The organism is Ruegeria jejuensis (genome assembly GCF_041537905.1).
Taxonomy (GTDB): Bacteria; Pseudomonadota; Alphaproteobacteria; order Rhodobacterales; family Rhodobacteraceae; genus Ruegeria_C.
Map to the genome: position 1 here is coordinate 1 of NZ_JBGRUO010000003.1, position 112,878 is coordinate 112,878.

General features: G+C 61.4%; 111 protein-coding genes, 1 tRNA gene, 1 pseudogene and 1 riboswitch (1 of these 114 only partly in view). Of the genes and pseudogenes, 57 read left to right on the forward strand and 56 right to left on the reverse strand.

What is annotated here, in order from left to right; translation table 11 throughout:
- Positions 1-106: 106 nt before the first annotated feature.
- Positions 107-526: pseudogene (locus tag AB1E34_RS04310) on the forward strand (recombinase zinc beta ribbon domain-containing protein); the annotation flags it as partial.
- A 24-nt stretch (positions 527-550) separates the two neighbouring features.
- On the opposite strand, the gene AB1E34_RS04315 reads toward AB1E34_RS04310, so the two are convergent.
- The 8 genes from AB1E34_RS04315 to AB1E34_RS04350 form a co-directional block, all read right to left on the reverse strand.
- The gene (locus AB1E34_RS04315) at positions 551-886 is read right to left on the reverse strand and encodes a hypothetical protein (RefSeq protein WP_372571107.1); all 336 of its coding nucleotides are present in this window, start codon (positions 884-886) and stop codon (positions 551-553) included.
- 151 nt (positions 887-1,037) lie between these two features.
- Positions 1,038-1,114, reverse strand: a tRNA-Met gene (locus tag AB1E34_RS04320).
- A gap of 90 nt (positions 1,115-1,204) precedes the next feature.
- Positions 1,205-2,176, reverse strand: coding sequence for an alpha/beta fold hydrolase (locus tag AB1E34_RS04325; protein WP_372571108.1), 972 nt, complete (start codon positions 2,174-2,176; stop codon positions 1,205-1,207).
- A gap of 81 nt (positions 2,177-2,257) precedes the next feature.
- Entirely contained in the window at positions 2,258-3,061 is an 804-nt protein-coding gene (locus tag AB1E34_RS04330) for a PaaX family transcriptional regulator C-terminal domain-containing protein (RefSeq protein ID WP_372571109.1), read from the reverse strand.
- An 862-nt stretch (positions 3,062-3,923) separates the two neighbouring features.
- Entirely contained in the window at positions 3,924-5,954 is a 2,031-nt protein-coding gene (gene paaZ, locus AB1E34_RS04335) for a phenylacetic acid degradation bifunctional protein PaaZ (protein WP_372571110.1), read from the reverse strand.
- Positions 5,955-6,001: 47 nt separating this feature from the next.
- Positions 6,002-7,354, reverse strand: coding sequence for a TRAP transporter large permease (locus tag AB1E34_RS04340; RefSeq protein ID WP_372571111.1), 1,353 nt, complete (start codon positions 7,352-7,354; stop codon positions 6,002-6,004).
- Positions 7,351-7,857, reverse strand: coding sequence for a TRAP transporter small permease (locus tag AB1E34_RS04345; RefSeq protein WP_372571112.1), 507 nt, complete (start codon positions 7,855-7,857; stop codon positions 7,351-7,353). The genes AB1E34_RS04340 and AB1E34_RS04345 overlap by 4 nt, the downstream gene beginning before the upstream one ends.
- Before the next feature lie 58 nt (positions 7,858-7,915).
- A complete protein-coding gene (locus AB1E34_RS04350; RefSeq protein ID WP_372571113.1) occupies positions 7,916-8,938 on the reverse strand; it encodes a TRAP transporter substrate-binding protein in 1,023 nt (340 codons plus the stop codon).
- Between the two features lie 182 nt (positions 8,939-9,120).
- On the opposite strand from AB1E34_RS04350, the gene paaG reads away from it, so the two are divergent.
- The 4 genes from paaG to AB1E34_RS04370 are packed head-to-tail and all read left to right on the forward strand — an operon-like array spanning position 9,121 to position 12,264.
- Positions 9,121-9,906 carry a 2-(1,2-epoxy-1,2-dihydrophenyl)acetyl-CoA isomerase PaaG gene (paaG, locus tag AB1E34_RS04355; RefSeq protein ID WP_372571114.1) on the forward strand — a complete coding sequence of 262 codons (786 nt, stop codon included), beginning with the start codon at positions 9,121-9,123 and terminating at the stop codon, positions 9,904-9,906.
- Between the two features lie 2 nt (positions 9,907-9,908).
- Positions 9,909-10,337, forward strand: a complete 429-nt coding sequence (gene paaI / locus AB1E34_RS04360) for a hydroxyphenylacetyl-CoA thioesterase PaaI (protein WP_372571115.1) — start codon at positions 9,909-9,911, stop codon at positions 10,335-10,337.
- Between the two features lie 15 nt (positions 10,338-10,352).
- Positions 10,353-11,663, forward strand: coding sequence for a phenylacetate--CoA ligase PaaK (paaK, locus tag AB1E34_RS04365; RefSeq protein ID WP_372571116.1), 1,311 nt, complete (start codon positions 10,353-10,355; stop codon positions 11,661-11,663).
- A 4-nt stretch (positions 11,664-11,667) separates the two neighbouring features.
- A complete protein-coding gene (locus AB1E34_RS04370; RefSeq protein WP_372571117.1) occupies positions 11,668-12,264 on the forward strand; it encodes a TetR/AcrR family transcriptional regulator in 597 nt (198 codons plus the stop codon).
- A gap of 50 nt (positions 12,265-12,314) precedes the next feature.
- On the opposite strand, the gene AB1E34_RS04375 is transcribed toward AB1E34_RS04370, so the two are convergent.
- The 12 genes from AB1E34_RS04375 to AB1E34_RS04430 all read right to left on the reverse strand — a co-directional run bounded on the left by AB1E34_RS04375 (position 12,315) and on the right by AB1E34_RS04430 (position 20,707).
- Positions 12,315-13,073 (reverse strand): Phenylacetic acid catabolic protein, encoded by a 759-nt coding sequence (locus tag AB1E34_RS04375; RefSeq protein ID WP_372571118.1) that lies wholly within the window; start codon positions 13,071-13,073, stop codon positions 12,315-12,317.
- 10 nt (positions 13,074-13,083) lie between these two features.
- Complete coding sequence (locus tag AB1E34_RS04380) at positions 13,084-14,157, reverse strand: 2Fe-2S iron-sulfur cluster-binding protein (protein ID WP_372571119.1); 1,074 nt, start codon at positions 14,155-14,157, stop codon at positions 13,084-13,086.
- 38 nt (positions 14,158-14,195) lie between these two features.
- Positions 14,196-14,657: a 1,2-phenylacetyl-CoA epoxidase subunit PaaD gene (paaD, locus tag AB1E34_RS04385; protein WP_372571120.1), complete on the reverse strand. Its 462-nt coding sequence runs from the start codon at positions 14,655-14,657 to the stop codon at positions 14,196-14,198.
- 5 nt (positions 14,658-14,662) lie between these two features.
- Positions 14,663-15,424, reverse strand: coding sequence for a 1,2-phenylacetyl-CoA epoxidase subunit PaaC (paaC, locus tag AB1E34_RS04390; protein ID WP_372571121.1), 762 nt, complete (start codon positions 15,422-15,424; stop codon positions 14,663-14,665).
- The gene (gene paaB / locus AB1E34_RS04395; RefSeq protein WP_372571122.1) at positions 15,424-15,708 is read right to left on the reverse strand and encodes a 1,2-phenylacetyl-CoA epoxidase subunit PaaB; all 285 of its coding nucleotides are present in this window, start codon (positions 15,706-15,708) and stop codon (positions 15,424-15,426) included. The genes paaC and paaB overlap by 1 nt, the downstream gene beginning before the upstream one ends.
- Positions 15,705-16,220, reverse strand: coding sequence for a DUF3291 domain-containing protein (locus AB1E34_RS04400; RefSeq protein WP_372571123.1), 516 nt, complete (start codon positions 16,218-16,220; stop codon positions 15,705-15,707). The genes paaB and AB1E34_RS04400 overlap by 4 nt, the downstream gene beginning before the upstream one ends.
- Positions 16,217-16,624: a glyoxalase superfamily protein gene (locus AB1E34_RS04405; RefSeq protein WP_372571124.1), complete on the reverse strand. Its 408-nt coding sequence runs from the start codon at positions 16,622-16,624 to the stop codon at positions 16,217-16,219. The genes AB1E34_RS04400 and AB1E34_RS04405 overlap by 4 nt, the downstream gene beginning before the upstream one ends.
- Positions 16,621-17,625 carry a 1,2-phenylacetyl-CoA epoxidase subunit PaaA gene (gene paaA, locus AB1E34_RS04410; RefSeq protein ID WP_372571125.1) on the reverse strand — a complete coding sequence of 335 codons (1,005 nt, stop codon included), beginning with the start codon at positions 17,623-17,625 and terminating at the stop codon, positions 16,621-16,623. Before paaA ends, AB1E34_RS04405 begins: the two co-directional genes overlap by 4 nt.
- A gap of 195 nt (positions 17,626-17,820) precedes the next feature.
- Positions 17,821-18,186, reverse strand: a complete 366-nt coding sequence (locus AB1E34_RS04415) for a cupin domain-containing protein (RefSeq protein WP_372571126.1) — start codon at positions 18,184-18,186, stop codon at positions 17,821-17,823.
- A 75-nt stretch (positions 18,187-18,261) separates the two neighbouring features.
- Entirely contained in the window at positions 18,262-18,654 is a 393-nt protein-coding gene (locus tag AB1E34_RS04420) for a carboxymuconolactone decarboxylase family protein (protein ID WP_306198965.1), read from the reverse strand.
- A 77-nt stretch (positions 18,655-18,731) separates the two neighbouring features.
- Positions 18,732-19,823 (reverse strand): aromatic ring-hydroxylating oxygenase subunit alpha, encoded by a 1,092-nt coding sequence (locus AB1E34_RS04425; protein ID WP_372571127.1) that lies wholly within the window; start codon positions 19,821-19,823, stop codon positions 18,732-18,734.
- Positions 19,820-20,707 (reverse strand): MurR/RpiR family transcriptional regulator, encoded by an 888-nt coding sequence (locus AB1E34_RS04430; RefSeq protein WP_372571128.1) that lies wholly within the window; start codon positions 20,705-20,707, stop codon positions 19,820-19,822. Before AB1E34_RS04430 ends, AB1E34_RS04425 begins: the two co-directional genes overlap by 4 nt.
- A gap of 68 nt (positions 20,708-20,775) precedes the next feature.
- On the opposite strand from AB1E34_RS04430, the gene AB1E34_RS04435 reads away from it, so the two are divergent.
- The 8 genes from AB1E34_RS04435 (at position 20,776) to AB1E34_RS04470 (ending at position 29,891) form a co-directional block, all read left to right on the forward strand.
- The gene (locus AB1E34_RS04435; RefSeq protein ID WP_372571129.1) at positions 20,776-23,229 is read left to right on the forward strand and encodes an FAD-dependent oxidoreductase; all 2,454 of its coding nucleotides are present in this window, start codon (positions 20,776-20,778) and stop codon (positions 23,227-23,229) included.
- Complete coding sequence (locus AB1E34_RS04440) at positions 23,226-24,308, forward strand: zinc-binding dehydrogenase (protein ID WP_372571130.1); 1,083 nt, start codon at positions 23,226-23,228, stop codon at positions 24,306-24,308. The genes AB1E34_RS04435 and AB1E34_RS04440 overlap by 4 nt, the downstream gene beginning before the upstream one ends.
- The gene (locus tag AB1E34_RS04445; RefSeq protein ID WP_372571131.1) at positions 24,305-24,886 is read left to right on the forward strand and encodes a dimethylsulfonioproprionate lyase family protein; all 582 of its coding nucleotides are present in this window, start codon (positions 24,305-24,307) and stop codon (positions 24,884-24,886) included. The genes AB1E34_RS04440 and AB1E34_RS04445 overlap by 4 nt, the downstream gene beginning before the upstream one ends.
- The gene (locus AB1E34_RS04450) at positions 24,883-25,989 is read left to right on the forward strand and encodes a mandelate racemase/muconate lactonizing enzyme family protein (RefSeq protein WP_372571132.1); all 1,107 of its coding nucleotides are present in this window, start codon (positions 24,883-24,885) and stop codon (positions 25,987-25,989) included. Before AB1E34_RS04445 ends, AB1E34_RS04450 begins: the two co-directional genes overlap by 4 nt.
- Entirely contained in the window at positions 25,986-26,270 is a 285-nt protein-coding gene (locus tag AB1E34_RS04455) for a cupin domain-containing protein (RefSeq protein ID WP_372571133.1), read from the forward strand. Before AB1E34_RS04450 ends, AB1E34_RS04455 begins: the two co-directional genes overlap by 4 nt.
- The gene (locus tag AB1E34_RS04460) at positions 26,267-27,382 is read left to right on the forward strand and encodes a mandelate racemase/muconate lactonizing enzyme family protein (protein WP_372571134.1); all 1,116 of its coding nucleotides are present in this window, start codon (positions 26,267-26,269) and stop codon (positions 27,380-27,382) included. The genes AB1E34_RS04455 and AB1E34_RS04460 overlap by 4 nt, the downstream gene beginning before the upstream one ends.
- A gap of 121 nt (positions 27,383-27,503) precedes the next feature.
- Positions 27,504-28,607: a mandelate racemase/muconate lactonizing enzyme family protein gene (locus AB1E34_RS04465; RefSeq protein ID WP_372571135.1), complete on the forward strand. Its 1,104-nt coding sequence runs from the start codon at positions 27,504-27,506 to the stop codon at positions 28,605-28,607.
- Between the two features lie 9 nt (positions 28,608-28,616).
- The gene (locus AB1E34_RS04470) at positions 28,617-29,891 is read left to right on the forward strand and encodes an aspartate aminotransferase family protein (protein ID WP_372571136.1); all 1,275 of its coding nucleotides are present in this window, start codon (positions 28,617-28,619) and stop codon (positions 29,889-29,891) included.
- A gap of 5 nt (positions 29,892-29,896) precedes the next feature.
- On the opposite strand, the gene AB1E34_RS04475 is transcribed toward AB1E34_RS04470, so the two are convergent.
- Positions 29,897-30,115: a DUF1127 domain-containing protein gene (locus AB1E34_RS04475; RefSeq protein WP_372571137.1), complete on the reverse strand. Its 219-nt coding sequence runs from the start codon at positions 30,113-30,115 to the stop codon at positions 29,897-29,899.
- Between the two features lie 156 nt (positions 30,116-30,271).
- Positions 30,272-31,090, reverse strand: coding sequence for a cyclase family protein (locus tag AB1E34_RS04480; protein ID WP_372571138.1), 819 nt, complete (start codon positions 31,088-31,090; stop codon positions 30,272-30,274).
- Between the two features lie 168 nt (positions 31,091-31,258).
- Here AB1E34_RS04480 and AB1E34_RS04485 point away from each other — a divergent pair, with 168 nt between their 5' ends.
- Positions 31,259-31,909 carry a GntR family transcriptional regulator gene (locus AB1E34_RS04485; RefSeq protein ID WP_372571139.1) on the forward strand — a complete coding sequence of 217 codons (651 nt, stop codon included), beginning with the start codon at positions 31,259-31,261 and terminating at the stop codon, positions 31,907-31,909.
- Between the two features lie 33 nt (positions 31,910-31,942).
- Here AB1E34_RS04485 and AB1E34_RS04490 read toward each other — a convergent pair whose 3' ends face one another.
- On the reverse strand, positions 31,943-32,656 hold the full coding sequence (locus tag AB1E34_RS04490) for a type 1 glutamine amidotransferase (RefSeq protein ID WP_372571140.1): 714 nt from the start codon (positions 32,654-32,656) through the stop codon (positions 31,943-31,945).
- A gap of 80 nt (positions 32,657-32,736) precedes the next feature.
- Between AB1E34_RS04490 and AB1E34_RS04495 the strand changes: the two genes are divergently transcribed.
- From AB1E34_RS04495 to AB1E34_RS04505, 3 genes are all read left to right on the forward strand, one after another.
- On the forward strand, positions 32,737-33,996 hold the full coding sequence (locus AB1E34_RS04495; protein WP_372571141.1) for a cytochrome P450: 1,260 nt from the start codon (positions 32,737-32,739) through the stop codon (positions 33,994-33,996).
- A 34-nt stretch (positions 33,997-34,030) separates the two neighbouring features.
- Complete coding sequence (locus AB1E34_RS04500) at positions 34,031-35,320, forward strand: type I glutamate--ammonia ligase (protein ID WP_372571142.1); 1,290 nt, start codon at positions 34,031-34,033, stop codon at positions 35,318-35,320.
- 109 nt (positions 35,321-35,429) lie between these two features.
- The gene (locus tag AB1E34_RS04505; protein WP_372571143.1) at positions 35,430-36,533 is read left to right on the forward strand and encodes a serine hydrolase domain-containing protein; all 1,104 of its coding nucleotides are present in this window, start codon (positions 35,430-35,432) and stop codon (positions 36,531-36,533) included.
- Positions 36,534-36,567: 34 nt separating this feature from the next.
- Here AB1E34_RS04505 and AB1E34_RS04510 read toward each other — a convergent pair whose 3' ends face one another.
- Positions 36,568-37,923, reverse strand: coding sequence for an aspartate aminotransferase family protein (locus AB1E34_RS04510; RefSeq protein ID WP_372571144.1), 1,356 nt, complete (start codon positions 37,921-37,923; stop codon positions 36,568-36,570).
- A gap of 18 nt (positions 37,924-37,941) precedes the next feature.
- A complete protein-coding gene (locus AB1E34_RS04515) occupies positions 37,942-38,721 on the reverse strand; it encodes an IclR family transcriptional regulator (RefSeq protein WP_372571145.1) in 780 nt (259 codons plus the stop codon).
- Positions 38,722-38,888: 167 nt separating this feature from the next.
- On the opposite strand from AB1E34_RS04515, the gene AB1E34_RS04520 reads away from it, so the two are divergent.
- Genes AB1E34_RS04520 through AB1E34_RS04540 form a run of 5 tightly spaced genes read left to right on the forward strand, consistent with a single transcriptional unit; the run spans position 38,889 to position 44,617 of the window.
- Positions 38,889-39,827 (forward strand): tripartite tricarboxylate transporter substrate binding protein, encoded by a 939-nt coding sequence (locus AB1E34_RS04520; protein ID WP_372571146.1) that lies wholly within the window; start codon positions 38,889-38,891, stop codon positions 39,825-39,827.
- 53 nt (positions 39,828-39,880) lie between these two features.
- Complete coding sequence (locus AB1E34_RS04525) at positions 39,881-40,411, forward strand: tripartite tricarboxylate transporter TctB family protein (protein ID WP_372571147.1); 531 nt, start codon at positions 39,881-39,883, stop codon at positions 40,409-40,411.
- Positions 40,411-42,030, forward strand: a complete 1,620-nt coding sequence (locus AB1E34_RS04530; RefSeq protein ID WP_372571148.1) for a tripartite tricarboxylate transporter permease — start codon at positions 40,411-40,413, stop codon at positions 42,028-42,030. Before AB1E34_RS04525 ends, AB1E34_RS04530 begins: the two co-directional genes overlap by 1 nt.
- Positions 41,937-43,379 (forward strand): aldehyde dehydrogenase, encoded by a 1,443-nt coding sequence (locus tag AB1E34_RS04535; protein ID WP_372571432.1) that lies wholly within the window; start codon positions 41,937-41,939, stop codon positions 43,377-43,379. The genes AB1E34_RS04530 and AB1E34_RS04535 overlap by 94 nt, the downstream gene beginning before the upstream one ends.
- Positions 43,380-43,387: 8 nt before the next feature.
- The gene (locus AB1E34_RS04540) at positions 43,388-44,617 is read left to right on the forward strand and encodes a Tm-1-like ATP-binding domain-containing protein (protein ID WP_372571149.1); all 1,230 of its coding nucleotides are present in this window, start codon (positions 43,388-43,390) and stop codon (positions 44,615-44,617) included.
- Here AB1E34_RS04540 and rpe read toward each other — a convergent pair.
- From rpe to AB1E34_RS04585, 9 genes are all read right to left on the reverse strand, one after another.
- Entirely contained in the window at positions 44,608-45,297 is a 690-nt protein-coding gene (rpe, locus tag AB1E34_RS04545; protein ID WP_372571150.1) for a ribulose-phosphate 3-epimerase, read from the reverse strand. The two genes, AB1E34_RS04540 and rpe, sit on opposite strands and share 10 nt — an antisense overlap.
- A gap of 85 nt (positions 45,298-45,382) precedes the next feature.
- Positions 45,383-45,859: a class I SAM-dependent methyltransferase gene (locus AB1E34_RS04550; protein ID WP_372571151.1), complete on the reverse strand. Its 477-nt coding sequence runs from the start codon at positions 45,857-45,859 to the stop codon at positions 45,383-45,385.
- A gap of 13 nt (positions 45,860-45,872) precedes the next feature.
- Entirely contained in the window at positions 45,873-46,625 is a 753-nt protein-coding gene (locus AB1E34_RS04555) for a polysaccharide deacetylase family protein (RefSeq protein ID WP_372571152.1), read from the reverse strand.
- Positions 46,622-47,764, reverse strand: a complete 1,143-nt coding sequence (locus AB1E34_RS04560) for a glycosyltransferase family protein (RefSeq protein WP_372571153.1) — start codon at positions 47,762-47,764, stop codon at positions 46,622-46,624. Before AB1E34_RS04560 ends, AB1E34_RS04555 begins: the two co-directional genes overlap by 4 nt.
- Positions 47,761-48,345 (reverse strand): histidine phosphatase family protein, encoded by a 585-nt coding sequence (locus AB1E34_RS04565; protein WP_372571154.1) that lies wholly within the window; start codon positions 48,343-48,345, stop codon positions 47,761-47,763. The genes AB1E34_RS04560 and AB1E34_RS04565 overlap by 4 nt, the downstream gene beginning before the upstream one ends.
- A gap of 3 nt (positions 48,346-48,348) precedes the next feature.
- A complete protein-coding gene (locus AB1E34_RS04570; protein WP_372571155.1) occupies positions 48,349-49,419 on the reverse strand; it encodes a glycosyltransferase family 4 protein in 1,071 nt (356 codons plus the stop codon).
- Positions 49,420-49,422: 3 nt separating this feature from the next.
- Entirely contained in the window at positions 49,423-50,667 is a 1,245-nt protein-coding gene (locus tag AB1E34_RS04575) for a glycosyltransferase family 4 protein (protein WP_372571156.1), read from the reverse strand.
- On the reverse strand, positions 50,664-51,878 hold the full coding sequence (locus tag AB1E34_RS04580) for a glycosyltransferase family protein (RefSeq protein ID WP_372571157.1): 1,215 nt from the start codon (positions 51,876-51,878) through the stop codon (positions 50,664-50,666). The genes AB1E34_RS04575 and AB1E34_RS04580 overlap by 4 nt, the downstream gene beginning before the upstream one ends.
- Positions 51,879-51,885: 7 nt before the next feature.
- A complete protein-coding gene (locus tag AB1E34_RS04585) occupies positions 51,886-53,166 on the reverse strand; it encodes a nucleotide sugar dehydrogenase (RefSeq protein ID WP_372571158.1) in 1,281 nt (426 codons plus the stop codon).
- Positions 53,167-53,387: 221 nt separating this feature from the next.
- Between AB1E34_RS04585 and AB1E34_RS04590 the strand changes: the two genes are divergently transcribed.
- Complete coding sequence (locus AB1E34_RS04590; protein ID WP_372571159.1) at positions 53,388-55,745, forward strand: mechanosensitive ion channel family protein; 2,358 nt, start codon at positions 53,388-53,390, stop codon at positions 55,743-55,745.
- Positions 55,746-55,855: 110 nt separating this feature from the next.
- On the opposite strand, the gene AB1E34_RS04595 is transcribed toward AB1E34_RS04590, so the two are convergent.
- Both AB1E34_RS04595 and AB1E34_RS04600 read right to left on the reverse strand, forming a co-directional pair.
- Entirely contained in the window at positions 55,856-57,082 is a 1,227-nt protein-coding gene (locus tag AB1E34_RS04595) for a calcium-binding protein (protein ID WP_372571160.1), read from the reverse strand.
- A gap of 193 nt (positions 57,083-57,275) precedes the next feature.
- Positions 57,276-58,142: a hypothetical protein gene (locus AB1E34_RS04600; protein ID WP_372571161.1), complete on the reverse strand. Its 867-nt coding sequence runs from the start codon at positions 58,140-58,142 to the stop codon at positions 57,276-57,278.
- 125 nt (positions 58,143-58,267) lie between these two features.
- Here AB1E34_RS04600 and miaB point away from each other — a divergent pair, with 125 nt between their 5' ends.
- The 8 genes from miaB (at position 58,268) to trmB (ending at position 66,708) form a co-directional block, all read left to right on the forward strand.
- A complete protein-coding gene (miaB, locus tag AB1E34_RS04605) occupies positions 58,268-59,587 on the forward strand; it encodes a tRNA (N6-isopentenyl adenosine(37)-C2)-methylthiotransferase MiaB (protein ID WP_372571162.1) in 1,320 nt (439 codons plus the stop codon).
- A 159-nt stretch (positions 59,588-59,746) separates the two neighbouring features.
- Complete coding sequence (locus tag AB1E34_RS04610; RefSeq protein ID WP_372571163.1) at positions 59,747-60,487, forward strand: outer membrane protein; 741 nt, start codon at positions 59,747-59,749, stop codon at positions 60,485-60,487.
- Positions 60,488-60,635: 148 nt separating this feature from the next.
- On the forward strand, positions 60,636-61,667 hold the full coding sequence (locus AB1E34_RS04615; RefSeq protein WP_372571164.1) for a PhoH family protein: 1,032 nt from the start codon (positions 60,636-60,638) through the stop codon (positions 61,665-61,667).
- Positions 61,668-61,714: 47 nt separating this feature from the next.
- Positions 61,715-62,248: an rRNA maturation RNase YbeY gene (gene ybeY / locus AB1E34_RS04620; protein ID WP_372571165.1), complete on the forward strand. Its 534-nt coding sequence runs from the start codon at positions 61,715-61,717 to the stop codon at positions 62,246-62,248.
- On the forward strand, positions 62,248-63,135 hold the full coding sequence (locus tag AB1E34_RS04625; protein WP_372571166.1) for a hemolysin family protein: 888 nt from the start codon (positions 62,248-62,250) through the stop codon (positions 63,133-63,135). Before ybeY ends, AB1E34_RS04625 begins: the two co-directional genes overlap by 1 nt.
- Complete coding sequence (lnt, locus tag AB1E34_RS04630) at positions 63,132-64,619, forward strand: apolipoprotein N-acyltransferase (RefSeq protein WP_372571167.1); 1,488 nt, start codon at positions 63,132-63,134, stop codon at positions 64,617-64,619. The genes AB1E34_RS04625 and lnt overlap by 4 nt, the downstream gene beginning before the upstream one ends.
- Positions 64,620-64,662: 43 nt before the next feature.
- Positions 64,663-64,712: riboswitch (SAM-SAH riboswitch) on the forward strand.
- 5 nt (positions 64,713-64,717) lie between these two features.
- The gene (gene metK, locus AB1E34_RS04635) at positions 64,718-65,899 is read left to right on the forward strand and encodes a methionine adenosyltransferase (RefSeq protein ID WP_372571168.1); all 1,182 of its coding nucleotides are present in this window, start codon (positions 64,718-64,720) and stop codon (positions 65,897-65,899) included.
- Between the two features lie 98 nt (positions 65,900-65,997).
- A complete protein-coding gene (trmB, locus tag AB1E34_RS04640; RefSeq protein ID WP_372571169.1) occupies positions 65,998-66,708 on the forward strand; it encodes a tRNA (guanine(46)-N(7))-methyltransferase TrmB in 711 nt (236 codons plus the stop codon).
- On the opposite strand, the gene AB1E34_RS04645 is transcribed toward trmB, so the two are convergent.
- Complete coding sequence (locus tag AB1E34_RS04645) at positions 66,705-67,511, reverse strand: hypothetical protein (protein WP_372571170.1); 807 nt, start codon at positions 67,509-67,511, stop codon at positions 66,705-66,707. The two genes, trmB and AB1E34_RS04645, sit on opposite strands and share 4 nt — an antisense overlap.
- 154 nt (positions 67,512-67,665) lie before the next feature.
- Here AB1E34_RS04645 and AB1E34_RS04650 point away from each other — a divergent pair, with 154 nt between their 5' ends.
- From AB1E34_RS04650 to AB1E34_RS04665, 4 genes are all read left to right on the forward strand, one after another.
- On the forward strand, positions 67,666-68,739 hold the full coding sequence (locus AB1E34_RS04650; protein ID WP_372571171.1) for an amidohydrolase family protein: 1,074 nt from the start codon (positions 67,666-67,668) through the stop codon (positions 68,737-68,739).
- A gap of 115 nt (positions 68,740-68,854) precedes the next feature.
- The gene (gene aroA, locus AB1E34_RS04655; protein ID WP_372571172.1) at positions 68,855-70,207 is read left to right on the forward strand and encodes a 3-phosphoshikimate 1-carboxyvinyltransferase; all 1,353 of its coding nucleotides are present in this window, start codon (positions 68,855-68,857) and stop codon (positions 70,205-70,207) included.
- Positions 70,208-70,215: 8 nt separating this feature from the next.
- Positions 70,216-70,833 (forward strand): (d)CMP kinase, encoded by a 618-nt coding sequence (locus AB1E34_RS04660; RefSeq protein WP_372571433.1) that lies wholly within the window; start codon positions 70,216-70,218, stop codon positions 70,831-70,833.
- Between the two features lie 89 nt (positions 70,834-70,922).
- Positions 70,923-71,447, forward strand: coding sequence for a hypothetical protein (locus tag AB1E34_RS04665; protein WP_372571173.1), 525 nt, complete (start codon positions 70,923-70,925; stop codon positions 71,445-71,447).
- Positions 71,448-71,475: 28 nt separating this feature from the next.
- On the opposite strand, the gene AB1E34_RS04670 is transcribed toward AB1E34_RS04665, so the two are convergent.
- The gene (locus tag AB1E34_RS04670) at positions 71,476-71,868 is read right to left on the reverse strand and encodes a hypothetical protein (protein WP_372571174.1); all 393 of its coding nucleotides are present in this window, start codon (positions 71,866-71,868) and stop codon (positions 71,476-71,478) included.
- Positions 71,869-72,171: 303 nt separating this feature from the next.
- On the opposite strand from AB1E34_RS04670, the gene rpsA reads away from it, so the two are divergent.
- The 7 genes from rpsA to trpB all read left to right on the forward strand — a co-directional run bounded on the left by rpsA (position 72,172) and on the right by trpB (position 77,819).
- Entirely contained in the window at positions 72,172-73,848 is a 1,677-nt protein-coding gene (gene rpsA, locus AB1E34_RS04675) for a 30S ribosomal protein S1 (protein ID WP_372571175.1), read from the forward strand.
- Between the two features lie 106 nt (positions 73,849-73,954).
- Entirely contained in the window at positions 73,955-74,569 is a 615-nt protein-coding gene (locus AB1E34_RS04680) for a LysE family translocator (protein WP_372571176.1), read from the forward strand.
- 248 nt (positions 74,570-74,817) lie between these two features.
- Positions 74,818-75,102 (forward strand): integration host factor subunit beta, encoded by a 285-nt coding sequence (gene ihfB / locus AB1E34_RS04685; RefSeq protein ID WP_249709668.1) that lies wholly within the window; start codon positions 74,818-74,820, stop codon positions 75,100-75,102.
- 4 nt (positions 75,103-75,106) lie between these two features.
- Positions 75,107-75,457, forward strand: a complete 351-nt coding sequence (locus AB1E34_RS04690) for a LapA family protein (protein ID WP_372571434.1) — start codon at positions 75,107-75,109, stop codon at positions 75,455-75,457.
- 6 nt (positions 75,458-75,463) lie between these two features.
- The gene (locus tag AB1E34_RS04695) at positions 75,464-76,111 is read left to right on the forward strand and encodes a phosphoribosylanthranilate isomerase (protein WP_372571177.1); all 648 of its coding nucleotides are present in this window, start codon (positions 75,464-75,466) and stop codon (positions 76,109-76,111) included.
- 47 nt (positions 76,112-76,158) lie between these two features.
- Entirely contained in the window at positions 76,159-76,500 is a 342-nt protein-coding gene (locus AB1E34_RS04700; protein ID WP_372571178.1) for an antibiotic biosynthesis monooxygenase, read from the forward strand.
- 71 nt (positions 76,501-76,571) lie between these two features.
- Complete coding sequence (gene trpB, locus AB1E34_RS04705; protein ID WP_372571179.1) at positions 76,572-77,819, forward strand: tryptophan synthase subunit beta; 1,248 nt, start codon at positions 76,572-76,574, stop codon at positions 77,817-77,819.
- A gap of 98 nt (positions 77,820-77,917) precedes the next feature.
- On the opposite strand, the gene AB1E34_RS04710 is transcribed toward trpB, so the two are convergent.
- The 6 genes from AB1E34_RS04710 to AB1E34_RS04735 all read right to left on the reverse strand — a co-directional run bounded on the left by AB1E34_RS04710 (position 77,918) and on the right by AB1E34_RS04735 (position 82,936).
- Complete coding sequence (locus tag AB1E34_RS04710) at positions 77,918-78,295, reverse strand: DUF2237 family protein (protein ID WP_372571180.1); 378 nt, start codon at positions 78,293-78,295, stop codon at positions 77,918-77,920.
- Between the two features lie 9 nt (positions 78,296-78,304).
- Positions 78,305-79,468, reverse strand: coding sequence for a serine hydrolase domain-containing protein (locus tag AB1E34_RS04715; RefSeq protein WP_372571181.1), 1,164 nt, complete (start codon positions 79,466-79,468; stop codon positions 78,305-78,307).
- A 72-nt stretch (positions 79,469-79,540) separates the two neighbouring features.
- Positions 79,541-80,227, reverse strand: coding sequence for an aminoacyl-tRNA hydrolase (gene pth, locus AB1E34_RS04720; protein ID WP_372571182.1), 687 nt, complete (start codon positions 80,225-80,227; stop codon positions 79,541-79,543).
- A gap of 139 nt (positions 80,228-80,366) precedes the next feature.
- Entirely contained in the window at positions 80,367-81,020 is a 654-nt protein-coding gene (locus AB1E34_RS04725; protein WP_372571183.1) for a 50S ribosomal protein L25/general stress protein Ctc, read from the reverse strand.
- Positions 81,021-81,134: 114 nt separating this feature from the next.
- Positions 81,135-81,746, reverse strand: coding sequence for a hypothetical protein (locus AB1E34_RS04730; RefSeq protein WP_372571184.1), 612 nt, complete (start codon positions 81,744-81,746; stop codon positions 81,135-81,137).
- A 20-nt stretch (positions 81,747-81,766) separates the two neighbouring features.
- Positions 81,767-82,936 carry an alpha-hydroxy acid oxidase gene (locus AB1E34_RS04735; protein ID WP_372571185.1) on the reverse strand — a complete coding sequence of 390 codons (1,170 nt, stop codon included), beginning with the start codon at positions 82,934-82,936 and terminating at the stop codon, positions 81,767-81,769.
- Between the two features lie 132 nt (positions 82,937-83,068).
- Between AB1E34_RS04735 and AB1E34_RS04740 the strand changes: the two genes are divergently transcribed.
- Together AB1E34_RS04740 and AB1E34_RS04745 are read left to right on the forward strand one after the other, a co-directional pair.
- Positions 83,069-84,220, forward strand: a complete 1,152-nt coding sequence (locus AB1E34_RS04740) for an Acg family FMN-binding oxidoreductase (protein WP_372571186.1) — start codon at positions 83,069-83,071, stop codon at positions 84,218-84,220.
- The gene (locus tag AB1E34_RS04745) at positions 84,217-84,672 is read left to right on the forward strand and encodes a MarR family winged helix-turn-helix transcriptional regulator (protein ID WP_372571187.1); all 456 of its coding nucleotides are present in this window, start codon (positions 84,217-84,219) and stop codon (positions 84,670-84,672) included. The genes AB1E34_RS04740 and AB1E34_RS04745 overlap by 4 nt, the downstream gene beginning before the upstream one ends.
- Before the next feature lie 78 nt (positions 84,673-84,750).
- Here AB1E34_RS04745 and AB1E34_RS04750 read toward each other — a convergent pair whose 3' ends face one another.
- The 3 genes from AB1E34_RS04750 to AB1E34_RS04760 form a co-directional block, all read right to left on the reverse strand.
- Positions 84,751-85,479 (reverse strand): hypothetical protein, encoded by a 729-nt coding sequence (locus tag AB1E34_RS04750; protein ID WP_372571188.1) that lies wholly within the window; start codon positions 85,477-85,479, stop codon positions 84,751-84,753.
- A gap of 17 nt (positions 85,480-85,496) precedes the next feature.
- The gene (trpA, locus tag AB1E34_RS04755; RefSeq protein WP_372571189.1) at positions 85,497-86,288 is read right to left on the reverse strand and encodes a tryptophan synthase subunit alpha; all 792 of its coding nucleotides are present in this window, start codon (positions 86,286-86,288) and stop codon (positions 85,497-85,499) included.
- Between the two features lie 79 nt (positions 86,289-86,367).
- On the reverse strand, positions 86,368-86,835 hold the full coding sequence (locus AB1E34_RS04760) for an acyloxyacyl hydrolase (protein ID WP_372571190.1): 468 nt from the start codon (positions 86,833-86,835) through the stop codon (positions 86,368-86,370).
- Between the two features lie 198 nt (positions 86,836-87,033).
- Between AB1E34_RS04760 and ychF the strand changes: the two genes are divergently transcribed.
- The 4 genes from ychF to fdhF all read left to right on the forward strand — a co-directional run bounded on the left by ychF (position 87,034) and on the right by fdhF (position 93,711).
- A complete protein-coding gene (gene ychF / locus AB1E34_RS04765) occupies positions 87,034-88,131 on the forward strand; it encodes a redox-regulated ATPase YchF (RefSeq protein ID WP_372571191.1) in 1,098 nt (365 codons plus the stop codon).
- Between the two features lie 114 nt (positions 88,132-88,245).
- Positions 88,246-89,127 carry a LysR family transcriptional regulator gene (locus tag AB1E34_RS04770; RefSeq protein WP_372571192.1) on the forward strand — a complete coding sequence of 294 codons (882 nt, stop codon included), beginning with the start codon at positions 88,246-88,248 and terminating at the stop codon, positions 89,125-89,127.
- An 85-nt stretch (positions 89,128-89,212) separates the two neighbouring features.
- Complete coding sequence (locus AB1E34_RS04775; RefSeq protein ID WP_372571193.1) at positions 89,213-90,916, forward strand: NAD(P)H-dependent oxidoreductase subunit E; 1,704 nt, start codon at positions 89,213-89,215, stop codon at positions 90,914-90,916.
- A 17-nt stretch (positions 90,917-90,933) separates the two neighbouring features.
- Entirely contained in the window at positions 90,934-93,711 is a 2,778-nt protein-coding gene (gene fdhF / locus AB1E34_RS04780) for a formate dehydrogenase subunit alpha (RefSeq protein WP_372571194.1), read from the forward strand.
- 51 nt (positions 93,712-93,762) lie between these two features.
- Here the strand turns inward: fdhF and AB1E34_RS04785 are convergent, their stop codons facing one another.
- Entirely contained in the window at positions 93,763-94,383 is a 621-nt protein-coding gene (locus AB1E34_RS04785) for a TetR/AcrR family transcriptional regulator (protein ID WP_372571195.1), read from the reverse strand.
- Between the two features lie 130 nt (positions 94,384-94,513).
- Here AB1E34_RS04785 and AB1E34_RS04790 point away from each other — a divergent pair, with 130 nt between their 5' ends.
- The 4 genes from AB1E34_RS04790 to AB1E34_RS04805 all read left to right on the forward strand — a co-directional run bounded on the left by AB1E34_RS04790 (position 94,514) and on the right by AB1E34_RS04805 (position 98,523).
- Positions 94,514-95,038 carry a thioesterase family protein gene (locus AB1E34_RS04790; protein ID WP_372571196.1) on the forward strand — a complete coding sequence of 175 codons (525 nt, stop codon included), beginning with the start codon at positions 94,514-94,516 and terminating at the stop codon, positions 95,036-95,038.
- A 397-nt stretch (positions 95,039-95,435) separates the two neighbouring features.
- Entirely contained in the window at positions 95,436-96,446 is a 1,011-nt protein-coding gene (locus tag AB1E34_RS04795; RefSeq protein WP_372571197.1) for an AraC family transcriptional regulator, read from the forward strand.
- Between the two features lie 166 nt (positions 96,447-96,612).
- Positions 96,613-97,539: a glucokinase gene (locus tag AB1E34_RS04800; RefSeq protein WP_372571198.1), complete on the forward strand. Its 927-nt coding sequence runs from the start codon at positions 96,613-96,615 to the stop codon at positions 97,537-97,539.
- A 3-nt stretch (positions 97,540-97,542) separates the two neighbouring features.
- A complete protein-coding gene (locus AB1E34_RS04805; protein ID WP_372571199.1) occupies positions 97,543-98,523 on the forward strand; it encodes a Gfo/Idh/MocA family protein in 981 nt (326 codons plus the stop codon).
- A 19-nt stretch (positions 98,524-98,542) separates the two neighbouring features.
- On the opposite strand, the gene AB1E34_RS04810 is transcribed toward AB1E34_RS04805, so the two are convergent.
- The 5 genes from AB1E34_RS04810 to AB1E34_RS04830 form a co-directional block, all read right to left on the reverse strand.
- Positions 98,543-98,881 carry a hypothetical protein gene (locus tag AB1E34_RS04810; protein WP_372571200.1) on the reverse strand — a complete coding sequence of 113 codons (339 nt, stop codon included), beginning with the start codon at positions 98,879-98,881 and terminating at the stop codon, positions 98,543-98,545.
- A gap of 66 nt (positions 98,882-98,947) precedes the next feature.
- Positions 98,948-103,375 carry a translocation/assembly module TamB domain-containing protein gene (locus AB1E34_RS04815; RefSeq protein ID WP_372571201.1) on the reverse strand — a complete coding sequence of 1,476 codons (4,428 nt, stop codon included), beginning with the start codon at positions 103,373-103,375 and terminating at the stop codon, positions 98,948-98,950.
- Entirely contained in the window at positions 103,372-105,177 is a 1,806-nt protein-coding gene (locus AB1E34_RS04820) for an autotransporter assembly complex protein TamA (RefSeq protein WP_372571202.1), read from the reverse strand. Before AB1E34_RS04820 ends, AB1E34_RS04815 begins: the two co-directional genes overlap by 4 nt.
- A gap of 183 nt (positions 105,178-105,360) precedes the next feature.
- The gene (locus AB1E34_RS04825; protein ID WP_372571203.1) at positions 105,361-105,756 is read right to left on the reverse strand and encodes a hypothetical protein; all 396 of its coding nucleotides are present in this window, start codon (positions 105,754-105,756) and stop codon (positions 105,361-105,363) included.
- On the reverse strand, positions 105,732-105,896 hold the full coding sequence (locus AB1E34_RS04830) for a hypothetical protein (RefSeq protein ID WP_372571435.1): 165 nt from the start codon (positions 105,894-105,896) through the stop codon (positions 105,732-105,734). Before AB1E34_RS04830 ends, AB1E34_RS04825 begins: the two co-directional genes overlap by 25 nt.
- On the opposite strand from AB1E34_RS04830, the gene AB1E34_RS04835 reads away from it, so the two are divergent.
- Together AB1E34_RS04835 and AB1E34_RS04840 are read left to right on the forward strand one after the other, a co-directional pair.
- Positions 105,846-105,986, forward strand: a complete 141-nt coding sequence (locus AB1E34_RS04835; protein ID WP_372571439.1) for a hypothetical protein — start codon at positions 105,846-105,848, stop codon at positions 105,984-105,986. The genes AB1E34_RS04830 and AB1E34_RS04835 overlap by 51 nt on opposite strands.
- A gap of 230 nt (positions 105,987-106,216) precedes the next feature.
- On the forward strand, positions 106,217-108,193 hold the full coding sequence (locus AB1E34_RS04840; RefSeq protein WP_372571204.1) for a DEAD/DEAH box helicase: 1,977 nt from the start codon (positions 106,217-106,219) through the stop codon (positions 108,191-108,193).
- A 17-nt stretch (positions 108,194-108,210) separates the two neighbouring features.
- Here the strand turns inward: AB1E34_RS04840 and AB1E34_RS04845 are convergent, their stop codons facing one another.
- Together AB1E34_RS04845 and AB1E34_RS04850 are read right to left on the reverse strand one after the other, a co-directional pair.
- Entirely contained in the window at positions 108,211-109,191 is a 981-nt protein-coding gene (locus tag AB1E34_RS04845) for a type I glyceraldehyde-3-phosphate dehydrogenase (protein WP_372571205.1), read from the reverse strand.
- 75 nt (positions 109,192-109,266) lie between these two features.
- Complete coding sequence (locus AB1E34_RS04850; protein WP_372571206.1) at positions 109,267-109,617, reverse strand: hypothetical protein; 351 nt, start codon at positions 109,615-109,617, stop codon at positions 109,267-109,269.
- A 199-nt stretch (positions 109,618-109,816) separates the two neighbouring features.
- Here AB1E34_RS04850 and AB1E34_RS04855 point away from each other — a divergent pair, with 199 nt between their 5' ends.
- Positions 109,817-110,173 (forward strand): hypothetical protein, encoded by a 357-nt coding sequence (locus AB1E34_RS04855; protein ID WP_372571207.1) that lies wholly within the window; start codon positions 109,817-109,819, stop codon positions 110,171-110,173.
- Between the two features lie 135 nt (positions 110,174-110,308).
- On the forward strand, positions 110,309-110,668 hold the full coding sequence (gene gcvH / locus AB1E34_RS04860) for a glycine cleavage system protein GcvH (protein WP_372571208.1): 360 nt from the start codon (positions 110,309-110,311) through the stop codon (positions 110,666-110,668).
- Positions 110,669-110,795: 127 nt separating this feature from the next.
- Here the strand turns inward: gcvH and AB1E34_RS04865 are convergent, their stop codons facing one another.
- Positions 110,796-111,731: an NAD(P)-dependent oxidoreductase gene (locus AB1E34_RS04865; RefSeq protein WP_372571209.1), complete on the reverse strand. Its 936-nt coding sequence runs from the start codon at positions 111,729-111,731 to the stop codon at positions 110,796-110,798.
- A gap of 119 nt (positions 111,732-111,850) precedes the next feature.
- Here AB1E34_RS04865 and AB1E34_RS04870 point away from each other — a divergent pair, with 119 nt between their 5' ends.
- Positions 111,851-112,878 carry the 5' portion of an acyl-CoA dehydrogenase family protein gene (locus tag AB1E34_RS04870; RefSeq protein ID WP_372571210.1) on the forward strand. 208 nt of this gene lie beyond the right edge of the window, so the window shows 1,028 of its 1,236 coding nt (coding positions 1-1,028); it begins with the start codon at positions 111,851-111,853; the stop codon falls past the right edge of the window.

Below are 112,878 nucleotides of genomic sequence, written 5' to 3' on the forward strand. Positions count from 1 at the left end.
TCTTTGGAAAGTAAGGCTGAAGCCGCGCCATCTGCTCATCGGTCAGCCAGAATAGATTGCTCATGTTATACCCCTGAAACTCACGGGCATGAATCACGCAGGCGGGATGACGGCAACAAAATTAATAGGTCCAGAACCTAGGAACTCAAAGTATGGCGGCGTTTCAATTTGGAACCGAACCGAGATGCTTCTCCATCCAGATACCGGAAAGCGAGTAAGCCGACCAAACGAAGAGAGCGCATGGTTGGTGAAGGAAGCAGAGAATCTTCGAATTGTCGATGCGGAAACTTTCAACGCTGTTCAAGAACGCCTTCAAGAGCGCTCAAGACTGCATGCTTCCGGGAAATCGACCAAGAAACCTACGCGGCCTTTTTCCGGCTTGCTTCGGTGCGGAGCTTGCGGTGGCGGTATGTCGATCCACGACCGCAATGGAAATGCCATCAGAATACGGTGCTCGACAGCGCGGGAAAGTGGATCGTGTGACAACACTCAAAAACCTCGCCTCGACCTTATTGAAAAGGCTGTTTTTGCGCAGATCGAAGAATATCTGCTAACTGCGAACCATGCACACGAATACCTTGCGGCTTATCAGGAGGAAATGAGCAGTTTCTCGAACTGCAAGGCAGATGAAATAGAGAGCCTGAAAAAATCGGTATCGAAAGCGAAGATGGCCAATGAAAGGGTAATGGACCTCTATGTGAATGGAGTAATTGACGGTCCGGATGCGATCACGCGAATCCAGGACACCAAGAGACGGCTGGAACAGCACGAAGCCGAGCTTGCGGTTGCTGCCGAAAGCGGGCAAGAACCTGAAATTATCCAAGATGCCGAGAAACTCTACCTCGCCGCCATCACTAAATTGACCGCGCGTCTCAATTCCGCCCACACAAAATTCCCAGGCGAAGCCCTTGAGGCTTTGCGAGTGTTGGTCTCACATATCATCGTTTTCCCCAAGGTGGATGATTGCATACCTGTCGAAATCGTTGGCGACATGGCCGCACTGATCTCAGGTCTTGATGAAAAGGTGGTGGGTGCGATGGTAGCGGAGGAGGGACTTGAACCCCCGACACGCGGATTATGATTCCGCTGCTCTAACCAACTGAGCTACTCCGCCACGGTGAGAGGCGATTTAAGCGAGGTGCCCGAGAGGGTCAAGAGAGAAGTGTGGCAAGGCGGCGTGTTTTTTGCGCTCTCTCGCGGCGGTCTATGTTCCGGTGCTTGTCGCGCCTTCGGCGTGGCATTTGGCGGCAATTCGGCGGACGAAGTCGGCGCATTCCGTGGGGGCGGTGATCGGGATCATGTGACCGCGATTATCCAACTCTTCATAGCCCAGTCCAAATTGGCGCATGGGGCGGCCCTGCGTGACGGGGTCGAGGATTTCGTCGCCTGCCGCATTAAGAACCGCACCTGGAACCGTTAGGGTGTCATACCGCCCGGCTTGTGCCTCGATGCTGCCCGCCGAGGCTTGCAGATCGGCGCAGGAACTCAAAAAGGCGCTGGGGCGCAGGGCCAGCAGGCCGCCGCCGCGGGTCATGAAATCATCCGGAGCGGGTTCGGGTGCGAAGACAAGGCGCAGGTTGCGGCCTCGGAGCAGCTTGCCAAACGGGCCGTAAAGCGTTTGCGCCACAAAATTGCGCAGGCGCGGGCCGCTGATTTCGAGCGGCTTGAACACCTCGGGTACTGCGTCGACCGGGTGGGTCAAGGGGCACAGCAGCGCCATGCCCGCCGTCTTGTCCGGTCGCTCCAGCGCCATCGCCAGGGCCAGCGCGCCGCCGAGGGAATGACCAACAAGAACCGGGTTCTGAACCTCAAGACGATCCAGGAACATTCCGATCACTTCGGCTTGCGCCGACAGCCCTTTGGCAGAGGCATCGAACGGGGAGGAATAGCCGCAGCCGGGCCGGTCCAGCGCGATCACGCGATGGTCGCGGGCCAGATCGTCCATCATGGCATAGGTGAAATGCTGCAGCTTGCCCGACAGGCCATGGATCAGCACCAGGCTCGGCGCGTCATGCGATCCGGCTTCGACATAGTGAATTGCGCCTCCGGGCAGGTCGAGCCGGGTTCCGGCCATCGGAATAAGGGTTTCGGCCTCGCGTGTGATGGCCCGGGTCCACAGATGTGCCGCGCCCAGCAGCGCCAGAATGACGAGAAGGGTCCAGAGCAAAGTCACCATGCGGCAGAAATCCTTCTGAAAAGCTCTGCGCTTAACTTATCGCCCTATGCGGTCTTGTCCACCTGCGGTTGGCTGCTGATCTCAGAGGCTGTCGTTGATCGCAGAAACTGATGGGCGGGGCAGAGCGGCGAGCAGGCGGAAAACACTGCGCCGGCATTCCGGTTCGGGCCAGTCGCTGGGGTGAAACACCGGCGGCAAGACCGGGTGGCGCAGGGCCACCCGGCGCCAGCGATGGATCACCAATGTGCGTAGCGTGGCGATCTGGACCGTGCTCAGAGCCTCGGTGTGCGGCTTGTCGGCGCTGATCGTGCGGGCGGCGTCGCGCAGCGTGGCGCTGGCCTGCGCAAGGTCGTCGGGAAAGAGCCGGATCTTGAGCCATTGGGGAATAGCGGGGGCGGTTGCGGTAAAGCCGATCAGGTCCTCGCACTCGGTGGGCAGCGGGCCGGAGCCAAGCGCGGCGTGGCGTCCCAGCGCGATATAGTCCTCGGTCAACAGCAGCGTGTTCAGCGTGTCTGCTGCGCGGCCATCCTCGGCGATCAGCACGTGCCAGTCCGATGCGGGGGTCGGGTGTTCATCATAGATGCGCGGGGTCACGGCGGCGGATTGGGCACGACCGTAATCGGTCAGGAAATGCACCGATCCACGCCCGATCCTGTTACTGTCGATCCAGCCATCCTTGCGCAGCCGGTGCAACGCGACGCGGATCGCCTCGGGCTTCAAACCCATCGGCTGCAGGATCGCCGTGAGCGCCGCCCCCGAGACACGATCGGCGGGTTGTTGCGCCAGATCGCCGAACAGGGACACGATCACAGACCACACCTTGAAGGCCTGCGGGTCGGCAAGCCGCGCAACGGCAGTGTCAAACCAGGGGTTGGGTTTTGTCATTCCGCAAGCTTAGAATCTGCTCCATCCAAGCGCCATTCCAATTTGGCCCTAAGGACAAGAGCACATGCAAGATAGACATCGTGGCGCAACGAAAGCCGTTTCTGCCCTTGGCGTGACGATGTCAGCGTCAAACAACGTACATCATGGGAAACCCAACAGTCGCTTGAAGCATCGCTCGCGGACGAAAGGTGCGGCGGGACCGGATGAGGGCGGGATTCACCCGCGCCGCGAAGGGAGATCGCGTCGCTTTTCGTCAAGCACAGCTTGGAACAGCGCCGTGAGTTCCGACCTCTCTAACAAAGGCACCTTGTTGCCGCTGTCCGAAGATGCCGCGTCTGCATCGGTTGAAACGGGAGTTCGAGCCGGGTCAGCCACCGTGAAGCGGTTGAGAATTGACTTGATTTGCATCTTCAGATTCCTTCAACACGATAGCTTTCAAAATCGTCGCTGTGGACCGTGTCCGAACTCCAAACGTGGGCTCAAGGACCTAAGTGCCGTGAGTGGTGGTCCACAGCGACACCCCGCATCTAGGAAAAGTCTGTGTTGTCGTAAGGGGGAAGAAACGGGCAGCTCGCATCACTTATTGACCGCCTGGTCAAAAAATTGATAGGTGGCTTACGTTTACGTCAATTTAGCAGGCAGGCAAAGCAATCAATGCGACGTAGCGTCAGAAATCATCGTGACCTACCAAAAGCCATTCGCAGCGAATCGCGACCCGAACCAACAACGCTGCAAGAGTCGCCGGGGGGGCTCATCACGAACGTGATCGCGTTTGTTCTCATAATAGCCCAGCAAGAATAGAGGAGCATTTCTCGGTCGCAACGCCCGGTGAGGAGTGAGTTCCAGAAAGAACGTTCCCCCTTCAAACGGGTTGTGCGGCAATGCTATTCATGGTCAGCAGCTCGTATTCGGCGACCTTTTCGTCATTTTGATTGGTGAGGGTGACGTGCCAACGCACCTCACCATATTCCGCATTTCGGCGGGTTTTCTGTTTCACGGTCAGGCGCACCTTGATGCTGTCCCCGGCGCTGACCGGCTGCATGAAGCGCAAAGCGTCAAGGCCGGTATTGGCCAGCACCGGGCCTTCGTCGGGTTGCACAAAAAGACCGGCGGCAAAGCTCAGAAGCAGGTAACCATGGGCGACGCGACCAGTGAAGAACGGGTTCCGCTTGGCGGCGGCGTCATCCATATGGGCATAGAACGTATCACCGGTGAACTGCGCAAAATGTTCGATATCGTCCAGCGTTACCGTGCGCGCCGGGGTATGCAGCGTTTCGCCGATCTCCAGTTCGTCAAAGCTGCGGGTGAAGGGGTGGGCCGGGGATTTGATTTCCGACGCGCCGGGGACCCAAATCTTGCCGATGGCGGAGAGGATTTCGGGCGAGGCCTGAACGGCAGTGCGCTGCATATAGTGTTTCACGCCACGTATGCCGCCCATCTCTTCGCCGCCGCCTGCGCGACCCGGCCCGCCATGCACCATATGCGGCAGGGGCGACCCATGGCCGGTGCTTTCCTGCATCGAGGTCCGGTTGTTGATGTAGAGACGCCCGTTCCAAGCGGCGACGCCGTGCACCAAACGGGCCGCGATTGCCGCTTCATTGGTGACAAGCGAGGTGACCAGCGAGCCGCCGCCGCGATTGGCCAGCGCCGCCGCGTGATCCAGATCGGAATAGCCCATGATCGTCGAAACGGGGCCAAAAGCCTCGGTATCGTGAACGCGCCGGGCGCGATCGGGGTCGGGGCAATGGAACAGGATCGGAGACAGGAAGGCGCCGGGATTGCCGTCAAAGGTATTAGGGTCGCCAAACACCCGCTCTGCCTCTTGACCGATGATATCAGCCTTTGCCAGAATATCCGCCTTTTGCGCGTTGGAAATCAGCGCGCCCATGTCTGTCGCCTCAAGCCGGGGGTCACCGATTGTGGTGTCCGCCAGACACGTGGACAGGGCTTCAATCACTGCCTCCACATGGGCGCTTGGGGTCAGGATGCGGCGGATGGCGGTGCATTTCTGACCGGCCTTGGTGGTCATCTCGCGATGCGCTTCTTTGATGAAGAGGTCGAATTCCGGGGTGCCGGGCGCGGCATCGGGGCCAAGGATCGAAGCGTTCAGGCTGTCCTGTTCGGCGACAAAGCGCACCGCATTCTGCACAATTGCCGGGGTCTGGCGCAGCTTTAGCGCGGTTGTCGCCGAGCCGGTGAAGCTGACCACATCCTGCGCGCCGAGATGGTCCAGCATGTCGCCCAGTCCCCCCGAGACAAGCTGTAGCGCGCCTTCGGGCAGGATGGCGCTGTCCAGCATGATCCGGACGGCCCGTTCGGTGACATAGCAGCTGGAGGTGGCGGGTTTGACGATGGCAGGCACACCCGCCAGCAAGGTTGGCGCAAGCTTTTCCAGCATGCCCCAGACCGGGAAATTATAAGCGTTTATATGGATGGCGACACCGTGCAGCGGGGTGCAGATATGCTGGCCCAGAAAACTGCCATTGCGGCTGAGCTGTTCGACGTCACCGTCAAGATAGACCTGCCCGTCCGGCATCTCGCGCCGACCCTTGGAGGCAAAGACGAACATGGTGCCAATGCCACCATCAATGTCGATCAGGTGATCCTTCTGGGTGGCCCCGGTGTCGAAGCTCAGATCATAAAGCGCCTGTTTGTGATCGCTCAGCGCTTGCGCCAGCGCTTTCAGCATCCGCGCGCGGTCATGGAAGGTCAGCGCCCGCAGAGCAGGTCCGCCGATGTCCCGCGCATAGGCCAGCATGGCCTGCACATCCAGCGCATCATTGCCAGCCTGGGCCAGGGGCTGCCCGGTGATTGCCGATGCGACGGCGCGTGCGCCGCCGCCCGGCGCGACCCAGGATCCGGCGGCGTAGCTGGAGATTTGCAAGACAGTCATGGCAACTCCTTTGCGTTTCGCAGGGGCGCTCAGGCCGCTTTTCCTGCCTAATGTCCCAACGCGCCCATCTGCTGCGGCAGGTAGAGGACAATCACCGGCACCAGCACGATCAGCGCCAGCCGGAAGATATCGGCGATCCAGAACGGGGTGACGCCACGAAAGATCGTGCCCGTCGACACATCGCCCACCACCCCTTTCAGGATGAACACGTTCAGGCCGACGGGCGGGGTGATCAGCGAGATTTCGGTGACCACAACCACCACGATCCCGAACCAGATCGGATCATATCCCAGCGAGGTGACCAGCGGGAAAAAGATCGGCACCGTCAGCAGCAGCATCGACAGCGATTCAAAGACGCAGCCCAGGATGATGTAGATGCCGAGGATCATCAGGATCACAACGAACGGCGCAACATCATAGGCAGTGACCATGGCGATCAGCGCTTCGGGCAGACCGGCAAGGTTGATGAAGTTCGAGAATATCTGCGCCCCGATCAGCACCGAGAACAGCGCGGCGGCGGTAAGGCAGGTCTCTTTCAGCACCTCGAAGGTGGAAGACGGCGTTAGCCCGCCTCGAAACAGCGCGATCAGGAAGGCCCCTGCCGCGCCCATGCCCGCCGCCTCGGTGGGAGAAAAGGTCAGGTTCAGCGGCTCGAAATCAAAGGCCCCGTACAACCCGCCGATCACCAAGAAGAACAGCAGCAGCACCGCCCAGACCGATCCAAGAGCCCGGAGGCGCTCTGACCAACCAGCATGTTCACCCGCAGGACCCGAGGCAGGATTGCGCCACACGGTCCAGCGCACCGCAAAGAGATAAAACAGGATGCCCAGCACGCCCGGGATGATTCCCGCCATGAACAGCTTGCCGATTGAGGTCTCGGTGAGCAGCCCGTAGATCACCAGAATGACCGAGGGCGGGATCAGGATGCCCAGGGTCCCACCGGCGGCAATGGACGCGGTGCTCAACTCGTCGGAATAGCCATAGCGGCGCATTTCCGGCATGGCGACCTTGGACATGGTGGCGGCCGTGGCCAGTGACGATCCGCAGATGGCCGAGAACCCGCCACAGGCGGCCACGGTCGCCATCGCGATACCGCCACGCATATGGCCCAGAAACGCGTTCGAGACCGCATAAAGCTCGCGCGCCATGCCGCCCTTGTTCACAAACAGTCCCATAAGGATGAAAAGCGGGACAACCGACAACCCGTAATCCTGCGCGGTATCGGTGATTTGCCGCCCGACCATGGACATGGCGGCCTTCAACCCGCGTTCCGAAAAGATCGAGCCACCGCGCTCATAGGCAAAGCCCAGCGTACCAACCAGACCCATCGCAAAAACGATGGGCAGGCGCACCAGCACCAGCATCAGCACCAGCGCAAATCCGATAAGGGCTGCGGTCATTGCGGGCTGTTCCTTAGTGCGGCGGGGGAGAAGATATGCATCAGGCCGACGATCACCATAGCAAAAGCGGTGATTGCGGTGGCCGCTGCAATGAACCACCCGATCAGGTAGACCGGGATCGATAGGTACTCGGTGACATCGCCATAGCCACGCGCACGCTCAGCCAGCACCCAGACCCGCTGCACCGGCCAGATCAGCATGATACCACTCGCCAGGTAAATCACCGCGTCCCGTGCCCGGCTCAGCCGGTAGCGGTGAAAGACACCATCAGTCAGATCAACCGCGATATGCCCGTTGGTGACCGAGACGATGGGCAGCACCGAAAAGACCATGATGGCCATCAGGATGCGCGTCAGCTCGGTCGCGGCCTCAATTGGTGCGTTGAAGGCCGAACGCAGGATCACGTCGCAGAAGGTCATCACCATCAGGATAAACAGCGCCGCACATGCGGTCGCAATCGGGACAACGCTTAGATTGCGCGCCAATCGGGTGAGGGATGTCATGAAAAAGCCTCGTCACAGGAGGCGATCCGGCGAGGGAACCCGCCGGATCGCAGATCGCTCAGCTACCGGACATGTCCGATTTGATCTGGTCATAGGCGGCCTTGGCGTCCACGCCCGCCTCGGAGATTTCGGCCATCACCTTTTCGCGGACCTCTTCGGCGATGGTTGCGAATTTGGACTGATCGTCGCTTGAGGCTTCGTTGATCGCATTGCCATCCGCTGTTTCTGTGGCAGCGCGGCCTTCGGCGTCGATCTCATCCCAGATCTTGCCGATCTCGCGGCTCAGCGGTTCGCCAAAGACCTGATCGTCCAGCTTTTTCTGCAGATCTGCGGGCAGATCGGCAAAGCTGTCCTCGTTCATGATGAAGGCAAACGAGCCGCGATAAAGACCCCCAGGCATTTCATAAACGTTCTGCGCCACTTCGGTCAGCTTGAAGCCCTTGCGGGATTCAAACGGCATCACAACACCATCTGCGGCCTTGGATGCCAGTGTTTCGTACACTTTCGGGGCAGGGACCTGAATACCGGTCGCGCCCAGTGCTGAGCCGACATCGCCACCCACGCCGCCGGGAATACGGACCTTGAGGCCGGAAATGTCATCTAGCGAGGTGACCGCCGCGTTGGAATGCAGCTGCGCCGGGCCATGGGTGTGCAGAGCGATGACCTTCACGCCGCGATGTTCGTCCGCGTCGCGCAGGTATTTATCATAGGCGCGCCAATACGCGACCGAGGCATCCTCGGCGGAGCCGTCATACCCCGGCAGTTCGATCAGCTTTGTGGTGACAAAACGACCCGGTTGATAGCCATGGAAGATGATCGAGGCATCCGCCGCACCGTCCATGATCAGGTCCATCTGCGCGGGCGGCGGGGCGATGCCCAGCTTCAGCTCTGCGGTGACCTGACCATCGGTGGCCTCTTCGACCATCTCGACGAACTTCGGCCACATCTTGGCGTTGATGCCGTGCGTGGGCGGTGCCCAGCTTGAGATTGTCAGCGTATAATCGGCGGCAAGCGCCACCGTGCCGGACAGGGCAAAGGCCGCCCCGGCAAGCAGCGTCGTCAGTTTGGTGAATTTGACCATTTCGTTTCCTCCCTCAGAAAATCGATCACCTGCATGTCGCGGTAATGGTTCATTTTGTAACCATCAATACAGGCCCGTTGCAGGCCCGGGCAAAAGGCGGGCTCGGCGTGTTGATGAATTTATTGACCAACCGTTCGGTTTATGCAAGAAGTTTGTTGAAATATTCGCAAAGCAGGCGGGACATGTCGGATACGATTCTTGCGCAAGATCATGGGGAATGGGTGGAAATCACCCTCAACCGCCCGGGCAGGTTGAACAGTTTCACCGAAGAGATGCACCATGCCCTGCGCGCCGCGCTGGAGCAGGCGCAGCAGAACGGCGCGCGCGCGATCCTACTGACCGGGGCAGGCCGCGGGTTTTGCGGGGGTCAGGACCTGGGCGATCGCGATCCGGCAAGAATGGATGGGCCACCTGATCTGGGCCACACGGTCCGGACGTATTATGCGCCGCTTGTGCGGTTGATTCGGTCGCTGGACTTTCCGGTCGTCTGCGCTGTCAACGGGGTTGCGGCGGGGGCCGGAGCCAATCTGGCGTTGGCTTGCGACATCGTTCTGGCGGGCGAAAGCGCGCGTTTCATCCAGTCCTTTGCCAAGGTCGGGCTGATCCCCGATACCGGGGGTAGCTGGCATCTGCCACGCCTGCTGGGCGAGGCGCGGGCCAAGGGACTGGCCCTGACGGCCGAACCTCTTAGCGCTGCGAAGGCGGAAGAATGGGGATTGATCTGGAAAGCGCTGCCTGACGTAGAGCTGATGACAGAGGCCCGCGCGCTGACGACACGTCTGGCACAGGGCCCTACACTGGGTCTGGGTCTGACGAAACAGTGCATCCAGGCGGCCGCGACCAACAGTCTGGCCGCTCAATTGGAGCTTGAGGCGGACGCAATGAAAACCTGCGGCGAGAGCGCGGATTATGCCGAGGGTGTCTCGGCCTTTCTGCAAAGGCGTGCGCCGGTTTTTCAGGGGCAATAACTATGACACCCACCGAACGCGCCGCCAAAGCTGCCGCTGCCATGTGGGCCGAGGATGCAGCCTCGAAATGGGCGGGGATGGAACTGGTCGAGGTCGACGAGGCCCGCGCGGTGCTGGAACTGACGGTAGCCGAGCATCATTGCAACGGGCATGGCATTTGCCATGGCGGCGTCACATTCATGCTCGCGGACAGCGCCTTCGCCTTTGCCTGCAACAGCCGCAACGTCTCGACCGTCGCCCAGATCAATACAATCAGCTATCTCGCGCCGGGGCGTTTGGGCGACCGGTTGCGGGCCGAGGCGCGCGAGGTCAGCCTGACCGGGCGCAGCGGCATCTACGACGTAAGTGTCACCAACCAGAGCGGCCAGAGGATCGCCGAGTTCCGCGGCGGCTCGCGGGCGATCGGCGGCACGCTTTTTGACGAAGACTGAGACGAGGAAGACGCCATGAAGGATCTGACCCCGGACCGGGGCACGCTCGACCCGATCGAGATCGCTTCGGTAGATGAAATTCGCGCGCAGCAGTTGGAGCGCCTGCAATGGTCGCTGCGCCACGCCTATGACAATGTGCCGATGTACCGGCAACGCTTTGACGACGCGGGGGTGCATCCGGATGACCTGCAATCGCTGAGCGATCTGGGGAAGTTCCCCTTCACCTACAAGTCCGACCTGCGCGACAATTACCCGTTTGGCCTGTTTGCCGTGCCGCGCGAACAGATCCTGCGCATTCATGCGTCTTCCGGCACCACCGGCAAGCCGACGGTCGTGGGCTATACCAAACGCGATATCGACATCTGGGCCGATCTGGTGGCGCGGTCGATGCGGGCCAGCGGCACACGGCCCGGCGATCTGGTGCATGTGGCCTATGGCTATGGCCTCTTTACCGGGGGCTTGGGCGCGCATTACGGCGCCGAGCGGTTGGGCTGCACCGTGATCCCGATCTCGGGTGGCATGACCGAACGGCAGGTCAATCTGATACAGGATTTCCGCCCCGACACGATCATGGTGACGCCGTCCTACATGCTCAACATTCTTGAGCAATTCCACAAGCAGGGTCTCGACCCCCGCGACTGTTCGCTTTCGGTTGGGATTTTCGGGGCCGAACCGTGGACCAACGCCATGCGCGCCGAGGTTGAGGCGGCCTTTGATATGCACGCGGTCGATATCTATGGGCTGAGCGAGGTCATGGGGCCGGGCGTGGCCAATGAATGCGTCGAAACCAAAGACGGGCTGCATATCTGGGAGGATCACTTCTATCCTGAGATCATCGACCCCGAAACAGGTGAGGTGTTGCCGGATGGCGAGATGGGCGAACTGGTCTTTACCACGCTCACCAAGGAGGGCCTACCGATGGTGCGCTATCGCACCCGCGATCTGACCCGGCTCTTGCCCGGCACGGCGCGGTCGATGCGGCGGATGGAAAAGATCACCGGGCGCAGTGACGACATGATCATCCTGCGTGGGGTGAACGTGTTTCCCAGCCAGATCGAGGAACAGGTGATGGCGACCGGCGGGCTTGCACCGCATTATCAGATCGAGCTGTTCACCGCGGGCCGCATGGATGCGATGCGGGTGCATGTCGAGGCAATGCCGGATGCCGCTGACGAGTTGAGCCGCACGGCATCGGCGCGGATGCTCAGTAAACGGATCAAGGATGTGGTTGGCATTTCGACCGAGATTATCGTAGGCGATCCCGGTGATGTGGAACGCTCGCAGGGCAAGGCGCGGCGCGTTGTCGACAACCGGAACAAGGAGTGACGGCTTGGCCCGGACAATTGCAAAAGACCACGACCAGAAACGCAACCAGATACTGAAATCGGCCGCGCGTGTCTTTGCGCGCGATGGGTATGACCGCGCCTCGATGTCGATTCTGGCACGGGAATGCGGGATATCGAAGGCCAATATCTACCACTATTATGACAGCAAGGATGCGATCCTGTTCGATATCCTCGATACCTATCTAAGTGCTCTGCGTGATCGGGTGACCGGTATCGACCTGACCGGGGTCGATCCCGAAACACGTCTGCGTCGGATCGTGGCCGAAATCTTGCTGGCCTATCAGGGGGCTGACGATGAGCATCAGGTGCAGATCGGCGCGATGTCATCGCTACCTGAGGATCAGCAACGCCAGATGCGCCTGTACCAGCGCGACATGGTGCGGTTCATGAGCGATGCGTTGCGGGCCGTGGCTCCGGGTGTTTTTGCCAAGGACGATGCGCGGCTGCGCGGGGCGACCATGTCGGTCTTTGGCATGCTTAACTGGTATTATATGTGGAACAGCGGCGCGGGGTCCGAGGCGCGCGAAGATTATGCCGCGCTGGTGGCCGACCTGACCTTGGGCGGCATCCGGGGCTTGTAGCGCGGACAAGCGAGTTCGAAGTCGCTCGCAAACGCCTTGTCGCGTTGTGCCTAGGGCGTCTGCAGACCCAGATCAGAGAGTTTGGCGCCGGTTTCCGCCACCCATCGCGCGCGCAGCTCTGTATTGGAGGTGCGGCGCAGGCCATAGGCGCGCAGCGTTTCGAAACGCTGCGATTGCCCCGCCCCAAAGCTTTGCCCGACGCGCGGCCACCAATAGTCGACCGAGCTTTGCAGCCCTGATTTGTCACTGGTTTCCAGCAGCTTGCGTAGCCCTTCTTCGGCCAGTTCCGCGTGATGCGCCTCGATCGGCGCGATGGCGCGGAACGCCTCGGCAAGCGGTTGATACGAGACCAGCGAAAACTCGGCGAGTTGCACCGCCACCGCCCGACCCATCAGCAGGTTCATCACCACCGCATCGTTCCAGCCCTGTAGCGGATAGTTGAAGACCGCAAGCCGCATGTCGTGATCTCCGCGCGTCGCGCCGATATCGGCATCGCGCGCCAGTCGCGCGGTCCAGGGGTGGTGAGTGGCGTAGCGATCGGCATCGACACCGAACGCGCTCATCACTGCAAGCACGCGATCGGCATTTGCGGCTTTCTCCAGCACGATCTTGGCGGCGGCAATGCGTTCCTTGATGCCCGGCGCCTCGTTGACGATATCGGCAAAGCCCGCCGATCCGGCCAACTCGCTGTCCACAAAGGTGGCCATCAGTTTCATCAACTCCGCCCGGTAGCGGGGCGGGACGTTGATGGGGTTGCTTAGGATGCCGCCCGCGGCCAGATAGGCGTCGAGTGTCATTTCCCCGGACATGCGCGTCTCCTCACTGGTCATAATCGACCGCGACGCGGTCGGTGAGCGGATAGGACTGGCAGGACAGGATATAGCCCTTTTCAACCTCATAATCCTCAAGCGCGTGATTGGCGATCATTTCGACCTCTCCTTCGGTGACCCGACAACGGCAGGTCGAACAGACACCGGCCTTGCAGGCAAAGGGCGCATCCACCGCGTTTTGCAGTGCCGCATCAAGGATCGAGATATCCTTGCCCATGGTAATCGTCTGCGTCGCGCCGTCCAGCGTGATTGCGGTGCTGGCCTGATTGGCGCCGCTGGAGGTATCGCCCGGTATTTCCTTGTGTTTCAGGCGGCCCGGCTGGGCGCTGGCAAACAGCTCGAACTTGATCTGCGCGTCTTCCATCCCATGTTCCCGCAGCGCCGCCGCGATGCCCAGCATCATCGGCTCGGGCCCGCAGATGAAGGCGGTGTCCACAGTCTCGATATCGATCCAGCTGCGGAACAGCTCGGCGCATTTCTCCTGCGTCACCAGCCCGGTGAAGAGGTCGATCTCCTGCGCGTCGCTTTCAAGGATGTGGATCACGTTCAGCCGGCCCATATGCAGGTTCTTGAGGTCTTCCAGCTCTTCGCGGAACATGATCGAGCTTACGCCCCGGTTCGCATAAACCAATGTGAAGCGCGATTGCGGCTCGCGTGCCAGCGTCGTCTTGAGGATCGACAGGACCGGCGTGATGCCGGAGCCGCCCGCAAATCCCAGATAGTGCCGTTGCAGATCTCGATTGAGAGGGGTGTGAAAGCTGCCCGTGGGCGACATCGCCTGAAGCGTATCGCCGACCTGCAAAGCCTCATTGGCGAAGCTGGAAAACGCGCCTCCTTCGACCCGCTTGATGCCCACTTGCAGCACGCCGTCATCCAGCCCCGAACAAATCGAATAGGACCGCCGCAACTCTTCCCCGTCGAACTCGCGGCGAAAGGTCAGGTACTGGCCTTGGGTGAAGGCAAAATCCTCTTCCGACCCGGCTGCGGGTTTCAGCGTGACAACAACCGCATCGCGGATGGTCTTGTGGATGTCGGTCACTTCGAGGTCGTGAAATCGTGCCATCCGCACGCTCCTTGTGCTTTGTGCGCCTGGCCTCTGGCTCAGATGCACTTGAAATAGTCGAAGGGTTCCAGGCAGTCGGTGCAGCGCCAATGTGCCTTGCAGGGGGTGGAGCCGAACTGGCTGACCTTTTCGAGTAATGCGCTGCCGCAGCGGGGGCAGTGTTTCGGGCCTCCCGCAGGGTTTGGCGGGGCGATACCGTATTCCTCCAGCTTCTCGCGGCCCTTCGCGCTGAGCCAGTCGGTGGTCCAGGCGGGTGAAATCTGCGTTTTCAACTCAAGCTGCCGCACGCCGTGATCGCGCAGGGCGGTCTCGATATCCATCGCGATCACCGAGGTTGCGGGGCAACCCGAATAGGTGGGCGTCACGGTCACCGTCAGCGTTTCACCCGCCCAGGCCACGTCACGCACGATGCCCAGATCCACCACCGAGATCACCGGAATCTCGGGATCGGGCACCGCATCCAGCCAGTCCCAGACCTGATCTGTCGAAGGCTGAGCCATGGCGGTTACCAGGTCGCATCGGGATAGGCGCGGGGCAGCCATTGCATCTGGGTCAGCAGGTGGCCCAGATGTTCCGTATGCATCCGCCCGTCCCGCCCGCCTTTATGGGCGAAACGCGCGTCCGGTATGGTCAATGTGGCGTCGCTCAGGATGCGTCCGATCAGGCCATCATACTCTGCGCGCAGGCTGGCCGGGTCGGGCGCGATGCCCTCGGCGCTCATGGTCGCGTCCACCGTATCGCTGGCAAACATCTCACCCACATAGGGCCAGAGGTAATCCAGCGCGGCCTGCATCCGCTGGTGGCTTTCCTCGGTCCCATCACCCAGCCCGACCACCGTGTCGCCAGAGCGTTCCAGGTGATAGGTCACTTCTTTGCTGGCCTTTTCGGCGATGGCCGCGACGCGTGCATCCGAAGAGGTGCGCAAACGCGTCAGCATGATCGAATGCCAGGCGTCGAACAGGAATTGGCGCATGATGGTCTGTCCGAAATCTCCATTGGGCATTTCGACCAGCAGCACATTGCGAAAGTCCCAGACGTCGCGCCGGAACGCCAGATCATCGGCGCTTTGGCCGTCGCCCTGCACCTCGGCGGCCAGCCCCAGCCACATCTGCGTCTGCCCGATCAGGTCCAGCGCGGTGTTGGCCAGAGCGATGTCTTCCTCAAGCACCGGCGCGTGGCCGCACCATTCGCTGACCCGGTGGCCGAGCACCAGAGTATTGTCCCCCATGCGCAGCATAAACTGCTGGAAGGCTTTACTATCCGCCATCACATCGCCCCCACATCATCGGGAATGTCGAAGAAGGTCGGGTGGCGATAGACCTTCGATTCTGACGGCTCATAGAGCGGTCCCTTGTCGCTGGGCGAGGAGGCGGCAATGTTATTCGCTTCGACCACCCAGATCGAAACACCCTCATTGCGGCGGGTATAGACGTCGCGGGCATTCTTGATTGCCATTTCAGCATCCGGGGCATGCAGGCTGCCCACGTGACGGTGGCTCAACCCGTGCTGACCACGGATGAACACTTCCCAAAGGGGCCATTCGGTTTTCATGTTGCTTCCTCCTTGGTCGCTGATGCGCCGCCTGTCCGAGCGGTTGCATCCGCGCCCCATGCTTGCCGCCAGCGGTTTGCCTGCGGCAGATATGTCCAGCCAAACGCGACATCGCTGTCACCGTGTTGAGTCAGGTGGTCGAGCCGGGCAAGCGCCTCTTCGAGGCCTGGCTCGGTGCCGGGATCGACCCACCACATGGCGAAATGCGCGCTGTCCAAGGGGCGAAACCACTCCGCCCGGCGATCAAAGAACGGGCGGTGCGCGGTGGCCCAGACAAAATGCTCCAGCGCTTCGATACTGTTCCAGACTGACAGGTTGGCGATCATGTCAGGCCGGTCGGGCAGGGTGGTCTGCATCGCCACGCCGCTGTCACCGACATAGCGCCATTGAAAACCGGGGCTGCGCTCGGCGAGGTTGTTCACACGGCGAAATCCATGCAGGAAATCCTGCAATCGTCGGTCATCCACATCATATCTCAGATGCGAGATGTTTATCTGGGCCAGATGCTTCATTCGCTTGGGGCCTCGGCGGGGTCCGCCAGACCGGCGCTTGCGCCAGGCTCCATATCCTGACCAAAGGCGATGCGGTGCCCGTCAGGGTCGATCACGTCAAAGTCGTCGCAGCCATAGGGGTTGCCACGCCGGATTTCGGTCAGATCTGTCAATTCAAGCGCGCTGAATTCCGCATGCAGGCGCGTGACATCCTCGACATAGACATAAGCCGCCCACCATTGGTTGGTCGGAGCTGGCGCGTCACCGCCATCCAGCGCGATGCTGATGCCATCGCGCTGCACGATGCAGAAGCCCGGCGGGTCGCCCCAGACGCCGTGATGGAAGAACCCGAGCCGTTCATAAAACGCAGCCGAGGCGACCACGTCTTGGACCTGCAGAACCGGCATGGCGCGCAGCATACTCATTCCGCGGCCACCTGCCGGGCTTTGTTGCGCGCACGTTTCTTTTCGCCATGGGCCAACAACCCGTCACGCACCCATTTGCCGTCATCCCAGGCCTTGTTGCGGGCGGCCATCCGGTCGGTGTTGCAGGGTCCGTTGCCCTTGATGACGTCGAAGAACTCGGGCCAGTCTGGTTCGCTGAAATCGTAATGCCCGCGATCCTCGTTCCATGTCAGATCGGGATCGGGGACGCTCAGGCCCAGATATTCGGCCTGCGGCACGGTCTGATCGACGAATTTCTGGCGCAGTTCGTCATTGGTATTGATCTTGATCTTCCACGCCATCGACTGAGCGGAGTGGATCGAATCCTTGTCCGAGGGCCCGAACATCATCAGCGACGGGTACCAGAACCGGTCCAGCGCATCCTGCGCCATCCGGCGTTGTTCCGGTGTGCCCTCAGCCATCTTGCGGATCGCGTCATAGCCCTGCCGTTGATGAAAGCTCTCTTCCTTGCAGATACGAACCATGGCGCGGGCATAGGGACCGTAAGAGGTACGCTGCAGCGGCACCTGATTCATGATCGCGGCCCCATCGACCAGCCAGCCCACCGCGCCGATATCGGCCCAGTTCAGCGTCGGGTAGTTGAAGATCGAGCTGTATTTCATGCGCCCGTCCAGCAGCATCTCGGTCAACTCGTCACGGCTGACCCCCAGCGTTTCGGCCGCACAATAGAGATAGAGCCCGTGTCCGGCCTCGTCCTGCACCTTGGCCAGCAGGATCGCCTTGCGTTCCAGGGTCGGCGCACGGGTGATCCAGTTGCCCTCGGGCAGTTGGCCGACAATCTCGGAATGGGCGTGCTGGCCGATCTGGCGGATCAGCGTCTGGCGATAGCCATCGGGCATCCAGTCTTTGGGCTCGATCTTGTCGCCCCGGTCGATGCGATCCTGAAAGGCGCGTTCTTCGGGGCTCATCTCGTCGCGCGTTTTCACGCCATGACCGGTGGATTTCACCATCTGTGCATACATTTTCGGCCTCCTCCCTCAGAAACACGCCCCGATCACCCGGACACGTCCCGAACCGACGCGGGTCATTAAGTGACCGCTTGGTCGGGAAATAGGGCGAAATGCGATTCGGAGCAAGAGAAATGTAACACAAATTTCAGCATTCGAAAAATTCTGTAACGTATCTGGGTGGGCCTGTACTTTGCGGCAGAGATCGCATCAGCCGAACTGCACGATCGCCGCTTCGAAATCTTCGCTGCTGACCACTTTTGTGTGATGCCCTTTGCCGGCCAGATCCTCCATACGCCAGACATCGCCCCTGGCGATCTCGCGCATGTCTCCGTCGCTGGCCGTGACTTGCACACGCCCCTGCAGGCAGATCAGCACCTGCGGGATAGGAGAGGGATGGGCGGGCTCGTCCCAGCCCGCCTGAAGCCTCAGAAACACAAAGTTGCGTGCCGCTTCCGGCTCCGAGACCAGAATATTCTGCGCGGGCGGCGCAAAGACCCGTTCCGCAAGCGCGACATCGACCTCCCGCCAATGGCTTTCGCCCTGCGCGTCGGAATAGAGGTGAAGGTATCGCATGTCATGCCGCCGGGATTGTTTGGATCACGGCCAGACTATCGCCGCCCGTCACGTTCACAAAGCCTCTCCGGCGTCTTAAAGCTGACCGGCCTCTTCCAGAACCTTGCGGGCCACGCGGAAACACTCCAGCGATTGCGGAACACCGCAATAGATGCCGACCACATGAATGATCGCGCGGATTTCTTCCTTGGTGACACCGTTGTTGAGCGCGCCACGGCAGTGGATTTCCCACTCGTGCATCTTGCCCAGCGCCCCGATCATGGCGAGGTTCATCATCGATCGCGTCTTGGGCTCGATCACGTCATCGCCCCAGCCAAAGCCCCAGCACCAGGCGGTCATCGCCTCCTGAAAGGGGCGGGTAAACTCATCCGCTTTTGCCAGATTGTTTTCCACATACTCGGCCCCGAGCGTTCCCTTGCGCTGTTCCAACCCTTTCAGGAAAAGGTCTTCGTCAAAGATTTCGGTCATTCTGGTCCTTTCCATTCATTTCAGGCCCAAGAAAATTCAAACTTTCTTGGCAAATTTCCTGCAAGAAATTTGTGCGCTCAGATGTCGACCGACTCGCGCATCCATCGCTGCAACGTAGCAATGGAATGCTCGGACATCACGCCGCAATCGGGATCGAGAACAAGTGGGCCCGGACGGTAGCCGCGCGATTTCAGCCCGCGATGGACCGACTCGACCAGCCTGATGTCCTCCTCCACCGTGGTTTCGCGGTCCTGAACGGCCAACTGCCGGATCACCGCGCTTTCCGAGCCGCCCTCGGTGAACCAGCCGCGCCAGACGGTGCAGTGATCTGCGTCCTGCGCGCGCCAGTGATAGGTGTTCAGCACATTCCCCGGATAGCACTGGAACGAAAACATGGGCCACAGGAACCACGACTGGTAGTCGCCCGCATGAGGAACCGACATGTCGACGGGATAGGTCATCTTGTCGAGGCTTTGACACTCGGTGGTGTGCCGCAGGACATAACCGCCACCCGCATCGGGCTGAATGTCATAGGTTTCCGGCTTGACCACACCTTCGGCAAAGGTCTGGTGATTGAGGGGGCAATGATAGCATTCCGAGTAATTCTCGATACTGACCTTCCAGTTGCAGTTTTCCGGAATCTCGACCCATTCCAGCGGTTCCAGATCATCGATATGCGGGACGAAGGCGCGGATTTCCTCGCGCACACCGGGGAACCACGTGTCCATCGGCGCGGCATCGTCGTCGAGATTGACGAAGATGAAGCCGTTGAAGACTTCGGTGCGCACCGAGGTCAGGCAGATGGCGCTGCGGTCAAAGCCGGGAACGGATTTGATGTTGGGGCCAGCACGCAACTGGCCCGACAACTCGTAGGTCCAGGCGTGGTAGGGACAGACGACAACGCGGGTATTGCCGGCGCCGCTTACCATCTCATGTGCGCGGTGCTGGCAGACATTGTAGAAGGTGCGGATTTCGCCGTCGCGGCCTCGGATGCAGAACAGGTTCTGGCCCGCGATCTCGAAGGCGAAATAGTCCCCGACCTCGCGCACCTGCGCCACATGCCCGGCGAATTGCCAGGTTCGCGCCAGAAGGCCCTGCATCTCCTGCGCAAAAATCGCTGGGTCGGTATAATACCGGGCCTCCAGAGAGTGCGTGAGGGGGGCGTTCATTCTGGCTGCTCCGCATAGAGGCCGAGCTGGTGACGGCGGTGATGAAAGCGTTCTACCCGCTCGACGATCTCATCACTGGAGACCGCGATCACAAAGGAAAGCAGCGTTTCCAGCAGCGCGATGGTCGAAACGGAGGACGGGAAGAATTGCGGCGTGTCGGCGGCGACAACAAAGCCATGATGGGCGTTCAGGATGACCGGGCTGGCGGGGCTGTCAGACAGGCCGATGACGGTCATACCTTGCTGGCGGGCCAGCTTGATCGCCTCGATCACTTCGGTCCGGTAGGGATGGCAGGTGATGGCGATCAGCACATCCTGTTCGTCGGCCCATGCCAGATCATCCACCGGGGTCGAGCCAGGGCGGGGGATGGCATGGAACTGTTTCATTCCGGTCGAGGCGAGGTAGGTAAAGTTGCGCGCGTTCGAATTGTTGACGCCCACGCCCAGCGTGAAGATCTGACGGCAGTTCCAGATATCCTCGGCGGCGGATTTCAGGCGTTCCGCGTCGATCCCGGCAAAGGTATCCTCGATGTTGCGGATCGCAGCGCCGATCATATCGGCATAGAGCCCGCCCAGCTCGCCCGACTTGCCGATGGTCTGCAACCACCGGGCGCGGTCGGGAAAGGACACGGTGCCCTGCCGAATCGCATCGCGGAAGGGCGCACGGAAGTCCTCGTAACCTTCGAACCCCACCTGACGGGCCATGCGCACGAATGTGTTGGGTTTGACATTGGCGGCCTCGGCGATCTCGCGCACCGTTGAAACCCCCACATCGGTCGGGTTTTCCAGCACATAGCGCGCGGCTTTCTGCGCCTCGGGCGTCAGAGCGTCCCACTCGTCGGTAAGGCGGTCGAGGACGATTGATGATACATTTGTGTCATTCATGATTGACGATGGTACAAATGTGGAATTAGCCTGTCGAGCAGAAAAGCGACTCGGGAAGAGGAAAAATCATGTCCGGGAAAGAACTGCCGTCGCAGGCTCGCGTGGTGATCGTGGGCGGAGGCGTCATGGGGGTCGGTCTGGCCTACCACCTGGCGCATGAGGGGTGGAGCGATGTGGTCCTGCTGGAAAAGGCGGAGCTGACCAGCGGCAGCACCTGGCACGCAGCGGGGCAGATCACCCACTCGACCAGCTCTTTCGGGCTGGGCAAATGTGTGGATTACAATATCGGGCTCTATTCCGGTGCGCTGCAAGCCGAGACCGGTCAGGCGGTGACCTGGCATGGCTGCGGCTCTTTCCGGCTGGCCTATACCGAGGATGAGATGGACTGGCTGCGTCACACGCTGTCGGTGGGCCGGTCGCTGGACTTCAATATCGAACTGGTCGGCCCCGAAAAGGTGGCCGAACTGCACCCGTTCTACAATCTCGAAGGTGTGTTGGGCGCGCTCCATACGCCGGATGACGGCCATGTGGACCCGTCCGGTGTGACCATGGCGATGGCCGCGGGGGCCCGTCAATTGGGTGCAAAGATCATCCGCCAGTGCCGGGCAACCAACATCACGCAGGCCGAGAATGGCGAATGGGTCGTTGAGACCGAAAAGGGCGCCATTTGCTGCGAGCATGTGGTGAATGCGGGCGGCACCTATGCGCGCCAGATGGGCGAATGGTCGGGGCTGCAACTGCCGATGACGTCGATGACCCACCATTACTTCGTGACGGAACCGGTGCCCGAGTTCCAGAATCTGGACGCCGAACTGCCGGTCATCCGCGATGACCGTAAGGTCTCGGGCTATATCCGGATGGAGCAGAAACGCGGGCTGATCGGAATCTATGAGAAGGAAAACCCGAACTCGGTCTGGCATGATCACTGCCCCTGGGACTACGAGAACTGGCTGTTTGATGCCGATTACGACCGGGTGATGCCATGGCTTGAGGAAAGCCTGAACCGGATGCCGATCTTTGCCGATCTGGGCATTCAGCGCGAGGTGCATGGGGCGATTTCGCACCCCCCGGATGGGAACCCGCTGATTGGCCCGGCGCCGGGGGTCAGAAACTACTGGTGCTGCTGCGGCACGCAGATCGGTATCGGCTGGGGGCCGGGTCTGACCCGTGAACTGGCACGATGGATGGTGCATGGCGCGGCCGATATCTCGATGCGCGATTATGATCCGCGCCGTTTTGGGTCCTATGCCACCAAGGATTGGCAGATCACCAAGGCTCATGAGGATTACACGCTGCGCCACGAAATCCCGTTTCCGCATTTCAACCGGCTGGCGGGACGTCCGGTCAAACCGTCCCCACTCTATGATCGATTGCAGCAGAAAGGCGCGGTCTATGAGGAGGCCTATGGCCACGAACGCCCGCGCTGGTTTGCCAGGAACGGCGTTGCGCAGTGCGACCATTACTCGTTCAGGCGCAACGTGGTCCATGACATCGTCGGGGCCGAATGCAAGGCAGTGCGCGAACGGGCGGGGATCATGGATATTTCAGCCTTCACCAAGGTTGAAGTGACCGGGCCGGGGGCTGAAAAGCTGTTGGACCGGTTGGTTGCAAACCGGGTGCCGCGAAAGGTGGGGGGCATTGCGCTGACCCATATGCTGAACCGCCGGGGCCGGATCGAGCTTGAAACCACAGTCGTGAAGCTGGACGAGGAGCGATTTTATCTGGTTTGCGCGGCCTTTTTCGAGCAGCGCCTGTTGGATCACCTGAACCAGCAGCGGGCGGGGGAAGATGTTGAAATCCTCCTGCGCTCGAACGATTGGGCGGCGCTGAGCCTGAATGGTCCAAAGGCCCGCGATGTGCTGTCTGCCTGCACCGATGCGGATCTGAGCAATGCCGGGTTCAAATGGCTCACAGCGCAGGAAATCGAGGTGGCAGGGCACAAACTCTGGGCCTTCCGCATGTCTTATGCGGGCGAGCTGGGCTGGGAGCTGCACATCCCGCGCGACCACGCCCTGGTGGTCTATGACGCGCTCTGGGCGGCGGGCGCGCCGCACGGGATTGCCGATTACGGCTCGTTTGCCATGAACGCGTTGCGGATGGAGAAAGGCTTCAAGGGGGCCGGGGAACTGACCAACGAGGTCACGCTGGCCGAGGCGGATGTGCTACGCTTTGCCCGCGCCGACAATGACTATCTGGGCAAGGACAAGACCCTGACCCCTGATCTGCGCTGGGTTTGCGCGTATCTGGAAATCGAACCGGACGGGATCGTGGATGGTCACGGCGGTGAAGCTGTGCTGCTGGATGGCGCGGTCGTCGGCTCCACCGCTTCGGTTGCTTACGGCCATACGGTGGGCAAGATCCTCGCCTTTGCCTACGTCAAACCGCATGTCAACGTGCCGGGTACGGAGGTTGAGGTCGTGATCGCCGGGACAGCGCGCAGGGGCCGCGTTCTGGGTGAGCCCGCCTATGACCCGCAAAGCCTGCTGCCTCGCACGGATGCCGCCATGGAGGCCGCAGAATGACTATTCCCGCAAGGATGAAGGCCATGGTGCTGACCGGGCATGGCAATCTGGACAAATACGAATGGCACGAGGATTGGCCGGTGCCGCAGCCCGGCCCGATGGAGGTTCTGATCAAGGTTGGGGCCTGCGGTCTGAACAACACCGATGTGAACACGCGCACGGGCTGGTATTCCAAGGCGGTGGATGAGGCCACCACCGGCGGCGCCTATTCCGAACTGGATGATGAGGACAGTACCTGGGGCGGTGCCCCGCTGACCTTCCCGCGCATTCAGGGCGCGGATGCGGTGGGCGTTGTTGTGGCTGTTGGCGACGGCGCGGATGAGGCCCTGATCGGTAAGCGGGTCATCGTTGCCGGTTGGCTGCGGGACTGGAACGATCCGATGAACCGCGACAAGGCGGGGTATTTCGGGTCTGAATGTGACGGAGGCTTTGCGGAATATACCAAGGCCGATGCACGGGGCATTGCGCCTGTTCAATCCGATCTGAGTGACGCGGAACTGGCCACATTCAGCTGCTCTTACGTGACCGCCGAAGGGATGCTGGATCGTGCGCAGGTTGGCAAGGGCGACACGGTGCTGATCCCCGGTGCCTCGGGGGGTGTTGGCGGTGCCTTGATCCAGCTCTCCAAGCTGCGCGGCGCACGGGTGATCGCCATGGCCTCAGAGGCCAAGCACCAAGACGTCGCGGAGCTTGGCCCCGACCGCATTTTGCCGCGCAGCCCCGAGAACCTCAGGGCGGCGCTGAGGGGCGAAAGGATCACGGTTGTTGCAGATGTCGTTGGCGGGGCGATGTGGCCCAGGCTGATCGATATGCTGGAACGTGGCGGGCGCTATACCTGCTCGGGCGCGATTGCCGGGCCGATAGTCGAGTTTGATCTGCGCACCTTCTATCTGCGCGACCTGACCTTCACCGGCTCCACCGTGAACACGCCTCAGAACTTCTTTGATGTGGTGAGATACATCGAAAACGGGCACATCAAACCAGCCTTGGCCGCCACTTATCCGCTAGCCCAATTGAAGGAGGCCCAGCAGGCCTTCATCGACAAGTCCCATACCGGCAACATCGTGGTGGTGCCATGACATGCCTTGATGATGTGCTCCAAGCGGTGCATGCGCTGCATCAGGGCCACCCCGACCTGACGGCCTATGCGCCCTGGCCAGACGATCTGTCCCCGACGGGCCTGCAACCATGCCCGATCCCGGCGACGGATCTGGTTGCGGGATTCGACTTGCCCGGCGTGGCCCAGACACATGCGTTGGTGAAGGCGGTTCGGGCAAGTGCGGATCAGGCCAACTGGCAACTGGCTTATTCCGAAGAAGAGGTCGGCGCCGATTTCCTCAAGCGCTACGGGTATTACGAATTGTTTGGCCCCTCGGGACATTACCACTCGACCCAATTGCGCGGCTATATCGCCTATTGGGGCGCGGGGTTGAGCTATGACTGGCACAGTCACGAGGCAGAAGAATTGTATGTGACGTTGGCAGGCAGCGCTTGTTTCAAAGTCGACGGCAGCGCGACCCATGTTGGCCCCGGACAGACCCGGTTCCATGGCAGTTGGCAAAGCCATGCGATGGACACCGCAGACCAGCCGATCCTGACCCTGATCCTGTGGCGCGGCGCGGGGCTGGCGGGCCTGCCAAGGATGGACGTTGCATGAAGATCACCCGCATCCGTCTGTACCAGACCGGCCTGCCTTATGTGGGCGGGGCCTATGCCTGGGGGGCAGGGAATGTGATCGAAACGGCCACGGCCTCGGTTGTTGTGATCGACACGGATGCGGGCCTGATGGGATGTGGCGAATTCACGCCCTGTGGCGAGAACTACATGGTGGCTCATTCCGCAGGCGTTCCCGCGCTGGCGCGGCTGGTGGCCCCGCATCTGCTGGGCGAAGACCCGCGCAACGTGGCCCGCATCGAGCAGATCATGGATCATCTGGTGCAGGGGCATGGCTATGCCAAATCGCCCTTCGATGCGGCGTGTTGGGATATTCTGGCGCAATCGCTGAACGCGCCGCTGCATGCGGTCTGGGGCGGCAAGCTGACCGACGGGGCGCCGATGTATCGCGTCGCGCCGCAAAAAGGAACCGAGGACACCATCGCCGAGATGGACCGCTATCGCGATCAGGGGTATCGCCAGTTTCAGATCAAGGTCGGCAGCGACTGGGCTTCGGATATCGACCGCATCCGCTCCACCGTTGCGCTGCTGAAACCTGGTGAGACAGCCATGGCCGATGCCAATCAGGGCTGGCGCGTGGATGATGCGCTGCGCGTGGCGCGGGCGACGCGTGATCTGGATTACATTTTCGAACAGCCTTGCCGCAGCTATGAGGAATGCCAGCAGGTGCGCGCCCGGATCGATCTGCCGATGAAGCTGGATGAATGCGTCACCGGCATGCATATGGCGCAGCGCATCGTGGCCGATCGCGGGGCGGAGCTGGTGTGCCTGAAAATCTCCAATCTCGGTGGGCTCAGCAAGGCGCGCCGGGTGCGGGATTTTCTGGTCGAAAACCGCATCCCCGTCGTGGCCGAGGATAGCTGGGGCGGCGAGATCGCGACCGCAGCCCTGTCCGATTTCGCAGCAACAACCCCGCCCGACTATCTGCACAACACCACCGACCTGATGAATTACAACACCCGCTCGACCGGCGTGGGCGGGGCTGTGGCGCGGCAGGGCAAGCTCTATGCGCCCGACATGCCGGGCCTTGGAGTGGAGCCGGATTTCGAAAGCCTTGGCGACCCGGTGGAGGACTTTACCCTATGACGGAACAGGCAAATGCGACCCTGATGATCGATGACGGACGCGTCCGGGTGACCCGGTTCGACTTTGCCCCCGGTGCCGAAACCGGCTGGCATCGCCACGCGATGGATTACGTTATCACCGCCATCACCGATTGCCACATGCGCCTCGACCTGCCCGACGGCAGCTCGACCGAAGTCACTGTTCCCGCGGGCACCGCCTATCGCCGCGATGCGGGCGTCGAGCACAATGTCATCAATGCAGGCGACACCCCAATGTTATTTGTCGAGGTGGAGTTGAAATGAAGATCACCCGGATTTCGGTTTATCAGGTCGATCTGCCGCTGGAACATCCTTATTGGCTGTCCGGCGGACGGCTGAAATTCGAATGCCTCGATGCCACTTTGGTCAAAGTTGAAACCGACACTGGGCTGATTGGCTGGGGAGAAGGCACGCCCTGGGGGCACACTTATGTGCCCGCCCATGGCCCGGGCATCCGTGCCGGGATCGAAACCATGGCGCGCTTTGTCCTTGGCCTTGACCCGCGCAAGCTGCTTGAGGTCGAGCGGGCGATGGATCTGGCGCTGCCGGGGCATCTCTATGCCAAATCGCCCATAGACATGGCCTGCTGGGACATCGCCGGACAGGCGGCGGGCCTGCCGATTGCCGATCTGATGGGCGGCGGCTCCCGCACCCCACGTCCCATCGCCTCCTCGGTCGGCGCAAAGACCATCGACGAAACCCGCGCCGTCATCGAGCGGTACCGCCAGCGCGGCTATATCGCTCATTCGGTGAAAATCGGCGGTGATGTGGAGCGTGACATTGCCCGCATCCGCGATGTCGAGGCGCAGCGCATGCCCGATGAAATCATCCTCTATGACGTCAATCGCGGCTGGACCCGGCAGCAAGCCTTGCGCGTCATGCAGGCAACGCAGGACCTGGGCGTGATGTTCGAACAGCCCTGCGAAACGCTGGACGATATCGCTGCGCTGCGCCCCCTGCACGCCGCGCCCGTCAGCGTCGATGAAAGCCTCGTCACGCTTCAGGATGCCACCCGCATCGCCCGCGACGGGCTGGCCGAGGTCTTTGGCATCAAGCTCAATCGGGTTGGCGGTCTGACCAAGGCCGCCCGCATACGCGATGTCGCGTTGGCTCACGGTATCGACATGTTTGTGATGGCCACCGGCGGCAGCGTTCTGGCCGATGCCGAGGCGCTGCATCTGGCGGCCACCATTCCCGACCATGCCTGTCACGCAGTCTGGGCCTGTCAGGACATGATCACCACCGACATCGCCGGTGGGCGCGGCCCGCGCAACGTCAACGGCCACCTGCACCTTCCCGAAACCCCCGGTCTAGGTGTTGCACCGGACGATGAGGCCATCGGCTCACCTGTCGCAATCTATGGGGTCCCGGTATGATCTGTCTCTTCATCTTGCCAGAAGTCTCCCGAGGGATGAATAGGCCGCTGGCCAAGAGGGGGGGTGGCACCCCTGACCGACCCGCGTGCGCAGCGCGGCGCAAAACACTCGGACAATCGCGGTGAAGATCACCCGTATATCGCTCTGGCATGTGCCGCTGACCGCGCATGTGACCTATGCCATGGCGGCAGGCAAGACCTGCGCAACCGTCGAAACCGTCCTGCTGGCCCTTGATACCGATGGGGATCGCACAGGCTGGGGCGAGGTCTGTCCGATCCCGCATTACCTGCCCGCCTACGCCCGGGGTGTCGCACCAGCGCTGCAAGAGATGGCGCCGATCCTGCTGGGCGCGCACCCGGTCGGCCCTGAGGCCGTCATGGCGCGGCTGGAGCGTCACTTGCAGGGCCATGTCTACGCCAAATCCGCTATCGATATCGCGCTCTGGGACCTGACGGGGCAGGCGGCGGGACTGCCGCTGCACGCACTGCTGGGCGGGCGGCAGGCCGGGACGATGCCGCTCTATCACTCGATCACCTGCATCGCCCCGGAGGAGATGGCCCGGATCGCGCTTGAGGCCCAGGATCAGGGGATCACCCAGTTTCAGGTCAAGTTGGGGGCCGATGCCGACTGGCAGGCCGATGTCGCAAGGCTGCGCATGGTGCGTGAGGCAGTGGGCCCGGGGCCGCTGGTCTATGGCGACTGGAATTGCGGCGCCACCTCGCTGGAGGCCACCCGCGTCGGGCGCGCCGTACGCGACCTCGACGTGATGCTGGAGCAGCCCTGCGCCACTATCGACGATTGCGCGCGGGTGCGTGCGGCGACGGGCCTGCCGATGAAACTGGACGAAAGCGCCCATGACACCGCCACTTTGTTGGAAGGTCATGCCAAGGGGTGCATGGATGTGGTCGCTATTAAACTTTCGAAATTCGGCGGGCTCTCACCTGCGCGGCGGGCGCGGGACCTGTGCTACCATCTGGGCGCGCGCATGTGCATCGAGGATACCTGGGGCTCGGACATCACCACTGCCGCGCTGCTGCATCTCGGGGCTGCGACCACGCCTGAGCGGGTCACAAATGTGTGTGACCTCTCGGGTTATGTCGCGCCAAGGCTGGCCCCCGACGCGCCAATCCGCGACAACGGACGGATCGCCCCGCCCGCGGGCGCGGGGCTGGGTGTGGCCCCGGATCGCGAAGCGCTGGGCCCGCCCGATATGATACTGGATTAGGAGGTCATCATGCTCAACATCCTCAGTCAGGCCGACTGGATCGACCGCGCAAATGCCGTGCTTCCCGGTGGCGGCCTTGGCAATTTCGATCCGTCGGTTTTCATCCGCGATGGCAAAGGCAGCCGGGTCTGGGACGAAGACGGGCGCGAATATGTCGACTATCTGATCGGCTCCGGCCCGATGCTGCTGGGCCATGGCCATCCCGAAGTGCTGGAGGCTGTGGCCGAGCAATTGCCCAGAGGCATGACCTTTTTCGCCAACAATGCCCGCGCCGTCGAACTGGCTGAAGAGATCTGCAACGCCGTGCCCTGCGCCGAGCAACTGCGTTACGTCTCGTCTGGGGGCGAGGCGGATATGTATGCGATCCGGCTGGCCCGCGCCTTCACCGGTCGCGACAAGATCGTCAAATTCGAAGGGGGGTATCACGGCATGAGCGCCGAGGCGCAGATGAGCCTCGCACCCTCAAAGATGGTGAATTTCCCGCAAGCGGTGCCCGACAGCGCAGGCATTCCAGAGAGTGTGCGGTCTGAGATGCTGATCGCGCCGTTCAACGATCCCGACTACATTCGCTCATTGCTGGCCGAACATGGCGATCAGGTGGCTGCGATCATTGTCGAGCCGCTGCAACGGATCATCCCGCCCGAACCCGGCTTCCTGCAACTGCTGCGGGATGAGGCCGATCGCTATGGCATCGTGCTGATCTATGATGAGGTGGTCACTGGCTTTCGCTTTTCATATGGCGGCGCGCAGGAGCTTTATGGTGTCACCCCCGACCTTGCCACGCTCGGCAAGGTCATCGGCGGGGGCTTTCCGCTGGCGGCGATCGCCGGGCGGGCTGACATCATGGCGCATTTCGATAAATCCGCCGTCGGAGAGGACAAATGGCTGATGCAGCTGGGAACGCTCTCGGGCAATCCGGTTGCGGCGGTTGCGGGCCTCAAGACGATGGAGATCCTGCGTCGTGACGGGCAATATGACCGCTTGCGCGCGAATGGTAAGCGGCTGATGCAGATGGCGTCCACCGCGCTAGACGCGCAGGGCGTCCCCTACAGGATCGTGGGTGACCCCACCCTGTTCGAGATCGTGTTCACCAGCGCGGAGGTGCGGGATTATCGCGATGTCTTCCGCTCAGACACGGCGATGGCGGCACGGTTCAACACAGTGCTGATGCAGAACGGCGTGTTCAAGTCGCCGGGCAAGACCTATCCGTCGCTCGCCCTGACCGAAGAGGATTTCACCCTGACCGAGGCAGCGTATCTGAAGGCCGCCGCCGCCATAGCCTGAAGCGTTCAGATGAAGTCGTGCATCACGACGCGGACGATGTCTTCGCGGCGCATACCGCGCGCTGCGAGTTCCTCGTCACTCAGCTTGCAGAGCGCCTCGATCCGGCGCACGCGTGAGTTCGCCTCGCCAACCCGGATCAGGGCTTCAAAGATGCCATTAAAAAAGCCGGCAACTGATTTGCCAACGTGAGCGAGTCCATTCGAATGTGCAATGGAGTGGGCCATGTCGATACGTGCTCCTTCTTCGCGGTTGCAGCAAATTTATGCTGCAACCGCGAAGGGGAAAAGGCCCGTTCCGGAATGCCCGCCTTGCAGCGGGCGCAAGCCTCGCGATCCACAAGGACTGTCGTTACCTTTATCTCCGGTTCGGTGAGGGCCCGATCAGACCAGCGCCAGAATCCGCGCAGGCCCGCCCGAGCCGCCGCGATGGGTCGGCGCGCCCACGATCAGCGTGGCACCGCTCGCGGGGACGTTTTCCAGCCCGGCAAGGTTCTCGATGCCATAACGATTGGTGGGAAGCCAGGCATAGTGCGTGGCAAAATCCGCCGATGGACCGTGGTCCAGCGACAGGGTGTCGACCGCCATCGCCCCGGCATTGCCATCCTCGATCAGCATCTGCGCCGCTTCCACATGGAAGCCGGGGAAATGCATCTTTTTCTCGTCATCCACATTGCGATAGCCCTCGCTACCGGTCTTTCCGGCCCAGCCCGAATGCATCGCGATGCAGGCCCCCGGCGGGATCGGGCCGTTGGCGTCGATCCAGGCCTTCAGGTCATCGGGTGTAACCTGCGCGTCGGCATCCTCGGCGGCCCGCGCGGCGATATCCACGACGCAGAGCGGGGCCACGAGGTTTTCGACCGGGATTTCGTGCACCGCATGTCCATCAGCCGAGAAGTGCAGCGGGGCGTCGATATGAGTGCCGGTATGTTCGTTGACGGTCAGGTTGAACAGGTTGAAGCCGTTATCGGCGAAATTGAACGGTTGCTCGGTCGAAATGCCCGGCGCGCCGAAATAGGTCGGGAAATCGGCGTCGTAGACATGGGTCATGTCGACGACGGATCCATGCCCCATGGCCAGCGCCGGCGTTGTTGCGCCTGTCGCCAGAGCCGCACCCGCCGCAGCCGCCGCGCCCCCCTTGAAGAAGGAACGGCGCGAGAGCATCCGGTCCTTTACCGTGTTCATCACGCATACGTCACACATAGCTGGTCTCCCTGAGTTCATTGGACTGAACCGCTGCGATGGGAGCCTGCGAAACTCTGCCTCGGGCCAACCTAATCAAGGACTTGGCTTGTGGTCCAGCCCCGAGTTGGCGGATTGCGGAAATCCTCTCAGCCGCCTAGGTTGGCGCGGCAGAGGACACGAGGACAAATGGCGGGCCAAACCGAACAGGTGCTGAACGCGGTGCTGGCGGATATCGATGCCGGGCGGCTCGACCCCGGTGATGTTCTGGAAGAGGCCGCGCTGATGGCGCGCCACAACGTGTCGCGTACGCCGGTGCGCGAGGCGTTCATCCAGTTGGAAACCGTGGGCCTGATCCGGCGTCTGCCGCGCAAGGGGGCGGTCCTGTTCAAGCCCACGCTGGAAGAGTTCCTCGCCATTCTCGAAGTGCATGCGCGGCTCGAAGGGCAGGCGGCAGGCCTAGCGGCGCGGCGCATGTCGGCGGCTCAGGCGGCGGAACTTGAGGCCGTGGTTGCGGCCTGCGAGGCCCATGCCCGCGACAAGGGTGATGACGACGCTTATGGCTATTACCGGCTGAACCTGCGCTTTCACGAATGCGTCGCACTGGGCGCGTGCAACCCCTATCTGGTCGAGATGATCAAAACCCATGCCCGCAAGCTGCTGGCCTATTACCGCGCGCGCTACCGTTATCCCGGCTCCATCGACACCTCGGCAAAGGAGCATCGCGAGATCGCGACGCTGATCCTGGACCACAAGCGCGACGAGGCCGAAGAGCGCATGGCGCGCCATGTGCAATTTGATCAGGTCACGGTGATGGACCTGCTGGCCGCTTTGGGGTGAGTGATCAAGGTGTACCGAGGCGCTTTGCCCGGTCTAACCCGTGCGGGCCTGTTCAAAAAACTGCGCCATGCTTTCCGCAAAGCCTCGCTGGTCCGCTTTCTGCGTCAGAGAGGATCGCGCGCGCTGGGTAAGCTCGGCGCCCAGCAGGGGCGCCATTTCCTCGGTCAATGCCGCGATGAAACCCGGGCTCATCTCGGGATGGTGCTGGGTGGTGTAGATATGGGTGCCGATTGCGAAACCTGATGTCATGCATTGCGCCGAGACCGTGAGATTGCGCGCGCCCTCGGGCAGCGCGCTCACCTGTTCCTTGTGGCTGGCATAAAGGTGAATGCGGTCGGGCAGGCAGCCCATCCAGCTTTCCCGCCCCACGATCTCGTTCGGCGTGAGCCCATGCACCCAACCTTCGGGATTGTCATCCAGCGCACCGCCAAGGGCCAGCGCGATGGCCTGATGGCCGAAACAGGCCCCAAAGATCGGCATCTCTTGCCCATGCAGGACACGGATCAAATCCAGAAGCTGTCGCGTCCACTCCGCATCGCTGCGAACTGAGGCCGGGCTGCCGGTGATCATCGCACCGTCAAACCGCGACAGATCATCGGGGAAAACGCCATCCTTCACCGGGAAAACCTCGGTGGTCCAATCCGGGCGGGCCAAGTGAACGAGGTCGGTGAACTTCTCGCCGTCCTTGGGATGCTGCTGCGCAAAGGCGCTTTCATCCGTGTTGGTCATCAGGATTGCCAAATGCATGATTTCGCGCCCAAGTTTTTCATTTACATATTTATAGCATCCAATAATATACACATGTTAATGGATTTTGGAAGACGTCAATGACAGTCTGGACGCCAAACGACGATGGCTATGCCGATCTGACCAGCCATGATGCTTTTGTGAACGGCCCTCCGCACATCACCTTTGCGCGGTTGCGGCGCGACGATCCCCTGCACTGGACCGAATATGCCGACGGGCAGGATTTCTGGTCGGTGACCCGGCATGCCGATATCTGCGAGATGAACAAGAACACAGCGGTGTTTTCCTCAGCGCGGGGCATCCGGATGGAGGACCAGAGTTACGAGGAATATCTGGCCCGCCGCACCTTTCAGGAAACCGACCCGCCGGAACACAGCCAGACCCGCATGAAGCTGTTCAAGGCGTTTTCGCGCACCACGATGGCGCAGTATGAGGAGGATATCCGCCAGATCTGTGTCGATATCCTCGATGAGGTGCTTGAGCAGGGGACCTTCGACGCCACCAAGGAAATCGCCCGCCAATTGCCGATGCGGATGCTGGGCCGTATCGTCGGCCTGCCGGACGACGACCTGCCCTGGCTGGTGGAAAAAGGCGATGCGCTGATCGCGAATACCGATCCCGATTTCACGACCCACGTGTTGGACAAGCTGGAAACGGATGAGTTCCGCATGATGCCCTTCAACTCGCCTGCGGGCGCCGAGCTTTATGCCTATGCCAAGGAGTTGATGGCGTCGAAAGAGAAATCCGGCGACACTTCGGGCGTGCTGCATATGATCCTGCAACCGGCCAAGGACGGCTCAGTGATCAGTGATACCGAGTTCCGCAACTTCTTTTGCCTCGTGGTGGCGGCGGGCAATGACACGACGCGCTATTCCATCGCGGGTGGCATTCAGGCCATGTGCCACCAGCCGGAACTGCTGGCCCAGATGCAGGTGGGGGGCGACATCTGGAACACCGCGCCGGATGAGATCGTCCGCTGGGCCACACCTGCGCTCTATTTCCGCCGCACCGCCACCCAGGATGTCGAGATGCATGGCAAGACGATCCGCGAGGGCGACAAGGTGCTGTACTGGTGGGCCTCAGCCAATCGCGATGAGGCGGTCTTCGATGATCCGTTCCGCGTTGATCTAACCCGCAACCCGAAAGGGCATCTGAGCTTTGGTCAGGGTGGCCCGCATGTCTGTCTTGGCATGTGGTTGGCCCGGCTGGAAGTGCGGGTGTTGTTTGAGGAACTGGCAAAGCGGATCAGCGCAATTGAACCCGCTGGTCCGCACAAGTTTCTGCGCTCGAATTTCGTGGGCGGCATAAAGGAACTGCCGGTGACGGTCACTCTGGCCTAAGCTGTGCAGGAACCCAGAGGGAGGACACCGGACCATGAAGACCCGATTGCGCGCGCTGTTCTGCGATCATCTGAGCATCATGCGGGGCAAATACCTGCCCAATTCCAAGATCGCCGATAGCAGCACACGTTTCTGTCTGTCGGTCTTTGGGACGCATTACGACAAGGACCTGCTGGATGCGCCCGGCTCCAAGGTCAAGGCGGGCTTGCCGGATATGGAGCTGAAATGGCTGCATGACGATATCCGCGACAGTTGGCACGCCGATACCAAGATCGTTCTGGGTGACCTTTATGATGACGAGGGCAATCTGTTGCCGCTCTGCCCGCGCGGGGCGCTCAAACGCGCGGTTGCGGCCTGGCAGGACAAGGGGCTGACCCCCAAGGTCGGCATCGAGTTGGAGGCGTTCGCGCTGCAAGCGGACGATGCCGGGCGGTTGGTGCCTTATGATGCGCCGGGCGGGGTGGTCTATGGCACCGGGCCATATTCTGACCCGTTGCGGTTCAATGACCGGATCTGGGCAATGGCGGATGAGATGGGCTTTTCGCTCGACATGATCACCGCCGAGTTCGACAGCCCGCAATTCGAATACACGCTGACCTTTGACGATGCGGTCAAGGCAGTGGACGATATCGTACTGTTCCGCCTGATGGCGCGCGAGATCGCGCTGGAATACGGGATCGTGCTGACCTTCATGCCCAAACCCATTGCCGAGGGCGGCGGATCGGGGATGCATATCAATTTCTCTTTCACCGACGAGGCGGGCGGTAACGCACTGTCCTCCGGGCCGCGCGGCGGGCCGGAGCATATGAACGATCTGGCGCGGGGCTGTCTGGGTGGTTTGCTACATCATCACAAGGGGCTGGCCGGGCTGATCGCGCCAACTGCGAACTCCTATCTGCGGCTGCAGCCCGGATCGCTATCGGGTTTCTGGCAGAACTGGGGCGGCGATCATCGCAACGTGACCACGCGGATCAGCTCCGAAGGCGGCGACAAGGCGCGGCTGGAACACCGGATGGCGGACGCCTCGGCCAACCCCTATACCGCTGTGGCCGCCGTGCTGCATGCCGCGCGGCTGGGGGCCGAGAACGGGCATCAATTGCCGCCGATGGAAACCGGCGACGGGTTCGACCATACCGATGCCAAAGAAGGCACCGCCATCGACCTGCGGGGTGCTGTCGCTGATCTTGAACGGGATACCGCTCTGGCGCAGGCGGTGGGCTTCGAACTGGTCGCAAACCACGTCTATATGAAACAAAAGGAAGTCCGCAAAACCCGCGACATGGAAGGCGACGCGCTCAGGGATTTCTACGTCTATTTTGTCTGAGACTTGGAGCCACCACGTCACTGAATGACGAGGACAGGCTCCAAGCTTGCAAAAGCCGTTCTTTACAAGCCGGATTGAACTCTTCCCATGCACTCTCCACCTAGGCTGCATGGTTTGGGCTTCCGCGTGCTTGTTTAGCCTATCATTGGCGGCAATCCTGCCGACGCTCCTGAGCGCTCAGCAAACGAGCCTTGAGGATATCTTTCATGATACCGCGCAAGCGCATCCCGAATACGCATTGGGTGTTGCCTATGCCTTGGGCCAAGACGCGCCAACGGTGATGATCGCCGGGCCCACCACCAAAGGTGGATCAGACAAAGTCGCGAATGACGCGCCCTGGCATATCGGATCGATCAGCAAATCATTTACGTCGACCTTGGTGATGCGGTTGCTCGAGAGGGGCGAGGTGACCTTGGATGCGCCAATCGGGACGTATCTTGCACGCGACGAGGACAGCTTGCATCCCGACTGGAGGACAGTCAGCTTGCGGCAACTGCTGAGCCATTCGGCGGGCATGCCGGCAAACGCGCCTGGCCACGTCACCCGCGAAACATTCGCATATGCGCCACACACTGGAAGGCGCGCGGTCCTTTCCGCGATGTGGGGCGATCCTTTGCCGGGCAAAAGTGGCGAGTTTCATTATTCAAACATCGGCTATGTACTTGCGGGCTTTGTCGTTGAGGAGGTGACGGGCGAGTCCTGGGAAGAACTCATAATGTCCGAAATCGCCGCGCCTCTTGGCTTGACGAGCTTGGGATTTGGCGCGCCAACCCAGTCAGATGCCGCCAGAGGGCACCAATCGGTGCTGGGCTTCCGGCGGTCGGTTCAGCCCGAAAGCCCGGCATCGGACAATCCAAGATGGTTGGGCCCGGCGGGAACAATCCACCTGAACATGGCGGATCTGGTGAAATGGGGACAAATGCACCTGCGGGCATGCGCTGGCTACATGCCCGAATATCTTTCCCAGACGAGTTGTCAGGCCATGCAAACGCGGATTTCCTCCAACTATGGCCTGGGATGGGCGATCGAGGATGCGGGCGAGAAAGGTCCGATTGTGTGGCACAATGGATCAAATACCATGTGGTACGTCGTTCTGGTGCTTAATCCCGAGCGGGACCTGGTGGTCGCAGTTGCGACCAATCTCCACGCTCCAAAGCGGATGGATGAACTCGCCCGCAAGCTTATGTTGGCGTTAGCCCAAGGTGACAAGTAGATCCGCAATCAGATCGTTCTTGAAATCTGAAATGTTAGGACACGCTCGCAAACCCCGCATCCAGCGCGGTTAGGATCGTGTCCACATCGGCCTCGGTCAGCACCAGCGGCGGTGACATGATCAGGTTGGCGCCTGACATGCGCACCATGGCGCCCGCCTGATAGGCCGCGTCCTGAACCTTGCCGATGGTTGCCTTATCGATCGGTGTCTTCGCTGTGCGGTCCGAGACCAACTCCAGCGCGCACATCAGCCCGTGGCCGCCGCGCACATCGCCGATCAATTCGTATTTCTGTTGCAGCGCCTGTAGCCCCTTGAACAGCTGCGCCCCGCGCGCCGCCGCATTGGTCGGCACGTCCAGCCGGATCGTCTCTTCCAGGCAGGCCAGCGCCGCAGCGGCCCCGACCGGGTGGCCGGAATAGGTGTAGCCATGGCCGATATTGGCCTTGCCGGTCTCGTCCTGCTCAAAAACCTGCGCCACATGTTCGGCGATCATCACCGCGCCGAAGGGGAAGTAACCGTTGGTGATCGCCTTGGCGGTGCACATCAGGTCGGGCTGCACACCCCAATGGCGCGATCCGCTCCAACTGCCGGTGCGACCAAAGGCGGTGATAACCTCGTCTGCGATCAGCAGGATGCCATGTCGCGTGCAGATCTCGCGCACGCCGGGCATGAAGCTTTCATGTGGCGGGATCACCCCGCCCGCGCCCAGGATCGGCTCCATGATGAAGGCGGCGATGCTGCCTGCGCCCTGCATGGCGATCTCATCCTCCAGCATGCTGAGGCAAAGCTGCGCCAGTCGCTCCGGGTCGCTCTCATTGAAGGGGTTGCGATAGGTATAGGGGGCGGGAATGTGGTGGCACCCCGCCAGAAGCGGCTCATAGGCGGAGCGGAAATTGGCATTGCCATTGACCGAAGCGCCGCCGAAATGGGTCCCGTGATAGCCTTTCTTGAGGCTCAGGAACTTGGTACGGCCCGCCTCGCCCCGAACCTGATGATATTGCCGCGCCAGCCGCAGGGCGGTTTCCACGCTGTCCGACCCACCGGAGGTATAAAAGGCGCGGCTCAGCCCGTCGGGTTCGAAGAAGTCACGCAGTTCCTCGGCCAGCTGGATCACCGTGTCATTGGTGGTGCCGCGAAAGATCGAGTAATAGGGCAGACGCTCCATCTGGGCGGTGATTGCAGCCTTGATCGGGTCGCAGGAGAACCCGAGATTGACATTCCACAGCCCGCCAACCGCATCCACGACCTCATGCCCGTCAATATCCTTGATCCGCACGCCCGAGGCGCCGGTGACGATGGTGGGCGGGTTGGCCTGGCAGTCGGCCGGATGCGCCATCGGGTGCCAGACCGAACGGGCGTTCATTTCCTTGAGGAAGTTGCTGTCTTTCATTGGGGCCCTCCCGGGGGTTCAAGCGGCTTGCTCCTGAGGATAATCGGGCGGGCAGAACCCCCCGATCCGCTGGGTCAGATCAAGCGCGGCGGCTTTCAGTTCGCGACGTATTCTGGATTTCAAGTCGACGGTCATGCGCGACATTGGCGCGGCCACGGCGAGCGCGCCGATAGGGCGCTGGTCGGGGCCAAAAATCGGCGCGGCGTGGGAATGCACATCCGCTTCGAACCCGCCGATGGATTCGGCAATGCCAAGGGCACGCGCCTGCGCCAGCGCGGCCCGCAATTTTTGCGGGTCGGTCTGCGTCTGGGGCGTATGTACCGCAAGTGGTCCCGCAAGGATATCGTCCACAAAACCATCCTCGGCGAAGCTCAGGAAGGCCAGCCCGGACCCGGTGCCATGAAAGGACAGGATCTCGGCATCGTCCATGGTGACGCGGGTGCCGTGCTGCGGGCTGTAGGCATGGGTCAGGGTGTTCAACTGGCGCCCCTGCACGATGGACATATGCGCGGTTTCACCGGTGCTCTCGCAGAGATACCGCAGGATATCCTGTGAAACCGACAGCAATGGCACCGTTGCCTCGCGCAGGGCGGCAAGGCGCAGAACCTCAGGTCCCAGCCGGTAGGCGCGGTCGTTGCCGATCTGTTCAACGAATCCCTGCGCCTGCAATTCGCTCATCAGCCGATAGACGGTCGCCTTGTTCATTCCAGACAGCCGCGTGATGTCACTCAGGCCGATTTCCAATCGGCCATGGTTGAATAAACTCAGCAATGACAGTGCCTTAGAGACCGTGCCCATTTCCGGGTTTCACCTTTTGACGATCCGGTTTCATCCTTTGGCAGGGGCATCCGACCCGCGCCGTTGTGGAAAGTGTTGACAGAGGAGGGGGCGGCCTGTCAATCTAATTTCAAACCAATGGTTCGAATAATGAACCGACAACGTCTCAACAGGACCCGGAGGTAACGATGACTTTCAAGACCAAGATTGCAGGCGCGGCGGCGGCCCTAGCCCTGATGGCTGGGGCAGCGCTGGCCGAGTACCCGGAAAAGCCGGTCAACTTCATCGTGCCTTGGCCTCCGGGTGATCTGGAAGATGTGCTGACCCGCATGATCGCCGAGGATTTTCAGGAGAAATACGGCGTGGCCGCTGCAGTGGTGAACAAGCCCGGTGGCGGCGGTGGCCCGTTCCCCGGCGCCATCGAGGTGGCCAATGCGCCCGCTGATGGCTACACGATCGGGTCTTTCGTGATCGGGGTGCCGGTGATGGGTCATCAGATCGATATCGCACCGCTCACGCCCGAGAAGTTCGACCCGCTGGGCATCTTCCTGACCTATCCCTTCGTGATCGCCACCAGCGGCGACGCGCCCTATAGCTCGATGGAAGAGCTGGCGGCTTATGCCAAGGAAAACGACGTGGCGCTGGGCCATTTCGGGGATGTGCTGACGCCGACGCAGGTGACCAAGGCCTTTGCCAAGAATGCAGGGTTCGAATGGGGTTCGGACGCGGCGTTCGATGCGCTGGACTGCAATACGCTGGCCTCGGGTGATGCGGATGTGATCAACACAACCCTGCAATTGATCCTGCCCTGTCTGGACAACGTCAAGGTTCTGACCGCGATCACCGACGAGCGTATCCCGCTGGTGCCTGATGCGCCTGCGATTGGAGAGCTGGACGAAGGGCTGAACATCGCGCTCTGGAACGGGCTCTTCGTGACCAAGGACACACCGCAGGACGTGCGTGAGAAGATCATCGAAGTGGCCAAGGAAACGGTCATGAGCGAGCGCGCCCAGAAGGTGGCTGCCGAGACCGGCGCGCTGGTCTATTGGCAGGGCGCGGATGAGAGCACCACGCGCATTTCCAACGATATCGACACGATGGGCCGGATCGGCCAGATCCTTCAGTAACCCTATCGGGCGGGCCGCGTTGGCCCGCCCCTCCAGCAGGGGCGCATCCTCTCATGCCATCCGAACGTGAACGCCGTTTCGTCGGCCCCCGGCGCGGTCAGTTGATCTTTGCTCTGGGCTTTGTCGGCCTGTCGGTCTTGTTGATCAGCCAGATCACCACACAGACCCAATGGGTGGAGACGTCGAAATTTTTTGCGCAGCCGCGATTCTGGCCCGCCGTGGGTCTGTTGGGCATGGTCGGGCTGGCGGGCCTGCACCTCTATCGTCTGCCGTGGTGGCACAATACCCGCTATGATTGGTGGGAGGCGCGCAAATGGCTGACCGTGCTGGAATATACCGGCTGGTTCATGGGCTATGTGCTGCTTGTGCCGGTGCTGGGCTATCTGCCGGTCACTTTGGTCTTCGTGCCCGCGCTGGCCTGGCGCATGGGCTATCGGGACAGGCAGATGATGTGGATCAGCGTCGCGTTCGCCTTTGCCGTTGTGATCCTGTTCAAGTCGCTGCTCGGCGTCAAAATCCCCGGCGGCACGATCTATGAGTATCTTCCCGGCGCGTTGCGCAGCTTCTTTATCCTGTATCTCTGATGGATCTTATCCTGTCCGCCATGGAAATCCTGATGCGCTGGGACGTGGCGCTGGCCCTCTTGGCAGGGTCGGTGGGCGGCGTGCTGATTGGCGCGATACCCGGCGTCGGTCCTGCGGTTGCCATCGCGATCCTGCTGCCTGCGACGTTTTCGATGGACCCGATCGTCGGGCTGACGGTGTTGTTGGGCATCTATGGCAGCTCGATGTATGGCGGCTCGATCCCCGCCATCCTGATCAACACGCCCGGCACGGCGGTCAATGCGCTGACCACCTATGACGGCTATCCGATGACTGCACGCGGCGAGCCACGCCGCGCCCTGTCTCTGGCATATTCCGCCTCCTTTTTCGGCGGCATCTTTTCGGTTCTCTGCCTGATCCTATTCGCCCCGGTGCTGGCGAAGATCGCGCCGATGTTCGGCTCGCGCGAGATTTTTCTCGCCGCGTTGCTGGGCATCCTGCTGGTGGTGGTCGCACATCGCGGGCAATCGTTGGTCGCGGGGGCGCTCGCGTGCTTTGGCATCTTCCTGCAAACCATCGGGCTGGAGCCGGTCAAATACACCTCGCGCTATACTTTCGATCAGCCGTTCCTGTCGGGGGGCATCAACCTGATCGTGGTGGTGCTGGGGCTGTTTGCCTTGTCCCAGGCCTTTGTCCTGCTCACCTCGGATGACGAGAAGATTCGCCTGACCAAGCTGCGCGGCGGTATGTTTCAGGGGCTGCGGGAACTGGGTCGCCATCCGCGCGTTGCCAGCGTTTCGGCCAGTTTCGGCGTGCTGATGGGCATGATCCCCGGCGTGGGGGAGTTCACGGCACAGTTCATGTCCTACACCTATGCGCAAAAGACCTCGAAACGACCGCAGGATTTCGGCAATGGTTCTTCCGAGGGGCTGATCGCGGCGGAAACCGCCAACAATGCCGTGCCCGCCGCCGCCATGGTGCCTTTGCTGGCGCTGGGCATTCCGGGCGAGGCGCTGACGGCGATGATGTTGAGCGTGTTTTACGTCCATAACGTGGTGCCGGGGCCGGGGCTCTTCCAGAACCAGATGGATTTCGTGGTGGCGCTCTATCTGGCGCTTTTGATCCTCAACGTGCTGGTGCTGATCTTCCTGCTGGTGGCAACCAAGTCGCTGATTCAGGTCGTGCGCATCCCCAACCGGTTTCTGGGTGTCTGCATCCTGACGCTCAGCTTTGTCGGGGTCTATTCCCTGCGCAATTCGGTGATCGACTGCATCCTTGCGGCGGTCTTTGGCGTCGTTGGCTATGTCCTCAAAAGACTGTCCCTGCCTGCCGTGCCGATCATCCTCGGCATGGTTCTGGGCGGCATTATGGAGGTCAAGCTGCGCGCGGGCATGGCGCGGGTCAAGGAGCCGCTTGATTTCATCGACCGACCCGTCGCGTTCATCCTGTTTCTACTCATCATCATCGTTCTGCTGGTTCACGTGCTGCGCGTGCTGAGGGACCGCAAGGAACTGAAGGAGGCCGAATGGCAGACCAAGACAGCATCGACGCGCTTCGGCGGGCTGATGTGGCGCCGCAGAAACTCTTTCTTGAAGGATCATGGCAAGAAGGTACGGGCACGCCACTCACGGCTACTTCGCCGATTGACGGATCTGTTCTGACGACGCTTGCAGGCGCGTCATCGGCGGATGTTGACCGCGCCGTGGCTTCGGCCCGCGCGGCGTATCAAGATGGGCGCTGGTCGCGGATAGCACCGGCGGCGCGCAAGAAAGTGCTGCACCGCATCGCCGACCGGATCGAGGCCGAGGCGTTGGAATTGGCTGTGCTCGGCGTGCGCGACAATGGCACCGAGTTCAACATGGCGTTCAAGGCCGAGCCCGGCTCGGCGGCGGGTACCTTCCGCTATTATGCCGAAGCGCTGGACAAGGTGGCGGGTGAGGTCGCGCCGACGGCTCCGGATGTCTTGGGGCTGGTCCATCGCGTGCCTGTTGGGGTCGTGGCGGCCATCGTGCCCTGGAACTTCCCGCTGATGATTGGCGCGTGGAAACTGGCGCCCGCACTGGCGATGGGCAATTCGGTGGTGTTGAAACCGGCGGAAACCGCGTCTCTGTCGCTTTTGCGTCTGGCCGAGATTTGCGCCGAATGCGGATTGCCCGATGGCGTGCTGAACGTGATCACCGGATCTGGGTCTGAGACTGGTGCAGCGCTGTCGCGGTCGATGGGCGTCGATGTGCTGACCTTCACCGGTTCGGGAGAGACCGGGCGACGGTTGATGGAGGCCTCGGCGCAGTCAAACCTGAAACGGATCTATCTGGAGCTTGGGGGAAAATCACCCAATATCGTGTTTTCGGATTCGCCTGATTTGACCAAGGCGGCGAAGGCTTCGGCCATGGGTATCTTCCGCAACTCCGGCCAGGTCTGCGTGGCCGGATCGCGGCTGCTGGTCGAGGCATCCGTTCACGATGAGTTCGTTGCGCTAATGAAGGCCGAGGCTGAGGCGCTGCGTGTCGGCGACCCGCTGAACCTGAACAGCCAGATCGGCGCGGTGAATTCTGAAGATCAGTTGAAACGCAACCTTTCTTTCATGGATATGGCACAGGCCGAGGGTGGGCAGATCCTCACCGGCGGCACACGCATATTGGAGGGCACCGGTGGCAGCTATATGGCGCCAACCATCGTGACCCATGTGCAACCCGACGCGGTGCTGTTTCAGCGCGAGGTGTTTGGCCCGGTCCTGTCGGTCACCCGCTTCGATACCGAAGAAGAGGCGCTGCGTCTTGCCAATGCGACCGATTTCGGGCTGGCCTCGGGGGTCTGGACCGCGGACCTCAGCCGCGCACATCGGATGGTAGCAGGCATCCGCGCGGGTGTGGTGCATGTGAACACCTATGGCGGGGCGGACAATACCGTGCCGCTGGGCGGGGTTGGCCAATCGGGCAACGGGCATGACAAGTCCCTGCACGCGCTCGACAAATTCGTCGATCTCAAGACCGCGTGGATACAGCTGTGAGGGACGGGATGAAAACCATACTGGTCGCGGGCACCTATGACACCAAGGATGAGGAACTGCACTATATCGCCGATGTGATCCGTGGGCAGGGCGGCGATGTGCTGTCGATGGATGTGAGCGTGCTGGGCGATCCCTCCAAGCCCACGCATGTCTCGAAACATGAGGTTGCCGAGGCGGGCGGAAGCTCCATTCAGGCGGCGATTGACTCGGGCGATGAAAACACTGCGATGCAGATCATGGCGACCGGGGCCGCTGCCAAGGCGCTGGAGCTTTATCGTGCGGGTCGGATCGATGGGGTGATCGTTCTGGGTGGCACGATGGGCACCGATCTGGCGCTGGATCTCTGCGCCGCGCTGCCGGTGGGCGTGCCGAAATACATCGTCTCGACCGTGTCATTCTCGCCGCTGATGCCGCCGGAGCGGCTGCCTGCGGATGTGCAGATGATCCTTTGGGCCGGGGGGCTTTATGGGTTGAATTCGATCTGCAAGGCGTCACTGTCGCAAGCCGCAGGCGCAGTTCTGGGCGCGGCAAGGGCGGTCGAGCCGCCAAAACGCGACCGGCCGCTGATCGGCATGACCAGCTTTGGCAAGACCGTGTTGCGCTACATGGTGACGCTGAAACCGGCGCTGGAAGAGCGCGGCTTTGAGGTGGCGGTATTTCATGCCACCGGCATGGGCGGGCGGGCTTTCGAGAGCCTCGCTGCCGAGGGTGCTTTCGCTGCGGTCATGGATTTCGCCCCGCAAGAGGTGGCCAACCACCTGTTCGGCGGCCTTTCGGCGGGTAAGGACCGGATGACCAATGCGGGCCGCGCGGGCATCCCGCAGCTGGTGGCGCCCGGCTGTTATGATCTGGTGGATGTTGTGGGCTGGCAGCCTTTGCCGGAACACTTCCGGGATCGTCCCGTCCACGCCCATAACCGGCTGCTGACTTCGGCGGTTCTTAACACGGGCGAGCGGCGGCAGATGGCGCAGGCCCTTGCGGGCAAGCTTGCGCAGGCAAGCGCGCCGGTCGCCTTTCTGTTGCCGCGCGGCGGCTGCAATGAATGGGACCGGCCCGGTGCCGATCTGCATGATGCCGAGGGGCTGGCTGCGTTCTGCGATGAGATCGAGATGGCGCTGCCCGATAGCGTCGACCTGCATGCGCTGGACGCCCATATCAATGACGAGGTTTTCAGCGCGCGCGCGCTTGAGATATTCGACGATTGGGTTGCCCGGGGCGTGATCGACGCTCAGGCATAGACCCCTTCGGCGGCGGCGCGGATGTTGCGGATGTTTTCGCCATAAGCCGTTGGATCACCTACCGAGCCACCCCGGAACACCGCCGATCCCGCGACCAGCACATCCGCCCCGGCTTGCGCCACCAAGGGCGCGGTTTTGGCATCGACGCCGCCATCGATCTCGATATGCACCGGGCGGTCGCCGATCATGGACCGCAGCGCCCGGATCTTGGCGCTCATGTCGATGAACTTCTGACCGCCAAAGCCGGGGTTCACGGTCATCACGCAGATCAGATCGGTCAGGTCCAGTAGATGCGCCACCGCCTCGGCAGGGGTGCCGGGGTTCAGCGCGACACCGGCCTTGGCGCCGGTCGCGCGGATGGCCTGAAGGGTGCGGTGGATATGCGGTCCGGCCTCGACATGGGCGGTGATGACATCAGCACCCGCCTGCGCAAACGCGTCGATATAGGGATCGACTGGCGCGATCATCAGATGCACGTCCATCACGCCCTTGATATGCTTGCGGATGGCGGCGCAGGTGGCCGGACCGAAAGTGATATTGGGCACAAAATGCCCGTCCATCACATCCACATGCACCCAATCCGCGCCCTGCGCCTCGATGGCCTCGCATTCGGCGCCGAAATTGGCAAAATCGGCGGCGAGAATCGACGGGGCGATCTTGATGTTGCGGTCAAAGCTCATGGCGGCACCTCGGAATCTGGGGCATCTGGGAGTTGGCAGGCATATATAGGCTGATCGCGCGCGGCGATAGGCCCCTGTGGCGAATTTAGGCGCGGTAGAAGAGATAGCGATCCTTGGCGATCGTGTCCGGTCCGCTGATCTGCTCGAACCCGACCAGCGGCTGGCCCGACACCAGCAGTGCATCGGGGGCGAGAACCCGCGCGATCAGGGGGCTGAGGCGAGCGGCCTCGGCCACGTCGTCTTCTTTGATGCCGCGTCCGAAATCGTAATGGGCCAGGACGATCCGCGCGCCCTCGTCAGCAAGCCGTATGAGCATCGCCTCAGCCTCGCCCTGCAGAAAATCCTCATCCGGCGGAGTGCAGGAGGGATGGCAGGCCAGCACCCGGTCCATCACGCGGATACGGCGGTCAGGCAGGATTTCGCGCAGGTGGTCATAGGTGCGGCCATTGCCCAGCCCCATGTCCAGCACCTCGCCCGGCTTGCCAGCGATCTGCGCCGCCGCCCAGTTCAGCCCGTCGCGCTGGGCGCTCAGCCTGCGCAGCATCGAATCCAGTCGGCTCATGTCTTGGCGTCCTTCATTGTCTTGGCGCGGTCCACGGCACGCCCGGTCCATCGATCAGCCGTGTGACCATACCTTGGGTGAATTGCCAGATCGCGTCGTCATGGACAAGGTGATGCGTCAGCAGGCCATAAGGTTCGTCATTGTCCGTTCGCCCTTCGCGCCGGTCCCGCAACTGCGCCGTGGCCTGAGCGATCAGCGTATCCGGGTCGGCGAGACCGCGCGTACCGCGCCAGTCGACCGGGTCGAGATGGGTGTTGATTTGGTTCAGTCCGGGGGCGGCCTCGAGCGCCTTGCGCGGCGTGAAGGTCGACAGCATGTGATAGCCCAGCGGCGGCAGCCCTGCGATCACCGCGTCCGAGATGCGGTTCCAGGGCGGCACGAACATCGGGCAGAGATCATCCCCAAACAGATCGCGCATCCGGGCCAGCCCGCGCTCGGCATCCGCCAAGGCGGCCTCGACAGGCCGGTCGGCACCAAACTCGGATTTCTTGCTTTCGGGTTTCTGATGGTTGTGATGCGCCCAGCCATGCACCACCGGGATCAGGTTTTTGCGCCCCGAGAGATAGGCGGCCAGTGCAGGAACCGCCGGCTCCGGCACCACGGCCAGATGCACCGGCAGCCCGGTTTCAACGGACAGATCGTTCAGCCGGTCAAGTGCCGGTGAGGGTGCGGTGGCATCATCGTCCCGCCACCAGAGCGGCAGGGTCAGGCCTGCATGCTCCCACCGGGTCAGTTCGGCGTCGAGCGGGCTCCAGTCCGGTGTCATAACTGCGCCTCCAGCAGGGTTTCGACGATTTTGACGCTGCAGGCTGCCCCGTCGAACTGGCCGGTCGACCCGGTGTGGGGCGTCTGACGTGTGACCTGTCGGACCGAAGCGGCCAGTGCTTCGGGGGTCAGATCACCGCTGCGCAGCACCTCCATCGCAGACTCGCGGGCAAGGCTTTCGGCGCGCAGCCCCTGTTCGACCTCGTTACCCTCATCGAACGGAATCAGAACCGAGGGCGTGCCCGCCTGCAGCAGGTCCAGCGCGGTGTTGTAACCGCACATGCTGACCGAGGCGGCGGCATGATGGAGCATTTGCCGGAAATCCGGGCGGGCTTTTTCCAGGGTCACATTTGTCAGGCTATGTTCGCCCTGAAAGACCGCAATGCGCTCAGCGGCATCCTTACCACCGACCAGCAGCCGCCAGTGCAGATCGGGCGTCAGCGCCGCTGCGCCGAGGGCCGCGCGATAGATCGGTGTCCCGACCGAGCCGCCACCCGCGCTGACCAGCACTTCGCCGTGGCCCGCGCCCTCGGGATGTGGGCCGGAGGGGGGCGGGGCGACATAGCCGGTGTAATGCAGCTTGGCCTGCAGGGCGGGGGTGACGGGCCAACTGACCTCCAGCGGTGTCAAGGTCGGGTCGGAATGGACCAGAACGCCGCTATAGTGCTGCGCGATGATCTGTTCGGCCTTCTCGGCCTTGGCGGGTTTCGAGGGCGGCGCAAGGATATCGCGGATCGAGGCGAGGACCACCGGAGCTTTGGGCAGCGTTGCGGCAGTATCGAGAAAGGCGTTGAATTCGGCGCTGAGGATGCGCCTGCCGAATGGGAACAACTCGGTGATGATGACATCGGGCTCGAATTGGCGCAGTGCCGTGCAGAATGCGGCCTTGCGCGCGCACAGATACTCTGGCGTGGCCGCTTGTCCGCTCTCATCCAGCAGACGGGTGAAATCCACCCCGTCCGAGCGCAGGGGCGGCAGTTTCAGGGTGTTCAGGCCGTCATGGTTCAACTGCGGCGCGGGCATGCCGCCCGAGATCAGAAAGACCTGATGCCCCGCCGCGCCAAAGGCCCGGCCCAGTGTGAGCGCGCGGCTCAGATGGCCGGTGCCGAGCAGATGCGTCACGGCGATCAACAACTTCATTGCGGGGTCCCCTTGGCCGGAAGGCGGATGGGTTCGGGTTCGGGTGTCAGATCGGGCAGTGACAGAACATAAAGCCGGTTGCGCTTGATCCGAAACGGGGCGGGGCCGGAGAAATTCCACCCCCAGGCCCGCGCCAGCAGCACCCGCATCACGCCGATATGGCAAACCGCCAGCGTGTCGCGGTCCAGCCCGTTGAGCCAGGGATGCAATCTGTCACGCAGCCGGGCCGGGCTTTCACCACCCGGCGCGCGATAGTCCCAGCCCCAGTCCTCGATATGGCGAAAGCCGCTATCCGGCGTGGCAAGCAAATCGACACCGCGCTGCCCCTCCCAGTCGCCCCAATCCATCTCGGTCAGCGCAGCGACTGGCTCCGGATCTCGTTCCGAGACGATCCGGGCGGTTTCGACCGCACGTGCAAGCGGGCTTGAGCAGAGCGTTGCCTCTTGCCATGGCTCTGGCAGGCGGTACTGCATCAGGGCTGCCCGCGCCTCGTCATCCAGCGGAATATCGCTGCGCCCCTGAATGCGACCTGCGCGGTTCCATTCGGTATGACCATGACGCAGAAGGGCAAGTTTCGGCATGAGTCAGCCTTTCACCAGATCATCGAGCGTATCGCGCAGGGTGGCCGCAGCCGAGGGCAACAGGTGGGTTCGCGCGATCATGGCGCGGGCACGTGCGCCCAGGTCGCGCCGCATCTGAGGCGTTTCGCGCAACTGTCTTATCCGTCGCGCCAGCGCTTGCGGGCCTTCGCTTGGGTCCGGGTATTCTGCTGGCAACAGGATGTCACGGGTTCCGGGGCGATCCTGGGCCACCACCGGCAGGCCCGCAGCCTGCGCTTCGAGATAAACCATGCCGAACGCCTCATTCACGCCAGGCCAGAAGAACAGCGCCGCGCGGCGATAGGCCTCTCGCATGGCGTCGGGGTCAAGCTGGCCCAGAAACCGCACCTTGGCACTGAACGGGGCCATCAGGGCTTCGACCTGAGATCGGGCGGGGCCGTCTCCTGCGATCTGCAACTGCCAGTCGCCCTCTAAAAGGGCCAGTGTTTGGGCGAGGAGCGTGTAAGAGGCCAGCTTGTCGCCTGCCCGCATCATCGCTGCCGTCAGCATCGGGCCATCCAGCGAGGCGGCGGGCGGCAGCGCCTCATCCGGCAAAAAGGGGGGCAGGTGTACCAATTTCTGATCGCCAAAGCGTTCACGCTCCAACGTGATCAGATCGTTTGCGGTGACGTAGAGGATGGCGTCAGCCGCGTCGCTGGCTCGATGCGCATCCCCCGCAAACCCCGCCCAGGCACCGGTGAGGCGACTGCTGGCGCGGGTGCTTTCGATCTGCACATAGGGGATACCACGCGCTTGGCTCACCGCCGGGCCGAGCAGGTCGGGGGATTTGTAATAGCTGTGATAGGTGACCCAGATCGTGGTCTCATCGGGTAGATCACGGATCAGGCGCGCGACCTCGTCTTGCGCCTTGGCGCGCAGTTGGCTTTGCATGGCGGCATCGCCGCGCTTGTCATAGATGCGCAGGTCCGAGACCAGATCAGGCTCGTACCCGGCGCGCTGCAACACCCGCATCAGGTTGCGGGCCATTTCGCGATCGCCAGAGGGAATCGGGCTGTGCGGCGATTTCATCGGCGCGTAGAACGCGGCGCGCGACATGGGTCAGGCCGCCCCGCATAAATCGGACAGCCGGGCCGACAGGCGGGTTATGCCGGGTGCCATGCCAAAGGCGTCGCGTAGCCTTTCGAGCGCAGCCTCGGCCATCTGTTGCGTCCGTGCGGGGTCAGCCGCCATCTGCGTGATGGCATCCGCCAGCGCGTTCGGATCGTCGGTGACCAACAGCCCATGAATGCCCGAGGTGATGAATTCGGGGATCGCCGAGACCGGAGTGGACAGGATCGCCAAACGTTGCGAGGCGGCCTCCATCAGAACGTTGGGCAAGCCGTCGCGATCGCCATTGGCGGCAATGCGACTGGGCAGCACAAACAGATCGGCCTGCCGCATGGCGGCGATCACCTCGGGCTGATCGCAGGCACCGCGCCAGGTGATCCGGTCGGACAATCCGAGCTGACGCGCCCGCTCGGTGAGCGTTCCGGTCAGTTCGCCACCACCGATATGGGTCCAGCGCCAATCCAGATGATCCGGCAGCAGGGCGAATGCGTCCAGCAGCCTGTCAAATCCCTTCTTCTCGACCATGCGCCCGACCGAGAGCATATGAAACGGCGCTTTGGCGACGCGGGGCGCGCGCGGATCGGGCAGCGGAAAGCGGGTCAGGTCCAGCCCGTGATAGACCAGATCGATCCGGGTCGGGTCGTCTGAGAGCGACCGCAGATGCCGCGCGCCAAAGGCGGTACAGGTGGCCCCGAAAGTAGCTCCATGACTGGTGGCGGTCAGTTTTTCGCGCAACTCCCATTCCGGCGAGGTCCAGATATCCTTTGCATGTGCCGAAAAGCTCCAGGGCAGGCCGCGCATGATCGCGGCATAGCGGGCCACCGATGAGGGCGTATGCAGGAAATGGGCGTAAAGCCCGGTCACCGTATCGGGCAGTTCGGCGGCCAGCACGCAGGCCTGCCCGAAGCGGCGGATGCGGTTATGGGTCGGGTCACGGCGCAGGTCGGCGCGCCAGACGCGCCAGGCTTCGGCATATCCGGGCAGAGTGGCGGTGATGGCGCGGGCGGCCCAGACGCGGTCCGGCTCCTGATAGAGGTATTCCGGCAGGTAATGCACCGGCGCTTGCAGGCGGTCATGAAGCGGGTGGCGTTTCACGTCCGTCGGGTGGCGCAGCGACCAGATGTCGAACGTTTGCCCGGTCTCTTCCAGCGCGACAAGTTCCTGCGCAATGAAGGTCTCTGACAGGCGCGGCCAGCCCTTGACCAGCACCGCCAGTTTTGGCGGGGTGTGGCTCATTCGGCGGCCTGCTCGCCCGCTTCGCCCAGCAAAACAGCAACCCGGTGGGTGACGTAATCCAGCCCGTCCAGCAGCCCGTCACGGATCGCTTGCGAGGGCAGGGGTTGCTGCGGCAATTCGCGAATGGCGCGGATCATCGCCTCGGGCGACAGCCCATCGCGTTTTTCGTCCAGCATGCGGATCAGACCCAGCTGTTCAGCCCGCGAGGCGCGCAGCCATTGTTCCATACGCGGCACCATGCGCGGCACGATGACGGCGCGGCTGTCAAAGGACAGCACCTCGCAGAACGTGTTATAGCCGCCCATGCAGATCACACCGGCGGCGCCGGCAAACAGCGTTTCGATCTGTGATTCAAACCCCACCGCCGTCACCCGCCCGTTCAGTGCGGCGACGCGAGCCTCGAATTCGGCGCGCAGATCACCGGATAGGAAAGGGCCATAGACCAGCACCGCGCGCGGGTTCAGGTCGGGGTCCTGTTCATAGGCGCTGAGTACCAGATTGACCAAGGCGCGGCCATCGCCGCCGCCGCCGGGCGTGACCAGCACATAGGGCTGTTCGGGTGGCTCGTCGGTGGTGCCCAACTCGCGCCGCAGATAGCCGGTCCAGTGCATCCTTGCCTGTGCCGCGTTGGACAGCGGCAGCCCGGCTGTCGGGTCATAGATTGAACGCAGGCCGTAAACCCAAATCTCGTGATAGAATCGCTCGGTGGCGGCGATGGCATCCTTGCGCTCCCACTCGGCGGCCAGCACATCGGGCGCGTCCAGCACATCGCGCAGCCCCAGCACCAGCCTGGTGCGGCCCTGGCGCTGCAGCTTTTCAAGGGTGGGCAGCAACTCGCCGCGAAACCCGGTCGGTTCCTTGTCGACGATCAGGATATCGGGGTCATATTGCTCGGCGGTGGTCTGAATCAGCCCCGCGCGCAATTCGGTGACCTCTTCGATGCCCATTCCAATGGTGCGTGATGCGTAAGATCCGTCGCTGCGTTTGGTCACGCCGGGCAGGCGCACATGATCGACGCGCCGTGGGAACGTGAAACGCCCGGCAATGGGCGAGCCGGTCAGGATCAGCGCCGAGGCGCTGGGCTGCGCGGCGGTGATCGCGGCGGCCAACGCGCGTGAGCGGCGCAGATGGCCTAGGCCGAACGTATCATGGCTATAGAGCATGATGCGTGGCGCGCGCCCGGATTCGTCGTGTGTGCTGCCCCAGTTCATGCCTTGCCTAAAGCCTCAGATCAGCTTCGGTTTTGTCAAAAACGCCCTTGATGTCAAACAAAACCGCGCCGGGACGGCCGAGCGCGCGAATTTTCTGCGCCCCCATGTCGACGAATTGGCGATGACCGACAGCAACAATAATCGCATCATAGCTGCCGGTTTCGGGCGCAGGCGTCACCTCGAACCCGTATTCCTGTTTGATCGCCTCGGCATCTGCCCATGGGTCATGCAGATCGACGGTGACGGAATAATCCTGCAACTCGGTCAGGATGTCAGCCACGCGGGTGTTGCGGATATCGGTGCAGTTTTCCTTGAACGTGAAGCCCATGACCAGAACACGCGCCGTGCTGGGATTGATTTGGCGCGCCAGCATCAGCTTGATCAGTTCAGCGACCACATGACGGCCCATCGTGTCGTTGATGCGGCGCCCTGCCAGGATTACCTCGGGGTGATAGCCTGCCTGCTCGGCCCGGTAGGTCAGGTAATAGGGGTCGACCCCGATGCAATGCCCACCGACAAGCCCCGGCTTGAAGGGCAGGAAGTTCCATTTGGTGCCCGCCACTTCCAGCACCTCCAGCGTATCGAGGCCCAGCCGCGAGAAGATCAGCGAGAATTCGTTGACCAGGGCGATATTAATGTCGCGCTGGGTGTTTTCGATCACCTTTGCGGCTTCGGCGGTCTTGATCGAGCTGGCCCGGTGCACGCCCGCCTTGATCACCGGCGCATAGATTGCCTCGACCCGATCCAGCGTGGCACCATCCTGCGCCGAGATCACCTTGACCAGGCTTTCCAGCCCATGCGCCGCATCGCCAGGATTGACCCGTTCCGGCGAATATCCCAGCCGGATATCATTATAGAGGCGCAGCCCGCTCTCTTCGGCCAGCAGCGGGCCGCAGACCTCTTCGGTCACGCCGGGATAGACGGTGGATTCCAGAATCACCAGATCGCCGGGCACAAGATGCGGTGCGATCATCCGGCAGGCGGCGCGCAAGGGGCCAAGGTCCGGCGTCTTGGCGGAGGTGATCGGCGTCGGTATGCCAAGGATGTAGGTGGTGCAATCGGCCAGTTCCGCAGGATCGGCAGACAAATGCGCGCTGGTTTCCTGCAAAGCCTGGCCAGAGACTTCACCGGCGCGGTCATGACCGCCCAGCAATGCCGTGACATGCGCCTGGTCAGTGTCAAAGCCCAGTGTGTCAAAGCCCGCGCGCGCCAGCCCGAGCGCCAGCGGCAGCCCGACATAGCCAAGGCCCAGAACGGCAATTTTTTCACCTGCGGTTTGGCCTGTCACGCTGTTGATCTCCGACGGCAGTCTGTATGTATTCCGGCGTCCGCGCTCGCCACCGCGTCCTGTTAGTCAAAAGCCCGGGCTTTGGAAACTCGAAACCGACATAGGCGGTCCAAGCTGTGGCCTCAATACACGCTCGCGCAGCAGTGCTTCCATGTCATTTGAAGAGTGCAACCCAGTCCTGTAACGTCCTGTCAGTAAACAATTCCGGAAGTCACGATCCCATGATCCGTATTCTGTTCTGCCTGGCTCTGTCCGTGTGGCTGTCGCTGGCCCTGACCGGGCCGTCCCGGGCCCAATTATCCTATTTGCCCGGAGTATCTTCCTCGGAGGAGGCGGAGACCACCACCGAGGGGGATCTGGCCACTGCCATCCGTGACGCGTCAGAAGCCGGTGCAAGCGTGATCGTGATCGACAGTACCGGCAGGCTGGTCAGCGCTTCGGGCAGTACCGAAGCCGACGCGGGCGAAAATACCGATCCGATGGCCGAAGGCTCGCAGTTGATGAAGGCGCAGGAGCGGTTCTCGGAATTCCGCAAGTCATTGGATTCGCGGTTGGAAGCGCTGCCCTACTCGATCTTCGAAGTGCAGTATATCCTGCGGCAGACCAGCCCGGACGGTCGCATCATGACCTATGCGGAGGTCTTGTTCTGGAACGTGCTTTTTCTGCTTGTCGGGCGCTGGCTCTCGGTCGAGATTTACGGCAAGCGGATCGCGAAACGCTATGTGGTTGCGCGGATCAAGGAGGACCCGCAGGGCTTTCGCGACAAGATGCCGTTCCTGGTCTATCGCTTCCTCATGGGGATCGGCGGCACCGTGTTTGCGATGCTCTTTGCCGCGATTATCGGGTATCTGATCTTTGGTCCCACCGACGATATCTCGATCCAGTTTTCGGTGACGGCGGTGTTCACCGCTTACTTTCTGTCGCGCACGATCTCGGATCTGTGGCGCATGATTCTGTCGCCCTACCTGTCGCAATATCGCCTGCCGCCGTTCTCGGATCGTGATGCCAAACGGCTGTATATCTGGGCGAGCTTTGTGGCGACCTATGATATCTCGGCGGTGCTGTTTTCCACCTGGGTCGCCGATTTCGGGCTGAATTATAACGTCTATGCGATGGTCTACGGCGTGCTCTCTCTGGTCGGAGCGCTCGCCAATATTCTGATGGTGCTGTTCAACGCGCGCGCGATTTCCCATGCGATCCGCGGCGGCAGAGCGATCGAGCAGGTGTCTTTCCTGCTGCGGCTGATCTCGTTTGCTTGGGCACCGGTCATCCTGCTTTATATCGTGTTCGGCTGGTTCGATCTGGCGCTTGACCTGGTTCTGGAAAAACCTTCGCCAATCCCGCTGATAGCCGGAACCTACGCCATCTTCATGTCCGTGGTGGTGGCCTATGGTGCCATGAACTACCTGCTGGAGCGGTATTTTGCTCGCTCGCGCCATGTGCAGCAGATCAACGAGGAACTGGCAATTGCGGACGCCGAAGAGGACTGGGAAGAAGAGGTTCCCGCCCCCAAGGCCCACCCGATCGCCACCTACGAGGATCTGGCCCGCCGCGTTGCCGGGGCGCTTGCCTTTGTGGTGGGCGCATATGCGCTGATCGTGATCTGGTATCCCGATGCCAGCTGGACAGAGGACCTGCCGGTCGAACGGGCGCTGGATGTCATGGTGATCCTCTTCATCGGCTATATCGTCTATCACTTCTTCCGCATCTGGATCGACAGCAAGATCGCCGAAGAAACCGTCGATGAAGGAGAGGGTGAACTGGGCGATGAGGGCGGCGGCAGCAGCGCATCGCGGCTGGCGACGCTTCTGCCGCTGTTCCGCGGGGCAATCCTGGCGGTGGTGGTGGTCACCATCTCGCTCATCGCTCTGCTGGAGCTGGGTATCAATGTCAGCCCGCTCTTCGCCGGTGCCGGTGTGGTCGGTCTGGCCGTGGGTTTCGGCGCGCAAACGCTGGTGCGCGACATCTTCTCGGGCGCGTTCTTTCTGGTCGACGATGCGTTCCGCAAGGGCGAGTATATCGATATCGGCGACGTGAAGGGGACGGTCGAAAAGATCTCGGTCCGCTCGTTCCAGCTGCGCCACCATCTGGGCGCGCTCAACACAATTCCCTTTGGCGAGATCAAGGTGCTGACCAACTATTCCCGCGATTGGGTCATCATGAAACTGCCGTTACGGGTGACCTATGACACCGATGTGGAACGGGTGCGCAAGCTGATCAAGAATCTCGGAAAGGAGCTGCTAAAGGACCCGGTGATCGGCGAGAACTTCATCCAGCCCCTGAAATCGCAGGGCGTGATCGAGATGCAGGATTCGGCGATGATCATCCGGGTCAAGTTCATGACCAAGCCGGGCGATCAATGGCTGGTGCGCAAGAAGGTGTTCGAAGAAATCCGTGCACTCTTTGAGCGCGAAGGCATCCGCTTTGCCCATCGCGAGGTGACTGTGCGGCTCGCCGAAGGCAAACAGGCCGACGAGTTGTCACCTAACCAGAAAGAGGCCGTGACCGGCGCGGTGCAGGCGGCGATAGATGAGGATTATCTGGACGATATCGGACCGGGCGGCGGCGATGGTCCCTGACCATCGCTTTTGCAAATACCTCTGAGGGGCACTTCTGCTGGTTCGGGCGCGGCGAGCGTGTTGGGTTCAAGCCACGCGCGGTATCGTGCGGCTTCCCTCAGCAAACCCTCTCAGATCCAGAAGTCGCCGATCACGTCCGTAACCCGATCATCGTTGCTCTCAAGATAAACAATATCGACATCGCGATCGAACTCTGGCGCCACGCCCTCCACGAGGATTCGTTGCTCGCCGTTGTTTTGTACCCGGATCAGCACATCTGATCCGGCGGTCAGTACCTCGACGTCTGATTCCGTGACGCCGATCAGCCAGATCGCGTCCCAATCGATCTCAAAATCCGTGATCCTGTCATCACCGAAAGCTCCGTTGAACAGGAACGTATCGGGTGCGCCGTCATAGGAGACATTCAGAGATGTGTTTCCGGAGATCGTGTCGTTTCCACGGCCGCCGATGAGAAAATCGGCGCCATCGCCACCTTGAACCGTGTCGTCATTTGCATTGCCGAACACCAGATCGACGCCGCCGCCGCCTTGCGCAAAGTCGTTTCCTTCGCCGCCTAGAATCGTGTCACCGCCATTTTGCCCGAACAGCCTGTCTTTACCGCCGGCTCCTTCCAGAAAATCTGCCCCATCGCCGCCGAAGATACGATCGCACCCTGAGTCACCCACAATCGTATCGGCCCCGGTAAGCCCGCGAAGCCCGTCGCTTCCCGCGCCGCCAAAGATGAGATCGGCCCCGTCACCACCGTTGATCTGATCTTTCCCTTTGGCGCCGAACAACAGGTCATTTCCTGTGCCACCTTCGATCAGGTCGTGCCCGGTTCCACCACCTATGGTGTCATCACCCTGCTGGCCACGCAGACTGTCATTGCCTTTGCCGCCCCAGATGGTGTCATTCCCGCCCAGCCCTTCGAAACTGTCATTCCCGCCAAAACCGCGCAGCTTGTCGGCGAAGGTCGCGCCGATAAAGACGTCATCGAAATCGTTCCCGACATAGTCCCATTGCGTCGGACCAAGCAGATTCTCGATGAAGGTCTGCTCGATCGAGGCGGTGTTCAATGTATTCAGCGTTGGGCCGTAATCGGTGACATGCCAACTGTTGCCGTCGTTGTCAGTTGCCATGAAGCTTGACACCCGCCCGGTATAGCGCCCGTCACCGGTAAGGCCAAAACCGCTTCCAAACACAACCATGGTGATCGACGACGTGGAATCAAATCCTCCCTCAAAAGGCCCGAGCGTGGCGACGCTGTCACTAACAACTGCGAAACTGTCTTTCTGCAAGGCGAGCCCCCTTACAAAATTCGGGCCGCCAAAATCACCGTTGCGAATAATCCTTGCCACGTCTCAATTCTCCCATTTTGAGTAACTATTAAAAACCATCTTTGCTTGTTAATGGGAATTGTTTTTATGTATCGAGAGGTTCACATTTTTATTGCATGCTTGAGTTGCAAGGGCTGCCCGCACAACGATCCGAAGCTTTCGAACAATGCCCTGATTCGCCTTCGTAATCGGCGCGCCGGTCTGTCCCCCGTGATCAGAACCACTGCCCGGGTTCCATGAGGCCCAGATCCAGCAATTGGCGGGAATGCCATTCGAAGGGGGTTGAATTGTGCCAGTGGAAACTGTGGATATCGAATTTTGATCCTGGGTTGCGCTTCAGCGCCTTGGCGGTGCGGAAAGAACAGATCGCCGCCGTCAGGTTGTGATGCCAGGGGCAGGCATAGGTGTTGTATTCCTGCTCGGCAAAGGTGTGGTTGGGTAGCAGTTCCAGACCGGGTGCGGATTTGAACAAAGCGATCCGGTCGATCTTGCGGCTGTCTCTTGGGATGTGTTCCTCAAACCGCCAACGCACGCCGCCGAAGAAATCCAACTGGCGTTCCCTCGGTTGTCCGGTGATCGGGTCGGTTCGGGCGAGGGCGTAGTAGCCTGATTTGTCCAGATGTGCCCGGTCCAGCGACACGCCGTTGGGCGCATGCCCCAGATCATCTGCATAAAGGTCGATCACATAGGTCAGCATGGCGTCGCGGCGCTCTTCCTGGTGGAAGGCCAGCATCTCGCCCACGCTGCGGGTCTCGCAAAACGGATAGAACAGATATTCCGCATTATAGCAGTAATACGTCCACCGCCCCGATGTGGCTGCGATCACCTGGTTGACGGCAGCTGTTACTGCGCCTTCGGGGCCGCAGTCGAAGCTGATGCGATGCACGCGCGACTCGACATCTTGAGGCAGTGAAAACGCATCCGGCATCAGCGCCAGGACCGTTCCGAAGCCGCATTGCAGGTGATGGCGCAATGTTGTTGCGACCTCGACGTCATCTTCGACGAAGATCAGCGCCAGCGGCGCGGCTCCCGGCAAGGCGGTGTCCTGTTCCAGAAATCGGTCGAGCGTTGGGTGCTGCATCAGGGTCCTGTGGTTTGCGGCGCTGGCATGCTGGCACAAATTCGGTTAATTGCAGCCGCATTGCAAGCGATGCGCGTAGCGTATAGACGCCTGCGTCGATCCCGCCAGTGCAAAGGCCACGCCCGATGTCCGAACCCAAGAAACTCTTCATCAAGACCTATGGCTGTCAGATGAACGTCTATGACAGCGAGCGCATGGCAGAGGCGCTGGGCGGGCAGGGCTATGTCGAAACCCAAAGCGCCGATGACGCCGACATGATCCTGCTGAACACCTGCCATATTCGCGAGAAGGCGGCGGAAAAGGTCTATTCCGAACTTGGCCGCTTCAAGGGGCTGAAGGCGGAGAAACCCGACTTGAAAATCGGCGTCGCGGGTTGCGTGGCGCAGGCCGAGGGCGAAGAGATCATGCGCCGTCAGCCTCTGGTCGATCTCGTTGTCGGCCCGCAAAGCTATCACCGCCTGCCCGAGATGGAGGCCAAGACCCGCCAGGGCGCCAAAGCGCTGGACACGGATTTTCCCGAAGAGGACAAGTTCGAGCAGTTGAAAAAGCGCCCCAAGGCGAAACGCGGTCCCACCGCCTTTTTGACCGTGCAGGAAGGTTGCGACAAGTTCTGCGCCTTCTGCGTGGTGCCCTATACCCGTGGGGCCGAGGTCAGCCGCCCGGTCGATCGCATCCTGAATGAGGCCCGCGATCTGGTCGAACGTGGCGTGCGCGAGATCACGCTGCTGGGCCAGAACGTCAACGCCTATCACGGGGCCGGGCCAGCGGGCGATATGACACTGGCGCAACTGATATGGCAGTTGGACAAGATCGACGGGCTGGAACGCATCCGCTTCACCACCTCGCATCCCAATGACATGGGCGACGACCTGATCGAGGCGCATGGTACCTGCGACAAGCTGATGCCTTATCTGCATCTGCCGGTGCAGTCGGGCTCGGACAGAATCCTGAAGCGCATGAACCGGTCGCACACCGCCGAAAGCTATCTGCGGTTGATCGAGCGCATTCGCGCGGCGCGGCCCGATATCCTGATGTCGGGCGATTTCATTGTTGGCTTCCCCGAAGAGAGCGAGGCGGATTTTCAGGCCACGCTCAATCTGGTGGAAGAGGTCAAATATGGCTACGCCTATTCCTTCAAATACTCGACCCGGCCCGGAACGCCTGCGGCTGAGCGTCCCCAGGTCGACCTGGCTGAGGCCGATGATCGCCTGCAGCGTCTTCAGGCCCTGATCACAAGGGATCAACGATCTGTTCAGGATTCGATGGTAGGTCGTGAGGTCAAGGTCCTGTTTGAAAAGCCCGGGCGTCTTCCGGGGCAGATGGGTGGCAAGTCAGACTATCTGCATGCGGTGCATGTGGATGATGCCGATGTCGAGATCGGTGATCTGCGCCGTGTGCGCATCGTTGACTCGGCGGCAAACTCCTTGCGGGGTGTTCTGGCATAAAAATGCCGCCGCAACGTCAATGACGTTGTGGTGGCAGTGTACAGGTTGTGTGTTTTGCGCTACACCGGCCCAGATGTAGTAATTTGCGTGTGGCCGGGCGGATAAAGCGATGCTCTGGTCGATCACGTGTGAAACTTCGAGTATGTGAGGGGGCTCACGATGAAAAAATGGAAATCCGCTCTGGGCTTCAAAGCGATCCCGGGACTCCTTTTGGCGGCCAGCGCCGCCAGTTCCGTCCTTGCGGGGAATGTGCAATCGCCCTTGCAGGACCCGGTTGTCGATGCGCCGGAGCCGCCGAACTGGGACGGGTTTTATGTTGGCGGTTCAGTTGCCTACAGTCTCGGGTTTAGCGACCGGTTTGGTGTCTCGGACGACCTTGGCCGGATCGGTGACGTTGGAGATCAGAAGCCAGATGGTTTTTCGGGCGGAGTGCGTGGCGGCTGGCGGGACTCGATACGGTTCGCCACAGGTCGTCAGTATGTTTACGGTTTTGAAGTCGCTTATGATCTTGCCAATATCGAGGGTTCGGCGTCAGGTGAAGTGAATGGCATTTCTTCTGAAAGCGAATCTAAGATCAACGATCAGTTTAGCTTGCGGTTCAAGGGCGGGATTTCCAACAGGTCCGCGCGAACGCTCTATTTCAGTTCCATTGGATATGTAAATGCGGAGGTCGAAACTGGCCTGACAGCTGGCGCTTTTTCGTCCACGGTTGATGATCGGCGCAGCGGCTACTCGCTCGGTTTGGGGGTCGAGCACAAGTTGAGCGAACGGCTGTCGCTGACTGGCGAGTACGAATACGTGAAACTCAATTCGAAGACGGTTGATCTGGGGCAGGATATATCGACCAAATCAACGCCTCGATATCACGGTTTGCGGCTGGGCGTGAATTTCCGGTTTTGAGGCGCTTGCGATTTGATCGGTTCAGGCCGCGTGACACGCTTGTCGTTGCCACGATTTGTTTCAGCGAGATGAAAAAGCGCGACATGCGCTTGCACGCGGGACGCGATGTTGGCTACGCTCGACCCAGACTGCCAACACAGGAGAGCGGATGGCCATAGGTGCCCTGAACCCACCGCAGGAAGACGCGCCCAAAGAGGTGCTTCTTGAGTTTCCCGACAACCGTTTGTTGATTGATCTTTGCGGAGAATACGACCGCAATCTTGCCCAGATCGAAGAGAAGTTGAGCGTGCAGATTCTGCGGCGCGGCAACCAGCTCGCGATTCTCGGCGATGAGACGGCGCAAAAGCAGGCCGAGGAGGTGCTTGAGTCGCTCTATGAGCGGCTGCAGGATGGCCGCCCGGTCGAAGCGGCCGATGTCGATCGCGAATTGCGCATGGGCAATTCCGAGCAGGGCACCGGCGCGCGCGACGGTGACCAGCTCGAAATGTTTACCGGCGAAAAGGTCGAGATCAAGACCCGCAAGAAGCTGGTCGAGCCTCGCACGGATGCGCAGAAAGCCTATGTGCTGTCGCTGTTTGAAAACGAACTGGCCTTTGGCATAGGCCCCGCCGGGACGGGCAAGACCTATCTGGCCGTGGCAGTTGGCGTGTCGATGTTCATCACGGGGCTGGTGGATCGGATCATTCTCAGCCGTCCGGCGGTCGAGGCGGGCGAGAAGCTCGGGTACCTGCCCGGCGACATGAAGGACAAGGTCGATCCCTACATGCAGCCGCTTTATGACGCGCTGAATGATTTCCTGCCGGGTAAGCAGATTGCCAAGCTGATCGAAGAGAAAAAGATCGAGATCGCGCCGCTGGCCTTTATGCGGGGCCGGACGTTGGCCAATGCCTTTGTGGTGCTGGACGAGGCGCAGAACGCCACGACCATGCAGATGAAGATGTTCCTGACCCGGCTGGGTGAGGGCTCGCGCATGGTCATCACCGGCGACCGGAGCCAGGTGGACCTGCCACGCGGCGTGCCCTCGGGTCTGGCCGATGCGGAACGCTTGCTGGGTCATGTGCCGGGGATCAATTTCAGCTATTTCACCGCCAAGGATGTGGTGCGTCACCCGCTTGTCGCCGCCATCATTGAAGCGTATGAGGCCGATTCTGGACGCGACTCCGCCTCCCGGACCGGCTAGGCGCGGTCCGGCGGCGCGGCAACGTCCCTGATTTTGCCGAGGCACGCATGGAGCTGGACCTGACACTGGAAGATACCCGCTGGGGCGACCTGTCGCAGTTGGCAGAACGGGCCGTCGTCGCGGCGCTGGACCATCTGGGGATCGAATCGGACAGCTGCGAGGTGAGCCTGCTGGCCTGCGGTGATGCGCGGATTGCCGAGCTGAACGGGGCCTTTCGCGACAAAGTGACGCCCACAAACGTGCTCAGCTGGCCCTCGGTCGAGCTGGCCGCAGACAGAGATGGTGGCACACCCGAACTGCCAAAGCCCGATTTCACCGGCGAAATCGGCTTGGGAGACATCGCGATATCCTATGACACCTGCGCCAGAGAGGCCGAAGCGTCGGGCAAAAGATTGCAAGATCACGTGACCCATTTGATCGTTCATGGCGTGTTGCATCTACTGGGGTATGATCACGTCCGTGACGCTGATGCCACTCTTATGGAGGGGCTTGAGGTCGAGATACTTGGCAAACTGGGTCTGGATAACCCATATAGTGAGTTTGCGGGGCCGGATGGACCGCGGGATTTGGATCAGGATTAATGGACGACATAGACGGCAGTTCTAGCGCAGCGCATCGCGCGCAGAGTGAAAGTGACAGCGACCGGACCAGCGACAGGGCAGGATTGCTCGGTCGGATCATGGGGGCCCTGTCTCCGGGTGAGCCACCGGAAGAAACACCACAAAACGGACCCGGTCGGCCTGTGACGCAGTTGCCCGGCATGGTCAACCTGCGGCGGTTGCGGGTCGAGGATGTCGCTATCCCCACGGCCGAGATCGTCTCGGTCCCCGGGACAATCGCTCGAGAGGAGCTGGTCAAGGTCTTTCGCGAAAGCGGGCTGACGCGGCTGCCAGTCTATGAAGGAACGCTCGACACGCCGCTTGGGTTTGTGCATCTCAAGGATTTCGCGCTGACCCATGGGTTCAACGGCAATTCCGCCACTTTCGATCTGACCACGATGTTGCGTCCGATGCTCTATGTGCCGCCCTCGATGCCTCTGGGCGTGTTGCTGGCCAAGATGCAGGCTGACCGTTGCCACATCGCACTGGTGATCGACGAATATGGCGGCGTCGACGGGTTGCTGACCATTGAGGATCTGCTGGAACAGGTGGTCGGAGAGATTGAGGACGAGCATGATCCTGGCGAGGATCAGACCTGGGTCAAGGTCAAACCGGGATGTTATGTCGCGCAGTCCCGGACCCCGTTGGATGAATTCGAGGCCGAGATCGGCCAGTCCCTGACCAGCCACGAGGACGTCGACGAGGAAGAAATCGACACGCTGGGCGGGCTGGTTTTCATGCTTTCTGGGCGTGTGCCTGCAAGGGGCGAGGTGGTGGTGCATCCCGACGGCCCTGAATTCGAAGTGATCGAGGCCGACCCGCGCCGCATCAAGCGATTGCGCGTCATGCTGCCGGACACCGCCGGATGATCCAGCGGTCGCGGCTGGCGCTGGCAGTAGTGCTTGGCCTTGTGGCAGCGCTGGGGCTGGCGCCCTACCATCTGTGGCCCGCGACGCTGGGTGCCCTGATCTGCCTTCCGGTTCTTGGTTTGCAGGACCGTACGCGCAAGCAGGCGGCCCTGATCGGCTGGGCCTTCGGTCTGGGGTACTTCGGCCATGGCCTGTCCTGGATCGTCGAGCCGTTTCTGGTGGACATTCCCCGCCATGGCTGGATGGCGCCATTTGCGCTGGTGTTCATGGCAGGCGGGCTATCGATGTTCTGGGCGGCGGCGTTCTGGGTGGCGGCAGCACCGCGCCTGGGGGGCGTCGGGCGCAGTTGGATCTTGGTTTTCACCTGGTCGCTGGCCGAGTTTGCGCGGGCCTATGTGCTGACCGGGTTCCCCTGGGCCGCGTTCGGGCAGATCTGGGTCGATACCTCGCTGGCGCAATCGCTGCCCTATATCGGCCCGCAGGGCTTGGCCATCGCCACCTTGGCGTCCACGCTGCCATTGGGGGCTGCGATAAGCGGTACGGGAGCCGCGCTGCCGCGCGCGCTGAACACTGTGCCCGCGCTTTGCCTGCTGGTGGTTGCGATATCGTTCAGCGCTGGGCCGCCTCCGGCGACGCTGACCGGCAAGACCGTGCGGCTGGTGCAACCCAATGCGCCGCAACACCTGAAATGGGACCCGACGCATATTCCGCGCTTTTTCCGGCGTCAGATCGAATTCACCGCAGCCGGGCCCCGGCCTGATTTGATCGTCTGGCCGGAAACCGCTATCCCGACCTGGCTGGACGAAGCCGGGGGCGTGTTCCGCACCATCAGTGATGCCGCCGGGGGTGTTCCGGTTGTTCTGGGCATCCGCCGTTATGACGGGACCCGGATTTACAACTCGGCGGTCTATCTGGATGGCGAAGGTGCGCCTGCAAGTGTTTATGACAAGCATCATCTGGTACCGTTTGGAGAGTACGTGCCATTTGGCGATCTGCTGGCCCGGGTCGGTATTCAGGGCTTCGCCACCAATGCCGGGCAGGGGTTCAGTGCTGGCCCAGGACCGGAACTCATGTCACTTGGACCCATTGGAACCGCCCTGCCGCTGATTTGTTACGAGGCGGTGTTCCCGCAGGATGTGGGCGCGGCCCCATCACGCCCCGACATGTTGCTGCAAGTGACCAATGATGCGTGGTTCGGGTCTTGGTCCGGCCCCTATCAGCACCTGGCGCAAGCCCGGATGCGCGCGATCGAGCAGGGGCTGCCCATGGTGCGCGTGGCCAATACCGGCGTGTCGGCTATGATTGATCCCTACGGAAGGACAATTGCCGAGATACCGCTGGGCGTAGACGGATATATTGATGCAAGCCTGCCCGCGCCACGCGGATCGACCTTTTATGCGCAGAGCGGTGATCTGCCAGCATTTCTGTTCCTTCTCTTTGGACTCAGCGTCGCGATTGTCCTGCAACGCAAGTGCGCAGGCTGATTTTGCGATTGACCCGCGCCTGCACCGCGCGTATCCGGGGTCGAACCCACCACAACGGCTTCCTGGCGTGGTTGGGAAACATTTAATGGAGCACTTACATGTCCCGACAGAATTACATCTTCACTTCGGAATCCGTTTCCGAGGGCCATCCCGATAAGGTTTGTGACCGGATCTCGGATGCGGTCCTCGATGCCTTCCTGAGCGAAGAGCCCGAAGCGCGCGTTGCCGCGGAAACCTTTGCCACAACCAACCGCGTCGTGATCGGCGGCGAAGTCGGTTTGTCGGATCAGGACAAGCTGCACGAATATATGGGCAAGATCGACCAGATCGCCCGCGACTGCATTCGCGATATCGGCTATGAGCAGGACAAGTTCCACTGGAACACCTGCGAGATCACCAACCTGTTGCATGAACAATCCGCCCATATCGCGCAAGGCGTCGATGCCTCCGACAACAAGGACGAAGGCGCGGGCGATCAAGGCATCATGTTCGGTTACGCCACCACCGAAACTCCGGCGCTGATGCCGGCCCCGATCCAGTATAGCCACGCGATCCTGCGGCGGCTGGCCGAAGTGCGCAAGAACGGCACAGAACCCGCGCTTGGCCCGGACGCCAAGTCGCAGCTGTCGGTGATTTATCGCGATGGCAAACCGGTGGGCGTCAGTTCGGTCGTGCTGTCGACCCAGCATCTGGACGAGGCGCTGACCTCGGACGATATCCGCCAGATCGTTGAACCCTACATTCGCGAAACGCTGCCCGATGGCTGGCTGAGCCCCGAGACCGAGTGGCACGTGAACCCGACGGGCAAATTTGTCATCGGCGGCCCCGATGGCGACGCAGGCCTGACCGGACGCAAGATCATCGTGGATACCTATGGAGGCGCGGCGCCCCATGGCGGCGGCGCGTTTTCCGGCAAGGACCCGACCAAGGTGGACCGTTCGGCGGCTTATGCGGCGCGCTATCTGGCCAAGAACGTGGTCGCGGCTGGCATGGCGGAACGCTGCACGATCCAGCTCAGCTATGCGATCGGTGTCTCCCGGCCGCTGTCGATCTATGCGGATACCCATGGCACGGGCCTAGTGCGTGACGCCGAGATCGAAAAGGCGATTGATCAGATCATGGACCTGACCCCGCGTGGCATCCGCTCGCATCTGGACCTGAACAAACCGATCTATCAGCGCACCGCCGCTTATGGCCATTTCGGTCGCGAGCCGAGCGCGGATGGCGGTTTCAGCTGGGAACGCACCGATCTGGCAGAAGCGCTCAAGCGCGCGGCCTGATTGAGTTCAAGCGAATTTGCAAAGGCGGTCCACGGGCCGCCTTTCGTTTTTTCAGCCCGGTATTGCAGCGCGCCGCGCAAATCTTTATGGGCCTCGCCATGAGCACCCAGTCGCCCGCCCGCCCGCACAGAAACTTCTATGGCCGCCTGAAGGGCAAGACCCTCAAGCAGAGCCAGAAGACCTATCTGGACGAAGACCTTGCCGCGCTTTCACCTGGCGCGGTGGACTGGGACGCGAACCCCGAACGCACCCCGCTGGATCTGGATGCCCGCTTTGACGGCAAGCCAGTCTGGCTGGAGGTCGGATTCGGCGGTGGTGAACATATGGTGCATCAGGCTGCAGCGAACCCGGATGTGGGCATCATCGGGGCGGAGCCCTACATCAATGGCGTGGCGATGCTGCTGGGCAAGATTCGGCGCGCGGATGTCAGTAACCTCGCCGTGCATCCCGGCGATGCTCGCGACCTGATGGATGTGCTGCCCGATGCATCGATTGCAAGAGCTTTCCTGCTCTATCCCGACCCCTGGCCCAAGAAACGCCACCACCGCCGCCGGTTCGTGACCCAGGAGCATCTGGAGCCACTGGCGCGTGTCATGAAGCCCGGCGCGATCTTTCGCGTGGCGACCGACATCCCCGACTATGTGCGCCAGACCCTGGAAGAGGTGCCCAAGGCCAGTTTCGACTGGCTGGCCGAGCGTCCCGCTGACTGGCGCGCGCCCTGGGATGACTGGCTGTCGACGCGGTACGAACAGAAGGCCCTGCGCGAAGGCCGGGTGCCGCATTATCTGACCTTCCGCCGCGCCGGTTAGGCATCGTTCAGCGTATTGAACACGCGGCCCTTGGCGAACCAGGCGATCCCGAAAGCCCAGAGCGCCGTCGCCTCGACAAAGAAAGTCAGGTTCAGGCTGTTCCACCAGTCAAGGAAGCCCGGACCACCGATCGCCCCCTTGATCGCCAGCAGCGCGACGCATGCCAGAATGGTCAGGCCGCAATAGCTGTAGAGCCGGTTACGCTTGCGCTTGCTTTCGATCAGAACGCCGTTTCGCTCATGCCGGGCGGGGACCACCCGTTTCAGGACGATCAGGCAGTAAAGACCGAGATAGATGAACAAGATACCCGCAGCCGTTAAGTGCCAATCGCTGGCCGCGCTGAAGAGATTGAAAAATCCCTGCCCGGGTGCCTCGGCGACCGTGAGGGGATCGCTATTGGTGACCTGTGCGAAGACACGTGACAGGAAGATATCGCGACCTTCGCAGCCGGTGCCCAATGTCGCGACTGTCGCCACGATGAAAGCCCCGATCCCGGCGATAGTGCTGCCCCTGTCTTCAAGAATGTGCTCGCCGGTATAGGCGATGAGAAACCCGCCAATGAAGTAGAGCAGGCCGACAAAAACCGGGCCAAGTCTCTGATCATAATAGAAATGGCTGATGCTGTCGCGAAAGCAGCTGCCGAAACCGACTGACCCGATGCCGAGAACCAAAGGCAATCCGATTGCGACCCCACCAACAAGAACCGCCAATCGGTTGAGGATCGCCGTGTTGTCGGTCTGGGCCCTTTGCGGCTGAAACAGATGCTCAGGGCCCGTTTCAAGAAACGTTTTCAAAAAAGACATGGGGTACTCACAATTCAGTTCGACAATGAAACCAGCATAGCACAACCCATGGATGCGGCGAAGATGAGATGCCAGGGTCGGACTCTGTGGCATCGACAGGAGAGACGCAGGCGATACACTGAAGGCGCCAATATCACCTCACAAGGTATTTTCCATGTCCGGTTTTCGCATCACCAACTGCCATATCCACCTGTTTCACGCCGGCCATGTGCCCGAGGATTACCCTTACCGGTTCCTGCGCCTGTTCAAGAAAGCGCCGTTTCTGGTGCGCGGGCTGGCCTTTCTCATGCGGTTGATTGGCCAGCATCCGGTGGCGGAAAAGCTGGACCGGCTCCATCGCTTTCAAAAGGAAACCCAGTCGGAAAGCCAGCGGGCGATCTTGGAAAATGTCCAGCAACACTATCCCAGCACTACACGCTTCGTGGTGCTGCCGATGGACTTGTCAGCTTTTGGCTATGGCAGCCCGCGCCTTGCTCTGTCTGCGCAACATGATGAGTTGGCGGAACTGGCCCGCGATCCGGATTTGCGGGGGCGCGTGATCCCGTTTGCCACCATAGACCCGCGCGCCGATCGGCAGGGGAGCGAAGTTTGGCGCGCGGTGGATGATTTGGGGTTCCGGGGCGTGAAAATCTATCCGCGGCTGGGCTTTGCCCCCGATGATCCGCGCCTGATGCGGCATGTCTACCCGAAGATGGAAGAAAAAGGCCTGCCGCTGATGACCCATTGTTCGCGCGGCGGCGTGCAGGGGCGGGAGTTGAGTGATCACTGGGCGGACCGGTATACCGAGCCGGATGCCTATGCCCCGATCCTGAAGGTCCATCCGAACCTGCGGATCTGCCTTGCCCATTTCGGCGGGCAGCGCGATTGGTCGGCATATGTGAACCCTGACCGCAGCAATCCCTTCGCCGACGAGTATCGCAACAACTGGCAGGTGCGCATCCGCCAGATGATCGAAAGCGGTGACTATCCCGGCCTCTGGACCGATATCTCTTACACGTTGTTCCATTTCGAGGATTTCATCCCTTTCCTGCGCCTGTTCCTGCTGGGCGAGGATGAAGGGGCGGAACGCCTGCGCAGCCGGGTGTTGTTCGGGTCGGATTTCTACATGACGCGGCAGGAAGCACTGTCGGAAAAGGCGGTGTGTTTCCGGTTGCGCAATGCGCTGGGCGAAGAGGTGTTCCGCCGGATCGCCGAAGAGAACCCGGCAAAATGGCTGGGCGAGACCTGAGCGGAGCATGTGGTCCTGCCGCCAGGGCCGTTCGACCGGCCTTGCGCCATTCCCGCTGGACCCGGCTTGACCAATTCGGTAATCGGCCTGTGGTCGCTGAATTGAAGGAGCCCCCATGTCCGGACACGGTACGCCTATCCCCATGACCTCGCATCCCTGCGGTCCGCTGTCCGGAACCGCAGAGGTGCCGGGCGACAAGTCGATCTCGCACCGGTCGCTGATCCTGGGTGCCTTGTCCGTGGGCGAGACCCGGATCACCGGGTTGCTGGAAGGGGATGACGTTCTGGACACCGCCAAGGCGATGCGCGCTTTCGGGGCAGAGGTCACCGATCATGGCGGCGGCGAATACACGGTGCATGGGGTAGGCGTCGGTGGGTTTGCCGAGCCCGATCAGGTGGTCGATTGCGGCAATTCCGGCACCGGCGTGCGGCTGATCATGGGCGCGATGGCGACCTGTCCGATCTCGGTGACCTTCACCGGGGATGCCAGCCTCAATGGCCGCCCGATGGCGCGGGTCACCGATCCGCTGGCGCTGTTTGGAACGCAGGCCGTGGGGCGCGCGGGCGGGCGCCTGCCGATGACGCTGGTCGGCGCCGCTGATCCGATTCCGGTGCGTTATGAGGTTCCGGTGCCCTCGGCGCAGGTGAAGTCGGCAGTGCTGCTGGCTGGTCTGAACGCGCCCGGCCAGACCGTGGTGATCGAGCAGGAGGCGACCCGCGATCATACCGAGCGGATGCTGGCGGGCTTCGGAGCCGAAATTACGGTCGAAGAGACCGACGAAGGCCGCGTGATCACGCTGACCGGACGGCCCGAGTTGAAGCCGCAGGTCATCGCGGTTCCGCGCGATCCCTCCAGCGCGGCCTTTCCGGTCTGCGCGGCGCTGATCACGCCGGACTCTGATGTGCTGGTGCCGGGCATCGGACTGAACCCGACCCGTGCCGGTCTGTTCACCACATTGCGCGAGATGGGCGCGGACCTGAGCTATGAGAACGAGCGTGTCGAAGGCGGCGAACCCGTGGCAGATCTGCGTGCAAAATACTCGCCCGACATGACAGGGATCGAGGTGCCGCCCGAGCGCGCCGCCTCGATGATCGACGAATACCCGGTGCTATCGGTTGTCGCCGCCAATGCAACTGGCACGACCATTATGGCGGGTGTGAAGGAATTGCGCGTCAAGGAGAGCGACCGGATCGACGCCATGGCGCGCGGGTTGCGCGCCAATGGTGTGACGGTTGAGGATGGCGAAGACTGGTGGTCGGTCGAAGGGCTGGGTATCGGACAGGTTCCCGGTGGCGGCACCTGCGAGACCTTTCTGGACCACCGCATCGCCATGTCCTTCATGGTGATGGGCATGGGCGCGAAGGCGCCAGTTACCATCGATAGCGGCGGTCCGATCGCCACCTCCTTCCCGGTCTTCGAGCCGCTGATGGCGGGTCTGGGCGCGCGCTTGCAGCGCAACAATCGGTGAGCAGCCGGATGCCGTTCACCATAGCCGTTGACGGCCCGGCAGCGGCGGGCAAGGGGACACTCTCCAAGGGGCTGGCGGCGCATTTCGGGTTCGGTCATCTGGACACCGGCTTGCTTTACCGCGCCGTTGGACGTCGGATGCTGGGTGGCGAAGACCCGGTTGCCGCAGCCCGCAGCCTGCTGCCCGAGGATATAGACCGCGCCGATCTGCGCACCCCGGACGTGGCTCAGGCAGCCTCGAAAGTGGCAGTGATCGGCGATGTGCGGGCTGCGCTGGTGGATTTCCAGCGCGCTTTTGCCCGCCGGGCCGGGGGCGCGGTGCTCGATGGGCGTGACATTGGCACGGTGATTTGCCCCGATGCCGAGGCCAAGCTGTTTGTGACCGCGAGCGCCGAGGTGCGGGCCGAACGGCGTTATCTGGAATTGACCGACAACGGTCAGGTGGTGACACGTGATGAGGTTCTGGCCGATGTGCGCACGCGCGATGAGCGGGATATGAACCGGGCTGAGGCTCCGCTGAGACCAGCCGCTGATGCGTTGACGATCGATACCTCGAACCTCGATATCGACGCGGCGCTTTCGGTCGCCATCGCCGCGATTGAAGACAAGATACCCGCCCGGGGCTGAGCGTAAGCGTCACAAATCTCACCAAGCTGTGTCTCGCCAGCCCGGGCAAGCATGCCTAGGTTGGGACCAGTCTAGAGGAGAGATCGCCGATGCTACGCTATATCCTTCCCTTGGTTCTGATCGCCTCGATGACCAGTGCCCAGGACGCGCCGGAGCCCGAGCCCGCCATGACCTATGAGCGGCTGGGCCGTATCATCTTTGCTCTCGACCCCGAGGCACAGCCGAGCGGGCCGGGATTTCAGTTCGCGATTGAAGGGGTGCCGGTGGTGGTCGTGACCGACGCGCAGGCCGATCGGATGCGGGCCATGGTGCCGATCCGCAGCGCCAGCGATCTGAGCGCCGAGGACCTCACGCGGATGATGCAGGCCAATTTCGATTCCGCGCTGGATGCCCGTTACGCGATCGCCAACGGCACGCTTTGGGCCGCCTTTATCCATCCGTTGTCACCGCTTGAGAAGAACCAGTTCATCTCGGGGCTGGGCCAGACCGTGAATGTCGCCAAGACCTATGGCACGCTCTATTCCGGCGGGGCGGTGCAATATGGCGGAGGGGACAGCGGCGGTCTGCAGCGGCAGTTGATCGACGATCTACTCAAGAAGGGCGAGGAGATCTGATCGCCAACCGTCGTCTGAGCAGACCGGCTTAGAACGGTGCGCGCTCTCCAAGCAGATACCGGATGACATCGACCGTGTCGAAGACCAGCGAGATTGCCATCGTGATTGCAATGATGCGAATCAAACCGATCGCCCAGGGCGATAGACCGTCTTGCTTTTGTACCCGATAAAGATACAGCATCGCGGGCAGCCAGAAAACGATATGAGGTAGCCCGAGAAGGCGGACATAGCAAAGCTCGGAATGTATCCAGCGTATGCCGAGCGCGCCCAATATGGCGGCGGCCAGCGTCACGATGGCGGCCAGTCTCGTTTGCCGCCAGATCAGCAGCACCAACGGCATCAGGATGACGGTGATCGCCATCCAGCCAACCCAGATTTGCACCCAAAGCGGTTGCGTGGTCAGAGCCTCTTGCAGTGTCATGTTGTGCCTCGCGGGAGATTTGGAGTGATACCTAACAGATGCGCGGCACCCGGCAATGTATGCCGTTACGTCCTGAAACCGGCTTGCCTTTTGCCGGGACCCGGCGTATGACACGCGCGTCGACAAGGCGGTTTAAGCCATAGAATAATGAGACGAGCAGGGTCGGGAGCACCGGCCCTCTTTGTTTTATGGCGTGATTTGATCGTCTGACCAACCTGTTCCGCCAAAGGCGGGCCTGAAACAAGACCGGCGGAGACAACCGCTCGGCCAGATAAAGTGAAACGTAAAGGAATAAACTGCCACATGGCTAACGCATCCATGGAGGAATTCGAAGCCCTCCTTAACGAAAGCTTCGAAATGGACACGCCCGAAGAAGGGACCGTTGTCAAAGGCAAGGTGATCGCGATCGAAGCGGGCCAGGCCATCATCGACGTAGGCTACAAAATGGAAGGCCGCGTCGAGCTGAAAGAATTTGCAAATCCCGGCGAAGCCCCTGAAATCGCTGTTGGTGACGAGGTCGAAGTCTACCTGCGCGCCGCCGAAAACGCCCGTGGCGAAGCCGTCATCTCGCGTGAGATGGCCCGCCGCGAAGAGGCATGGGACCGTCTGGAAAAAGCCTATGCCGACGACCAGCGCGTCGAAGGTGCAATCTTTGGTCGCGTCAAAGGTGGCTTCACCGTCGATCTGGGTGGCGCAGTTGCGTTCCTCCCCGGTTCGCAGGTCGATGTGCGCCCCGTGCGCGACGCCGGCCCGCTGATGGGTCTCAAACAACCGTTCCAGATTCTGAAAATGGACCGCCGCCGGGGCAACATCGTTGTGTCGCGCCGCGCCATCCTGGAAGAATCGCGTGCCGAACAGCGTGCCGAGGTTATCGGCAACCTGACCGAAGGCCAGGCGGTCGACGGTGTGGTCAAGAACATCACCGAATACGGTGCGTTTGTTGATCTGGGCGGTGTCGACGGTCTGCTGCACGTCACCGATATGGCATGGCGTCGGGTCAACCACCCGAACGAGATCCTGAACATCGGCGAAACCGTCAAGGTTCAGGTCATCAAGATCAACAAGGAAACCCACCGCATCAGCCTCGGCATGAAGCAGCTGCAGGAAGATCCGTGGGATCTGGTTGGCGCCAAATATCCGCTGTCGTCTGTCCACAAGGGCCGCGTCACCAACATCACCGATTACGGTGCATTTGTTGAGCTGGAGCCGGGCGTCGAAGGTCTGGTCCACGTTTCGGAAATGTCCTGGACCAAGAAAAACGTCCACCCCGGCAAGATCGTTTCGACCAGCCAGGAAGTCGACGTCATGGTTCTGGAGATCGACGGTGCCAAGCGCCGCGTGTCGCTGGGCCTCAAGCAGACCATGCGCAACCCGTGGGAAGTGTTTGCAGAAACCCACCCCGAGGGCACCGAGGTCGAAGGCGAAGTCAAGAACATCACCGAATTCGGTCTGTTCATCGGCCTCGACGGCGACATCGACGGCATGGTTCACCTCTCGGACCTCAGCTGGGACGAGCGTGGCGAGGATGCGATCCAGAACTACCGCAAGGGCGACATGGTTTCGGCCGTTGTGTCCGAGGTTGACGTCGAGAAAGAGCGTATCTCGCTCTCGATCAAGGCGCTGGGTGGCGACAAGTTCGCCGAAGCGGTTGGCGGCGTGAAGCGCGGCTCGATCGTGACCGTGAACGTGACCGCGATCGAAGATGGCGGCATCGAGGTGGAATATGAAGGCATGAAATCCTTCATCCGCCGTTCGGACCTGAGCCGTGACCGTGCCGAACAGCGCCCCGAGCGTTTCTCGGTCGGTGACAAGGTTGATGTGCGCGTCACCAATGTCGACAGCAAGACCCGTCGTCTGGGTCTGTCGATCAAGGCTCGCGAGATCGCCGAAGAGAAAGAGGCCGTGGAACAGTATGGCTCCTCCGACTCCGGCGCATCGCTTGGCGACATTCTGGGTGCAGCGCTGAAATCCGGCGACTGATCGTCCAAACGTCGAAGACATTCAGGCCCTGCGGTGCGAACCGCGGGGCCTTTTTCGTTTCCACGTATATCTGATAGGCTTGGCATCAGTATCTGCGAGGTGGGGCATGTCTTTTGATCCGGCAATGGCGCTTGTTGCGGCGACGCTTTTGCTGGTTGCCATACCGGGACCGAATGTAGCGCTGATCGTGGCAAACACCATCGCGCATGGGTTCCGCTTTGGTGCGACGACTGTTCTGGGCACCACGTTGGGCATTTTCCTGCAGCTTTGCCTCGTGGTGATCGGCCTCAGCGCGGTGCTGCAACTGGCCGCAGATGCGCTTTGGTGGATCAAATGGGCAGGTGTGCTGTATCTGCTATTCCTTGGCCTTCAGGCCTTGCGGCAGGGGTTTGATCCGATGCCCAAGGCGCAGGCCACCGACCGCCCCGTTAGAGCGGTGTTTTGGCAAGGCCTGTTTCTGGCGGTGATCAACCCCAAGACGCTTTTGTTCAGCGCGGCCTTCCTGCCGCAGTTTGTCAGCTCACAGGCGGGTGGGGTCGGGCTGGTCTGGGCTGCGGCGGTCTATCTGGGCGTTATCTTTGTCGGCGATCTGGCCTGGGTCGCGATGGCGCAATCCGCGCGACGGTCGGTGCTGCGGCTGGGGCGCTGGCGGCACCGCTTGACGGGTGGCTTTTTCCTTGCCGCAGGCCTCGGCCTGGCGGTTGCGCGCTCTGATCCCTGAGCGCGCAGCGCCCATTTGGCTTTACCTTGCGAATCAAGGGCTTCGACGCAGCCCCCTCTGACGTGTGTTTCTGCGACGCAGCGTAAGCCGATTTGCCGTAAATGCGCCGATCAAAGCGAAATCTTTCGCCGAGACGCCTGAAATAACGGGTTTTGTCTGCGACTTTACGTTCCACACAAGCGTGAATTTTCATATACTTGCCGGTACGTTCACAAAAACTGTCGCGTCGCCTTGGGAGGGTAGAGCCTATGATCCGTTCGGAACTGATCCAGAAGATTGCTGACGAGAACCCGCATCTCTACCAACGCGATGTCGAGCGGATTGTGAACACGGTTTTTGATGAGGTCACCGATGCCATGGCACGTGGCGACCGGGTGGAGTTGCGCGGTTTCGGCGCGTTTTCGGTGAAACAGCGGGACGCGCGGATTGGTCGCAATCCCAGGACCGGCGAAACAGTGCATGTGGAACAAAAGCACGTGCCGTTCTTCAAGACCGGCAAGCTGCTCAGGGATCGATTAAACGGAAAAGCCTGACATGATGCGCTATATTCGCTACGCCTTTCTGGCCGCATTGATCACCGTTTTGGTGTCGGTGTCGCTAGCCAACCTCCAGATGGTGACCCTCAAGCTGATGCCGGATGCCTTGGCTGAACTTGTGGGATTCAATTTCTCGCTGCCTTTGCCGGTCTTCATTGTGGTTCTTGGCGGGATCGCGACAGGGTTAATCATCGGCTATGTTCTGGAATGGCTGCGTGAGCACAAGCATCGCCGCGAGGCGGGTGAGAAATACCGCGAAGTGCGCAAGCTTGAGCGCGAAGTGAACAAGCTCAAGAAGCAGAAGAACGAAGGCAAGGACGAGGTGCTGGCCTTGCTCGAAGAGGGCAACTGACCCACCATGCCCGCGGAAATCGGTGTCAAGATTTGCGGTCTGAAACAGGCCGACCATGTGCGCGCGGCGGCAGAAGCTGGCGCGCGCTATGTCGGGTTCAACTTCTTTCCCAAATCGCCCCGCTATGTTGATCCGGATCAGGCAGCGATCCTGGCCGCGATGGTTCCGGTTGGGGTTGCCAAAGTGGCGGTCACTGTCAAATCTGACGATGAAGAGCTTGATCGGATCACCTCTGCCGTGCCGCTCGATCTGCTGCAACTCCACGGCGGCGAAAGCCTTGAGCGCGTGGCCGAGGTCAAGGCGCGGTATGGCCTGCCGGTGATCAAGGTCATCGGCGTGGCCGATGAAGGCGATCTGAAGCAGATCGACCTGTTCAGCGATGTGGCGGATCAGCTTCTGATCGAGGCAAAACCACCAAAAGACGCGCCCATGCCCGGCGGCCTTGGCCTGCGCTTTGACTGGCGGTTGCTGGCGGGGCGCAAATACTGGCGCAAGCCGTGGATGCTGGCAGGCGGTCTCACGCCCGAGAATGTGGGCGAGGCCATCCGTATGACCGGGGCGAAACAGGTGGATGTGTCGTCGGGCATCGAGGTCGCGCCGGGCCAGAAGGATTCCGACCTCATCCGGGCCTTCATTCAGGCCTCATCAGACTGATCCTTTTGCTGCTGCGGGCCGTATCACCCCTGAACAGGAGGTGCGGTATGTTCTTGGCGGCCATCGGTGGGTTGGAACTGAAAAACTGGATCATGGCGCCGGAGTTCTTCTGGCGTGCCGGCCGGGTGCTGCGGCAGGCCAGAACGGCCCCAGGATGTCACCATGCCTCGGTCTTTCAACGAGATGGGGTGTTGCTGTCCTTGTCGGTTTGGGAAAACGCGCAGGCGATGAGGCGGTATGCGACAAGCGGCCCTAATCGGGCGGTTGTCGCCGCCGCCCCCAGATTGGCCGTCACCCATCATTTTCACCATTTCCCCTGCGAGGATGTGCCGACCAGGGAAAACGCCTATGCCAGATGGCAGCTTGAACGGTTCGCAACATACGCCTGAGCGCGCGTTTTTCTGATGGCAAATCCCACGATTGCCCCATATGAACATCCCACACGAAGTCGGAGGGACCCATGGCCAACGATCTGTTTAATTCCTTCATGTCCGGCCCGGATGAACAGGGCCGGTTCGGCATCTTCGGGGGCCGCTTTGTCAGCGAAACCCTGATGCCGCTGATCCTGTCGCTGGAAGAGGAATACAACAAGGCCAAGGATGACCCCAGCTTCTGGGCCGAGATGGACGACCTCTGGGCCAATTATGTGGGCCGCCCCTCGCCGCTCTATTTCGCTGAGCGCCTGACCGAGCATCTGGGCGGTGCGAAGATCTACCTCAAGCGGGATGAGCTGAACCATACCGGGGCCCACAAGATCAACAATGTGCTGGGTCAGATCATTCTGGCGCGGCGCATGGGCAAGACCCGGATCATCGCAGAGACCGGCGCCGGGCAGCATGGCGTGGCCACCGCCACGGTCTGTGCCAAGTTCGGCCTGAAATGCGTGGTCTATATGGGCGCGCATGACGTGCAGCGCCAATCGCCCAACGTGTTCAGAATGCGCTTGTTGGGGGCGGAGGTAATCCCGGTCACTTCAGGCCGTGGTACCCTCAAGGACGCGATGAACGACGCGCTGCGCGACTGGGTGACCAATGTGCGCGACACGTTTTACTGCATCGGTACCGTGGCCGGACCGCACCCGTATCCGGCGATGGTGCGTGATTTCCAGTCGATCATCGGCAAGGAAGCCAAGGCGCAGATGCAGAAAGCCGAAGGCCGTCTGCCCGACACGCTCATCGCGGCGATTGGCGGTGGGTCGAATGCGATGGGCCTGTTCTATCCGTTCCTGGACGACAAAGAGGTCGGTATCATCGGCGTCGAAGCGGGCGGCAGGGGCGTGAACGAAAAGATGGAACATTGCGCCTCGCTCACCGGGGGGCGCCCTGGCGTGCTGCATGGCAACCGGACCTACCTGCTGCAGGATGAGGATGGCCAGATCCTTGAGGGATACTCGATCTCGGCCGGACTGGATTATCCGGGCATCGGACCCGAGCATTCCTGGCTGCATGAGGTGGGGCGCGCGCGATATGTCTCGATCACCGACAAGGAGGCGCTGGAGGCCTTCCAGCTTTGCTGTGCGACCGAGGGTATCATTCCTGCGCTGGAACCCAGCCATGCGCTGGCCCATGTGATGAAGATTGCGCCGGACCTGCCCAAGGATCACATCATCTGCATGAACATGTGCGGGCGCGGCGACAAGGACATCTTTACCGTCGCAAAGCATCTGGGTTTTGACATGTCCGATACCGAAGGACGCGAGGCAGATTGACCCCAAAACTGTGACGATAGACAGGGGCTGATCCTGTCGGTTGACAGATCAAAAGGCGGCGAGGCCAGGGATTTCGGTCGCTAGCGTTATTGTTGTGATCAATGCGCCTGCGCCTCATAGCGTTTCAGGATGTCTAGCGGAACGATGGCCAGTGCCCTGCGATGGGTTGAGGCCAGATTGACCTCGGGCGCGCAGCCCTCGTCATGGGCCTGCAGGAACCGCGCGGCACACAGGCACCAGTTGTCACCCGGTTTCAGCCCGGCGAAGCCAAATTCCGGGCGCGGGGTGCTGAGGTCGTTGCCGACATATTTGGAATAGGCCAGAAACTCGACCGTCATCACCGCGCAGACCGTATGGCTGCCCCGGTCCTGCGCGCAGGTGTTGCAATGGCCGTCGCGAAAGAATCCGGTCAGGGGGTCGTTTGAACAGGGCTCAAGGGCCCCGCCGAGGGCATTTATGCTGTCATCGGGCTCCATGCGTCCATCTTACAGATTTTGCGCGATCTGTCTGAACATTTCCAGATTGCTTTCATGGACACCCTCGTCACGAAACCCGCGATCTGCAGCGGTCATCACGATCAGCACGCCACGCGGTTTGTCGAAATAGAGGTATTGCCCATAGATGCCGCGGCCAAAAAACTCGCCCTCCTGCGCATCCGCAGGTATCCACCATTGATACCCATAACCGTCTTGTCCCGCTTTGGTCGGGGCGCTGGCGGAGGTGGAGTCCGCAATCCAGTCCGCTGGGACGATCTGTTTTCCACCATAAGTCCCGTCCTGCAGAATCATCTGCCCGAAACGGGCGAAATCGCGGGTGGTGAAGTTGAGGCCGCCCAGAACAAAGGCCACGCCAATACCGTCTGTGAGGTAATAGCCGTCGCGTTCCAGCCCCAGAGGTTGCATGATCTTCTCGGTCAGCAATTCAGGAATGCTGCGCCCGGTCGCGCCCCGGACCACCATGCTGATGATATGGGTGTCGATGGAGACATATTGCCAGGTCTCGCCGGGTTCGGCGAAGGTCTCGGTCAACGAGGCCGCAAAATCGTCCATCTTGCCGCCCAATGCCAGAACCCGGCCCATCCGGTTGATGTCGGAATTGTAGTCGAAGTAGTCCTCATCGAAAACCACGCCGCTGGCCATGTTCAGCACGTTGCGGATGGTTGCGGCCTCATAGGCGGTGCCCTTGAGTTGCGGCGCATATTTGACCACCGGATCATCCAGGGAACTGATTGCGCCGTCTTCCAGCAAAACCCCAAAAAGCGCCGAAAGGTAGCTTTTTGCTACCGACCATGAGATGCGCTGATCCTCGGGGCTGGTGTCGAGAAAGTACTGCTCATAGCGGATATCGCCATCTTTCAACACCAGCAGGGACGTCGCTGTTCGCGCTTCCAGCCATTGGTCGGCCCCCTGTGGCAACTCGAATTCTGCGCCATAGGCAAACTCGCTGGTCGGGCCGCTTCCCCGTGGCAGGGTTGTGGAGAGAAAGGCCACGTCCATATTCGAGAAATTCTCAACGATCTTGTCGGCGTCAAACACCGAGTTCGCGGCCAGCAGGCGCCCGATTTCTTCGCGCTTCCAGATCCCGACGACTAATACCGCCAGCACAAGTGCCAGAACGATCCGCAACAGCCATTTCACGATCATCCGCATGAGGTCCTCCTGTTTGGCGGTACCGTGGCAACTGACAGCCGTCCGGACAACGACGACGTTAGGGCACATCGCTTAGCGAAAGCGGTCCATCAGCTTCTGCATCTGGGTGCGGGTGTCTTCGGGGGGCTGTTCGGCGCGCGCGGGCGCGGCCTCGGGCTCTTTCTTGGCGGGCCGGGTGTTGGATGATCGGGGCGGTGCGGTGCGCAAGGCAACCGCGTTCATGAACCTGCCGCCATCGCCCTCGGCCAGTTGCGGGGCACCGTCCGAGACCCCGCGCAGAACGTCATCCAACCAGCTTTCATCGGCCTTGGAGAAATCGTGCAGCACATAGCCCGAGACCAGTTCTTTGCGGCCCGGATGTCCAATGCCCAGGCGCACCCGGTCATACGCCGCGCCGATATGGTCATGGATCGAGCGCAGCCCGTTATGCCCGGCATGGCCGCCACCGGCCTTGACCCGGACCTTGCCGGGGGCCAGATCAAGCTCATCGTGGAACACGGTGACATCGGTTGAGTCGAGCTTATAGAAACGCATCGCCTCGCCCACGGACTGGCCCGAGCGGTTCATGAAGGTCTGGGGCTTGAGCAGCAGGATCTTCTCGTTGCCCAGACGGCCCTCGGCGATCTGGCTCTGAAACTTGGATTTCCAAGGGCCGAACCCGTGATCCTCGGCGATCCGATCCACGGCCATGAAGCCGATATTGTGCCGGTGGCCGGCATATTGCCCGCCCGGGTTTCCCAATCCGACAAACAGTTTCATGGCTGCGCTCCAAGCAAGTCTTGCTCTCAGAGTAGATGCACCGATTTGGCCCGGATTTCCAGCCAGATATCCGCAAATCCAAGCGGCACAAAAAAACGGAGCCCGCAGGGGCTCCGTTCCGATCCTCATGTGATGAGGATTATTCTTCTGCGGCTTCTTCCGCTTCGACGGCTTCTTCCGCCTCTGCGCCTTCGCCTTCTTCATCGTCATCCGCCGATGCCAGACCCGACGGGGCGGCGATGTTGGCGATCACGAAGTCGCGGTCGATGGTCGGTTTGGTGCCTTCGGGCAGAGTCACGCCCGAGATGGTGGCCACGTCGCCGATTTCCATTTCCGAAAGATCAACAACGATCTTCTCGGGAATCTCGCCAGCGGTACACATCAGTTCAACCTCGGGACGCACGATGGTGACAACGCCACCTTTGCGCAGGCCGGGGGCCACGTCTTCACCAACGAACTCAACCGGGATGAACAGGTTGATCTTGGTGGTGCGGCGCAGGCGCATCAGGTCCAGATGGGTCGGCAGGTCCTTGACCACATCGCGCTGCACGTCGCGGCAGATGACGCGGACGTCGTCGTGGCCTTCGACCTTCAGGTTGAACAGGGTCGACTTGAACCGACCCGCTTTCAGGCGCTTGAACAACACGTTGAACGGAATCTGGATCGGCAGCGGGTCTACGTCGCCACCAAACACAATGCCCGGAACCATACCGGCGCGACGCGCCTGACGAGCGGCGCCCTTGCCTGTCCCCGTCCGTTCCAGAGCTACGAGATCAGGAATCTCACCAGCCATGATAAATCTCCAAAGTTAGGGCAGGGTGCCTCCAAGGCTGTCACCCCGCGTGAAGCCGCGCGTATAGACCAGACTGTTGGGTTTGAAAAGGCCCATTTCGCAGGCTTGGCCCGCCTAGCTTCGCAGGTGGCCCTCGGCGTCGCACAAGCGCGCGTAAAGCGCAAATTCCGCAGCCCGTGCCTGATGCAGCGCGTGCAAGGTCGAGGGGCTGAGTTCAAGCTCCACTTCGGGCGATTCATTCTGGGTCTTGAGCTCCGGCGGCTCGCCAAAGCGCTGGGTCAGGAACGCTTCGAATATCTCGAATTGCTCGTATCGGAACAGATGGTCGATCAGCAATTCACCCTTTTTGCTGGTCAGCATCCGGTGCTGGCTGCCAATCACGGCATGTTCGGGCGGCTCGTCGCTGAGCAGGTCCTGAACAAAACTGTCAAAGCTCATGCCACCGGTATAGCGGTCGGTTCCTTTCAACTCGTCACGGGTGCGATAGCGGTACCAGCTACCGATCTGATCAAGCGGATCGCGCATGATGGCGACGGTTTCGGGGTACAGCCGAAAGGTGTCCGCCAGAAACGGCTTGATCTTGCTGTGGTAGCGCTGCGCCGGCATGTGTTTGCGCCGCCCCAGAAGCGCCACATCCGCCTGCCTCCGATAGGCCAGTTCGAACGCGGTTGTCCCGGTTTTGGGAACGGCAATAAATGCCAGACAGGGATCGGAAAAGATCAGCATGGCGCCACTTTAGGAGCAATTCAGATATTCTGCCAGCGGCCTTCGAAATCTTCGGGAATCAGCAGGTTATGTCGGCCAAGGTCCGTCACGTGGCGCTCGCCGCACAGCGCCATGGTGGTGTCGAGCTCTTTGTGGATCACGTCCAGTGCGGTGGTGACGCCCTGCTGGCCCATCGCGCCCAGACCATAGACAAAGGCACGCCCGATAAAGGTGCCTTTTGCCCCCAGCGCCAGCGCCTTGAGCACGTCCTGACCGGAGCGGATGCCGCTATCCAGATGTACCTCGATATCATCTCCGACCGCATCCATGATCTGCGGCAGCATGCGGATCGAGCTGAGCGCGCCGTCCAATTGCCGGCCGCCGTGATTCGACACCACGATCGCATCGGCGCCCAGTTTGACCGCCATCTTCGCATCTTCGGGGTCAAGGATTCCTTTCAGGATCACCTTGCCGTCCCATTGCTCCATCAGCTTTTCGATCTTGGCCCAGTCCAGCGTCAGATCGAATTGTTCGGCGGTCCAGGCCCCGAGCGAGGAGGCGTCCGAAATCCCATCGACATGGCCGACAATATTGCCGAATTCGCGCCGATGCGCGCCCAGCATGCCGATGCCCCAACGCCACTTGGTCATCAGGTTAGCCACAGTGCTGAGCGTCAGTTTCGGCGGCGCGCTCAGCCCGTTTTTCAGGTCTTTGTGCCGCTGGCCGAGGATCTGCAGATCAAGCGTGATCACCAGCGCCGAGCATTTGGCGTCCTTGGCCCGCTGGATCAAACGGCTGGTATAGTCCTGGTCGCGCATCGTGTAGAGTTGGAACCAGAACGGGGCGGATGTTGCTTCGGCCACGTCCTCGATCGAGTTGATCGACATGGTCGAAAGCGTAAAGGGCACCCCGAAGGCTTCGGCCGCCCTAGCCGCCTTGATCTCGCCATCGGCGTGTTGCATGCCGGTCAGCCCCACCGGGGCCAGAGCCACCGGCATTGCCACATCCTGTCCGATCATCTGGCTGGTGGTCGACCGGCCCGACATATCGACTGCAATTCGCTGCCGCAGACGCAGTTTCTCGAAATCCGAGCTGTTCTCGCGAAAGGTCTGCTCGGTCCAGCTACCGCTTTCGGCATAGTCATAGAACATGCGTGGCACACGACGCTCATGGATGCGCTTGAGATCGTCAATGTTTGTAATCACGGGCATTTTCGAGGAACTCCGAATTTGGTAAAAATTATTTACCAATTTGAAATTCACTTTGCAATAGGGAATAGCTGTCTGTTTGACTAGTGCGATATTGAGCTATATTGGTTCAATATCGCACTAAAGGGGTCGCTGATGACCCTGAGTCGCAGAAAGACCCTCGCTTTGCTGGGTGGGGGTGCCATTGTTGCCGCAGGCGCTGCCACCGCCGGTTTCGTATCAACCCGGACGCCGCAGGATGCACTGCGGCCCTGGTCGCTGGCCGGGCAATATTCCGATCCGCGCAAACGCGCACTGAGCTATGCCATCCTTGCCCCGAACCCGCATAACCGGCAGCCTTGGCTGGTCGATCTGGGGCATGAGGACGAGGTAACGCTCTATGTCGATACCAACCGTCTGCTGCCCCATACCGACCCGTTCGGCCGCCAGATCGTTGTCGGGCTGGGCTGTTTTCTGGAGCTGCTTTCGATAGCGGCCGCGCAGGACGGGTATCGCGTTGCGTTCGATCTGTTCCCCGATGGCGAACCGGACCTGAATCTGGACAACCGGCGCATCGCTGTGGCGCGTTTCATCCCTGAAAGCGGTGGCGAAGAAGCGGATCTTTTTGCGCAGATACTGAACCGCCGGTCGCTAAAAGAACCCTATGACATGGCGACACCGGTCGGGGCCGAGGTTCTGACATCTCTTGAACAGGCGGTCGGAAAGGGCAGCAACGTAGCCACAACCAACGCGCCGGACATGGTGCAGAGCCTGCGTGATCTGACCGCAGATGCCCTACAGATCGAGTTCGAAACGCCCCATACCTACAAGGAAAGCGTCGATCTGTTCCGGATCGGCAAGCAAGAGGTCAGCGCCAATCCCGACGGGCTCGATTTCTCTGGTCCGATGTGGGAGATGATGCGCCTCACCGGTCTGTTCTCCCGCGAGGCGGCGCTTGACCGCGACGGGTTTGCTTATAGCTCCGGCCTCGACATGGTGCGCGGCACGGCACAGGCCAGCATGGCCTATATCTGGCTGGTGAGCGACGAAAACTCCCGCGCCGACCAGATCGCGGCGGGGCGCGACTGGGTGCGTCTCAACCTCGCGGCCACTGCGCAGGGTCTGGGAGTGCAACCCATGAGCCAGGCGCTACAGGAATTCCCCGAGATGGTCGGGTTGTACCAAAAGGTGCATGAATTGCTGGCCCCTGAAGGTGGAACCGTGCAAATGTTGGGCCGATTGGGATATGGCCCGCAGGTTCCCCAAAGCCCGCGCTGGCCGCTGGACGCGAAAGTACGAACCGTTTGACATCACAGGACGCGCCGCCGCTGGTCTTTCAGGTCTTCAATGAGATCGGCATCATCGAACAGCTCAGCCGCACGGTGCTTGAAGCGCATATGCCCAAGGGCCTGATCGCCCCGCATTTCGGCGTGCTCAACCATCTTGTGCGGGTGGGGGATGGCAGTACGCCCATGGCGATGGCGCGGGCGTTTCAGGTCCCCAAGACCTCGATGACGCACACAGTTGCTGGGCTTGTGAAACACGGGCTGGTCGAGATGCGGCCAAACCCCGAGGATGGTCTTTCGAAACAGGTCTGGCTGACCGAAGCGGGCCGAACCCTGCGCGCACGGATCATCATCGACATGAGCCCACAATTCGAACGTCTGGCCCGCGATTTCGATATCTCGAAATTGCAGGACATCCTGCCGGTTCTGACCGAGCTGCGGATTTACTTCGACGAAAACCGCAATAGGGTGTGAACGGCATGGGCACGCCCACGGATCGCCGACGCAAGGGTCGGCTGCGGGCGTGATCTATTGGGGCTTGCGTCCTGAAGCTTATGCGTCTGCCGCTTCAGGAACAGGTGCTGAAGTCTCATAGGCCAGACACAAGGCAGCGGCGGTCAACATGATCGTGAACATGCCAGAAACCTCGCCCAGAATGCCGAGCGCTGTCCCAATGACCGGGCCTGCGTTGACGGGGATGTGGCTTGCCAGCGCAATCAGTGCGACGAGTGACACAATGCTGAACAGCCCGTTGCCCGCGATCAGGCGCCAGATAGTTTTCCAGAATGAACCTCTGCCGCGCCGGAATGCGGTAGTGATCGACATATCGCCCTCCATGGCCGCCGCGGGTAAAACCGTCCCGACAAGCGCGGCGACGACGTAAAACACCAATGCGGCAGGAACCAGAGCCAGCATACCGGCACCGAAGACAGAGCCCTTGTCGACTTCCGGGAGCAAACCAAAGATCAGATAGAAAAAGAAACCCCAGACGCAAGCTGCGAAAAGCCAGAACAGGCCCATTCTCCAGCAGAATGGCCAGAGCCTGCCCGCAAGCGGCCCATCCTTTCGACCGGGGAAAATATCCGCCTTGGTGGTTCGCTCCTCGGTCAGCAAAAGCCGGTGACAAAATAGCGCGACAAGTGTGTAGAAAACCAAAGATGCGCCGTTTGTAGAGCTAGAATCCAAAAAAAGCTTCAGCAGCGCCATCACAACGGACAGCGCAAAGAACAGCATGAAGTTCGCGGCGAAGGTGCGCAGCGCACGGGCATAGACTTTTATCATTTTTGTGCCGTGATCTCTCAGACCGAATGCGCGCCGTCTGACAGTGATTTGACGAAATCCAGCACCTCACCCACCGGCTTGCCTGCGCCGATCTGGCTGACAATGGCTGAGCCCACGACGGCACCGTCAGCAACGCTGGCGATGGCGCGGGATTTCTCGGGCGTGTTGATGCCGAACCCCACGATCACCGGCAGATCGGTGGCGGATTTGATGCGCGCTACTTCCGGGCCGACATCGGTGGCCTGCGCCTCTGCCGCGCCGGTGATGCCGGTGATCGAGACGTAATAGACAAAGCCGGACGTGTTCTGCAGCACGCGGGGCAGGCGCTTGTCATCGGTGGTGGGTGTGGCCAGACGGATGAAGTTCAGCCCCGCTTCCTGCGCCGGTATGCACAGCTCATCATCTTCTTCCGGCGGCAGATCGACGACGATCAGCCCATCGATGCCGGCGGATTTGGCATCGCGCAGAAACGTCTCGACGCCGCGATTGTAGATCGGATTGTAGTAGCCCATCAGCACGATCGGCGTGATGTCGTCCTCTTCGCGGAACCGGCGCGCTAGCTCAAGCGTGCGCTCAAGCGTCATGCCCGCATCCAGCGCCCGTTGACCGGCTAGCTGGATTGTTGGGCCGTCCGCCATGGGATCGGTGAAGGGCAACCCTAACTCGATCACGTCCACACCTGCGCCGGGCAGACCCTTGACCACCTCAAGCGAGGTGTCGAAATCCGGGTCGCCCGCCATGATATAAGAGACGAAAGCCTTCTTCCCTTGCGATTTCAGGGCGGCGAACTTGGCGTCGATACGGGTCATCGGGTTTCCTTGCAGTCAGGGTTCGACCTGATGTGCAGAAACTTGTCCCGAAAATCAATCCCGCCGCGTGCGGTAAGGCTCAGAAAGAGAAGTGATAGCGCAGCAGCGCCTCGTTCACGCCGGGGTTGAAGTCTTCGGTGCTGGCATTGGATTTGTGCGCGATGGCAAGCGACAGCTTGTTGCCGTTGTCAAAGGCGTAGCCCACGCCAAACAGGCTGCGGATCTGGAAATTTCCACCCAGATCGTTGCGGCTTTCGCCTTCGAAATAGGCTCCCGGCATTACGCTGCCTTCCAGAAACCAGCTTTGGCCAAGCTGGTAGACCCCATAAAGGCCCGCGCCGATATGCGTGTCACCGCTCGTATCAAATGACAGTGTGCCACCCCAACCGGCGCTGAATCGCGCCGCTTCGTGAAAAGGCGCGTGATGGTAGTCGAGCGCAAAAAGCGCCTGATCCTTGCCCTCGTTGTTCGAAAAGTCAGCGTAACCTGCGCCAACAATCAGGCTTTGAGCCTGCGCGACCGTGGCCCCTGCGGTGAGCAGGACCATAATAAAGAGAATTCTGATCATTGTCCCCGTTGAACTTTCCCATTTTTTTACCTCCGTAAATATTGAGTGCCCAAGGTTAAGTACAGTGACGAGGGCGTGAGCGATGCACTTGACGCCTTGCAGTGTTGCAAATGCGCCCGCTTGCGCATCTACGCCAAGCTGCCTAGAAGCAGCCGCGACTGACTTCAGGAGACTGTCATGGGCTTTAGAATGGGAATCGTGGGTCTGCCCAATGTGGGCAAGTCGACCTTGTTCAACGCGCTGACCCGAACGGCGGCGGCGCAGGCGGCGAATTTTCCGTTTTGCACCATCGAACCCAATGTGGGCGAGGTGGGGGTGCCCGATGACCGTCTGGACAAGCTGGCCGCGATCGCCAGCTCGAAACAGGTCATCCCGACCCGCATGACCTTTGTCGACATCGCCGGGCTGGTAAAAGGCGCCTCGAAGGGCGAGGGGCTGGGCAACCAGTTTCTGGCCAATATTCGCGAGGTCGATGCCATCGCCCATGTGCTGCGCTGTTTTGAGGATGGGGATGTCACCCATGTCGAAGGCCGCGTCGATCCGGTGGCTGATGCGGACACGATCGAGACCGAGTTGATGCTGGCCGATCTGGAAAGCATCGAGAAACGCCGCGCCAATCTGGTGCGCAAGCTCAAGGGCAACGATAAGGAAGCCCAGCAACAGGACCGCTTGCTGGCTGCCGCGCAGGAGATGCTGGAGGAAGGCAAGCCCGCGCGGCTGGTTGAGGTGGATGCCGAAGACGCCCGGGCCTGGAAGCTGCTGCAACTGCTGACCACCAAACCCGTGCTCTATGTTTGCAATGTGGGCGAGGCCGAGGCCGCAGAGGGCAATGACCACTCCGCCAAGGTTGCCGCGATGGCGGCAGAGCAGGGCAATGCCCATGTCATCATCTCAGCTCAGATCGAGGAAGAGATCAGCCAGCTCGAAGAGGATGAGGCGGCGATGTTCCTTGAAGAGATGGGGCTTGCCGAGGCCGGGCTCGACCGATTGATCAAGGCGGGCTACGAGCTTTTGCATCTGGAGACCTACTTTACCGTCGGCCCGAAAGAGGCGCGGGCCTGGACCATCCGCACCGGGACGGCCGCACCGCAGGCCGCAGGTGTTATCCATGGCGACTTCGAAAAGGGCTTCATCCGGGCCGAAACCATCGCTTATGACGATTTCATCGCTTGCAATGGCGAACAGGGAGCCAAAGAAGCGGGCAAGATGCGCGCCGAGGGCAAGGGATATGTCGTCAAGGATGGCGACGTGTTGCATTTCCTGTTCAACACGTGATCTGTCAAACGGTGCGCTGCCCCGGACCCCGGGCGATTCATTGCGAGAAGTCATTGCGGGGCCTGCGGGACGTGTCATTATGGTCAGACTTGTCGACATTGCCCGGATACCCTCTTGATTGATCTTAAAGATCTGCAATTGCTTACCGCCCTTGCGCGGCACAAGCATTTCGCCAAGGCCGCCGAGGCCTGCGGGATTTCCCAACCGGCGTTTTCGATGCGAATCCGTGGGCTTGAGGGGCGGCTTGGGGTCTCGATCGTGCGCCGGGCCAATCGGTTTCAGGGGCTGACCGAAGAGGGCGAGATGATTGTCCGCCGGGCCCGCCGCATTCTTGACGATACCAAGGCGCTGGAGCAGGAGGTGCAGGCAGCGCGCGGGGCGATCACCGGGACGCTGATCCTGGGCGTTGTCCCGACTGCGCTGGCTTTTACCGGCGAATTGACGCGCAAGGTGCATGAGGCGCATCCCCGGATTGTCACGCGGATTGAGGCGCTGTCGGCGACGGCGATCCAGAACAAGCTGGACGATGGCTCGATCGATGCGGGCGTGACCTATGGCGACAGCATCGGGACTGATCTGCGCATCGTGCAGCCGCTTTATGACGAAACCTATGTGCTGTTGATGCCCGCGCATATGACCGATGCGACCGGACCGATGCCCTGGTCGCAGGTGGCGGATTACCCGCTCTCCCTGCTTGAGCCGCAGATGCAGAATCGCCGCATCCTGAACCATATCTTTGCCGATCAGGGCCTACATCCGCAGGTGGTTGCCGAAACCAGCGGCTTTACCGCCTCACTTGTGCTGGCGCGCGAGGGGCTGGCTGCGACCGTGCTGCCTGAGATTCTGGTGGCCTCGCTGGGCGCGCTTGAGGGAACTGTTGTGCGCCCGCTGACCGATCCGATGGTCAGCAAACCGATCTGTCTGGCTACGCTGGACCGGGACCCTGATCTGCCGACAATTGCCGCTTTGCGGGACGTGGTTGCCTCTTTGTCGTGATAATTTGTCGTGATCGTGCCATTCGAATTCAAGATTTGATGATACATCCCGCTTATGAAACAGGGGACCTCAATCGGAGGGCATCATGGCACCATTGGATACCAAGCCATCGGGCGACAAAAAGGGCGTCTGGAAGTCAGGTAAAGGCAAGGGGCGGCGCACGCCCAAGGGCCGTCAGTTCACGGATGAGGCGCTGGAAGAAGTTCAGCGCCTGCTGGGGGACCGCCCTCGCCGCCGCGACCTGCTGATCGAGTTTTTGCATCTGATCCAGGATGCACATGGTCATTTGTCTGCGGATCATATCTGTGCGCTGTCGGCAGAGATGAAAGTTGGTCAGGCCGAGGTGTATGAAACTGCGACCTTCTATGCCCATTTCGATGTGGTGAAAGAAGATGAGGCGCCGCCGCCCGCGCTGACCATCCGGGTCTGCGATTCGCTCTCCTGCGAAATGGCAGGGGCCCAGCAATTGCAGCAGGCGCTGGAAGACGGGCTGGATGCGAGTCAGGTTCGCGTGCTGCGCGCGCCCTGCATGGGGCGTTGCGACACCGCGCCGGTGCTTGAGATCGGCCACAACCATATCGACCATGCCACGCCCGAAAAGGTGCAGCAGGCGATTGCCACAGGCGACACCCATCCACATCTGCCCGATTATGAAGGTTTGGCCAGCTATGCGGCGAATGGCGGCTATGAGGTCCTGAAATCCCTGCGCGCCTCCGGAGATTGGGAGCAGGTGCAGGAACAGGTGCTGGCCTCGGGCCTGCGCGGTCTTGGCGGGGCGGGCTTTCCATCGGGCAAGAAATGGGGCTTTGTGCGCGCCAATGACGGCCCGCGCTATCTGGCCGTGAACGGGGATGAGGGCGAGCCGGGCACCTTCAAGGACCGCTACTATCTCGAACGCACGCCGCATGTGTTCCTTGAGGGGATGCTGATCGCCGCCTGGGCGGTCGAGGCGCAGACCTGCTTCATCTATATGCGCGACGAATACCCGGCCGTGCTGGAGATATTGCGCCGCGAGATCGCCGCGCTGGAAGCAGCGGGCATTGTCGCGCCCGGCTATATCGACCTGCGGCGCGGGGCCGGGGCCTATATCTGCGGTGAGGAATCCGCGATGATCGAATCGATCGAGGGCAAGCGTGGCATGCCACGCCATCGCCCGCCTTTTGTGGCGCAGGTCGGCGTGTTCGGGCGACCCACGCTCGTGCATAATATCGAGACGCTTTATTGGGTCTCCAAGATTTGCCGCGAGGGGCCGGACTGCCTGAACAGCACCGAAAAGAACGGTCGTAAGGGGCTGCGCAGCTATTCGGTTTCGGGCCGGGTCGCCAAGCCGGGTGTCTATCTACTGCCCGCAGGCTCGACCATTCTGGATGTGATCGAGGCTGCCGGGGGCATGGTCGAGGGCCACTCCTTCAAGGCCTACCAGCCGGGCGGGCCGTCCTCGGGCCTGTTGCCCGCGTCGATGGATGACATTCCGCTCGATTTCGACACGTTGCAGCCGCATGGCACCTTCATCGGCTCGGCGGCGGTTGTGGTTCTGTCCGATCAGGACACCGCCCGCGATGCGGCGCTGAACATGCTGCGGTTCTTCGAGGATGAAAGCTGTGGCCAGTGCACCCCCTGCCGGGCGGGCTGCGAAAAGGCGGTGAAGCTGATGCAGGCCGAAAGCTGGGATCAGGATCTGCTGAGCGACCTGTGTGACGTGATGGCGGATGCCTCGATCTGTGGCTTGGGGCAGGCGGCGCCGAACCCGATCCGGTTGGTCATGAAACATTTTGCAGACGAAATCTGAAGGACAGGGAACGAGCCATGCTTGACGCAAGCGAAACCAAAACCGTGACCTTCAGCCTCAATGGCGAAGATGTCACCGTGCCCGAAGGCTGGACCATCTGGGAGGCCGCCAATGGCAAGGGTCTGGTGATCCCGCATCTGTGCCACAAACCCGCGCCCGGCTATCGCCCGGACGGCAATTGCCGGGCCTGCATGGTCGAGGTGGAAGGTGAACGCACGCTGGTTGCCTCCTGCATCCGCCCTGCCGCTGATGGCATGGTGGTCACGACCGATAGCGAGCGGGCCGAGAAATCCCGCGCCATGGTGATGGAACTGCTGGTGGCCGACCAGCCCGAGGTGGCCCATGATGCCTCTTCGCATTTCTGGGATATGGCGGCGATGAACGGGGTGGACGAGAGCCGCTTTCCCGCCAAGGCGCCAGAGACGATTCCGCTGCTGGATGCCAGCCATGTGGCGATGCGGGTCAATCTGGATGCCTGCATCAGTTGCAATCTCTGCGTCCGCGCATGCCGCGAGGTGCAGGTCAATGACGTGATCGGCATGGCCGGTCGCGGCGCGACATCCGAGATCGTGTTTGACCAGAACGACCCGATGGGCGCGTCCTCCTGCGTGGCCTGCGGCGAATGCGTGCAGGCCTGCCCGACCGGGGCGCTGATGCCTGCTACGGTTCTGGATGATGAGCAGGCGGGTGACAGCAAGGACTATGATCGCGAGGTCAAGTCGATCTGCCCGTTCTGCGGTGTGGGCTGCCAGCTCAGCTACAAGATCAAGGACAACAAGATCAAATATGTCGACGGGATCAACGGCCCGGCCAATGAAAACCGTCTTTGCGTCAAGGGGCGGTTCGGCTTCGACTATATCAGCCACCCGCATCGCCTGACCAAGCCGCTGATCCGCAAGGAAGGCATGCCCAAAGGGCTGAATGTGGACCCCGCCAATGTGCACACCCATTTCCGTGAAGCGACCTGGGACGAGGCGCTGGATGCCGCCGCCAAGGGGCTGTCGGACCTGCGCGCTGAGAAGGGGACCAATGTTGCGGGCTTCGGCTCGGCCAAATGTTCCAACGAAGAGGCTTATCTGTTCCAGAAACTGATCCGGCAGGGCTTTGGCCATAACAATGTGGACCACTGCACACGGCTCTGCCATGCCTCGTCGGTATCGGCGCTGCTGGAAAATGTCGGTTCCGGCGCGGTGACGGCGACCTTCAACGAGATCGAGAATGCAGACGTGGCCATCGTCATCGGCTGCAACCCGATCGAGAACCACCCCGTCGCGGCCACCTATTTCAAGCAGTTCACCAAGCGTGGCGGCAAGCTGATCGTTTGCGACCCGCGCGGCGTTGGCATGGGCAAATTCGCCACCCACCGGCTGCAGTTCAAGCCGGGCGCGGATGTGTCGATGCTGAACGCGATGATGAATGTGATCGTCGAGGAGGGCCTCTACGATCAGCAATATATCGAAGGCTACACCGAGAACTGGGACGAGATGAAAACCCATCTCGCCGCCTATACGCCCGAGAAGATGGCGCCGATCTGCGGGATCGAGCCGGATGTGCTGCGCCAGGCGGCGCGCGATTTCGCAACCGCGCGGGCTGGCATGATCTTCTGGGGGATGGGCATCAGCCAGCATATCCACGGCACCGATAACTCGCGCTGCCTGATCTCGCTGGCGCTGATGTGCGGCCATGTAGGGCGTCCGGGTACCGGCCTGCACCCGCTGCGCGGCCAGAACAACGTGCAGGGCGCCTCGGATGCCGGGCTGATCCCGATGTTCCTGCCCGACTACCAGTCGGTGATGGATGACGGTGTGCGTTCCGCCTTTACCAGCGTCTGGAACAGCGGCGATTTCTCGAACGAGAAGGGCCTGACGGTGGTCGAGATCATGGATGCGATCCATGCGGGTGATATCAAGGGTATGTATATCCTGGGCGAAAACCCGGCCATGTCGGACCCGGATGTGGATCATGCCCGCGCGGCGCTGGCCAAGCTGGACCATCTTGTGGTGCAGGATATCTTCCTGACCGAGACGGCGAACTATGCCGACGTGATCCTGCCCGCCAGCGCGTGGGCGGAAAAGACTGGTACTGTCACCAACACCAACCGTCAGGTCCAGATGGGCCGTCCCGCCGTGACACCTCCGGGTGAGGCAAAGGAAGACTGGTGGATCGAGGTGGAATTGGCGAAGCGGCTGGGTCTGGACTGGACCTATACCCATCCCAGCCAGGTCTTTGCCGAGATGAAGCTCAATATGGGCTCGCTCGACAACATCACCTGGGAACGGCTCGAGGGCGAGGCGGTGACCTATCCCTCACTCAGCCCCGAAGATCCCGGTCAGGCGATCGTGTTCGGCGATGGCTTCCCGCGCCCCAACAGGCGCGCCCGCTTTACACCGGCCAAGATCGTTGAGCCGGATGAGCGCCCCGATGCGGAATATCCGTTTGTTTTGATCACCGGGCGACAGCTGGAGCATTGGCATACCGGCTCGATGACCCGACGCTCGCATGTGCTGGACTCGGTCGAGCCCGAAGCGAACTGTTCGATGCACCCGAGAACGCTGCGCCGCATGGGGGTTGCCCCCGGTGACGCAGTCCGCCTGACCACCCGTCGTGGATCGGTCGAGGTTATGGTGCGCGCGGATCGCGCCATCGCCGAGGATAATGTCTTCCTGCCCTTTGCCTATGTCGAGGCGGCGGCGAATATCCTGACCAACAGTGCGCTTGATCCTTTCGGCAAGATCCCCGAGTTCAAGTATTCGGCGGTGCGGATCGAGCCTGCTGCGGCGGTTGCTGCCGAATAGCCAACGCTTGGCACTGAATCTAAGGAAGGCGACCTGAGGCGGTCGCCTTTTTCAATCGTTCAGATGTCGGGACATGAAGCGGCCCACATCGCTCTGACTGGGGCGCTGGCCGGTGAAGACCTCGACGAAATCGGGCATTCGGGCGACATGTTTCCAACGGGTCTCGTGCACCTGCATCGAAAGATGGCCGATCTGGGTATAGATCACGGTCATCGCACGCACTTCGGCCTCGGTGTCGGAATAGCCGAAATGGGTGAACATGGCCTCGATCGCTTGCCTGCGCCGGTCGTCTGCGGCATCGACGTGGGCTTGCAGGGCGGGATCGGTCCGTGCCCAGTTGCGGATCGCCAGATCCATGCGCGAATCGAATAGCTCCTCATCCAGCCAGCAGTCGAAGATGTTGAAGATCGCCTCGCAGATGGTTTCGGCATAGGCCTCGGTGCGGGCGACCAGATTGCCGGTATTGCGTGCCTCCCACCTTTCGATCAGCGCATCCAGAAGTGCCGCGCGATCCTTGAAGTGCCAGTAGAAGCCGGTGCGTGACAGGCCCAGTTGACTGGCCAGCGGCATGATCTTGACGGCATCAATGCCGGACTCACAGAGAATTTCGGTTGCGGCATCCAGCCACAAATCAGCGGAACCGCGCTGGCGGGTATCGGGGGCACTCGTCATGACTGCCCGATAGCATTGCCATATCCGGGCGACAATCACTTCGCCGCATATGCGCGCAGCTTTGCCGGTGCTTCCTTTGCGCCGCGATGCACGGCAGGATAGGGCAGGGGAGCTGGCAAGGAGCAGGGGCATGTCAGAAGAAACAGAGCCGAAATCGGGTCATGACGGGCCCTATCCCGCGCCGGTCGTGGTCAGCGGGTTGACGGTTGATCCGGGTTGGATCGATTATAACGGACACATGAATGTCGGCTATTACGGCGTTGCCTTCGATCAAGCGCTGGAGGTCATGCTGGATGAACATCTGGGGCTGGGCGAAACCTATGTGCGCACCGCCGGGCATGGTCCATACATCCTTCAGTCGCATCTGCATTTCACCCGTGAATTGCTGGAGGGCGCCAGATACGCCATCCATTACTGGCTGGCCGATACGGATGCCAAGCGGCTGCACTATTACGCGGAAATGTTTGCCGAGGACGATGGCGCGCTTTGTGCCACGCAAGAGGCCTTGATCGTCAATGTCAGCCAAGCCACCGGGCGTTCGGCCCCGTTTCCCGACTGGGCGCTGACCCGGCTGGCGCGGATGGCGGTAGAGCATGAAAACCCGGACCTCGCGGCGCGCCTTGGCGCGCCGCTCGGTATCCGCAGAAACTCGTAACCCACACGAGGGAATAAGCACCCGGCCGCACGTCCTGTCCGTAGGACACCCCCAAGTGCGACCGGGCGGCTGCGCAGCACCTTGATGCCGGCTAGCAAAACCATTTGCCCTAAATTTTATGGGCTTGTCCCGCACTCTGGTTTATTGCTGGTTAATTGCCTATCTCGCTGGAAACAATTCGGTTTTTGACCTTTGATTGGCAGGGGATAAGGCTTGGCCGCCTTGTGTCTGCCACAGTCCCGTAATCTCGAATCACGGGGGCAGCTGTGGCCGCTACGCACGCGCGCTAAATTCCGTGCGCCATATTGCCCGGCGCAAAGGAAACGGCCTATGGTATCCACAATGACAACTGATTTGACGACGATGCCCCTTCAATTTTCACGGATACCTTTGCCGAATGCCTAGCACCTCACCAAGGCATGGGGCCGTCTACGTCAAAGAGCTGGCCATCGACCTGTTGGCGCAGGGATACAAGCCCCATCAGGTGTTTGACCGCACCGGCATATCTCCGGACATCATCCATCAGGAAAAACCTTTCGTGCCCTTTGAGGCGATCGCCTCCTTCTTTGAACATGCGGTAGAGTTGACCGGCGAAGACACGTTGGGCTTTGATCGTGGCGCGCAGCGCGAAATGCGCCGATCCGGGGTAATCTGCTATGTCGGAATGGCGGCCCCGACCGTTCTGGACTTCATCAAGAACATCGCGCGCTACCGGCGGGTCTTCAGCGATGCGGTTGAGATCGATGTCGATCAATTGGACAGCGACGGCATCCTGCGTTGGTATTTTGCGGTCCCGACCCAGATACGTCGCCGTCAATATGTGGAGTTTGGCGCCTCGGGCCTGCTTCATGCCATGCGCCAAGCCGCAAATCGCGAATTTCGACCGCGCCTGGTGACCTTCCACCATATGCGCAACCGAAATCAGGACCGGTTTCGGCAGTATTTTGGCTGCGATGTCAGATTTGGCGAGGCCGAGAACGCCTATCATTTCCGGCGCGAAGATCTGGATCTGCCGTTGTTGACCGCCGATAACGATCTCTATTCGGTTCTGACCGAGTATTGCGAGGCCATCCTCAGCGATAAATCGCGCAACCTGCCGCCGCTGATTGTCGATGTCGAACGGGCCATCGCCGACCGGCTCGCCAAGGGCGAGGTCAGCCAGGAAGAAGTGGCGCGTGCCATGGGCATGAGCCCGCGCACCTTGTCGCGGCGCCTCGCGGCTGAGAATACCACGTTTTTCAAGACGTTGGAGCAACTTCGCCGGGCGCTGGCGGTCAGCTATCTCAAGGATAGTGATCTGGTTCTGGCCGAAATTGCCTTTCTGCTGGGCTATTCTGGATTAAGCAGTTTCAATGACGCGTTCAAACGCTGGACCGGGCAGACACCGGGTCAGTTCCGGCTCGTCTGAAGGCAGGCCGGTTGTGCGGCTTTAATTAATTTACTTTGCGAAATAAAAAGGCTACGATGCGCTGAACCGTGCCCTGTTCGGGCCCAATTGCATACAGATCTCTGGCAGTTTTTCGGGGCGCCCGTTGGTCCCGACGCTACTGCGTTATACCAGATGAGGAAGGTCGATGTCCGTTCTTGTTGCCGATGTAGGAGGGACCAACGCCCGGCTCGCCATGGTCCGGGACGGAATTCCAACCGCCATCAAGCGATATAATAATGACAGCCATTCCTCGTTCTACGAGGTGTTGCAGGCCTATCGGGATAGTATCGACCATACCCCGGTCGAGGCCTGCTGCGTGGCCGTGGCGGGGCCAGTCAACGCTGATCACGCGCAACTGACCAATCGGGACTGGGATTTTGATGTCGACAGTCTGCGCAATGCTCTAGGCGGGCCGAAGCATGTGCGTCTGACCAATGATCTTGTTGCCTTGGGTTATGCGCTGCCGCATCTGCAGCCAGAACAACTGGCCGAAATTCGCCCCGTTCCCGGACCAGCCGCCAATGATCAGGCTCTGGTCGCCGGGGCGGGAACCGGGTTCAACGCCTGCCTGCTCAAGGGCAGGACGGTGGTTGAGGCGGAATTGGGCCATGTCAGCTTGCCGGTGAGCGTCGCGGACGTGCTGCGCGCGGAATTGGGCGCGGCTGCCGACCGGTTCCAGACCAACGAAGACCTGTTCTCCGGGCGCGGGCTGGCGCGGCTGCATCAGGCGATCTCCGGCACCCAGATGTCGGGGCCGCAAATCCTTGAGCAGTTTGCCCGAAGCCCGGGAGGGTGCGAAGCGCAGCGCACCGTCCTGCTCAGCGCGCGGCTGCTGGGCATACTGACCCGCGAAATGGTGCTGCAATACCTGCCGCTTGCCGGGATACACTTTGCCGGAGGTGCTGCGCGCGGCATTCTCGGGTCCTCTGCTGTGTCCGAGTTTCTGGCCGCGTTCGAGCAGGATGGCGTGCTGGCGGATCAGGTTGCGCGTGTGCCGATCAGGTTGATCGCTGATGACGCCGCCGCATTGATCGGCGCGGCGCATTTCGTGACAAGCGGCAAGAAAGGATAAGACATGGGCGATGCGCTGTTTCGCTGGGGGATTCTGTCGACATCAAAGATCGGGCGCGAGCAGGTCCTGCCCGCGATTGCACGCTCTGCCTCTGGTGTGGTTCATGCGATCGCCAGTCGCGATCCGGCGCGTGCCCAGGCCGAGGCCGTCCGGTTCGGCGCGCCGAAATCTTATGGTGACTATGACGCGCTGCTGGCCGATCCCGAGATTGACGGCGTTTACCTGCCGATCCCCACCGCTCATCACGCCGAATGGTCGATCCGCGCCGCGCAGGCGGGCAAACATGTGCTGTGCGAAAAACCCATCGCCTTGAAGGCCGCAGAGATCGATCCGATCATCGCTGCGCGCGACAGCACGGGCTGCCTGATTTCCGAGGCGTTCATGGTTGCCTATCACCCGCAGTGGCACAAGGTGCGGGACCTGATCGCCGAAGGCGCAATCGGGCGGTTGCGCCACGTGACCGGCGGGTTCTCATACCACCTGACGGACCCTGGCAATATGCGCAACAAGCCCGATCTGGGCGGCGGTGCTTTGCCCGATATCGGCGTCTATCCGGTGGTGTCGACCTTGCTGGCCACCGGGGCCGAGGCGGGGGAGGTGACCGGGCAGGTTGAGTTTTCGCCCCAGTTCGGAACCGATATCTATGCCCGCGCCAATGTCGACTTTGACGGGTTCAACCTGTCATTTTACGTCTCCAGCCAGATGGCCCTGCACCAGTCGATGCGGTTCATGGGCGAGGCGGGTTGGATCGACGTGCGCGCGCCGTTCAACGCAGTGAATTACGACTACGCCGAGGTGGTGCTGCACGACCAGAAAAACGCCACACAGACGGTCTACAGGTTCGATGTGAACCAGTACGAACGACAGGCCGATGCTTTTGTCGCCGCCTGTCGCGGCGACCGCAGCAACGTCTTTCCGCTGGAGATGTCCAAGAAGGTCCAGCAGGTGATCGACGGGATTTATGCTGCGGGCGGCGGACGCTAAGCAGGGCTGCTGATCGCCGCTATATCTTACACTTTGCCTGGATTTCAGCGATGCGGGTATCCAGCTTTTTCTGGTACTCGCCCGACAGGATTTCCAGCTTCTCGTTCTCGGTGTCCGTCACAATCCCCAGCAGCGCGCCCGCTGGCGTGATCGCGGTGGCCGAAACAAGTTCCTGGCTCTGCGCGTATTTCTTTTCCGAATTGAGCGCGCGCAAATCCCCTTCGGCGGTGGCGCAGTTCACCGGCTTTGTGGACGGGTCCCTGAGCGGCCGCATCGAGCAGGCGGATGTCAGCAATACCGCTGCGGCGGCTGTCAGCAGGAGGGAATTTCTGCCTGTTATGTATCGCGTATTTGTCATGGTCATTCTCGCCTCGTTCCTTGTGTATGTGGTTGCGCGCGATGGGTTGGCATCGCGCCTTACCCCTCAATAGTCACGTTCGAAAAACACGCCGATCCCGGTGCTGCCTGTATTGTCCACGCTGCCTTTCAGCGTGATGTTGTCGGTCACATCCAGGTTCAGGTTCACTTCGGTCTCACCTTCGGTGTTGACGGTGAAGTCGGTGTAAAGCTCATCGCTCAGATAGGCACCTGCGCCAAACCGCCCGCCGCCGCCTTCATTGGCGCCGATATCGATATTGCTCAGCCCCGTGCTGTCACGTGCGCCCTTCGTCACATCGCCCCCGGCGCCGCTCAGCTGCGCCAGCGAGGCCGCCATTTGCGCGACGACCAGCGGCGACAGCTCCGAGAATCGGTTGCCAAAAAGCAGCATCGCCAGCGCCTCTTCTGGGGGGCGTTCGGGATCGGAATAGACCTGGATTTCGGGCAGGTCGAGTGGCCCCGAGATTTCCAGCGTCGCCTGACCATCCGATGTGGTCGAGGTCGATTCGAACTCGATATAGGGGTCCAAATTGCCCTGCAACGCGATGATGCCCTTGGTCAGTTCCAGGCGCCGCCCAAGCAGATCCAGATTACCCCGGATCAGCTCGATCTGACCGGAGGGCGAGACCGAGGCGGTGGTGCCGCCGATATTGATCGCACCGCCCAACTCCGCATTTAGCCCGCGCCCGCGCACAAACATCTTGTTGGGAACCACGATGTCGATATTCAGCGACGTGGTCGAATCGCTGCGCCCTTCCTCTTCGTCCGGCTTGATCAGCCCGGCATTCTTCAGCGTTTGGTAAACCGCACTGGATTCACCCACATGGGTCATGTCCGGAATCGGGGCGGCACTGGCCGACCCGGTGGCGGCGTTGAGGTTGATATTGGTCTCGCCAATATCGATCCGCCCGGCGATCGCGCTGTTGCCCGCCAGCGCGCCGGTGATGGCGATCTGGCCATTGGCCGAAGTTTCGTAGAGCAGGTTGTCAGTCAGAACCAACTGGTTGAGCGCGACAGTGATATCGGTGTTGAGTGGCGGCGTCAGTTGAATCGGTCCGTTGACCTGTATGTTGCCGCCGGTGCGGATGGCCGCATTCATGGCAACGGTTGCGGTGCTGTTGGCCATCGTCACGGTGCCGTTGATACCGGTCAGCGTCTGGCGTGCGCCGGGGATGGCCAGCGCTGCGCCGTTGGTTGAAATCGTTCCGCTCAGCGCATCAAGCGCCGGTTGCCCTTTTAGGGCGAGGTCGAATTGCGCGGTGCCTTCGATCTTGTTGGGCGAGATGAAATTGTTGGCGATGCCGATATTGACCTGACCCTTGGCCGCCAGATCGGCATCGCCGCTTGTTTCGTCAAAGGTGCCCTTGAGCGTCGTGGACACATCCGCCGGGCCGGTGGCGTTACCGTCGATGGTCCAGACACCATTGTCGCGACGCGCATTGCCATTGGCGGTGAGCGAGCCGGGGAAATCGGGTATCAGACGTTCGACCTGGTCAAGCCTGGCCTCGAAGTCGAAATCGGCGTTGCCGTTCAACTCGGCCGAGCCGTCGAGCTTGGCAAAGGACGAGGCCGGGCCATTCAGTTGCACAACACCGTCAAACCCGGACCCGGTGCGCGACACGTCGCCCTGCAGCTTCATCTCTCCGCTGCTGAGCGTTGTGATCCGGCTGATATCATCCAGCGCAGCCGAAAATGTCAGCTTGCCACCAGCTTCCTGCAAGGTTCCGCTGGCCTGCGCCGAAATGGCGGTTGCGGCGAGGTCGAAATCGCGGATGTTCAGACCCGCGTCGGTCTTGGCGGCATCCGCTTTCAGCGTGGTGCGCCCGGTGATCAGCTTGTCGAGTTGCTCAATGCCGCTGCGCAGGTTCTGCGCGTCGAGATTGAGCTGAATATCGAAGGTCTCATCCGACAATGCGCCCGAACCACCCAGTTTTACCGCCACCGAGCCGCCCAGATCGCGCTGCGCCAGATCCGAGAACAGCGACAGGTCAGACGCGCTGGCCTTGATGGTGCCATTTGCCGCATATTCCTGCGCTTCGATCCCCGAAACGGTCACCGCGCCGCTGGCCTTGAGCGTTTTGCCGGCCACATCGAAATCGCGGATGGTCAGCGTGTCATCTGCGTTTGTGGCGTCGATGGTGATCTTCAAGTCGCCCGCGATCAACGGGTCGATCTGGTCCATGCCGCTTTTCAGGTCTCTGCCGGAGGCCTGCGCCTGAATGTCAAAGCTGCGATCCTTCAGCGCGCCGTTGCCTTTGAGCGCTGCGGTCAAGTTGCCAGCCAGCTCGCGGCCTGCCAGATCGGAAAAGATCGACAGGTCTTTGGCAGAGAGCGTCACATCCGCTTGTGAGACAGCATAGTCCCCGCTGTCGATCCCGGTCGCCATGCCCGTCGCTTCAGCCGAAAAGCTGCGGCCATCGATCTTGAAATCGCGCAGGGTCAGGCCTTCGCTGTCATTCTTTGCGTCCAGTTGGATGCTGGTATCGCCGGTCAGCAGCGGGTCGACCTGTGACAGCCCGCTTTTCAGGTCCCGGCCGGTCGCACTCATCTGAATGTCGAAATGCCTGTCCTTGATTGCGCCGCTGCCTTCGATCTCGGCGTTGATCGCCCCTGCCAGATCGCGCTGGGCCAGCTTCGAGAACAGCGACAAGTCTTCGGCGGCCAGCTTGACGCTTCCGTCACCGCTGAAATCGCCCTCCGACCCGGTCAGATTGGCGGCGGCTTCGACCGACAACGTCTCGCCGGTCAGAGCGAACTCACGAACCGTCAGCCCATCTGTGTCGCGCAGCGCGTCGAGCGTGATGGAGACCGGGCCATCGAGCAGCGGGTCGACCTCGTCCATGCCGCTTTCGAGGCCAGTGCCGTCGGCGGTCAGCACAAAATCGAAACTGCCCCCCAACGGAGCGCCGGTGCCGTCCAGGCTGGCGGTCACCGACCCGGCCAGATCACGGCCCGCCACACCGGAAAATCGCGACAGATCGGCGGCGTCCAGCGTTACGTTGCCATCCATCTCGAAGCCGCTGTTCAACCCCTTGATGTCCACATCCGCCTGCGCGGTGACATCGCCGCTGATCAGTTCGAACTCCGACAATTTCAACTCACCATCACCCAGCAGGTCAAAAAGCCCATCCAGCGTGATCGTGTCGCCCGCCGCCTGCGCCAGCGCCGCATCGCTGAAGCTCAGCCCGTCCAGCGCTGCCTGCAGATCACCGGTCAGTTCCTTGTTGCCAGCCTGATCCAGTTCGCCCTGCGCGCCGAGTTTCAACTGATCCAGTGACATATCGGGCGTGCTGACATCATTGGCGCTCAGGTTGAGGTACCAACCTTCGCCGCTCGCCGCATCGAGCAGCAGCGAAAACTCTGCCGCGCCCAGTTCGGTGACAGGATCGGCAACCGGCAGCACGACCGTATTGCCCTCGGGTGGGGTGATGCGACCCTGAATGGCCAGCTTTTCCCACACCCCGTCACCCGCGCGTTCCACCTCGCCCTCAAGACGCAACGCTTCCGAGGTCAGGTCCAGCTCGGAAATCGTCAGCCCGCCATCGGGATCGCTGCGGCCATCCACGACAAGCCGCGTATCGGTGCCGAAAAACGGATCGAACCGGGGCTGCAGGAACGGTGTCAGATCGCCGCCGACATTTGCCGAAAAGGCAATGCTGGTCTCATCCTCGGCATCCGGGGTCGGAACGCCCCGCAGCCGCACCTGACCCGAGACGCGTTCCGTGTCGTCGCTGGTCAGGCCGATATCGGCGGTGAAATCGTCCACCGGGCCTTCGCCCTTGGCGGTAAGCAGCAGGGGCGGTGAATCGGGCAGGTTCAAAGCGGTCGAGATGATCCCGCCCGCATCCTCAACCACCTGCAGATCCAGCGTGATCTGGGTGCTGGAATTGACATAACCAGCGGTCAGTTTGACGCTGTCGCCGGGCCGGTCCTGACGTGTGACCTCTAGATTGGTGTCCAGCGTACCATCGGCCAGCGACAGGTTGCCGTTGACCTCCAGCACCGCCGCGCGCCCGATCAGTGGCTCGCCCAGGCTTAGCTTGTCGACGCGCAGCTCTTCGATATTCACCGCCACCGGCAGTTCCGGCACCTGAAAGCTCGAGGCACCGGGATCGGGCGGCGGAGTATCCTGTTCAATGGGTTCGGGCTTGCGCGCGATGTCGATCTCTTCGGCGGAGAGCGTATTGACCGAAAACCGGCCGCGCAGCAGGCCCAGCCGGTTCCAGTCCAGTTCCGCATTCTTGATGGTCAGCCAGACCCCATCATCATCCGAGACGGTGATCTCTTGTATGGTCGCGCGCGAGCTTAGCGCGCCTTCCAGACCCACCACTTTCAGGTAACGGCCATCGCCCGACAGCGTATCCTCCAGAAAATCGACCAGCAGCCCGCCGGTTTCTTCCTGCGCCACAGCCGGAGCGGGGACCTGGCTGAGGCAGAGCGTGACTGCTACGGCATATGGTGCTGACCTGATCAAAACGCCTGTCCGATCCCGATATAGAATTGCAGCCCGTCACCGGTATCACCGCTGACCGGAACCGCCAGGTCGACCCGCAGCGGGCCGAACCCGCCCAGATCATAACGCACCCCGATCCCGGCACCAGAGTGACTTTCCGAGTCACCCGTGACAAAGGCATCGGCACCGACCATGCCATAGTCGTAGAACCCCACCAGCGAGATGCTCTCGGTGACGCGGCCCCTGACCTCGGCGGAAAGGCCCAGAAACGACTTGCCCCCTGCAACCTCGTCGCCAACCGGAATGCCGAGGCTTTCATAAGGTTGCCCGCGCACCGTCCCTGCACCACCAGAAAAGAACAGGTATTCCGGGGATACTTTGTTCAAGGCCGGGCCGCCGACCGACCCCAGTTGAACGCGCCCGGCCAGCACCAGATTGCCATTCGAGGCGACATCGAAATAGGTACGGCCATCACCGTAAAGCTGTGCGGCGGTTTCGGTGCCGGAAATACCGACCAGCGGTGTAAAGCGCCCATCCAGAAAAAAGCCACGCGTCGGGTTGACCTTGTTGTCACGCCGGTCCCATTCGGCGCGAAACGGCACCAGCAGATAGCGGAACGGCCGGTCATCGCCAAAGGCGTCGTCGGCCTTGGCGTCGCTCACAGCGACATAGGCTTCGCCGAAAAGCGCGGGCGAGAATACCCTTCGCGCACCCACGCCCAGCAACAGGGTCGAGATGTCATAATGCTCGCGATTGCGCCGTTCCCACTGGGCCAGATAGAACATGCTGTCATCCGGGCCCAAGCGGTCGGGCATGTCCAGCCGCATACCAACGCGCCCGTCGATATCCTCGTCGCCCCCGATATTGCGCAGCGCCGCCTCGAACTTGAAGCGTGCGGCGCGGCGGAACACGTTGCGATGATACCAGGCGAGGCTCAGATCAAGGCCCTGGTTCGACGACAACTCGACCCCAAAGCTCAGCCGTCTTGGCGGCATATCCTCGAAGGTTGCATCGAAATCGAGGCTGCCATCGGGGTTTGCGGTTTCGTATTCGGTGATCCGGACGCTGCTGAAGGTCCCGGTGCGGCGCAGCCGGGTTCCGACCTGCTGGACCTGCGCGGGGGAATAGACCTCGCCGGTGGGAAAGCCTGCGATCCGGTAGATCGACTCGGGCCTGACGCGGGTGTCGCCCTTGATGTGCAACGTGCCAAAGGTCAGCTTCTGCCCCTGGGCCACATCGATCTGCGCGTCGAGACGGGCTTGTGTGTGCCTTGCGGTGATCTTCTGATCGCCGATCGCGGCCTTGGGATGGCCGACATCGCGCCAGCCCTGCACAGCGGCCGTGGCCGCCTGCTGAATGGTGCCGGTGCTGGCCGGGCGTCCGGGCGCGAAATTTTCCGGCAGTTCGGTGCCGCGCGCCAGCGGCGCGATTTCCGCCGTGCCAAAGGTGAAGGACGGGCCGGTCTTGACCGAGATGTTGACCGACTGCACCGCGCCGGGCGTGTTCAGCGGATCGATATCCGCCGCTTCCTGCCCGTCGAGGCGGATGTTCACAACCGGGCTGAAATACCCGGCATCATAAAGGATCTGCACCAGTGTCCGGTAATCCGCCAGCGCCGCTGACAGCAATTCCAGCGGGGTGTCCAGGCCGCGCGCCTCGGCGTTCAGAACCGATGACCCCTCTTCCAGCTTCTCGCGCAGTTCCTTGGAGGCACCGGGGGCCGAGAGCCCGGTTTCCAGCGCCCAGAGCATGGAAGGCGACAGCATCACGCAGGCTATCATGCAGCCGCGTTTCACTGCTTTCCACTTACCGAGACCTGTCATGGCCGGCTCCGAATTGCCTCAATTTTCCGACGGTTTGCCCACCCGAATGGCACCGTGCTTGTTCACCAGTTAACACATGCGGGGCGCGTATCGGAAAGGTATTTTCTGCCCGCAGACACTTTCTATTGGGTTTATGTGACCATGGCTCCACGAAATGGCGGTTCCGCGGGCCGTCAGAGGCGGTCATTCGGTCGGATCGCCGATATCGTGATGCCCTTCCTCGCATTCCCACTGAATGCCGTAACGGTCGACGAAATAGAAATAACGGATGCCGCTGATGATATCGGCGGTGGCCTGTTTCTGCTCTGCATCCGCCTCGGTCGCGGCATCGAAAAAGCGGAAATCGGCGGGAGTCGTCGGGCTGATCCGCTCCGGGCGATAGTCGGGGGCTTGCGAGATCATGCGCGTGTCCGGCTGTGCCCGCACATGGGCAAAGGCGGCGTCGATGCCTGAAACCTTGAGTGCGACATGTCCGACACGGCGGCGGTCGGTCGTGGCCAGATCATGATCGAGCACCTGGCCCGCAGGCGCGTGATACTCCATCAGTTCCAGTGTCATCGCATTGGCGGGCAGGGCCATGAAGGCGATCGAGACATCGACCGTGTCCCATTTCTCGCCAAAGCCCGCGCTTTTGGCGAAGCCTTCGTTTCGGAAATGGGGAAGATCTGTTGCGGCACGGCGCCGAGCAGATCCTGATAATAGGCAAGCGCGCTGTCGATATCATCAACATTGACACAGATGTGGCTGAGGCCGGTGATGGTGAGCATGGCATGAACGTCCCGGAACAGGATACGGATGCCTCACCCTAGGCGGGTGCAGGCCGCGACGCCAGTCGTGCCGAGGCGGTATGGCCGCCATGCGTCTGGTGCACAATCAGGCATAAACCACCAAAAATCGGACAGGTGTGCGCCACTTTCGCGCATCTTGCCGCAACAAGCCCTGTACATGCCGGGTGCAAAGGTCTACACGCGCGCCTTTGTTGGCCGGTGCCGCGACTTCGAGCCTCCAGAACTGCTTACAACAAGAAAATGGAACGGCTGTGAAGAAGACTCTCGCTGATGCGCTGGACGCGCGTGGATATACCACCCTTACCGCCGTGCAAGAGGCGGTGACGGCCCCCGAAACCATCGGTCAGGACCTGCTGGTCTCGGCCCAGACCGGCTCTGGCAAGACGCTGGGTTTTGGTCTGGCCATCGCGCCGGGCCTTCTGGGCGAGGGCGATGTTTTTGATGCTGCGGACGCGCCGCTGGCCCTGGTGATCGCACCGACGCGGGAACTGGCTTTGCAGGTCAAGCGGGAACTGGGCTGGCTCTTTGAAAACACCCGCGCCGTCGTGACCTCGACCGTGGGTGGCATGGATATGCGTGACGAGCGGCGTGCGCTGGCACGCGGCAGCCATATCGTGGTCGCCACGCCCGGACGTCTGCGCGACCACATCATGCGCGGCTCGATAGATCTGAGCGCGCTCAAGGCGGTGGTGCTGGACGAAGCGGATGAGATGCTGGATCTGGGCTTTCGCGAGGATCTGGAATTCATTCTGGAAAATGCACCCGAAGAACGGCAGACGCTGCTGTTTTCGGCCACGGTGCCCCCGGCCATCGCCAGGCTCGCCAAGAGCTACCAACGGGACGCGATCCGCATCGCCACCACCAGCGGATCAAAACAGCACGCGGATATCGATTATCGCGCCTTCAAGGTATCGGCACGCGATGGCGAGAATGCGATCATCAACGTGCTGCGCTATTACGAGGCACCCAACGCGATTGTCTTCTGCAACACCCGAGCGATGGTCAACCGGCTGACCACGCGCCTGTCAAACCGTGGATTTTCCGTCGTCGCCCTGTCCGGGGAGCTGTCGCAGACCGAGCGCACCCATGCCTTGCAGGCAATGCGCGACGGGCGTGCGCGGGTCTGTGTTGCGACCGATGTTGCCGCGCGCGGGATCGACCTGCCCAACCTCGATCTGGTGATCCATGCGGAACTGCCCAGCAATCAGGAAACGCTGCTGCACCGCTCGGGTCGCACGGGCCGGGCCGGGCGCAAGGGCGTCAGCGCGCTGATCGTGCCGCCCGCCGCTCAGAAAAAAGCGCAACGCCTGCTGGGCTGGGCGAAACTGACAGCGGAATGGGACGAGGCGCCCTCCGCCGAGGCGGTATCGGCCCAGGATGAGGAGCGGATGCTGGCCAGCCCGGACTGGCAAACACCGGTTGAGGAGTCCGATCGCGACATGGTCGCGACCCTGACCCAGGCGTTTACCGCCGAACAGATCGCGGCGGCGTATCTCAGACTATATCGGGAACGCCATTCCGCGCCCGAGGACCTGTCTGACATCAACGAAGCCCCCAAACCGCGCGCGCCGTTTGGTCCCAGCGTCTGGTTTTCGCTGGAAGGGGGGCGCGACGCGGGGGCCGAGCCGCGGCGGTTGCTGCCGATGCTGTGCAAGCGGGGCAATATCTCGCGCGAGGATGTTGGAGCTATCCGCATTCAGCCAAAGGACTCGCTGATCGAAATGCGTGAAAGCGCGGTTCAGGGTTTCCTGACGGCGATCGGGTCTGAAATGGTGCTGGAGGGGGGCGCGGCGCTGACCCGGCTGGCAACCCCGCCCAAGCTGGATCGCGGTCCGCGTCACGACAAACCCTCTGGCCCCAAACCTCGCAAGCCGCGTGATGCGGGACCACCGGCCAAAGGCAAAACGCCGGGTACCACCACGCCAGTGGATTGGAACGATGATCCGAAACCGCGCGTGAAAAAGCCCAAACCGGGCGCGAAACCCGGGCACCGGAAGGGTCCAAAACCAACGGCGCCGCAACCGCCCGAAGCGGTGGTGGTCGAGCCGGCCAAGCCCCGCAAACCGGCAGCCGGTTCCAAGCGGGGCGAAGGCAAAGGGGATCGCCCGCGCGGCCCCAAACCCCCCGTCGGCAAACCGTCGAGCAAGAAGAACCGCGCGCGTCGGGCCGCTATGGGCAAGCCCGGCGGCATGGGGGCACCAACGCGCAAAGGCGGTAAGAAACGCTAAGACCGGCCGCGGGCCGGTCAGGCCATCAGCCGGGCCACATCCAACATCCGCGCGGAAAAGCCCCATTCATTGTCGTACCAGCCAAAGACGCGCAATTGGCGCGGCCCGGTCATCCGGGTCTCGGGGCCTGCAATCACCAGCGACTCGGGTCTTGCCCGCAGATCCGAAGAGACCAGCGGCAGATCGGTCCAGCCCAGGATGGGTGAGGCGTCGATCGCGGTACGCAGTGCACTGATGAATGCGTCGTCGCGGCTGTCCCGCGCCAGTTGAACCACCAGATCGACCGCGGAGACGCTGGCGCTGGGCACCCGGACGGCGGCCCCGCTGATGCGCCCAGCCAGTTCCGGCAGGACCTCGTTCACCAGATGTGTGGCGCTGGTGGTGGTGGGCACCATCGACAGCGCCCCGGCGCGCGAGCGGGCCAGATCGCCGCGCGGGGCGTCGACCAAGGGCTGGCTGTTGGTGTAGCAATGGATCGTCGTCATATGCGCGGTGTCGATCCCGGCAATGCCGTGGATCACCTTGATCAGCGGCGCCAGACCGTTGGTGGTGCAGGAGGCGTTCGACACGATCCGCGCATCGCCCAACTGTTCCTCGTTAGCACCCAGAACAACCGTCAGCTCGGCAGCCGGCGAGGGGCCGGAAATCAGCACCTTGCGCGCGCCCGCATCCAGACCGCGCCGCGCCACATCGGAGCTGCGCGCAACACCGGTGCAATCCAGCAGAACATCAACGCCGGACAGATCAATCCGGCTCAGGTCGTCGCTATGTGTAAACGGAATGTGTCGCCCGTCCACTACCAGCGCGTCGGGTTCGGTTTCGACCCGGCCCGGATAGGGGCCAAAGGTGCTGTCATACTGGAACAGATAGGCGCAGGTCTTGAGCGGCGCGATGTCGTTGACGCCCAACAATTCAATGCCCGCATCGGCGGGCATGGCCAATATCTGGCGCAGAATGGTGCGGCCGATGCGGCCAAATCCGTTGATCGCGAGTCTCATGCCGCAGATATGCCAGCGCTTGACGGGCAGCTCAACGACAGCGGCAATATTGATACAATTTAGCCGGTTAGGCGTTTACGAGGCCGGAGCGGCCGGGCATTGCACCTGAGCAAAGAACTGACCCGAGATGTTTTCATACATCGTGTTGCCTAACACCCTGCATCCCGTTGCCTGCCGGATCGCGGCGCTGGCCTGAACCGGGCGCGGGCGTGCGGGCTGGCCGAACGGGTTGAGGTTGTTCATGTCGCGCGTGGCCCGGTAGACGACCGGACTATCGGAGACCTGTCGCACCGCCCAGGTCCGGCTCATGACCGAGACATTCTTGCTGGGATAGGCGTTCTGACCGCCCGGCAAGGCGAACGGATCGCTGCAAGCGCCAAGGCCAAGCAGAACGGGGGCGACCAAGAGGGCAGCGCGAATTCTCATAACTCATCTCCGTGGATGCGACATCTGCTTGAACCACACCAAATTTTTCATCTTATGGGAAGCCCTTGCGGATCAATCTGTGAGCGTGGCGTCCAAAATGGCACGGGTCGAACCCTTTGGTAAATTTGGGTCGTGACCCTAGACGAGCCCAGCGGTCCATGCGAGCATGAGCACAACGCAATTTTTCCGCGAGCCTGCCATGAAACAGATATTTCTAACGCTTTGCCTGAGTTTTGCTCTGGCCGGGCTTGCCGTCACGTCGCAGGCAAAACCCCTGTCGCGTATCATCGCCGAAAGCGGGTTGTCGCCCGAGGACTTTCAACTGATGCAGCAGGCGATGGGCCAGCTGGTGGTGAATGGTGTTCCGCAGGTCGGAAAGACCGTGGCGTGGGACAATCCGGCGACCAAGTCCAAAGGCTCGGTCACATTGCAGGAAATGCGCGACAATTGCGGGTTCCTCAATCAGGTTGCGCATCCCAAGGGGGCCGAACGGCCGGTGCAGATTCGCAGCCGCATGTGTCGGCAAGCGGATGGAAGATGGCTGCTTGTGCCCTGACCCGATAGGGTCCCGCGCCGATAGCCCCGCAGAAGATTGACGCATTGAACTCTTGCGCTTGCGGCGCAGGCGGTCCTAGGCTTTGACGTGCCGATTGGGGCGCCAGGGACAAGTGCTAGGTCGAGGGAAGACAGCATGAAATTTACCGAAGAACATGAATGGCTGGTCGTCGAGGAGGATGTGGTGACCGTGGGCATCACGGCCCATGCCGCCGAACAACTGGGTGATATCGTCTTTGTCGAGCTGCCCGAGATTGGCTCTGAGGTGGCCAAGGACGATGAGATTGTGGTGATCGAGAGCGTCAAGGCCGCGTCCGACATTCTTGCGCCACTGGATGGCGAGGTCGTCGAGGTCAACGAGGCGCTCGCCGACGAGCCGGGCAAGGTCAATGAAGACCCGACCGGGGCCGGATGGTTCTTCAAGCTGAAAGTGTCCGACATGTCGCCGATGGACGACTATATGGACGAAGCCGCCTATACCGCCTTCATCGGCTAACTGGCCAGCTTCTTGCCGAGGGAACGGGCCGTTTCCGCATTGAGGCGGGCCAAGGGCCCGCCGCTCTTTTGCTGGCCTGTCCTTGCGGACAGGCGTTGGCGCTTGTGGCGGCTGTTGCGCCCTGTTCTCAGTAGCCGCGTGCGCGGTCGACCTCATGCAACAGAACCTCACCTGCGCTCAGGCGGCGCAGGTTTTCCGCCACGTCTTTCAGCGCATCCCCAAGATGCCAGCCGGACACGTGTGGTGTTAGGGTGACCTTGGGATGCGACCAGAGCGGGCTGTCAGCGGGCAGGGGTTCCTGGTTGACCACATCCAAAACCGCATGGTCTGGTATGCCCGCGTCCAGCGCGTGCAGCAGCGCACCCTCGTCGATCAGATCGCCGCGCCCGGCATTGAGTAGCTGGCTGCCGGGTTTCATGGCGGCAAGCATGGGCGCATCGATCAGCCCTGCGGTTTCGGGCGTGCTGGGCAGGATGGCGCAGACATGGTCGCAGCGGCCTAAAAGGGCGGGCAGCGCGTCATAGCCATGATGACAGGTCACACCGGGCAGGGATTTCGGCGACCGGCTCCAGCCATGGACCTGAAACCCCAGTTGATCCAGCAGCCGTGCGGTATAGCCGCCGATATGGCCCAGCCCCAATATGCCAACTTGCGTGTCCGCTGTGACCCGCGGCGCCACCGGCGACCAGTCGGCCTGCGCCTGCTGGCGGCGATAGCGATCGCCTTGGCGCTGGACGTTCAGGATATAGGTCAGGAACCACTCTGCAATCTCGCGGGCGGGAGCCTCTGGCTTCAGCCGGGTAACCCGGACGTGGTCGGGCAGGGCCGGGTGGCGCACGATGGTTTCCACGCCGGCACCCAGTTTCTGCACCAGGCGCAGGTTGGGCAGACGTTGCGGCAGTTCCGAGTCCAGCCGCGAGACAGCCAGCATGGTCACCTCGCCCAGATCGCCGGGTTCGGCCAGCGACCGCACATCCAAGGCCGGGGCATATGCGCAAATGATCTCGGCAATCTCGTCATCGCGCATCCATCCGTCATGGCCGACATTGATCAGCAGCGCCATCAGGGGTCCTTTCGCAACTACCGGGTGACATATCGTCACCCAACTGGACATTCGCCGCCCAGCTAAGTCATCCTCCGGTCAAACGTAAAGCCCGGTGATCCCGGCAAAGGAGAGATATCATGACGATGAGCTTTGGGATGCGGGACGAGCACCGTGCGCTGCTGGGCCGGGTAAGCGCGATGATTCGCGATGAGGTCATGCCGCTGGAAGAGGAATATCAGGGGGAAGTGGCCAAGGGCGATCGCTGGCAATATACCGACCGGCAGACCGAGATTCTTGAAGGGTTGAAGGCCAAGGCCAAAGCGGCGGGGCTGTGGAATTTCTGGCTGACCGACAGTGATCGGGGGTTCGGGCTGACCACGGTTGAATACGCCTATTTCGCCGAAGAGATGGGAAAGACCCCGCTGGGGGCCGAGGTGTTCAACTGCTCGGCACCTGATACCGGCAATATGGAAGTCTTTGAGCGTTATGGCACCGAGGCCATGAAATCCGAGTGGCTGGCGCCGCTTCTGGAGGGAGAGATTCGGTCCGCCTATCTGATGACCGAGCCGGATGTGGCCTCGTCCGATGCCACCAATATCTCGATGTCCTGCGTGCGGGACGGGGCGGACTATGTGCTCAATGGCGAGAAATGGTGGGCCTCGGGTGCGGGAGATCCGCGTTGCCGGGTTTACATCGTGATGGTGCGGACGGGGGATGACGACACACCCAAGCATCAGCGCCATTCTATGATCGTGGTGCCTGCGGACACTGCGGGGATCGAGGTGCTGCGCCCGATGCAGGTCTACGGCCATGACGATGCGCCGCACGGGCATATGCATATCCGGTTTACCAATGTGCGGGTTCCGGTCGAAAACATCCTGCTGGGCGAGGGGCGCGGGTTCGAGATCGCGCAGGGCCGCCTCGGGCCGGGCCGCATCCACCATTGCATGCGTGCCATCGGGCAGTCCGAAACCGCGCTGGAACAGATGTGCAGGCGCGCGCTGCAGCGCGAGGCGTTTGGCAAGCGGCTGGCGCAGCTTGGCGCGAACTATGACATCATCGCCGAATGCCGGATGGAGATCGAAATGGCGCGCCTGCTCTGCCTCAAGGCGGCGTGGTATATGGATCAGGGGGATGCGCGGGCTGCGGCCCCCTGGATTTCGCA

Coding starts and splice junctions, on each gene's coding strand:
- AB1E34_RS04325 (WP_372571108.1), bottom strand. CDS start 2,176: ATGGTGACTTTGCTCTGGACCCTTCTCGTCATTCTGGCGCTGCTGGGC.
- AB1E34_RS04330 (WP_372571109.1), bottom strand. CDS start 3,061: ATGACAAAACCCAACCCCTGGTTTGACACTGCCGTTGCGCGGCTTGCC.
- paaZ (WP_372571110.1), bottom strand. CDS start 5,954: ATGACTGTCTTGCAAATCTCCAGCTACGCCGCCGGATCCTGGGTCGCG.
- AB1E34_RS04340 (WP_372571111.1), bottom strand. CDS start 7,354: ATGACCGCAGCCCTTATCGGATTTGCGCTGGTGCTGATGCTGGTGCTG.
- AB1E34_RS04345 (WP_372571112.1), bottom strand. CDS start 7,857: ATGACATCCCTCACCCGATTGGCGCGCAATCTAAGCGTTGTCCCGATT.
- AB1E34_RS04350 (WP_372571113.1), bottom strand. CDS start 8,938: ATGGTCAAATTCACCAAACTGACGACGCTGCTTGCCGGGGCGGCCTTT.
- paaG (WP_372571114.1), top strand. CDS start 9,121: ATGTCGGATACGATTCTTGCGCAAGATCATGGGGAATGGGTGGAAATC.
- paaI (WP_372571115.1), top strand. CDS start 9,909: ATGACACCCACCGAACGCGCCGCCAAAGCTGCCGCTGCCATGTGGGCC.
- paaK (WP_372571116.1), top strand. CDS start 10,353: ATGAAGGATCTGACCCCGGACCGGGGCACGCTCGACCCGATCGAGATC.
- AB1E34_RS04375 (WP_372571118.1), bottom strand. CDS start 13,073: ATGTCCGGGGAAATGACACTCGACGCCTATCTGGCCGCGGGCGGCATC.
- AB1E34_RS04380 (WP_372571119.1), bottom strand. CDS start 14,157: ATGGCACGATTTCACGACCTCGAAGTGACCGACATCCACAAGACCATC.
- paaD (WP_372571120.1), bottom strand. CDS start 14,657: ATGGCTCAGCCTTCGACAGATCAGGTCTGGGACTGGCTGGATGCGGTG.
- paaC (WP_372571121.1), bottom strand. CDS start 15,424: ATGGCGGATAGTAAAGCCTTCCAGCAGTTTATGCTGCGCATGGGGGAC.
- paaB (WP_372571122.1), bottom strand. CDS start 15,708: ATGAAAACCGAATGGCCCCTTTGGGAAGTGTTCATCCGTGGTCAGCAC.
- AB1E34_RS04400 (WP_372571123.1), bottom strand. CDS start 16,220: ATGAAGCATCTGGCCCAGATAAACATCTCGCATCTGAGATATGATGTG.
- AB1E34_RS04405 (WP_372571124.1), bottom strand. CDS start 16,624: ATGAGTATGCTGCGCGCCATGCCGGTTCTGCAGGTCCAAGACGTGGTC.
- paaA (WP_372571125.1), bottom strand. CDS start 17,625: ATGTATGCACAGATGGTGAAATCCACCGGTCATGGCGTGAAAACGCGC.
- AB1E34_RS04415 (WP_372571126.1), bottom strand. CDS start 18,186: ATGCGATACCTTCACCTCTATTCCGACGCGCAGGGCGAAAGCCATTGG.
- AB1E34_RS04420 (WP_306198965.1), bottom strand. CDS start 18,654: ATGACCGAAATCTTTGACGAAGACCTTTTCCTGAAAGGGTTGGAACAG.
- AB1E34_RS04425 (WP_372571127.1), bottom strand. CDS start 19,823: ATGAACGCCCCCCTCACGCACTCTCTGGAGGCCCGGTATTATACCGAC.
- AB1E34_RS04430 (WP_372571128.1), bottom strand. CDS start 20,707: ATGAATGACACAAATGTATCATCAATCGTCCTCGACCGCCTTACCGAC.
- AB1E34_RS04435 (WP_372571129.1), top strand. CDS start 20,776: ATGTCCGGGAAAGAACTGCCGTCGCAGGCTCGCGTGGTGATCGTGGGC.
- AB1E34_RS04440 (WP_372571130.1), top strand. CDS start 23,226: ATGACTATTCCCGCAAGGATGAAGGCCATGGTGCTGACCGGGCATGGC.
- AB1E34_RS04445 (WP_372571131.1), top strand. CDS start 24,305: ATGACATGCCTTGATGATGTGCTCCAAGCGGTGCATGCGCTGCATCAG.
- AB1E34_RS04450 (WP_372571132.1), top strand. CDS start 24,883: ATGAAGATCACCCGCATCCGTCTGTACCAGACCGGCCTGCCTTATGTG.
- AB1E34_RS04455 (WP_372571133.1), top strand. CDS start 25,986: ATGACGGAACAGGCAAATGCGACCCTGATGATCGATGACGGACGCGTC.
- AB1E34_RS04460 (WP_372571134.1), top strand. CDS start 26,267: ATGAAGATCACCCGGATTTCGGTTTATCAGGTCGATCTGCCGCTGGAA.
- AB1E34_RS04470 (WP_372571136.1), top strand. CDS start 28,617: ATGCTCAACATCCTCAGTCAGGCCGACTGGATCGACCGCGCAAATGCC.
- AB1E34_RS04475 (WP_372571137.1), bottom strand. CDS start 30,115: ATGGCCCACTCCATTGCACATTCGAATGGACTCGCTCACGTTGGCAAA.
- AB1E34_RS04480 (WP_372571138.1), bottom strand. CDS start 31,090: ATGTGTGACGTATGCGTGATGAACACGGTAAAGGACCGGATGCTCTCG.
- AB1E34_RS04485 (WP_372571139.1), top strand. CDS start 31,259: ATGGCGGGCCAAACCGAACAGGTGCTGAACGCGGTGCTGGCGGATATC.
- AB1E34_RS04490 (WP_372571140.1), bottom strand. CDS start 32,656: ATGCATTTGGCAATCCTGATGACCAACACGGATGAAAGCGCCTTTGCG.
- AB1E34_RS04495 (WP_372571141.1), top strand. CDS start 32,737: ATGACAGTCTGGACGCCAAACGACGATGGCTATGCCGATCTGACCAGC.
- AB1E34_RS04500 (WP_372571142.1), top strand. CDS start 34,031: ATGAAGACCCGATTGCGCGCGCTGTTCTGCGATCATCTGAGCATCATG.
- AB1E34_RS04505 (WP_372571143.1), top strand. CDS start 35,430: ATGGTTTGGGCTTCCGCGTGCTTGTTTAGCCTATCATTGGCGGCAATC.
- AB1E34_RS04510 (WP_372571144.1), bottom strand. CDS start 37,923: ATGAAAGACAGCAACTTCCTCAAGGAAATGAACGCCCGTTCGGTCTGG.
- AB1E34_RS04515 (WP_372571145.1), bottom strand. CDS start 38,721: ATGGGCACGGTCTCTAAGGCACTGTCATTGCTGAGTTTATTCAACCAT.
- AB1E34_RS04520 (WP_372571146.1), top strand. CDS start 38,889: ATGACTTTCAAGACCAAGATTGCAGGCGCGGCGGCGGCCCTAGCCCTG.
- AB1E34_RS04525 (WP_372571147.1), top strand. CDS start 39,881: ATGCCATCCGAACGTGAACGCCGTTTCGTCGGCCCCCGGCGCGGTCAG.
- AB1E34_RS04530 (WP_372571148.1), top strand. CDS start 40,411: ATGGATCTTATCCTGTCCGCCATGGAAATCCTGATGCGCTGGGACGTG.
- AB1E34_RS04540 (WP_372571149.1), top strand. CDS start 43,388: ATGAAAACCATACTGGTCGCGGGCACCTATGACACCAAGGATGAGGAA.
- rpe (WP_372571150.1), bottom strand. CDS start 45,297: ATGAGCTTTGACCGCAACATCAAGATCGCCCCGTCGATTCTCGCCGCC.
- AB1E34_RS04550 (WP_372571151.1), bottom strand. CDS start 45,859: ATGAGCCGACTGGATTCGATGCTGCGCAGGCTGAGCGCCCAGCGCGAC.
- AB1E34_RS04555 (WP_372571152.1), bottom strand. CDS start 46,625: ATGACACCGGACTGGAGCCCGCTCGACGCCGAACTGACCCGGTGGGAG.
- AB1E34_RS04560 (WP_372571153.1), bottom strand. CDS start 47,764: ATGAAGTTGTTGATCGCCGTGACGCATCTGCTCGGCACCGGCCATCTG.
- AB1E34_RS04565 (WP_372571154.1), bottom strand. CDS start 48,345: ATGCCGAAACTTGCCCTTCTGCGTCATGGTCATACCGAATGGAACCGC.
- AB1E34_RS04570 (WP_372571155.1), bottom strand. CDS start 49,419: ATGTCGCGCGCCGCGTTCTACGCGCCGATGAAATCGCCGCACAGCCCG.
- AB1E34_RS04575 (WP_372571156.1), bottom strand. CDS start 50,667: ATGAGCCACACCCCGCCAAAACTGGCGGTGCTGGTCAAGGGCTGGCCG.
- AB1E34_RS04580 (WP_372571157.1), bottom strand. CDS start 51,878: ATGAACTGGGGCAGCACACACGACGAATCCGGGCGCGCGCCACGCATC.
- AB1E34_RS04590 (WP_372571159.1), top strand. CDS start 53,388: ATGATCCGTATTCTGTTCTGCCTGGCTCTGTCCGTGTGGCTGTCGCTG.
- AB1E34_RS04600 (WP_372571161.1), bottom strand. CDS start 58,142: ATGCAGCACCCAACGCTCGACCGATTTCTGGAACAGGACACCGCCTTG.
- miaB (WP_372571162.1), top strand. CDS start 58,268: ATGTCCGAACCCAAGAAACTCTTCATCAAGACCTATGGCTGTCAGATG.
- AB1E34_RS04610 (WP_372571163.1), top strand. CDS start 59,747: ATGAAAAAATGGAAATCCGCTCTGGGCTTCAAAGCGATCCCGGGACTC.
- AB1E34_RS04615 (WP_372571164.1), top strand. CDS start 60,636: ATGGCCATAGGTGCCCTGAACCCACCGCAGGAAGACGCGCCCAAAGAG.
- ybeY (WP_372571165.1), top strand. CDS start 61,715: ATGGAGCTGGACCTGACACTGGAAGATACCCGCTGGGGCGACCTGTCG.
- AB1E34_RS04625 (WP_372571166.1), top strand. CDS start 62,248: ATGGACGACATAGACGGCAGTTCTAGCGCAGCGCATCGCGCGCAGAGT.
- lnt (WP_372571167.1), top strand. CDS start 63,132: ATGATCCAGCGGTCGCGGCTGGCGCTGGCAGTAGTGCTTGGCCTTGTG.
- metK (WP_372571168.1), top strand. CDS start 64,718: ATGTCCCGACAGAATTACATCTTCACTTCGGAATCCGTTTCCGAGGGC.
- trmB (WP_372571169.1), top strand. CDS start 65,998: ATGAGCACCCAGTCGCCCGCCCGCCCGCACAGAAACTTCTATGGCCGC.
- AB1E34_RS04645 (WP_372571170.1), bottom strand. CDS start 67,511: ATGTCTTTTTTGAAAACGTTTCTTGAAACGGGCCCTGAGCATCTGTTT.
- AB1E34_RS04650 (WP_372571171.1), top strand. CDS start 67,666: ATGTCCGGTTTTCGCATCACCAACTGCCATATCCACCTGTTTCACGCC.
- aroA (WP_372571172.1), top strand. CDS start 68,855: ATGTCCGGACACGGTACGCCTATCCCCATGACCTCGCATCCCTGCGGT.
- AB1E34_RS04660 (WP_372571433.1), top strand. CDS start 70,216: ATGCCGTTCACCATAGCCGTTGACGGCCCGGCAGCGGCGGGCAAGGGG.
- AB1E34_RS04665 (WP_372571173.1), top strand. CDS start 70,923: ATGCTACGCTATATCCTTCCCTTGGTTCTGATCGCCTCGATGACCAGT.
- AB1E34_RS04670 (WP_372571174.1), bottom strand. CDS start 71,868: ATGACACTGCAAGAGGCTCTGACCACGCAACCGCTTTGGGTGCAAATC.
- rpsA (WP_372571175.1), top strand. CDS start 72,172: ATGGCTAACGCATCCATGGAGGAATTCGAAGCCCTCCTTAACGAAAGC.
- AB1E34_RS04680 (WP_372571176.1), top strand. CDS start 73,955: ATGTCTTTTGATCCGGCAATGGCGCTTGTTGCGGCGACGCTTTTGCTG.
- ihfB (WP_249709668.1), top strand. CDS start 74,818: ATGATCCGTTCGGAACTGATCCAGAAGATTGCTGACGAGAACCCGCAT.
- AB1E34_RS04690 (WP_372571434.1), top strand. CDS start 75,107: ATGCGCTATATTCGCTACGCCTTTCTGGCCGCATTGATCACCGTTTTG.
- AB1E34_RS04695 (WP_372571177.1), top strand. CDS start 75,464: ATGCCCGCGGAAATCGGTGTCAAGATTTGCGGTCTGAAACAGGCCGAC.
- AB1E34_RS04700 (WP_372571178.1), top strand. CDS start 76,159: ATGTTCTTGGCGGCCATCGGTGGGTTGGAACTGAAAAACTGGATCATG.
- trpB (WP_372571179.1), top strand. CDS start 76,572: ATGGCCAACGATCTGTTTAATTCCTTCATGTCCGGCCCGGATGAACAG.
- AB1E34_RS04710 (WP_372571180.1), bottom strand. CDS start 78,295: ATGGAGCCCGATGACAGCATAAATGCCCTCGGCGGGGCCCTTGAGCCC.
- AB1E34_RS04715 (WP_372571181.1), bottom strand. CDS start 79,468: ATGCGGATGATCGTGAAATGGCTGTTGCGGATCGTTCTGGCACTTGTG.
- pth (WP_372571182.1), bottom strand. CDS start 80,227: ATGAAACTGTTTGTCGGATTGGGAAACCCGGGCGGGCAATATGCCGGC.
- AB1E34_RS04725 (WP_372571183.1), bottom strand. CDS start 81,020: ATGGCTGGTGAGATTCCTGATCTCGTAGCTCTGGAACGGACGGGGACA.
- AB1E34_RS04730 (WP_372571184.1), bottom strand. CDS start 81,746: ATGCTGATCTTTTCCGATCCCTGTCTGGCATTTATTGCCGTTCCCAAA.
- AB1E34_RS04735 (WP_372571185.1), bottom strand. CDS start 82,936: ATGCCCGTGATTACAAACATTGACGATCTCAAGCGCATCCATGAGCGT.
- AB1E34_RS04740 (WP_372571186.1), top strand. CDS start 83,069: ATGACCCTGAGTCGCAGAAAGACCCTCGCTTTGCTGGGTGGGGGTGCC.
- AB1E34_RS04750 (WP_372571188.1), bottom strand. CDS start 85,479: ATGATAAAAGTCTATGCCCGTGCGCTGCGCACCTTCGCCGCGAACTTC.
- trpA (WP_372571189.1), bottom strand. CDS start 86,288: ATGACCCGTATCGACGCCAAGTTCGCCGCCCTGAAATCGCAAGGGAAG.
- AB1E34_RS04760 (WP_372571190.1), bottom strand. CDS start 86,835: ATGGTCCTGCTCACCGCAGGGGCCACGGTCGCGCAGGCTCAAAGCCTG.
- ychF (WP_372571191.1), top strand. CDS start 87,034: ATGGGCTTTAGAATGGGAATCGTGGGTCTGCCCAATGTGGGCAAGTCG.
- AB1E34_RS04775 (WP_372571193.1), top strand. CDS start 89,213: ATGGCACCATTGGATACCAAGCCATCGGGCGACAAAAAGGGCGTCTGG.
- fdhF (WP_372571194.1), top strand. CDS start 90,934: ATGCTTGACGCAAGCGAAACCAAAACCGTGACCTTCAGCCTCAATGGC.
- AB1E34_RS04785 (WP_372571195.1), bottom strand. CDS start 94,383: ATGACGAGTGCCCCCGATACCCGCCAGCGCGGTTCCGCTGATTTGTGG.
- AB1E34_RS04790 (WP_372571196.1), top strand. CDS start 94,514: ATGTCAGAAGAAACAGAGCCGAAATCGGGTCATGACGGGCCCTATCCC.
- AB1E34_RS04795 (WP_372571197.1), top strand. CDS start 95,436: ATGCCTAGCACCTCACCAAGGCATGGGGCCGTCTACGTCAAAGAGCTG.
- AB1E34_RS04800 (WP_372571198.1), top strand. CDS start 96,613: ATGTCCGTTCTTGTTGCCGATGTAGGAGGGACCAACGCCCGGCTCGCC.
- AB1E34_RS04805 (WP_372571199.1), top strand. CDS start 97,543: ATGGGCGATGCGCTGTTTCGCTGGGGGATTCTGTCGACATCAAAGATC.
- AB1E34_RS04810 (WP_372571200.1), bottom strand. CDS start 98,881: ATGACAAATACGCGATACATAACAGGCAGAAATTCCCTCCTGCTGACA.
- AB1E34_RS04820 (WP_372571202.1), bottom strand. CDS start 105,177: ATGACAGGTCTCGGTAAGTGGAAAGCAGTGAAACGCGGCTGCATGATA.
- AB1E34_RS04825 (WP_372571203.1), bottom strand. CDS start 105,756: ATGGCCCTGCCCGCCAATGCGATGACACTGGAACTGATGGAGTATCAC.
- AB1E34_RS04845 (WP_372571205.1), bottom strand. CDS start 109,191: ATGAGACTCGCGATCAACGGATTTGGCCGCATCGGCCGCACCATTCTG.
- AB1E34_RS04850 (WP_372571206.1), bottom strand. CDS start 109,617: ATGAGAATTCGCGCTGCCCTCTTGGTCGCCCCCGTTCTGCTTGGCCTT.
- AB1E34_RS04855 (WP_372571207.1), top strand. CDS start 109,817: ATGAAACAGATATTTCTAACGCTTTGCCTGAGTTTTGCTCTGGCCGGG.
- gcvH (WP_372571208.1), top strand. CDS start 110,309: ATGAAATTTACCGAAGAACATGAATGGCTGGTCGTCGAGGAGGATGTG.
- AB1E34_RS04865 (WP_372571209.1), bottom strand. CDS start 111,731: ATGGCGCTGCTGATCAATGTCGGCCATGACGGATGGATGCGCGATGAC.